Below are 95,002 nucleotides of genomic sequence, written 5' to 3'. Positions count from 1 at the left end.
GGCAGTAGGGGCAGTTTACCTGGATAGTTATCTCGCACATAACTTCCTATAAACACCCTTGCTGCCATACTTATTCCAACATCATACATTCTAGAACACAGCCCTAAATCTTTATGTATTCTCCTGTACAATGCGCTGCACAATGGCATTTGTTTCATCCGGGTATATCACCTTAACGGGTTCTCCGTTTTTCATCCAGTTTTCTATAACCGGAAGGTGCTTCTTCTTAAAACTTTTGATGGCACTAACTCCCATATGGGTGAGCACAGCAGCATTACATACCTGCTCAAACTGGTTCTTCATGGGCACGACCAGCAACTTCTTTTGCAAATACAGTGCCTCTGATGCGGTACCGAAGCCCGCTGCACAAAATACCCCGGCAGACGTGGCCATGCTTTTCAGGAATGCTTCGTTCTGAATGGGCTGAATGCTCACATTCTGGTGCCGGAACGCCTGCCTGTTGTGCTTTGAAAACACCTGCCATGTTACGCTTCTAAAATTGGTCAGCATATTTAAAATTTTCAGGTCGTCGTGGGCTGGCAGGTACACAGTGTAGTGACCCTCGTTATGCACTTCCAGCCCGCGCACCTCCTTCCGGATAACAGGCGTAAAGATAGAATGGTCGAACCTGGAGAAATGAAAGCCATACTGTGCCGTGGTGGGAGAATAGTTTTTGAGTATAAACCTGCCCATGTAATCTACCTCCTCCGGTTTTGGCACATTTGCGTCTAGCACCGCCACCTGGTTACTCAGGCCAACACAGTGCTTCCGGGCTATCATACAGGCCCATGCAGAGACAGGCTCAAAGTCTGTTATAACCAGGTCATACTCCTTTACAGGTAGCCGGCGCACTTCCTTATAGAAGCTTCTGGAATTAAGTTGGGCAAATGTCCGGTAGAAGTCAACTCCGCCGCTTTTACCGAAAATGAACCCTAAACCTTGAAGGCGGTACTTTACAGGGTGCGGAAGGCGAAGGTCCACCTGGCAGCCACTCACCAGGATGTCCAGCTCACCACGCTGCTGCAGGGCCGGTATTATGTCCAGCGCACGCGCCAGGTGGCCGTTACCCGTTCCCTGTATAGCGTATAAAATTCTCAAGCGCCTTTAAAGTTAAGCTCCACCATCAGGCTCTGAAACAGCTGCACATTCGACATCAGCTCATCCTCTTCCGACTCATCGGCAGAAAAAGTATCAAGGTCTTCTCTGAACTTATAGAGGCTCCAGGTTCCGCTGTTGTATTCCAGCGCCGTCAGGTTCTCAATCCAGTCTCCAGAATTCAGGTAGGTTACAGCGCCTTTCTGGGTCACGATTTCCCGCATTTCAGGCTGATGGATATGTCCGCACACTACATAGTCGTAGCCGTTGGAGATAGCGATGTCGGAGGCAGTCTGCTCAAAGCTGTTAATAAACTTCACCGCGCTCTTCACCCTGTTCTTGATGTTACGGGAGAGGTAAACCTGCTCCTGGCTAAACTTATGGCAGAAGAAATTGACCACACGGTTGAGCAGGATAAGCATATCGTAGCCTTTCGCCCCGAGCCGGGCTATCCATTTTGAATGCTGCATGGTCACATCAAACACATCGCCATGAAAAAACCAGGCCTTCCTGCCGTCTAGCTCCAGCACTACCTTGTTCACTATCTCAAAAGAGCCCATTTCAAAACCTTTGAACTTACGTAGCATCTCATCGTGATTGCCTGTGATGTAGTAGATTTTGGTGCCCTTCGTAATCATCCCGATCAGGTGCTTTACTACCCGCATATGAGACGCAGGCCAGTAGCTCTTGCTAAACTGCCAGATATCAATGATGTCGCCGTTCAGAATGAGTATTTCAGGGGTGATGCTTTTAAGATAACCCAGTAGTTCGCTCGCGTGGCACCCATAGGTACCGAGGTGCACGTCTGAGATAACGGCAACCTGTACTTTTCTTCTTCTTGGCATATAGTTAGGTGCGGGTGTAAACCTAAGTTCGGTTAAACTTGAGCGGGGAGTAAAACGAACTTAACCTGTATAGGAAGAAGGACAGTAGCTTATCCACCATCACACTTTTAAACCTTTCTACCTGATTCATACGCTTCACCATTAATCGTTCGGAATCACTTTTGGCTCAGTACTTCTTAACTTTTGATTGAAGTTAAGCTTAGCTTATTAACTGCAGGTTATAAGAGAGTTACCATTTAATTAAACCTTACCCTGGAAGGTCTAAATAAAGCATATTTAAAAAAGGTTTTTTGGCGTCCTCTTTCCGGAGTTAAAGCCCAACTAACTCTTTCGGTAAGCATATAAAAAAAGAAACCCGCCGGACGGCGGGTTTCGGATGGAGCGGGAGACTAAGCCGCTCCGTTCATGATTGCAACGATGTTTCTCACCCATACATGTACAATCAGTAATATGAAGCTTCTTAGTAGGCTATGTTCTGAGGGTTGAAGTTAGCCCAGCCAGTTGTCCAGTCAGTAGACCCGAAGGCACCGATGTAATCCACCTGCTCAAAGAAGCTGTCAAGGTTGGTAAAGGCAGGCTCTACAGAAGTAGTTACAGTAGTGAACTCAGGGTTGCCAGACTGCGCAAAAGAACCTGAGAGGCCTAGTGAAGCAGCGTCGTTTACTACCATGTTATTTCTTTCAGCAGTATTGAACCAGGTGGCTACGTCAAAGTTGCCGTCAGACTCGATGGTAAGGGCTTTTCCTGAAGGGATACCGGCAATCACAGTGTTGCGGATGTTCATTTCACCGGCAGTAGCATTGGCTTGCGTTGGAGCACCATCTAATAACAGACCTACTGGCCATCCGGCAACAATAGAGTTGTATAGTTTTGTTTTGTTGTTTCTGCGGATGTGCAGGCCACGCTTAAAGTTAGAGTTAACCTGTGCAGAAGGATTGGTGCCAAGCGGGCCGAACAGGCTCACGTTAGAGTAAGTTGGGGCAGTGATTGGCGTAGCTCCGCTACCCTGGGAATCGTTATCTGACTCGAAACCATTAGAGCCAGAGGCATCCGCCACGTTAGGGTCAGAAATACCCACCAGGAACTGCAGTTTACCTGCGTATCCGTTGTCCGTGTCAAACATATCATCTACCTGCTTGTAGGCAATCAGGTGCTTGGCGTTTACCGTACCACCAAACCACTCAAAAGAGTCATCACCGCAATGGGAAACCTGTATGTAGTCCAATGTAGTACCTGAACCTACACCGCCAAGAGTAAGACCGTTGATCTCATTGTCTGGCTGGAAAGCGATACCCGGGAACTCTATTCGCACATACTTTAATGTACCGGAGTTATCAGTAGCGTCACTGCCACCGTATTCTCTGTCTACACCTCCTTCTATTCTGGCACCGGCACCTAAGTTTACAGGTGCGTTGCCCAGGATGATGATACCGCCCCAGTCGCCGGCAGCACGCTGGCCAGCAGGCTCCGCAGAGGTGAATACAATAGGCTGAGCAGCTGTACCCTCTGCCATAATCATACCACCGCGCTCAATTATAAGAGTACCTTTAGAAGACTTTTCACCTTTAATGATAGTGCCTGGTTCAATGGTAAGCGTTGCGCCATCTTTTACATACACAAAGCCTCTCAACAAATATTTTGTGTTCGCTCTCATGGTGAAATCTTCTTCCGTGGAGCCAGAAATAACGGTCATCCCGTTTTCCTGAGCCGTTAAGAACTCCTCACCGGTTACCGGCGGATTTACAGGCTCCTCATCTTCGCAGGCCATAAAGGATACAGAGATAAAAGCGACCAGCAATAGGTTTAATAACTTTTTCATATTTGGTTAATTGGTTATAAGTTGCTTAAGGTTGTTAGAATGCGTTAGTTATAAACTGCTTTGTGATTGTTAGAATTTGTAGGTTACGCCAATGGTAGAGTACTGTCCTTTTTGGAATTCCCTGAACGACTCATCCACAGAAGTAATTTTCTCGTCGTTGTTAGAGTCCTGCATCAGGCGCGTCTTTTGGTTTAACAGGTCCTGAATACCCGCTTTTATTTCGAAGTGCTCTCCGATTCCTTTTGTCAGGGACAGGTCAATCTGGTGGCGCGGCATCTCGTACACCGTCTGGCGCAGGTTACTGCCCGCTGCGAAAATGCGTGTTCCGATAACATTGTACAGCACGTTGAACTGTAGCTGGCGGTCATCGTCCTGATAATACACGCCTGTGTTCACTACATAAGGAGACTGACCCACCATCTGGCGTTTGCCGGCCTGGTAAGAAGCATACTCATCTGTTAGCTCTACCTCGCTCTGCACCAGGGCAGCATTCAGCACCAGTGTCAGGTTCTGCACAAACCGGGACTCTGACAAATCCAGCAGTGACTTTCTAACTTCAGCTTCCAGGCCATAGCTGTAAGCGTTCTTTGCGTTCGCAAATGTGATGGTGTTCGCTCCGCTTGTGTTCTGGAACACAGTTTCAATAGGCTTGTTGAAGTATTTGTAGAAAGCCCCGAAAGAAAGCAGCTCCGTTGGGTTAGGATAGAATTCGTAGCGCACATCGCCGTTGTAAATAGTCGCCACATCCAGGTTTGGGTTACCCACTACTTCCAGCAGGTTCACGAAGTCGAAGTATGGAGCCGGAGCAATCTCTCGGAACTCTGGCCTGTTTACACTCACACTACCACCGGCACGCAGCATAGCGCGAGGGGTGAGGTTATAAGTGAAGTTAGCAGATGGCAGCACACTCAGCACCGGATTTTCCCTGTTCAGCGGCCTGCCATCGAAGCCAAGAGATTCCAGTTCCTGGTTGTTATATTCTACACGCACACCGCCTGAAACCGACAGTTTGTTTAGCAGCGGCGTGGCCCCTCCAACAAATCCGGCGAGGTACGTATTGTATGCACTGTAATTGTTCTGCGGGTTAGAGTCTTCGAGTAACTTCCAGCCAGTGGTGTTGTTAATGTTTCCAGGAGCAAAAACCTGGTTTATCTGCAGCAACGGAAGGTTCTGGTCGAACATAGAAGTGTTGGCCGGCGCAAACGAGAAGAAACGGGAAGAATAATCACGGCTCTTGCGCTCGGCATAGAAACCTGCTCTTATCTTAGGAGCGTTTTCTGAAGTGGAGTCTGCACTTTCGAAGCGGTGCTCAATCTGGCCATTCGCCATTACGCCTTGCTCATTCAGGTCGGAATAGAAACGACCGGCATCTCGCAGGGTTGGGATAGGCTGGTACAGCAATCTATAGGTACCGTCGTTGTTATCGTCGGCCGTACGGAAGCGGCGATAATCCGGCTCATTGCGGTTGGTGTAGTTATAACCGCCCGTCCAGGTAACAGTAGACCTATTGTCGTTAAAGTCGTGCGTACCCTGCAGCTGGCCGGAGTAGATAGAACGGCTTTCATAGCGCAGTGAGTAATTTTGCTGCCTTTGGGCACCGTTCGTATAGTCGACTCCCTCACGCTCCAACACTTCGTTGCTACCCAGCTGGTTAAACAGGTTTCTGAACTCAATCTTGTTATTGTTATTTATCCGGGCCGACCAGTTGCTGATGACACCTAAACGGACATTGTTTGTGTATACCTTATCGCTATAACTTAGCTGGCGCTCGCTTCGGCCAAGTTCTTCATTAAAGGCACCGTAATTGTTTCTTGTTCCCTCTGTAAGAGACTGGGTATTGCTGTAAGAAGCAGCTGAAACAGTGCTGATACGAAGCGAACCTACATCAAAACGGCGGTTCAAACCGAGCGACATGCGCAAATCCGGTGTTGCCGTTGTAGCTTTCGGTGCCCAGTTGTTAGGGAATAGCTGGCCTTTTTGCGGCACCTCCCCCTGGGTTTGGCCTTTAGTAGCAGTCAACCCGGTTGGCAACTGCCTCTTCCCATTATCAAAACCTAAGAAGTCGGTGCTGCTCTTGCTGTCTGTCAGGAAGTTGTTAAAAGTTGTCCCCACGCGGTATGAGCCTGACACACCAATGCTGGTGCTGTTTTCGTCTACCACATTCTTTGTATAGATTTTAATAACACCGCCACCAAACTCACCTGGAAGCTCCGGCGAGCCGTTTTTATAGATCATGATGCGGTCTATTACGCTGGTTGGCAGGATGTCAAAAGAAAAAGCCTTCTGGTCCGGCTCCGTACTTGGCGTGAGGGCATCGTTCAGCAGCACGGTGTTGTAGCGCTGGCTCATCCCCCTGATAACTACATAGCGGTCGTTCAGAATGGTTACTCCTGGTATGCGTTTCACTGTTTCGGCAGCGTCGCGGTCCATGGACTTGGCAATCTGCTCGCCCGCCACACCGCTTACCACCACTTCACTTTCGCGCATCGTCTCCAGCACGGCCATTTCGGTGTTTGTCTGGCGAGTGCCCACAATCTCTACCGTCTGTATCTGGGTGCTGTTCTCCTCCAACTGCACGTTTAAAGTAGTCGGCTGCCCCGCGCTTACCTGCACCACTTGCTCAAAAGGCTTATAAGAAAGAAAGGTAACAGATAATGTATGAGCACCAGGCTCCAATGGCAATGTGTAGTTGCCCTCATAGTCAGTAGTGGTGCCTTTAGAAGTTCCTTTGATAAAAACCACGGCCCCGATGATATCCTCGCCGGTAGCTTTGTCTTTTACTTTACCCTTTAGTGTCCCCTGCTGGGCAAACACACCTATGGTAGTAGTAAGAATGGTGAGAAGTGTGAATAATGATTTCATTGAAGTACTCTTGTTTAGTCTCGCTGCAAAAGTACCGTGGCTACTTTAACCTAATTTTATGAAGGGGTTATGATACCGTTAAGCCTTCGACCTTAATGTTAAGTAGCAATTAACGGGAGGTTAAGGGGGCATTACCTCAATATTATGCGCATGTTAAATCACAATTCCAGCTTTTTATATCGCTTTTACAAGAATTGCCACACACCACACAAGAAGCTCAGAAACAATTGTTTACCTACTGAATTCACCGAATACAATAGGGCTAAAAAGCTTAACATTGGGGTAACATTTCGTTAATCAAGCCATAACATTGGCAAGCTTATTTTGCGCCGCAGTCAAAGGTATTGTGGCAACTTATACAGCCTGACTAACTGGTAAGGCCCAAAAGCAAACAATGCAGGTGCCAGCCTGTAATGGTTACTACTTTATATAATGACTGAGACAAAACCTTATCGCTTACTCACCCTATCCATGTTGAAAGATTTAAGAAATGTTGCCTTGCTTGCAGTGGCTGCATTAAGCTTTGGAATACTTACCAATGCACAGGCGCAAACCGACACGGTAAAAACTGTAGTTGCCGTTCCGGTGGCCATAACGCCAGCCGTGCCAGCAGCAGACAAATCAGCCTGGTACAACAAAATATCAATCAGGGGGTATGCGCAGGTCCGCTATAACCGCCTGTTCGAAACCAACCCGCTCCTGAAGTGCGACCAATGCGACAGGTCCTTGGGCGAGAACGGTGGCTTCTTCATCAGGCGTGCCCGCATTATCTTCAGCGGTAATGTGCACGAGAGGGTCTTCATATATATCCAGCCGGACTTCGCTTCAGCACCAAGTTCTACTACGCTGCATTTCGTGCAGCTGCGCGATGCGTACTTCGACCTTGCTTTAGATAAGGAGAAAGTGTTCAGACTCCGCATCGGGCAGAGCAAAATACCCTATGGCTTTGAGAACATGCAGTCCAGCAGCAACCGCCTTACACTTGACAGAAATGATGCTTTGAACAGCGCCGTTGCAAATGAGCGCGACCTGGGCATCTTCTTTTACTGGACCCCTCCGGAGATACGCGCCAGACTGCAGGAACTGGCAAACGCGAAGCTGAAGGGGGCAGGAGACTACGGGATGGCAGGTATCGGTATTTACAATGGTCAGACAGCCAACAGGCCGGAAGCCAATAACAGCCAACACGTTGTAGCCCGCTTTACCTATCCGTTCAAGCTTGCTAACGGCCGCTTTATTGAACCGGGCCTGCAGGCCTACACAGGCAAGTATACTGTTACTCCGGACCAGCTTTCGCCAGGGGTTACAGTAGCACCGGAATATATAGATCGCCGCGTGGCTGCTACACTGGTTGTGTACCCGCAGCCACTGGGCTTCCAGGCCGAGTACAATGTTGGCGAGGGTCCTGAATATGATCCGGGAACAAAATCTGTACAGGTAAAGCCTCTGAAGGGGGGATATGCACAGGCTATGTACAAACTGGAGGTTGGCGACCAGGTTCTCCTGCCCTTCCTGAAAATGCAGTATTATGATGGCGGAAAGAAGCATGAGCGCGATGCTACCAGCCACCTGGTGTACGAAACAGAAATAGGTGCAGAATGGCAGCCTTTCAGAAACTTTGAACTGGTCGCAGATTATAGCATAGGCGACAGAACCATCAGCAATGCCCAGACGGTGAACAACCTTCCGGATAATTTATCAAGAAGAGGTGGCCTCTCCCAAGGCAACAGGCAGTATGGCAACAGGCTTAGGCTGCAGGCCCAGTTCAATTTCTAGCACAGCAACACCTTTTACAGATAAAATTTATACAGCAGTTCCCCCCGGACAAAAGCCGGGCGGAACTGCTGTATTCTTCTCAACCTAAAACAGAACAAGCACCACACGCTCCTCTACATGCCTTGCTTGGCGGCACAGCAGGTCCTCCCTTGTTCTGTATCAGATAGCTTAACATTATGGTAACATTAGGTTAATCAACAGATAACATCTTCTTCGTTATTTTACACCGTGAAACAGCAGCCAGAGCAGCCTGACTAACTGCAATGCTGGTACACCACCTGGACGGAGCATTTATAGCCTGACTAACTGTGAATGCTGTCGGACAACGTTAAGGAATGCCTGAAAGGTTATTTCTCACCTAAACCTACGAGGACGTGAATTATTTTTCCAAGGGAGCAGGATTACTGCTGCTCATGCTCCTGTTTTGGAGCAATAGTGTTTATAGCCAAAGTGTTATAAAGAGCAAGTTTGGCAAAGGCGTTTCTGTTGTGGCTGCAGACACTTCTTTCAGCATGAAGTTCAGCACAAGGTTCCAGACACTTTACCAGGGTGTTACCAATCCTTCTACAAATGAATGGGACGACAATTTCACGACCCGTCGTTTCCGCCTCAAATTTGACGGTTTTGCTTTCTCTCCAAAGTTCGTATATAAAATAGAGCTTGCCCTCAGCAACAGAGACATCGGTCATGACACGCCACTGATGACCAATAACGCCGACAATATTGTACTGGATGCCGTAGCGAAATGGAATTTTGCGCCTAACCTGTACTTATGGGCAGGCCAGACAAAGCTGCCGGGCAACCGTGAGCGTGTTATCTCTTCCCAAAACCTGCAGTTTGTGGACCGAAGCCTGTTGAACGCCCGCTTCAATATTGACCGGGATGCTGGCTTACAGCTGCACCATGAGCACCAGGTTGGCCAGGTGGTACTGCGCGAAATAGGCGCTATTACGATGGGGGAAGGCCGCAACATTACAGTTACAAATGCAGGTGGTTACGATTACACTGCCCGCGTTGAGGTGCTACCCTTTGGTTTTTTTGAAGGTAACGGAGACTATTTTAACAGCGACCTCCTTAGGGAAGAAACTCCCAAGCTGTCGATAGCTGCCACTTATGATTACAACGACAATGCCTCCCGCGAAGGTGGCCAGTTGGGCGATTTTTTAAGTGAGCAGCGGGACCTGAGTACTGTGTTTGTAGACGCGATGTTTAAATACAGGGGCTTTTCTTTTATGGGCGAGTATGCCAACAAAGAAGCGCTGAATAGCTCCACAATCCAGGAAACACAGGAAGGCCCTGTAGTAAGAAGAGACGCAGAGGGTAATATAGAAGAGGCTTTCACGACGGGCAATGGCCTGAACCTGCAGGCGGGCTACCTCTTTAAAACCAATTGGGAAGTGGCAGGCCGTTACAGCAATTATAACCCTACTCCTGTACTGGGGCGAAGAGCACAAGACCAATATACAATAGGTATATCGAAATACATTGTAGGCCATAACCTGAAGGTACAGAGCGATGTAACACTGCTGCAGCAGGAGCGCCGTGACGATGCCTACATGTTCAGGATGCAGATGGAAATCGCCCTGTAGGTTTTATATAAATTTAACAATTACTTAATACGCCACAAGGTGCAGGTTGTAAGCTTATACAGAACTTTGCACACATAAAGACACTAAAAAATCAAGCGTTAAAGGCCCAGTTACCTACATACACAACTAACTCAGATACAAGACAGTATACCCAACGCAAAGTAATATTCATATTTTTTTGAGGTCACCAAAACCCATTCAACCAATCAACCCCTAACATCTAATTTGTATGTTAAACCTTAGGCTTAACTTTTTTAAACTAAACGCCGCCCTCCTGGTAGGAGGCACTCTCCTCTTCAGCGCCTGTGGAGGCAACTCTAACGAAGGAACTGACAGCGACCTTTCCGGGAACATCCAGATAGACGGTTCTTCTACCGTATATCCTATCACCGAGGCTGTAGCGGAGGACTTTCGTGCTGAGGCACCAAATGTAAAAGTTACTGTTGGTGTATCTGGCACAGGCGGCGGTATGAAGAAGTTTTCGCGCGGTGAGATTGACATCGTGAATGCTTCGCGCACCATGAATGAGTCTGAGAAGCAGCTCGCGTCAGAAAACAATATTACGTTTGTTGAACTGCCAGTCGCTTACGATGGCCTGACCGTAGTGGTACACCCGGAGAACAACTGGGTAAACGACATTACAGTAGCAGAACTGAAGAAAATATGGGAGCCTGGTGCACAGGGCACCGTTACCAGATGGAACCAGATTCGTCCGGAGTGGCCTGACCAGGAGATACACCTGTACGGTGCCGGTGTTGAGTCGGGCACGTACGATTATTTTACTGAGGCTATTGTAGGCAAAAGCCATTCCAGCCGCGGTGACTATACGGCCAGCGAAGACGACAACGTGCTGGTGCAGGGTGTTTCTACTGACCCTTACGCGCTCGGCTTCTTCGGGTACGCTTACTACGACGAGAACAAGGACAAGCTGAAAGCTGTGCCGGTAGATGACCAGAACGACAGCAACGGCCAGGGCGCTATCATGCCTTCTCTCGAAACTGTAAAAGATGGCTCGTACGCACCCCTTTCCCGCCCGCTCTATATTTATGTAAACTCAAAAGCAGCCAGCAGGCCAGAGGTGGTAGAGTACGTGAACTTCTACCTTGACAATGCGGCAGAACTGAGCGAGGAAGTAGGCTACATCCCGATGCCTGCCGAAATTTACCAGGAGCAGAAGCAGAAGTTTGAGCAGTTCAGTTCTGGCACCAATGCCAGTGCTAACAACGCACAACAATAACTGACTAAACATAAACAGGCAGCGCAGGGTTAAATACTATCCCTGCGCTGCCTTATAGAAAGGAACAGCACCTTGAGAGCATCTGAAAAAATAATCGAGGGCTTGTTGTGGTTATCAGCCGTAATCACAATACTTATCACAGTCGGCATTATCTGGGTACTGCTATCAGAGTCGATAGCCTTTTTCAGCGAAGTGTCCATCGTTCGCTTTCTCACAGAAAAGGAGTGGACACCTTTGTTTGCCGATAAAAAGTTCGGCATCCTGCCACTGGTGGCGGGCACCCTGCTCACCACTTTTATTGCCATCGCGGTAGCACTCCCCCTTGGCCTGACCATCGCCATCTACCTGAACGAGTATGCACATGCCGGCTTTAAGCAGGTCATTAAACCAATGCTGGAGGTGCTGGCCACCATCCCGACGGTAGTATACGGCTTCTTTGCCCTGACAGTAGTTACTCCTTTTTTACAGCAGTTTATTCCTGGTTTGGCGGGCTTCAATGCCTTGTCGGCTGGTATTGTGATGGGCATTATGATCATCCCGATGATTTCCTCGCTCAGCGAAGATGCCATTAGCGCCGTACCGCGCTCCCTGCGGGAGGCTGCCTACGGCATGGGCTCTACCCGCCTGCAAACTGCTTTTGGCGTGATGGTGCCTGCGGCATCTTCAGGTATTGTGGTGTCTGTCATACTGGGTATCTCCAGGGCAGTGGGCGAAACCATGATCGTGGCCATTGCCGCTGGTCAGCAGCCACGCCTTACACTTAACCCGCTCGTGCCTATCGAAACCATCACGACCTATATTGTGCAGGTGAGTTTAGGCGACGTACCCCATGGCTCCTTGGAATACCGTACCATCTTTGCCGCTGGTATCACCCTGTTCATTTTCACGTTTGCGCTGAACAACATCAGCTTCTGGATAAAAAAGAAATATCAGGAAAAGTATGACTAACTCAGAAAAGAACCGGCTTAAAGACAAAGCATTCCAGGTTTTCGGTGTCTTCTGTACCTTCATCGGGCTGGTAATACTTGCTGTTTTTCTCGCTGACATCGCCATAGAAGGTTTTTCGCGCATTGATTGGGATTTCCTCACCAGCCTGCCTTCGCGCAGGGCAAGCCGTGCCGGTATCTTAACAGCCTGGGCAGGTACCCTGTGGATTCTGGTGCTGACGGCCATCATCGCCTTCCCGCTAGGTGTGGGGGCCGGCATTTACCTGGAGGAGTACAGCAAAAAGAACAAGTGGACCAACTTCCTGGAGATTAACATTGCGAACCTGGCAGGTGTGCCCTCCATTATTTATGGTTTGCTGGGCCTGGAGATTTTTGTGCGCCAGATGCGCCTTGGCGGCAGCCTGCTGGCAGGCGCCCTGACGCTGTCGCTCCTCATCCTGCCTATCATTATCGTAACTACCCGTGAGGCAATCAAAGCGGTACCCCGTAGCGTGCGCGACGGCTCTTTTGCCTTAGGCGCCTCTAAATGGCAAACGGTCTGGAACCAGGTGCTGCCAGCGTCTTTTGGCGGCATTCTGACGGGTATTATCCTGTCGCTTTCCAGGGCGGTGGGCGAGGCAGCTCCGCTTATTGTGATTGGTGCCTTAGCCTATGTGCCTTTTACGCCAGCCACGCCTTTTGATGAGTTTACGGTGCTTCCTATCCAAATCTTTAACTGGACCTCCAGGCCGCAGGCAGAATTTTTAACAAATGCAGCAGGAGCCATTATAGTTTTACTGGCAATTACCTTTTTGCTGAACGGAATTGCCGTATACTTACGCAACAGGCAGCAAAAGAAAGTGAAGTGGTAATAAAGGCCAGCAGGTAGCACCAGGGCAAAAGCGTAATCTTTCCTTCTACCGGCACATAGCAAAAAGGGCAGGTAGCCCGAAGCCAACGAATGCTTTGTGTCTTTAGCAAGGTAAAAACCTTACGCTGCGCCTTTTGTATAAGATTTATTCTCTTCTTTTATGAATAAAAAAACGATAAAGCTCGAAGCAAGAGAGCTGAATGCCTACTACGGCGACTTCCATGCCCTAAAGAACATCAACATTTCCATGGAAGAAAAAAACGTGACGGCTTTTATTGGCCCCTCTGGCTGTGGCAAGTCCACGTTTCTGCGCACCTTTAACCGCATGAATGACTACATCGACGGCTTCCGGACAGAAGGAGACATTCTGCTGGACGGAAGAGACATTTATGCAAAAGATGTACGTGTGGATGAGCTGCGAAAAGAGGTAGGCATGGTGTTCCAAAAGCCGAATCCTTTTCCGAAGAGCATTTTTGAGAACGTAGTATACGGCCTGAAAATACAGGGCATCAAGAAAAAGTCTGTTCTGGAGGAGGCGGCAGAGAAATCGCTGCGACGGTCTGCGCTCTGGGATGAAGTAAAAGACAAGCTCTCTAAGTCAGCACTGGCCTTATCGGGTGGGCAGCAGCAAAGGCTCTGTATTGCCCGCGCACTGGCTATCTCGCCCTCGGTGCTGCTGATGGACGAGCCTGCCTCTGCCCTCGACCCTATCTCCACAGCTAAGATTGAGGAGCTGATATACGAACTGAAGAACGACTACACCATTGTAATTGTGACGCACAACATGCAACAGGCTGGCCGGGTGAGCGACAACACGGCTTTCTTTTACATGGGAGAACTGGTGGAGTATGCCAAAACCAAAACCATGTTCACAAGCCCGCAGGACAACCGCACACAGAATTATATTACAGGCCGTTTTGGTTGAGTTATCCTGCATCCGTTACACGTATACTTTAGTTCCTCACCCATTAAATTATAAAAGATGCCTCATATAGATGTAGAGTTAGATAAGCTTAAAACAAAACTGCTGGAAATGTGGGATCTGGTGGAGTACCAATTGCAGAGCGGCCGTGAGGCCATGCTGCAAGCCGACCAGGAGCTGGCAAAGCAAATTATTAAGCGCGACAGAAAGGTAAACCAGTTCGACGTGAAGATAGACCGCATGTGCGAGAACTTCTTTGCGCTGTTTACCCCCGTAGCCGTTGACCTGCGCATGGTGCTGGCGGTGCTTAAGATAAACGCCAATCTCGAGCGCATAGGTGATACTGCTGAGGGTATTGCCCGCTTTGCAAAGAAGCTGGATACCCCTGTCAGCGAAGAACTGCTGGAGTTAACGAAGGTGCTGCCGATGTACGAAGAGGCCATAGCCATGTTTGCTGACTGCCGCGTAGCCTTTAAAAACAATGATCCGGTAATGGCTAAAACGCTGATAAAGCGCGATAAGGCCTTAGATAAAATCTACCGCAAATCAGACAGCATTGTGACAAAGTTCATGGCTAATAACCCGGAGAAGATTTCGGAGGCGCTCGCTATTTTGTCCATCATCAAAAAGGTAGAGCGCGTAGGTGACCAGGTTACCAACATCGCAGAAGAGATTATCTTCTACCGCGAGGCTAAAGTGGTTAAGCACAAGCAGGACAAGAAAAAGAAGAAGGATTAACTAATTGTTGAATGGTAAAATTGTTGATTGTTAGGATCAGCAATACTCAAAACATATAGAGCACGGGCCATGATGGCTCGTGCTTTTTCTTTGAATGAAGGCCTGAACAGCTTGTTCGTTTCACAGCCATTTAACCATTTACTACACAATAACCGCCTCAAAGCTACCTTCAAAGTAAATTGTACCTTACCTTTGCAGTAAAACTGAGAAGCAGTGCTGTTCAAAGAAGTTTTATACTTAATTCAGAAGGATTTGATGTTGGAATGGCGACAAAAGTATGCCTTTAATGGCATGCTGCTATATGTCGGCAGCACCGTATTTGTGTGCTTTCTAAGCTTTGGCATGCGATCAAACGTACTTTCAGTTCCTGTATGGAATGCGGTACTTTGGATTATCCTGCTGTTCACGTCGGTAAATGCCATTGCCAAAAGTTTTATGCAGGAGAACCGGGGACGGCTGCTTTACTTCTACTCCATCGTGAGCCCGCAGGGCGTTATACTGGCTAAGATAGTTTACAACACCCTGCTGATGCTGGTGCTGGCCTTAATCTGCTTCCTGTTCTATGCCCTGGTGCTGGGCAACCCGGTGCAGGATGTGCCCATGTTCCTGCTCTCACTCCTGCTGGGGGCTATTGGCTTCTCCACCTCCCTTACCATGATTTCGGGTATTGCCTCCAAAGCCGCCAACAGCGGTACACTCATGGCCGTGCTCAGCTTTCCCGTTATCGTGCCAATGCTCCTGATGTTGATTAAGATGTCGAAAAATGCCCTGGATGGCCTGGACCGTAGCCTCAGCCTCGACGAACTGCTTACCTTGCTCGCCATAAACATGATCGTAATCACTGTTTCTTATATTTTGTTCCCGTACCTTTGGCGTTCGTAAGGTGCTGGCCCCTGCCAGAGAAAAATGCATTTTTTTTCCGCAATTGGTGACGAAACCGGCTGGAAAATGTTAAAGGTAAAAGGAGCGGCGTGCGCTCAGTTAATTATATAAGAATGAAGAAAAATTGGTGGAAAATACTGGCCGTTTTGCTGTTGGTCTATACCATAGTGGCTGGTATGCTGTCGGAGGTGCCGCGTCTGGCTATCCTGAACGAAACCATCCGGAACCTGTACTTTCACGTGCCGATGTGGTTTGGAATGATCCTGATCCTACTCATATCTTTTGTCTACTCTATCAAATACCTGAACAAGCCTACGGTAAAAAACGATGTGATTGCCGCGGAGGCAGCCAAAGTAGGCATTCTGTTCGGCGTACTGGGTATCGTGACCGGTATGGAATGGGCTAAGTTTACATGGGGCGAGTACTGGAGCAACGACCCGAAACAGAACGCCTCGGCCATTGGCCTGCTTATTTACTTTGCTTACCTCGTGTTGCGCAGTTCCTTCAACGAACAGCAGCAAAGAGCCCGCATCAGTGCCGTATACAACATTTTTGCCTTTGCGGCCCTTATCCCTTTGCTCTTCATCCTGCCACGTATGACGGATTCACTGCATCCTGGCAACGGAGGCAACCCGGGCTTTAACACTTATGACATGGACAGCAGCCTGCGCATGGTGTTTTACCCTGCCGTTTTGGGCTGGACTTTGCTGGGCGTGTGGATTGTGAATGTAAAATCAAGACTAGAATTACTCAGACAACGATTATATGAAAGTGTTTAGAATACTGGCAGTGTGGTGCTTTATCCTATGCGCCACAGCAGGCATCCAGCAGGTGCAGGCCCAGACAGAAGCCACCACAACCGTGGTAGCTGAGCCGGAAGTAGAAATGGCCGATGTCCTTCGGCAGGACGGCAAAATTTATGTAGTGGTCGCCGTACTGCTTACTGTATTAGTGGGCATGATACTGTACCTTATCTCCTTAGACCGAAAGGTAGGAAAGCTGGAAGCGCAACTGAAAGACAGTTTAGTGAACCGCTAACCTGGCAACCCAAAGGCTACTATTTTTCCTTAAAAATTAGCCTGCCGCTATGGATTTATATTCTCCGGAAGCGTGTTAGGCAGTCAGAATAAGCACAACACATTTACATACTTAGATGAAGAAGTCACATATCATCGGGATCATTGTCATCGCTCTGGCCATTGGCATTATTATGTCTTCTGCAGGCGATGCCAGTACTTATGTGTCATTCGACGAAGCTATTGAGCGCGCCGAAGACGGCAACACTACTAAAGTGCACGTGGTAGGCCGCCTGAAGAAAGATGCAGCAGGCCATATCGTGGGCATGAACTACGACCCATTGGTTGACCCGAACTACTTTACTTTTATGCTGGTAGACACCAACCGCTTTGAGCAGCAGGTGGTATACTACAATCCCAAACCACAGGACTTTGAGCGTTCAGAGCAGGTAGTAATTACGGGCAACATGCAGAACAATGTGTTTGTGGCCGATAAAATCCTGCTCAAGTGCCCGTCTAAGTACGTGGAAAAAGAAATACAGCAGAATACAGCAAGCCTGTAAAAGAAGTTAAAGAGTTAGAAAGTTAGAGAGTTAAAAAGTGAAGACTCTCCTACCGGACAACTCTCTAACATTCTAACCCTCTAACTTTCTAACTTTTCAAGATGATAAATACGCTGATTGGGGATATTGGCCATGCGAGTGTGATTGTGGCTTTTGTGGCAGCCATTGTGTCCTCTTATGCCTATTTTATGGCCTCCCGCTCTAAAGTGGAGGCTACCGGAGACAACAGCTGGCGCAACCTGGCCCGTGGTGCATTTTATGTGCACGGAGCGGCTGTGCTGATGGTTGTCTTCAGTTTGTTCAACATTATTTACGAGCACCGCTACGAGTATTACTACGCCTGGAGCCACTCTTCCAACCACCTGCCGGTGCATTACATGATTTCCTGCTTCTGGGAAGGCCAGGAGGGCTCTTTCCTGCTCTGGATTTTCTGGCACGTAGCACTGGGGGTGGTGTTGATTAATACAGGTAAGAAAAACAAAGTGTGGGAAGCTCCTGTGATGGCGATGTTCTCGTTCGTGCAGCTCTTCCTGACTTCTATGATATTGGGTGTGGTGATTGGTGACCTGAAGGTAGGCTCCTCTCCTTTCATCCTGATGCGTGATTTTATGACGGATGCCCCGGTATTCGCCATGGACCTTAATTTTGTACCGCAGGATGGTACTGGCCTTAACCCGCTGCTCCAGAACTATTGGATGGTAATTCACCCGCCGACACTGTTCCTCGGTTTTGCCGCTACCCTGGTGCCATTTGCTTTCGCAATGGCTGGCCTTTGGAAAGGCAAGTTTGTAGAGTGGGTGAAGCCAGCGCTGCCATGGGCACTGTTTGCCGGCGTTATCTTAGGTATTGGTACCATGATGGGTGCTTACTGGGCTTATGAAACGCTGAATTTCGGTGGTTACTGGAATTGGGACCCTGTGGAGAACGCAGTATACATTCCGTGGCTGGTGCTGATAGGTGCTATTCACACCATGGTGGCCTACCGCCGTGGAAAGCAAGGCCTGAAAGCATCTTACATCCTTGTGATTGCCTCCTTTATCTTAATTCTGTATGCCACCTTCCTGACAAGAAGCGGTATTTTAGGAAATGCCTCCGTGCACTCCTTTACAGACCTTGGTTTGTCCGGTCAGCTATTCGCTTATTTAGCAGCGTTTGCGGTATTGGCGGCTGCCCTGCTGGTGTACCGTTGGAAAAGCATACCGACAACTGAGAAAGAATTATCAACTTACAACGGGGAATTCTGGGTATTTATCGGTGCTGCCGTACTGTGCCTTGCCGGTTTCCAGGTTTTGGTAACAACCTCTATCCCGGTATACAATTCTTTCTTAGGCTTCATTGGTATCGAATCTAATGCAGCTTTGCCTGCCGACCAGATTGAGCACTACACCAAATTCCAGCTATGGGCTGGTGTAGGTATAGCCCTTCTGTCTGGTATAGGGCAGCTGCTATGGTGGAACAAAGGCGAGAACACAAAGCAAACATTTCTGGATGCCATCACACTGCCAGGTATGTTAACACTTCTTTTCGCCAGCTTAATTATTGTGCTGTCGAAAATGGGCATGCTGTCTGAAACGATAGACAAGCCGGCTTATATTACCCTTTTAGTGACGGCACTTTTTGCTGTGTTTGCGAACCTGAGCATTATACTCAACCTGCTTCACAGAAAAGTATCGCTTTCGGGCGGTGCCGTATCGCACATTGGTATTGCCCTGATGCTGGTTGGTATCCTGTTCTCATCCGGCTACTCCAACATCATTTCGCAGAACACCTCCGGCATGGTGTACTCCCGTGAGTTCCCGGACGACATTAACCGTGACAACGTGCTGTTGTGGCGAAATACGCCTGTTGAAATGGACAAATATACCGTGAGCTATCATGGCCAGTTCATGGAAGTTAAGGGCGTGCCAGAATACGTGAATCGTGAATTGCTTTTCCCGACAGCAGATGAGTATAAAGCCATTGCCCGCGGCGACATAAAAGCAGGTGATAAGGTGTACTTTAAAACAGGAGACACATTAGATTTAGAGTCCCCGGAGAATACCTATTACCAGGTGCAGTACAAAGAGCGTGACGGCGACAAAGAATTTACGTTGTACCCGCGTGCGCAGGTGAACCCGAACATGGGCTTGCTCGCCTCTCCGGATATCAAGCACTTTGCAGACAAAGACCTCTACTCACACGTTTCCTCTGTTCCGGACCCGAACGAAGAAAAAGACTGGGGCGAACTGATGGAGTTTGACGTTGCAGCCGGCGACACGATTATCCTGAACGACTATGTTGCGGTGTTCAACGGCATCGAGCGTATAGAAAAAGTGCCCGGTGTAGAACTGGCACAAGGCGATGTGGCAGTGCAGGCGGATATGAAGATAATGGGTGAGCGCAAAAATTACCACGCGCACCCTGTGCTGATGATTAAAGACCAGATGATGGGCCGTGTGCCGGAAGAAGTAGCAGACCTTGGCCTGCGCATTACCTTCCTGAACATCGACACAGAAAATAATCGCTTTAAGATAGGTGTGAACGCCACGCAGAAGGACTACATTATCCTGAAGGCAATGGAGAAGCCGTTTGTGAACATCCTCTGGATAGGCACCATCATCATGAGCATTGGATTTGTGATGGCCATTGTTCGCCGTAACAAAGAAGGTGGTGGCAATACAAAAAAACCGGCTACCACACCGAAGCCGAAAAGAAAAGTGCAGGCAGCCTAAGCGGCCCCTCCTCATAATCAGAAAGCCTTTGCTCTGTAGCAAAGGCTTTCTTGCTTTAGAATGGATTCTGTTACAATAACATTCTAATTTCGCGGTATATGAAATCAACTCAAAAGATGCGTATTGCCTTTGTGGGCGCAGGCAATGTGGCCTGGCACCTGGCACAGGCACTTGCCAACGCCGGACATGAGCTAAAAGCTGTCTACAGCCGCCAGGGTACCTCCCGCGAAGCTTTGGCCAGTCTGTTGCCACAGGCTAAACCTCTTACACAGCCTGACTTAAGAGAGATAGAGGTGGATATCGTTTTTATCTCTGTTCCAGATGCTGTGTTGTCTGATACAGCCGCTGTGTTGCAGGTAAACCCTGGCACACTGGTAGTGCACACTTCTGGTTCACAGCCACTCAGCCTGTTGCAGCAGGTGCAGGAAGCACGTACGGGGGTTTTCTACCCCTTGCAGACTTTTTCAAAAAGCAAGCCAGTTAACCTGGCACAGGTACCGCTGTTGGTAGAGGCGCAGGATAAGGAGACACTACAGCAAATTGAGGCGCTGGCAGGAAGCATCAGCAAACAGGTACACCGGGTGTCGTCTGATTCCCGGAAACATCTGCACCTGGCGGCAGTATTTGCCTGCAACTTTACGAACCACCTGCTGGGCATCAGCCAGCAACTGCTGCAGGAAGCCAACCTGCCGAAGCAGTTGCTCCAGCCATTGATAGAAGAGACGGTAGCCAAAGCGGTGCTGCAGGATCCTTTTACAGTACAGACAGGCCCGGCCGTACGGGGCGACGAAAACGTACTGCAGGTGCACCTGCAGTTACTGCAGCAACACCCTGCTTATGCTTCGCTTTACCAGCAACTTACCCGAAGTATACAGGAAAAAGCGGCAGGCAGAGGCGGCAATGCAGAACCAGGCTAACCAAAATTCCCTTTCTCTGGTTTAAGTAACATGGCCAACATCAGCCGCCTGTTTTGATTCGGCTGAAGGCCTTCGTAAATTGCACGTTCAAAACAGATACAGAAGAAATGAAAGTTGTAAATATAACCTTTAAGTTTGCTGACGGCTCACCAGACATTACCCATCCTGCTGTGGAGGGGGAATCCGTACTGGATGTGGCCCTGAACAACGACATAAAACTACAGCATAACTGCGGCGGTGTGTGCGGCTGCAGCACCTGCCACGTATATGTGGAAGCAGGAATGGATGACCTGCCGGAGATTTCAGATAAAGAGGAAGATTATATTGACCGTGCTGTAGACCCGCGCATCAATTCCCGGCTGGGCTGCCAGTGCGTGGTGCAGGGAAACGAAGATATTGTAGTCACCATTCCGGAACAGGATTTCCTGGGACACTAGACATTTAACATTGATCATTTATCAGGTCTCGCCATAGAGTGTACTGATAAATGTTAATTGATAATTGATAAATGAAAAAGAGATGAATAAGAGTTACGAGCCACCAATACACTGGAACGATTATGAGGACATTGCCATGGCACTTTACGAGAAGTTCGGCGATGATTTCACAGAATCTAAAATCTACCGCATCCGCTTCACCGAACTGCTTGAATGGGTACTGTCGCTGCCAAACTTTGAAGGCACGCGCGAGCAGGCGAACGAGGGACACCTGGAGCAGATACAGGCTGCCTGGGTGTATGAGTGGCGTGACAACCAGGACTAAGCTTTCTCATCAGCGGTATAGTCTAATCACAGTATATTTTATACTTTTAAAGGTCTTTCTGAAAAAGAAAGACCTTTTTCTATTTTATGGAGGGCTTCATTACTGTGCCGGACTGGCCGGAACTATATGCTGCCGCTAACTTTATATCCAAACTTCTCTTTGCCTTTTATTACTTATGTCCATTACTCAAACAGATTTAACCCGCATCAACACCTTAGTTTTTGATGTGGATGGTGTCCTGACAGATGGCTTACTGTACTGTTTTGCCGACGGGGAACAGGTGCGTGCCTTTAACATCAAAGACGGTTTTGCCATTAAACATGCTATACAGCAGGGCTATCGTGTGGCTATTATAACGGGCAAAAACGAGCCTGGTGTGCGTAAGCGGCTTGAACAACTCGGCATTGAGGACATTTATACAGGTATAGAGGACAAGGTAGAAACCTTTGAGAACTATGTTTACATGCAGGGCATTCACCCGGCCACTGTAGCGTATATGGGCGACGATATGCCGGATTTTGAGGTAATGCAACGCTGTGGCCTGCGTGCCTGCCCGGCCGATGCGGCCGACGATATCAAAGAAATCAGCACGTTTATAGCTACGAGAAAAGGAGGCCGGGGCGCGGTGCGGGAACTGGTAGAGAAAATAATGAAAGCACAGGATACCTGGTAAGTAATACAGCTGAACGTATAGTAACAACTACGTATATATACATTTTTTACAAATCAATAGAAGATTTCTCTTAATAGCCTATTGTATATATAAAAATAATTTTCTAGTTTACGTGCAGTTTATTACCCAAATTAATTATCATTTTTATGAAGACAGGAAAAGTAAAGTTTTTTATTGAGTCAAAAGGTTATGGATTTATAACTGAAGACGAAACAAATGAAGATTTCTTCGTGCATGCAAGTGGCCTGAATGGCGTTGAAATTCAGCAGCATGACCTTGTAGAGTTTGACACTCAGGAAGGTAAAAAAGGAATCAACGCTGTAAATGTTAAAAGAATCTAATATAGTTTACTTTAACCATTACAGGAAAAGCCCCTTTTGCAAGGGGCTTTTTTATTGCCTTTTGCACTTGCTGCCGTACCTTTGCTACAGCTATCCCCTCCTCTTACATGAAGCCTTTTTTAACCCTTATACGTGCCCGGAACCTGGTACTGGTTGTGCTGAGCCAGGCGCTGGTGCAGGCCTGCCTGTTGGCAACTGGGGTAAACTGGGCGAAGGTACTGGAACCGGGTTTCCTCGCCCTCACCTTCTCCACCGTATGCATTGCTGCAGCCGGTTACATCATCAACGATTACTATGATGTAAAGATAGATGCTATCAACAAACCCGAACGGCTACTGGTAGGGCGAATCATCCGCAGGCGCCGGGCAATATTCGCGCACCTGATTCTGTCTTTTGCAGGAGTGGCAACTGGTATGCTTCTGATGGTGCCGGTAGGCCTGATAAATCTCGGAGCGGTACTGCTGCTGTGGGGTTACTCTGCCAGGCTAAAGAAGCTGCTTCTAATCGGGAATGTTGCCATTGCGCTGCTGTCTGCCTCTATGCTACTGGTAGTAGCTGTTTACAATGACACCCTGAACAAGACCACGCTGGGTTATGCCCTGTTCGCCTTCCTGATTTCGCTTATCCGGGAGATCATCAAGGACATTGAGGACATGAAAGGAGATGCCTCTTTTGATTGCCGCACGCTGCCCATAGTGGCAGGCATGCGGGGAGCCAAATACGTGCTGTACCCCCTTATTGCCATCTTCCAGGCTGTGCTGATAGCTGCTATCCTGCACCCTTCTACCCCGCTCATCTTCGACATCTATATGCTTTTACTGGTGCTGGCACCCAGCATCTGGATGGTGGTAAAGCTGGTTCGGGCAGATCGCAAAGCGGATTTCGGTTACCTGAGCAACCTCAACAAACTTATCATGCTGATGGGCATCCTGTCCATGTTATGGGTATAAAAAAGCCTGAAACCGAAGGCTCCAGGCTTAGCGTAACTAACAGGGTATAAGGGTAGGGTAAGGGTGATGCTTGTTGTCAGGCGGCGTTCCGCTACAGTCGTTTAGCAGACGCTGGCAAAGTCCTTTGATTCTTTTGTTAAAAAGAATATCTCTATAGCTATATATACGTAGTACAGAAGAACAGGTTATCAGAAGCAGCATATAAAATCTTATATTGTTCTGATTTCGTGTTATAACTTATATTTGTAAGCCTATGGTAGAGCCTCATACTGATACAACAGAAAAGACAAAGGAATTGCTGCAGCAGTACGCGCTCCGCAAAACCGGTTGCCGCATAGAGGTACTGGGCTTGCTGTTACGTAACAAGAGCGCACTGGCGCATTCAGACATAGAGAAGCAACTGGGAGATAAGTTTGATCGCGTTACACTCTACCGGACCCTTCATTCTTTTGAGGAAAAAGGGTTGGTGCACAGCATTAACGACGTAAGCGGTGCCGTGAAGTATGCGCTTTGCCAGGAAGCCTGCAACCATCAGCAGCACCACGACAATCACATCCATTTTAACTGCACTGCCTGTGGCCAGACCTTTTGCCTGAATGAGGTCCATATCCCGGCCTTGTCTTTACCTTCAGGATATAAAGTAGACAGCCTGCACTTTTCTGCACAGGGAGTTTGCAGCACTTGTGAAAAGCAACAGTAGCAGCATTCCTGCTTTTACGCGGAAGCAAAGTTAAACATCAACGAAAGGATAGTACCATGGCCCGCCACACAGACAATGCTGCCGCTTTCAGAGAGCTAGTTTCCTCGCCGGTTAAATTCCGCCTGTTTATGCTCTCCCGGCTGCCCATGGCCTACCTGGCAGGGCTGCGTGTCACCTCCCTTACCCACGGGCAGGCCACGGTTAGCATCCCATATAAATACCTCAACAAAAATCCTTTCAACTCCATTTACTTTGCCTGCCTCAGCATGGCCGCCGAACTCTCCACAGGTGTGCTTTGCATGATGCATGTACATAAATCCACCCCGGCTGTTTCAATGCTGGTGGTGCACATGGAGGCTGATTTCACAAAAAAAGCTGTGGGCAGAATTTTGTTCACCTGCCAGGATGGGGAAAGCATACATGCGGCCATTGAGCAGACCAAGGCCACCGGAGAGGGTGTAACCGTTATAGCCACCAGCACAGGCACAGACGAAAACGGTGACCAGGTGGCTACATTCCGCTATACCTGGTCGCTGAAGGCAAAGCGGAAATAAAAACAACTTACATTGAGCATTACGTGACACACCGGCACTTTATCATACATAAACCCTACGGGTACCTCAGCCAGTTTCTGAGCGACCCTAAAAAGCAGAAAAAGAAAAAGGTATTGGGTGAGCTTTACGACTTCCCGGAAGGCACCATGGCCATTGGCCGTTTAGATGAAGGCAGCGAGGGCCTGCTCCTGCTCACCACCGATGGAAAAGTAAGCGAGCATGTCCGCAGCAGCCATGTAGAGAAGGAGTACTATGCACAGGTAGACGGCCTGATAACCAGCGAAGCCATAGAAAAACTTCAGCAAAGCATGGAACTCAACTTTGAAGGAGACCGGCGCAGAACCAAACCCTGCACAGCACGCCTGCTGGAACAGGACCCGGGCTTTCCGGAACGCAGCCGAAGGGTGAGAGACGACAGGCACGGCCCAACCAGTTGGGTATCCATCACGCTGACGGAGGGCAAGTTTAGGCAGGTAAGAAAGATGACCGCAGCCGTTGGTTTCCCGACCCTGCGCCTGATCAGGGTACGTATCGGGGCCATTCACCTGAACGGCATGCCGCCCGGAGCAGTGCAGGAAGTAGGTGCCTTTCCGCTCACCACATAGGTGCAAACAGGAAAAGAGCTGATGTCATCCTGTACATTGAAGGTCAAAAGCTGTAATTTTACCCCACGTGATTTTACCTCAAAAGAAGAGACATGAGTAAAGCAAATTGGACAACCGTAAAAGAATACCAGGATATAACCTATAAAAAATCAGACGGCGTAGCCCGCATTGCCTTTAACCGGCCAAACGTGCGCAATGCTTTTCGGCCTAAAACCGTAGCGGAGCTTTTTGAGGCTTTCCTGGATGCCCGCGAAGACACCTCCATCGGCGTTGTGCTGCTTTCGGCAGAAGGCCCGTCTACCAAAGATGGCGTTTACTCCTTCTGTAGTGGCGGCGACCAGAATGCACGTGGCCACCAGGGCTATGTGGATGAGGAAGGAATGCCCCGCCTGAACATTCTGGAAGTGCAGCGCCTGATTCGCTTTATGCCTAAGGTGGTGATTGCCGTGGTACCAGGCTGGGCAGTAGGCGGCGGCCACAGTTTGCATGTAGTCTGTGACCTGACGCTGGCAAGTAAAGAGCATGCCATTTTCAAGCAGACTGATGCCGACGTAACCAGCTTCGATGGCGGCTATGGTTCGGCTTACCTGGCAAAAATGGTTGGCCAAAAGCGTGCCCGTGAAATCTTCTTTTTGGGTAGAAACTATTCTGCGCAGGACGCCTACGACATGGGCATGGTGAACGCTGTGATTCCGCACGAAGAGTTAGAGGATACTGCTTACCAGTGGGCACAGGAAATTCTGGAGAAGTCCCCTACCTCCATTAAAATGCTCAAGTTTGCCTTCAACGCTACCGACGACGGCATGGTAGGCCAGCAGATTTTTGCCGGCGAAGCCACACGCCTCACTTATATGACCGAGGAAGCCAAAGAAGGTCGCAATGCCTTTTTAGAGAAGAGAAAGCCGAACTTCAAGGACATTAAGTGGATTCCGTAGAGTAGTCAACTTATAGAGATTTAAATTAATAGGCGTAACAGCAAAGGATTATACTTACGCTGGTGCGAGCTTGCAGCTCGTACCTTTTCTTGAACCTTTTTCATCAATGTGGTTTGTACGGTGAAAAGGATGGAGATACGAGCTGTAAGCTCGCACCAGCAAAGGACATTAAGAGGATTCCGTAGAGGGAATTCTGCAATAGAAGAAAAGATTCCCCTCCTCGGAGGGGCCAAGGGTGGATTCTCCTTCATCTGACCAGAGAACTTTACTCACTTCTTCCCCTCCCTTACATAATATCAGCCATACTTGCTGGCTTCTACAGGCAAACCCGCTATATTTGCGGCTTCATTACAAACTGTACTTTTGGAACGACCAGATAAGAAGAATATAGTCATTTTTGCTTCGGGTTCGGGGAGCAATGCCCAGCGCCTGCTGGAGCACTTCGAGCACCACCCGGAAATACGTGTGGCCGCCCTGTTCTCCAACAACCCGAAAGCGTATGCCCTAAAAAGAGCCGAGACATATCATGTCCCGGCTCTTTTGTTTTCACGCGAGGAGTTCCTGAACTCTGACAAGGTACTGCAGCAGCTACAGCAGTTTAACCCGGACCTGATTGTGCTGGCAGGCTTCCTGTGGCTGGTGCCCAAAAACCTGCTCCAGGCCTTCCCGAACCGCATCATCAACATACACCCGGCCCTGCTGCCACAGTATGGCGGCAAAGGCATGCATGGGCTGCATGTGCACACCGCTGTGGTGCAGGCCGGTGAAAAGGAGTCCGGCATCACCATCCACTACATCAACGAAGAGTACGACAAAGGCGCTTTTATACGGCAGGAGCGCTGCCCGGTGCTGCCCACCGATACGCCGGAGGACCTTGCTGCCCGTGTGCTGCAGTTAGAGCACAGGTACCTGCCCCTGGTGGTGGAGCAATTGTTAGCAGAACAAAATCAACCTGATAAAGAAGATTAACCTTACAAATAACCCATACCATGCAATCCGTTAAAATCAAATCCGCACTCATCTCGGTTTACTATAAAGACCGCCTGGAGTCACTTGTAGAGCTTCTGAAGCAGCACAACGTGACGATTTACTCTACCGGCGGCACGCAGACCTTCTTAGAGGAGCAGGGCGCCAAGGTAGTAGCTGTAGAAGACCTGACAGCTTACCCGTCTATTTTCGGAGGCCGTGTAAAAACGCTTCACCCGAAAGTATTCGGTGGCATCCTGCACCGCCGCGACAACGAAAGCGACCTTACTGAAAGAGAGAAATTCGAGATTCCGCCCATCGACCTGGTGGTAGTGGATTTGTATCCGTTTGAAGAAACAGTGGCCTCAGGTGCTTCGGAGGCAGACGTGGTTGAGAAAATAGATATCGGCGGTATCTCCCTGATTCGCGCAGCAGCTAAAAATTTTAAGGATGTGCTGATTGTATCGTCCAGGGACCAGTACGATGCTGTAGTAGAGCTACTGCAAGCCAAGGATGGCGCCACAGACCTGGAAGACCGCAAGCGCTTTGCTGCCAAGGCTTTCGATGTTTCCTCTCACTACGACACCCATATCTTCAACTACTTGAACGCCAATGGCGAGGAACAGGTATTTAAGCAAAGCGAGCGTGAAAGCACCCCGCTGCGCTACGGCGAGAACCCGCACCAGAAAGGCACATTCTATGGAAAACTGGAAGACCTTTTCGAGCAGCTGAATGGTAAGCAACTGTCTTACAACAACCTGGTGGATGTGGATGCTGCCGTGGCACTGGGTGCAGAATTTGAGGAGCCTACCGTGGCCATCCTGAAGCATACCAACGCATGCGGCTGCGCTACCGCCGACACGATAAAAGAAGCTTACCTGCTGGCGCTTTCTTCTGACCCGGTGTCTGCCTTCGGTGGCGTCATCTTCGCCAACAGAACCATCGACCTGCCTGCTGCAGAAGAGCTGAACAAGCTGTTTTTCGAGGTCCTCATTGCCCCTGAGTTTGACGCCGATGCCCTGCATCTGTTAAAGTCAAAGAAAAACCGCATCCTACTGAAGCAAAAGCCGGTAGAGCTGCCTACAAAACTGTTTAAGACATTGTTGAACGGTGTAATTGAGCAGGACAAGGATTTAGCGACTGAAACAGAGGCTGACTTCAGAACCGTGACAAAGCGTGAGCCAACAGCGGAAGAGAAAAAGGCATTTGTATTTGCCGCTAAGGTTTGCAAGCACACCAAGTCGAACACCATCGTACTGGCAACAGACAAAATGATGTATTCCAGTGGTGTAGGTCAGACCTCCCGCATTGATGCCATGCGCCAGGCAATTGAGAAAGCCCGTAGCTTTGGCTTTGACGTGAGCAAAACGGTAATGGCCTCCGACGCTTTCTTCCCATTTGCGGACAGCGTGGAGGTGGCAAACCAGGCCGGTATCAAGGCAGTGGTACAGCCCGGCGGTTCCATCAAAGACCAGGACTCTATTGACTACTGCGATGCCCATGACATGGCAATGGTGATGACAGGCGTGCGCCATTTCAAACATTAAACCTTGCTCTTATAGCGTTGAAAGTCCTTGGGTTCTGAAAGACCTAGGGACTTTTTTATGCTTCGCCTGCCGGCTCACCGCCTCCTGCCCATGAGAAGAAAACAAAAAAGCCTTCAATTTTTTGCCACTGCATCCGTTATACAGGTTCTTCTGCAGCATAGTGCAGGATAGACGGTATAAAAAACCTTTAATTTGTTAGGCTTTGACTGCTACGTTATTAATTCCGCTGAAATTCACTAATTTTGCCGCAAGTTTCTGACCAGGAACATTGTATATTTAAAATATAATTAGGCACTATAGTGCCTGACGCTTTAGAATGGGACTATTCAACTTTTTGACCAGTGATATAGCAATTGACCTCGGTACTGCCAATACGCTGATCATCCATAACGATAAAATTGTAGTAGACGAGCCTTCCATTATCGCCGTTGACCGCACCACAGGCAAAGTACTGGCTATCGGGCGCCAGGCAATGCAGATGCACGAGAAAACCCACGAGAATATCAAAACGATCCGCCCGCTGAAAGACGGTGTGATTGCTGACTTCCACGCGGCTGAGGAAATGATACGCGGCATGATCAAGATGATTGACACAGGCCGCCGCCTGTTCCAGCCGTCCCACCGCATGGTTATCTGTATTCCATCCGGCATCACAGAAGTGGAAAAACGCGCTGTACGTGACTCTGCCCAACATGCCGGCGCTAAAGAAGTGTGGATGATCCAGGAGCCAATGGCTGCGGCCATCGGTATCGGCATCGATGTAGAGCAACCCATCGGCTCTATGATTGTGGACATTGGGGGTGGTACAACAGAAATTGCCGTAGTAGCCCTTTCCGGTATCGTGTGCGACCAGTCTATCCGCATTGCCGGGGACGTGTTCACCAAGGACATCCTGGACTATATGCGCCGCCAGCACAACCTGCTGATTGGAGAGCGCTCTGCTGAGAAAATTAAGATAGAGGTAGGTGCTGCGCTGACAGAGATTGAGAACCCACCTGCCGACTACGAAATACGTGGCCGCGACCTGATGACAGGTATCCCGAAGGTGATCAAGGTAACATACCAGGAAATTGCCATTGCTTTAGATAAATCCGTTTCTAAAATAGAGGAGGCTGTGCTGAAGGCGCTGGAAATTGCGCCGCCGGAGCTATCTGCTGACATCTACGACAACGGCATTCACCTGACAGGCGGTGGCGCGCTGCTGCGTGGCCTGGACAAGCGCCTGGCTGCTAAAACAAAACTGCCTATCCACATTGCGGAAGACCCGCTGAGGGCTGTGGTACGTGGTACAGGTGCTGCTATTAAGAACATCGAAGGATTTAAGAACGTCCTGCTCACCTAACAGGGCTGCTTCATGCGGAATCTTTTTGCTTTTATTTACCGGTTCCGTGCTTTCCTCCTGTTTGTGCTACTAGAGGTATTGTGCGTGTACCTGATTGTGCGTTATAACACGTACCAGGGTGCCGCTTTCTTTAATTCGGCAAACAATTACGTGGGGCAGGTGCTGGAGTTCCAGAGCGGGATAACAGACTATTTCCGGTTAACATCCGTCAACAACTCGCTGGCGCACGAAAATGCGGAATTGCGGAAGGAGTTGATGCGATACCGTACGCAGCAGGTTTTCGACAGCACCAATGTGCTGGACACCACCTTCTACGCCGCCACCGACACAAGCAAAACCGCACCCTATATCCTGCACGCTGGCAGGGTAATCAACAATTCGGTGCGCCGCATGAACAACTACCTGACACTTTCTGTTGGCGCTGCGGATGGCGTAAAGCCAGGTATGGGTGTTATCTCTCCTGACGGGGTGGTAGGCCGTGTCAAGACAGTATCAAGAGATTATGCCACAGTTACCTCTGTGCTGCACTCGCAGATGCTGGTATCAGCCAAGATAAGGAGCAGTGACACATTTGGCACAGTTAAGTGGAACGGCGGCGACTACCGCACGGCCCTGCTGGACTACATTCCGCTACATGTGAACCCTGCTGCAGGCGACACTGTGGTGACAAGTGGCTTTAACACTGTTTTCCCGGAAGGCATAATAGTGGGCACTATCACATCTGTGGAAAAAGAGCAGGATAAGAGTTTTTACACGATAAGGCTTCAACTGGCTGTTGATTTTGCACAGCTTTCTTACGTGTATGTGGTGGAGAACACAAAAAAAGAAGAACGCGAAAACTTAGAACAGGAGGCAGGAATCGTTACAGATGAACAGTAGTTTTGGCATACGGCATATCCTGCAGTTTATACTGTTTGTAGCATTACAGATTCTGCTAATGGACAACCTGGTGCTCTTCAGTACCGGTTTCTGCTTCATCTACATTGCTTTTCTGTTGTTTTTGCCTATTGGCATGAACAGGGTGTGGCTGCTGCTACTCGGCTTTATGACAGGCTTTACAGTAGACATGTTTTACGATACTGTGGGCATACACGCAGCTGCCAGCGTATTACTGGCTTTTTTAAGGCCGCATGTATTGAACCTTCTAACACCACGTGACGGTTATGATGCCGGAGATTCCGTTAACATTCACGTGATGGGTTGGCGTTGGTTTCTGGCCTATACGCTCATGCTGGCACTGTTTCATCATGCGGCAGTGTTCTTTCTGGAAACAATCAACTTCCAGACAGCTTTGTATACACTAGGCAAGATACTGGCCAGCACCCTGTTCACAACAATCGTGATGGTCATTCTCCAGCTCCTGTTCTTTTCGCCTAAACGAGAGCGGATAGATTATAGATGAACTACCTAGAGACTCGCAAGTACATTATTCAAGGCATCTTCCTGTTGGTGGGTGCCCTTTTTGCCCTCCGTTTATTCTACATCCAGGTGGTGGACAGCAGCTACAAGCAGGCTGCTGAAACCAATGCCATCAAACCTGTTGTCCAGTATCCGTTCCGGGGCCTGATATACGACCGTAACGGAGAGCTACTAGTGCAGAACACACCGGTATATGACCTGATGGTGATACCCAAAGAGGTAAAGGCACTGGATACCCTGCGCCTGGTGGAACTGGTAAACCTGCCTCTGGAGGATGTGCGGGAGCGCCTGAAAAAGGCTCGCGCTTATTCTTACGTACAACCCTCTGCTTTTTACCAGAAGCTCAGCACAGAGGAATTTGCCCGCATCCAGGACAACCTCATTGACTTCCCTGGCTTCTATATCAATGCCCGCACAGCGCGTGGCTATCCACACCAAAGCCTGGCACATGCGCTGGGTTATATTGCTGAAATCAGTCCGAAGCAGCTGGAAGACTCCACCTACAGAGGTTACCGCCCCGGCGACTATATTGGCAAAAGCGGTATAGAGCTGGAGTATGAGCAGTACCTGATGGGCAAGCGGGGAGTGAAGTACAAAATGGTGAACGTGCGGGGCGTGGAGAAAGGCTCGTTTAAGGATGGCGCCTACGACACACTTTCTGTAGCCGGCGAGAACCTCATCAGCACCATCGACCTAGACCTGCAGGCCTATGGCGAATACCTGATGAATGGCGCCAAAGGCAGTATTGTGGCAATTGAGCCTGCTACAGGAGAGATTTTAGCTTACGTCTCAGCGCCTTTCTACGATCCCAATTTATTTACCGGCAAAGACTACGGCAAGAACTATATGACCTTGCTTCAGGACTCGAACAAAACCATGTTCAACCGCCCGATCATGGCCGACCGGAATCCCCCCGGCTCTATTTTTAAACTGACACAGGCCTTAATTGCCCTGGAGGAGGGAGCCATTACGCCCCAGACAACATTTGCGTGTAACAAAGCACTGGTGAACTGCCATGCTCATCCATCGCCGCTGAATTTATATGGTGCTGTGCAGCACTCCTGTAACCCTTACTTTTATCAGGCTTACAAAGCGCTTATTAACAGGGGCAGGTCTAAGAACACGTTCAAAGACACAGCCCTTGGCTTGAAAGACTGGCGGGAGCAGGTGCTCACGTTTGGGTTCGGACAGAAGCTGGGCATCGACATTCCGGGTGAGAAATCAGGCATCATCGCCTCCACTGACTTGTATGACCGCGTGTACGGAAAGAACCGCTGGAAATATTCTACCATTTACTCCCTCAGCATTGGTCAGGGTGAACTGGGCGTGACGCCGCTCCAGATGGCAAACTTTATGGCAATAGTCGCCAACAAGGGTTATTATGTAACACCGCACATCATCCGATCGGTTGGCGGGAACGGGAAGCCGCTGAAAGAGTACCAGGAAAAGCATTACACTTCTGTTAGCGCAAAGCATTTTGAGCCTATCATTGAAGGCATGGCAGAAGTGGTGCGCGCCGGCACAGCCCGGAGAGCGAACCTGGAAAAGGTGGGCATTGTAGTTTGTGGCAAGACCGGTACCGCTCAGAACCCACAGGGTGCTGACCACGCCGTATTCGTGGCCTTTGCACCCAAAGAGGACCCTAAAATCGCCATTGCGGTGTATGTGGAGCATGGCAAGTGGGGAGGACAGTCAGCGGCTCCTATTGCAGGCCTGATGATTGAGCAGTATTTAACAGATACTGTTACTATAAAGGAACAGGAGAAGTGGGTACTCAGCAGAGAGTATCTGAACATTAAATCTAACTAAGGCCATGGGTGTTGAGCAGAAAGTAATTGGAAGCAGCAGGGTGATGTCTCCCGCTCCGGGCAGGCGCTCCTCCGGGAGCCGTATGCTCCAGAACATGGACTGGCTGACCGTGCTGATGTACTTCCTGTTAGTGGGCCTGGGCTGGATGAACATTTACGCAGCCGTTTACAGCCCTGACAACGTGGTAAACATCATGAGCTTCGATATTAACTCCGGTAAGCAGCTGGTGTGGATTGGTGCCTCCCTAATACTCATCATTGTGTTGCTGGTGGTGGATTATAAGGTATATGAGCACCTCGCTTACCCCATTTACGGTGGTATTATCCTGCTCCTGCTGGTTACGCTGGTGGTGGCCAAGCCCATTGCAGGCTCCAGGTCCTGGCTTGATTTAGGAGGAGGCATACGCCTGCAGCCTGCCGAACTGGCTAAGTTTGCCACAGCGCTGGCCGCCTCCAAGTTCCTGAGCACGATTAACCTGCGCCAGCAGAACTTCAAAGACCAGATGAAACTGGCGGCTATTACGCTACTGCCTCCTGCCATTATCATCATGCAGAACGAGACAGGTTCGGCACTGGTGTTTGCGGCTTTCATACTTGCCTACTTCCGTGAAGGCATTTCGCCGCTGATTCTAATTATTGGGGGCTCCGCAGCCGCTATTTTCATTCTTACGCTGCTTATTCCGAAGATATACCTGATCATGGGGGTAACGGTGCTACTGGCGCTAGCCACCTGGCTGGACTACCGCCTGCTGCGCCGCTACAAAACTATGATTGCCTTATGGGCAGTGGTAGTGGGTATGATATTCAGTGTTGACTTCTTTGTAAACAACGTACTGCAGCCTCACCAGCAGAACCGCATCAAGGCCCTTATCAACCCGGAGGCAGACCCACTCGGTTACGGCTGGAACGTAACACAATCCAAAATTGCGATTGGCTCCGGTGGCTTCTGGGGCAAAGGATTTCTGGAAGGTACTCAAACCAAATTTGACTTTGTGCCGGAGCAAAGTACTGACTTTATCTTCTGTACCATTGGGGAAGAGCAGGGTTGGGTAGGCAGCACCATCTTGATTGGCCTGTTCATGTTCCTGCTGACCCGTATCGTGATGATTGCCGAACGGCAGAAATCAGTCTTTGGGCGCACCTACGGCTACTGCGTAGCTTCAATTATCTTCTTTCACTTTCTGGTGAATGTAGGTATGACTATTGGGTTGGCGCCTGTAGTGGGGATTCCACTGCCCTTCTTTAGCTATGGTGGCTCCTCTTTGTGGTCTTTTACTATCCTGCTGTTCATCCTCATCGCCATCGACGCGAACCGCAGCCAGGATCTGGCACGCTAATACTGTACCATATTTTCTGTCTTTTATTTGCTGCATGAGCATCATTTTAGAGTGTCAATGCAGCAAATAAAAGACAGCAGCGCCAGGAAGTGGGTCTTTGTATAAACTCCTAGCTCAAATTTGTCCGCCCGCAAGCAACCGGAACCTGAATGGCACTTTTACGGCAACAGCAACAGGAATGGAAAAGCAAAAGTGGCAGGAGTGAAGCCCCGGTTCCTGGTTTACCTGGATGCTTTCGGAGCTTCACCTACTGGTATTCCCTCAGGAATTTAAACTGGAATTTCAGCCTCATTACGAGTGAATTAACAAAAAGTTTAGGATTTTATCTCTCAAAATTTGCGTTTGCATTGTGCTTTTCCTATAATTACATAAGAACAGCAAGCAATACTTACAGCCATTATTCAGTAGTTTACCTCTCCATTAAACATGAACGGATTATGAAAGACTTCCTCCTCTTTTCAAAAACCCTTCTCCGAGACAAAGAACACTTACTCCGAATCCTTTTTATGACATTCCTGATGATAGCGCTCGCTGTTTGGGGTGCACGTGAGGAGCAAGCTTACTTAAAGCAGATATACTTTGTGTGTTCCGCTTGGAGCCTGGCTATGGTGGCTTTCATCTTCGGGTATTCCTACCGCCACCGCAACGAGGTAGAGTAAGCGCCCTGACTTTACTGAACTAGATGCCATTTTTTGGAGGAAGACAGGCTAGGATGCCTCACGCTCTTCCTACCATGTATCTTGCTTGTCTGATAATCCATGCCTGCACCAGCATACTGGTCTGGAACCGTAACCTCCTGCTTCAACTGTGGTATTCCCACAATTATGTTCACGGCTGTCTGCTGCTAGAATAGCAACTTCTCCTTTAGTCTCTTTTATACTATACAGTTAAAGCCTTTGCTCCCTTTTGCAGCGCGTGCAAACCCGCATCGTACTCTTTAGCTCTCTTGAACGCTTTGGCAAATGTACTTCCCGTTTACCTTTTATATGCAGGCATACATTTGCCTCTTCCAGAAGTAAGTAGCCCCTTCCCAAACAATATACCTGGTAAAGTGTTCCTAAGATAAAGGACGCTAGCGGCAGCCTCTCTTTTATTTCAATTTGCACCAAATTAAATTCATACCTATGAAACCAAAAACAATGTTATCTCTCATGCTATTGGGCTCTGTTGCTTATTTCTGCATTGAATTAACCGTAGCAGATTGAAGGCCTGAACACGTATAGGACAACCTGCAGAAATTTGCTGCCCGCAACTTTAGCACCCATACATGCCTACCCATAAGGCTTTTCCTCTGGAACATCTGCTCTTTGCCCTGCCTTTAGCGCTTGTACCTTTACGAGCAGGAAGCCTATAAAAGCAAAAACCCGCTTAAACGGTGTCTAGAGCGGGTTTTTCTGTTGATTGTGTTTCACCTATATAGGGCGTGCTGTACCAGGAGCGGGAATCGAACCCGCACGGCCTTGCGGCCACAAGATTTTAAGTCTTGCGTGTCTACCAATTCCACCATCCCGGCAACCTTCAGGAGCGGTTCCTGAAGTGTAGACTTTAAAAAGCAAAGACGTTGTTAGAGCACAACGTCTTTGCTTTTTATTTTGCCTGAGCGGGAGACGGGATTCGAACCCGCGGCCTCGACCTTGGCAAGGTCGCGCTCTACCAACTGAGCTACTCCCGCTTTTTTGTTTTTCCTAAACCGCCGTAGTGATTTAGTGATGCAAAGATATAGACAAAATCTGACTTGTCAATAGCCTCTACAAAAATTTTCTCCCCTTTTCACCCTTCCACCTGATTTTCAGGGAGAAAATTTTTAAACTTTTTAAACTCCTGGCTCCTTCTGAACATTAGAAAGGGCTGTTTTAGCAAATTACATAAGCTATAAATTCCTTCTTTTATAGCTTATGTAATTATTTAACCTCCAAAAGCCTCCAACTGACAGTAAGGAAGCCGCTGTGTTACGAATTCACCACCTTATCCTGCAGAAGGCCTTTAAGCTCGTTTAGCTTTAACAGCGCCTCTACCGGCGTAATGGTGTTGATGTCTAAGTTTTCCATCAGCTCCTTTGCCCGCACCAGATTGGGATCATTCAGTTCGAACATACTGAGCTGGAAGTTATTTTTGGGGGCTGTTTTCATTTTCTGCTGCGGGGAATGCTCCGATACCTTCTCCTTTTCGAGGTGGTGCATGATCTCGTCGGCACGTAATACCACGTTGTTTGGCATCCCCGCCATCTGGGCCACATGAATACCGAAGCTGTGCTCACTGCCGCCTTCCACCAACTTGCGCATAAACAGGATTTTGCCTCCTGCCTCACGCACCGATACGTTATAGTTCTTTACCCGCGGCAGGTCCTCGGCCAGCTGGTTTAGCTCATGGTAGTGCGTGGCAAAGAGCGTTTTGGCTTTGAACTTCGGATGGTTGTGCAGGTGCTCCACAATGGCCCAGGCAATGGAAATACCATCATAGGTGCTGGTACCGCGGCCAATCTCATCCATCAGCACCAGGCTGCGGTCTGAGAGGTTGTTCAGGATACTGGCCGTCTCCGTCATCTCCACCATAAAGGTAGATTCGCCCTTCGAGAGGTTATCCGAGGCACCCACACGGGTGAAGATCTTATCGATAATACCTAACGCAGCGGCCTCTGCCGGCACAAAAGAACCAATCTGAGCCATCAGCACAATCAGGGCCGTCTGGCGCAGCAAAGCACTTTTACCGGCCATATTCGGTCCTGTGATGATGATGATCTGCTGTTCCTCATTATCCAAAAGGATATCATTGGGCACATAACTCTCCCCTAAAGGCAATTGCTTCTCGATAACCGGGTGGCGGCCCTTCTTAATATCCAGCACATGGCTGTCGCTTACATCCGGCTTCACATAGTTGCTGCTCAAAGCAATGCTGGCAAAGGAGCTGAGGCAGTCGATAACCCCAATTACTTTAGCGTTTTGCTGTACCTGCGCCACATAATCCAGGGCATGCAGCACCAGGTCGTTAAACAGGCTGAACTCGATGGTGAAGATGCGCTCCTCGGCGTTCAGAATCTTCTCCTCGTAAGTCTTCAGCTCCTCGGTAATATAACGTTCAGCGTTCACCAATGTCTGTTTGCGTATCCAGGAAGCCGGCACTTTGTCTTTGTGCGCGTTACTTACCTCCAGGTAATAGCCGAATACTTTGTTGTAGGCAATTTTAAGAGAGCTGATGCCGGTATTTTTGATTTCGCGCTGCTGCACCTGCGCCAGGTAATCTTTGCCCGAGAAAGCAATAGCTCTCAGTTCATCCAGCTCCGCATTCACGCCCTCGTTTATCATGTTGCCCTGGTTGGTGAGCATAGGTGGCTCCGGCTTCAGCACATTCCGGATCTCTTCCCGCAGACCATCGCATGGCGCTAACTGCGCTGCCAGCCGCTGCAAGGCAGGTATATCACTCAAAGCTAAGGCTTTTTGGATAGGCAGGATGGCTTCCAGCGCCTTTGCAAGCTGCACCAGCTCCCGTGGGTTCACGCGCCGCACGGCCACTTTAGAGATAAGACGCTCGAGGTCGTTTATTTGCTTCAGGTGCTGCGTGAGCTCGTTCAGCAGATCTCCATGCTTTGTCAGGGCCTCCACGGTATCCAGGCGGCGGCGGATTTGGGCTACGTCTTTCAGCGGCAGCACCACCCACTTTTTCAGCAGGCGCGCGCCCATTGGGGTTACCGTCTGGTCCAGCACCTGTATCAGGGGCACACCTTCCGGGTGCTGCGGGAAGAGCAGTTCGAGGTTACGTACCGTGAAGCGATCGAGCCACACATACTTGTCCTCCTCCAGGCGGGAGATGGTGGCAATGTGGCTGATTTCGTTGTGCTGCGTTTCGGACAGGTAATGCAGGATAGCGCCTGCCGATATAATGCCTTCTGCCATGCCTTCAATACCGAAGCCTTTCAGTGAAGCAGTCTTGAAGTGGCGTGTCAGGGATTCGTAGGCCGTATCATAGTTAAACACCCAGGGCTCCAGCGCATAATAGCGGAAGTCTGGGCCGTAGCGGTCGATGAAGGTTTCCTTTTCGCGCTTGCAGAACAGCACCTCGGCCGGGGCCAGGCTCTGCAGCAGCTTCCCGATATAGTTTTTGTCGCCTTGCGCGGTGATAAACTCACCTGTCGACACATCCAGGAAAGAGATGCCTGTTTCTGTTTTGCCGAAGTGTATTGCCGCCAGGTAATTATTGCTGCGCCTTTCCAGCACCTGGTCGTTAAAAGAAACGCCTGGTGTCACGAGCTCCGTCACACCCCGCTTCACGATGCCTTTCACGGACTTCGGGTCTTCCAGCTGATCGCAGATAGCTACGCGCTCTCCTGCCCGTACCAGTTTGGGCAGATAGGTGTCCAGGGAGTGATGCGGGAAACCGGCCAGTGCGGTTTCGGAGGCCGAACCGTTGCCGCGCTTGGTCAGCACGATGTCCAGAATCTTGCTGGCCTTGATGGCGTCTTCGCCAAAGGTTTCATAAAAATCCCCTACCCTGAACAGCAGCAGCGCCCCCGGATGCTTCGCCTTGATGGCGTTATACTGCTTCATGAGCGGGGTTACCGTGCCTTTGCCTTCTCCTTTCATACCTGTGTATACTTTGCGGGATGCTTGCTGCATCGCCATTATGAGTTCTGAATTATAAGTGGTGTGAGCGTATAGTAACCCACCCCTGGCCCTCTGGGGAGAATCCTATATGCCTCTGCCCTATCGGACTTCTTAGTCCGATAGTTCTCTGCCGGGATTTCCTAACCCCCGTACTGGTGTTCCTGTTAACGCGGACCAGGAAATCCCCGGCGGGCTTAGTTCTGGATTAAGAAATCCAGAACTAAGCTAAAAAAAGCTGTACTGCTAAATTTAGCAGTATCCACTTGCCACATAGTTCCTTTGCGTCCAACAATCAACAAACAGCAAGCAACAAAAATTTGATTTCTGCCACATCTGCCTGACCTTTGTGGCAATACAAGTCGCTGCACCTTATTTAAAGGTCTTGTGTCTTGCGTCCTGTATCTTACACTTCTTTAAAAATGCGTAAACTCTCCATGGACGAACTCAACCGGGACTCGGTTGAGGACTTCAAAAATAAGAAAAAAATACCGTTAGTCTTGGTGCTCGACAATGTGCGCAGCCTGAATAATGTGGGCTCTGTTTTCCGCACTGCTGATGCCTTTATGGTTCAGAAAATATACCTCTGCGGTATCACCGGCACTCCTCCCCACCGCGATATCGAGAAAACAGCCCTGGGCGCCACCGAATCGGTGGAATGGGAGCACGTGCCCGACACGCTGGAACTGGTGAAAAAACTGCAGGCCGATGACTTTAAGATTTGTGCTGTAGAACAGGTCGAGAACAGCACCATGCTCAACGAATTTAAGCCAGCACCAGGGCAACCGTATGCTTTTGTGCTGGGCAACGAGGTGTTCGGGGTAGAGCAGGACGTGGTGAGTGCCTCAGATGTGGTGCTCGAAATACCACAGTTCGGCACTAAGCACTCCCTCAACATATCAGTAGCCACGGGTGTGGTGGTGTGGGATTTCCTGAGCAAAACCCTGGCCTCCAGCTAAGGAGTTCAGCCGATCATCCTGCCTTCTCTCCCCTCAATTACAGGTCTTTCCCTGCTTTTTTCCCCTTGGTTTTAAACCAAAGGCCTTTTCTGCTGTCCTATATGTACAACGGTGGTTAACCTATGCCAGCAGGCCAGCAGGTTAATACGTTTGCCAGGCAACTATCGCCTCCTGTTCCCGATAAACTATATAGGTCCTTTCCCCACCCTCAGGACTTTGTAATAAGCTGCTGCATTGTTTAAGACCCTATTTGCTATGAAAACTACTTATGATTCCTTCCTATATGTATTGACCCTGTTATTAGTACCGCTCCTCCTTGCCGCACCGGGTGCTTCGGCACAAGGCTCTGTAGAGGGCACCCTGATGGATGCTTCCTCCAACTCCCCGGTAGGCTTCGCTAATGTGGTACTGCTCTCCGCTGAAGACTCCAGTCTTGTAACCGGCGCCACCAGCGATATAGAAGGAGTGTTTATACTTGAGCGGGTACCATACGGCAATTTTATTCTCCGCGTGTCCATGGTGGGCTTCCCGACTAAATTTGTGCCGGATATAAAGGTAAGAGCTGATAACCCAGATGTATCCCTGGGCACTATCTCGCTGAAGGCAACCTCCACGCGCTTATCTGAAGTAGAGGTAACGGCAGAACGGCAATTGGTTGAGTTTGAGCTGGACAAAAAGGTAGTGAACGTAGAGCAGGACATTGCCGCCCAAAGCGGAACCGTGGCCGATGTCCTGCAGAATGTGCCGTCGGTAACAGTGGACACAGACGGCAATGTAAACATGCGGGGAAGCGCCAATGTTACGATTCTGGTGGATGGCAAACGCACAGCACTCGCGGATGTGGGGCTGGACCAGATACCAGCCAGCATGATCGAGAACATCGAGCTCATCACAAACCCCTCCTCCAAATATGACCCGGAAGGTACAGCAGGTATCATCAACATCATCCTGAAAAAAGACAGGGCACCGGGCTTTAGCGGAGTAGCCTCCGTAAATGTGGGCACCTACGACAATTACAACAGCTCCATTAACCTGAACTACCACTATAACAAGTGGGATTTTAACGCAGGCTACGACTTCAGGAGAAGCTACCGCCCGCGCTGGGGCAGTTCTTTCCGAACCAATTACCCCGGCACCGACAGCACCTCTTTTCTGGAACAGTCGTCATACAGGCGTGGCGTCGATATCTCCCATAACCTCCGCTTCGGAGCCGATTATGCGATAAATAACTATAACACCCTCTCTGCCTCTGTCTTTTACCGAACCGGTAATGAGGACAACTTCAACGAAATCATTTACCGGAACCTGGATATAGACCGCACATTGGAAAGCCAGTTCCGTCGCACCACCGAGGAGATAGAGAAAGACTATGTGGCCAACCTGAACCTGGGCTACCGCCGCACCTTCGACCGTAAAGGGCAGGAACTTACCGCCGACCTGACGTATTTTGAGCGTGGCGGAAACGACTACAGCAACTTTATTCAGCAGTATGACAATACAGATGGCAGCTCGGTGAACGAGGCCCCTATGTTGCAGCACACCACTTCCGATAATGTAAGAGGTCGCCTGCTCGTGCAGTCAGATTACGTGCACCCTTTTAGCGAAGACACCCGCCTTGAGGCAGGCTTCCGAAGCAGCTTTCAGCGAATGGACAACGACAACCTGTTTTATGATGTGGAACCGGAAACAGGGCAACTGCTGCTAAACACAAACGCTTCGAATCACTTTGTGTATGACGAACAGATACATGCTGCGTACAGTAACTTCAGTAGCAAAATAAATGCTTTCAGTTTCCAGGTGGGGCTGCGCGCCGAGCAAACCTATACCACCTCCGACCAGCGCACGCAAAACAGGGTGTTCAACAACCAGTACTTCAGCCTGTTCCCGAGCGTGTTCCTGACGCAGGACTTCACTAATGACAACAAGGTGCAGTTCAGCTATAGCCGCCGCATCAACAGGCCACGGGCCTGGAACCTGAACCCGTTTATTGACTATACCGACCCCCTGAACATCCGGTCTGGTAACCCGGAGCTGCTGCCGGAATACATTAACTCGCTGGAGCTGGGATACCTGAAATACTGGGGCAATTCCTCTTTTAACACCTCCGTATTTTATCGCCGCATCACCGACCAGGTGCAGCGCTTCCGTACTTTTGAGCAGGGTGTTACCTATACAACCTTCGTGAACTTGTCTAACAGCTCCTCCTACGGTATAGAGTTAGTAGGCACGCACAACCCCTACAAATGGTGGCGCATGAATGCGAGTGTATCAGGCTTCCAGGTAGAGCTGAACGACACACAGGGGGATACCGAACTCAGCACAAACCAATTCAGCTGGAATGCCAAGCTCAACTCTACTATGACAGTGTGGAAAGACCTGGCGATACAGGTATCGGCCAATTACCGGTCGCCGATGGTGAACATACAGGGGCGCATGGACCAAATGTACAGTGCTGACCTAGGCCTGAAGAAGGAGGTGCTGAACAATAGGGGCACAGTATCGCTGCGTATTTCTGACATCTTTAACACCCGCCAGTTCAACTTCACCAGCTTTGGCCCGGGGTTTGAAATGGAGAGCCGGAATAAGCGCCAGACCCGCATTGCCTTCATCGGGTTCACCTACCGCATCAACAGCGACAATGAGAAGGAGCGCCGGGGCAATGGGCGGGAAGAGAACGGTGGAGGCATGGAGGATGATTTCTAAAACTCAGCCTTTTGCTCCTGTTTCATGTCCTCCATCAGTACAGGCTGGCAGTCACCACCCCCTGGCTCCTGCTAGGATATAGTACAAATACTATGCATTTTATATCTATATATTTTATTGTAACACAAACTGTTAAGAATTATTAACAGTTATTTTATGCAAAAAAAATGAAAAGAATCGTACAAAGTACCGTATACCCTTCGAAAGAAGCATGTGAAACTGAAAATTTTTAAACTATGAAGAAGCTACTTTTATTATTTTTTGCATTAGCGACAGTATATACGGCGGATGCCCAGGCCACTTTTGGCGTGAGAGCCGGTGGTAATTTATCTAATCTGGCAGGCGATGTGACAGACGACAGCCGCTTTAACAATAAGTTCGGGTGGCACGCTGGTGTAACAGCAAATTTCGGCATCGTGGAAGATTTCTTCTCTATCCAGCCTGAATTGTATTACTCAAACAAAGGTTTCAGGAACAGTGAGGAGGACTTTGAAATAGATGCTCTGACATACAACAGAAAAGGCAGCGTAAACTATAATTACCTGGAACTGCCTGTTCTGGCCCGTATAAATGCAGGCCCACTATATTTTGAGGGCGGACCAGTGGCGTCTTACCTGCTTAGCGTGAACAACAGAACCGAAACAACCATTAATGGTTCACCAGACCCCACTGCTGTAAACCGTAGCAGCACCGAAGGCCTCACCAGGTTTGAATTAGGCTATGCTGCCGGTATTGGACTTGGCACACCTGGCGGACTTAGTGTCGGCGTTCGTTATGTTGGCAGCTTCACTGATTTTACCAGCGATGCTCCTGACGATTATTTCCAGGGTGATTTAAGAAATGCCCGTAATTCTGTGTATATGCTGACATTAGGGCTAACATTTGGTACACGTTAGTAAACGATAGCATTCAATACAAAAGAGCCAGCCCCTGCCTGATGTGCAGGGGCTGGCTCTTTTGTGCTGTTCCTGCCCAAGGCTTCAACCATAGCCTGCGTTAGACCTTCTGCAACTCTACCTGAAGCACCAACCCAATTCCTGCAAGGCGGTTACCTTTAGAACAGGAATCAAAGCAGCCGCTGCTTTATAAAAAAGACACCTCCATCCGCTCTTTCCCGTAATCAGGCAGTAGAGAAACAACAGATATGATCATAAACTCCCGCCTCCCTATTGTAGACATGCACTGCGACCTGCTGGTGTACCTGACAGATGTACCAGGCTCGGCACCAGACAAGGTGGAAGAGATAGGCTGTGCACTGCCAGCCTTAACAGAGGGCAACCTGAAACTGCAGGTAATGGCGATATACGCTGCCGCAGAACCAGGCAGTACCCACTATGCGGGCCTGCAGCGCGACATGTTTAAACAGTTGGCAGAGGAAGAGAATAATTGCCTGACGGCGGTAACAGATATTGAGGGCCTGCAGGAAGCCATACAGCACGAAGGAAGTGTGGGCATGGTAGCAGCCATAGAGAATGCAGCCGGCTTCTGTGAGGAAGTAGAACCCCTGGAGGACGGTTTTAAAAAGCTAGAAAAAATCATTACCGACTGCGGCCGCATCTTGTACATCAGCTTAACGCACCACACGGCCAACCGCTTTGGCGGCGGCAACATGACCCAAAGCGGGATAACGCGCGACGGAAAAATGCTGCTGGATTACCTGCACGGCCGCCGCATTGCCGTTGATTTCTCCCACACCAGCGACACCCTGGCACATGACATCCTCACCCACATCGACAGCGAACGTCTCGATATTCCTGTCATAGCCAGCCACTCTAACTTCAGGCCTGTCTGGGAACACAACCGCAACCTGCCCGATGAAATAACACAGGAAATCATCCACAGGAAAGGGTTGATTGGCATAAACTTTCTGCGGGCTTTCCTGAACACAGAAGAACCGGAGGCACTCCTCCACCACATCCAATACGGCCTCAGCAAAGGCGCACAGGATACCATCTGCTTTGGAGCCGACTACTTCTACACAGCCGATAATCCTGACCTCAGCCGTGTTCCGTTTTACTACAAAGAGCACGAGCAGGCAGGTACCAGCTACAATTATATCCTGAACCGCCTGAAAGACGAGGTGCCACAGGAGCAGCTTGACAAGTTAGCCTACCTGAATGCGCAGCGGTTTATAGAGCGTATCTGGTCTTAACGCCTAAGCTCTGCAACTACAGGAAAAGGCAAGCCTATTGCACCCATGCTCCTAAATTTTAATTCAGGTGTTCGCCAATCCGCCTCTTAAACAAGGCTTAATGCAGCTCTCCGGCAATTGAAATAGTTTTCACCCTTAAAAAACAGCTCTTCACTAATTTCCTGCACAGATAAGAGATTAGTGGGTTTCACGTTATTACGAAAGAAAATCAATTTTATATATTACTATAAATCAATAAATTATAGCACAAAAGCACGAACAGAAAATACTGCAGCGGTAAAGAGATTCTATATCATGCGGCTAAATGAATGCCTGCGAAGTCTTATTGCGCTGTATATTGATAGAAAAAAATATATATAATGTTTACCATACGAGGTAAAACTCCGTATACTCGTTAACAAACTGTACTATACCCCTAAAGGCACCTATATTTCAACACTAAAATCGGAAAGCCCATGGATGCTCAGGAATACTCGCCGCACTACGTACAGATAAATGAACTGTACATCGATACAGTTGTGATAGACGAAACAGAGTTTATCACACTCTGGTGTTTTACCGTGCTCGACGATGAGTATAAGTTTGCTTACCTGGGCTGTGACTTCAGTCAGTTTAACCAGATCCTGATTGCTGCCGGCGAAAAGGGAAAAGAGATTGCCCTGCACATGGCCAACGTGCTCAATCAGCCGTACGATGCGCCTACCCTCATACCGATAAAAGAGCAATTCGATGAATACCTCGAACTGACAGGCCACGACATTATTGTGTATGAGCCATTAGCAGTAGAGGATGATTTCGAGGACTTTGACGAGGAGGATGAAGACCTGCCTATTGAGCACCTGTTTGGAGGCAAGCCCAACAAAACACAGCAGAAGTACCTCATTTACCAACTCGACAAGCTGTATCCTTCCAAAGTGTTTGAGCCTGAGAAAATTGTTCCGGAGGAACTGGTAGACTGTTTTGAGGATGACTCGCTGGAGTTGGCCCAACTCTATTACGACTACATCAATGCCGCCGAGAACGGCTACTCAGAAGCCGAGGCCCGCCAGGTGGCCGGGCTGGACAAAGAGCTTTTCTTCCGGATGGCCCGCAAAGCTGCTGAACTCTGGAAGTAAGCAAGTTACAGCCGGTATAGCAGCATTCGTGCATCCCTTTCTTAGAAACGGCTCCACCAGGGTCAAAACCTACCTGCTTTAGGCCTAAGTTGAAAAGCAAATTTCGCAAACCCACTGTTTGCCTTGCCTCTCTTTCAATACCTCCACAAGCTGAAAAACTGTGGCAGGCAAATTGTCTTTTACTCCCTTTGCCCTCCAGGAAAAGATACATTGCAATTATGTATTGAATTGTTCTGCTCTGCCACCTGCAGTACAGGCACAGTTGCCTTTGAAAATGGCAGGAACAAAAAACGACTCCGGTACAGGAGAAAAGAAGCGAATCTGACTGATAACAGCAGGAGAAACCCAAGGCAAAAATGAACTTTGCCATACCTTTCTTATCTTTATCTTTTCAGAACAAACCATAACGACACTTGAATGAATAAACGTTTGCTTTTCGTGCTGTCGGCGGCCTTGCTTGGTGGTACTGCAATGGCACTGGCACAAAAACAACCCATGACAACCGATGATGCCCTGAACATCACTGGCCTTGGTGGTGCTATAATCTCACCAGACGGCAAATCTGTTATCTATAGCAAATCTCAGTTAAACTGGGAAAAGAACAAGCGAGAGAGCACGCACCACTATGTTTCTTCCAATGGCGGCGAAAGCTACCAGTATTTGGGCGAAGACGGCGGATCAAACCTCACCTACTCTCCTGATGGCAAATTCATTGCCCTGAAGCGCAAGGTGGACGAGCACCAGCAGCTTTTCCTGATGCCTACAGTTGGCGGAGAGGCCGTACAGCTGACAAAGCATGAAAATAGCGTGGGCAAATTTGTCTGGAGCAAAGACAGCAATAAACTTTACTTCGTTTCTGCGGTACCGCGCAGCAAAGAGGAGCAGAAACTCTACAAAGCCGGAAACGACGCCCTTTTTGTAGACGAAGGCCCCCACGGCCAGACCGAGGGTGCCTGGGAGCACCTGTGGGTGTTTGACCTGGATACAAAGAAAGCAACGAAGCTGACAAAGAACGAGCAGTTGATCGGTGATTTTGATGTGGCCCCGGATGGGAAACGTATTGTATATACTGCCCGCACTGAGAACCGTCGCAACCAGCGCAACCTCTCCGAAATATACCTGCTGCAGCTTTCCGGCGACACAGCCTCTGTACAACTGACAGATAACAAAGCCCCGGAAGGTGACCTGAGTTGGGCACCCGATGGCAAAAGCTTTGCCTATACGGCCGCCGATGACAAGGAGTGGGAGTTGCGTAATGATAAGATATGGGTAATGGACCCAAGCACGAAGCAGTACCGCATGGTATCCGGCAAGTTCGAAGGCAACATCCATAACTATTTCTGGGCACCTGATGCCAAGTCCATTCTTTTCACAGGCCTGCAGCGCACTAACACTAACCTGTACCGCCTCAATATTGCAAAAGGCGATGTGAAGAACCTGAGCAACCGCACCGGTACCTGGCACATATTGGCTGCGACACCAGACCTCAAAAAAGCTGTGCTAAGCTACACCGATTATAAGACTCCACTTGATGTGTATGTATCGTCGCTGGATAAATTCAATCCGACGAAGCTCACGAACCTGAACCCTCGTATTACCGACTCACTACAACTGGCTACTGCCGAAGTAATACGCTGGAAAAGCAAAGACGGCATGGAGATAGAGGGCATCATGTACCTGCCAACTAATTATCAGAAAGGAAAGCAGCACCCTTTCCTCCTGCATATACATGGCGGTCCGGCAGGGGTATTTACCAACACTTTCAGTCCAGCGCACCATGTGTGGGCTAATTTAGGATATGTGCAGTTGGCACCAAACGTGCGCGGCAGCAGTGGCTATACCGATGAACTGCTTCGTGGCAACATGGGCGACATTGGCGGTGGCGATTACGAAGACCTGATGAGCGGCGTCGATAAGTTGATTGCTGACGGCCTGGTGGACAAAGAAAAGATGGCGGTGCGCGGCTGGAGCTACGGCGGCATTCTAGGAGGCACTACCATAACCAAAACTAATCGCTTCAAAGCAGCTTCGCTGGGTGCCATGGTTTCGGATTGGGCCTCAGAATACGGCATCGGCTTCAACCATGATGTGCGCCTGTGGTATATTAAAGGAACGCCATGGGAGAATCCGGAAGGTTACCGCCAGAAGTCAGTGCTGACACACGCGAAGAACATACAGACACCAACCCTTATCCTGCACGGCCTGAGCGACGTAACAGACACAGAAGCGCAAAGTATGATGTTGTTCACTGCGCTGAAGGATATGGGCAAGACGGTCCGTTACATTCAGTTCCCGCGTGAGCCGCACGGGTTCCGTGAGCCGCGCCACCAGCGCATCCGTGACATCGAAGAGATCAAATGGATACAGAAGCACACGCTGGGCATAGACTGGCAAGCGCCGGAGCGGAAAGAAGACGCCAAGAAGAAGACAGAGGAGAAGACGCAGGCTTCTGCAAAATAGCTTAGTTCTTTTCCTGGCTACAAAAAGACCAGGCGGAAAGTGCAACATGCTTGTAGCATAAAAAAGCGGGAGGAAGCCCAAGGGCTTCCTCCCGCTTTTTTATGCTGGTCATGCCATGCCGGACTACAGCTGCTCTTCCGGTGCGGCGACAGAGTCAGGATGTGTTAATTCATCCAGCTCTTCCCGCATGTGCGCTCGCATGTCCATGAGCCAGTCGCGAATCTTCTGGTTATCGGCTCTGCGAAGCGCCTCTTCGTACCGGTCCAGCTGGGTGCGGTGCGTACTGGTAATGAAGTCGCGGTAGCGGGTGTCAAATTCTTCGCCCTCCAGCAGCCGAAACTCCTGCACCAGGCTTCTATCGGCTCCACCAAGGCTGTCCGGCAGTTGAATATCGTCTTTGTCAGCCATCAGCTGTTTTATTCGCTCGAGTGAATTGCTGTGGAAGCTTATAGCCCGCTGACCTAAAGCCCTTGTTTTTTCGGTTGTGCCTTTCTCTATGGCGAGGCGGCTGATTTCTACCTGCAGCATGTTGCTGCTGGCTGCATAATCCCAGAAAGCCGGGTCATGCTGTATACTGCGGCTAACAGTAATAGTGTTTTCTTCCGAAGTAGAGGAGGACCCATCGCAGGCCAACATCAGCAGGAACAAAGCACCAAACAGGATAGTGAGAAGCTTGTCAATAAACATATATGTGATTCTTGTATCGGGGTTCGTTACCTATACTACGAAGCATATATGATTGGTTCAGGTCTTTTTAAACTTCCTTCAAAAATACAGCGCAACCCTATAAGGCTGCTATATCATCTGCTCATTTTAAAAAAGATACTTCTTTCGGACCACTGTTAAATTGCTTTCCCTCCCTTGCTCAGCCACAACGTGCGCTGGCTTTGGATGTTCTACCAGTTCCTGGGGCAGGCCAATACTCTGGTCGTAGAGGTACAGGCTTACCGGTGCATCTGGTTTTAAACGTAACTCCAGTTCTACTTCTTTGCTGGTGGGCAGACCTTGCAGGCGCGTAAAGTATACCGGTCCACGGCCTGCATCTATAGGCTGAAGCTGTAGTGCTTCTCCAGCCAGCGAGATACCCCGCAAGGCATTCAGTGGGATTGGCTGCAGCACCAGTTCCAGGTGAGCCGCGCCACGCGGTGAAGACAGGCGCAGGCGCAACAGTCGCTCATTCCCAGTTACAGAATCCTGTAGCACTTCGGCCACGGGGCCTGGTACTGGTAGCGGCGCTGCCTCACTCTTCAGGTACTCAACCGCTGCATGAGGATATATCTCTTTTAAGGGTCCGGTGGAGGCATTCCGGAAAAACTGCTGGTTCCAGTCATCCGTCACCTGGAAAGCTGAAGCCCAGTAGGCTTTGCCGGTATCCGCATCCAGGAAATAACTGACGTGGCTGTGCAGCGGCCGGTTGGCGGTAGGCTGCTGGTAGCTTATAGCGCGCGCCACTTCTATGCCTCCTGCCAGTAGCAGAAGCAGCGGTAAAAGTGGTACTCCCCGCCAGCTGAAGCTTCGCTCGATTATCTGGAGCAGCGGCAGTACTAAGCCCAGCAGCAACACAAAGAGTGCCACCATACCCATGGGGAGTTGCAGTGAAAAGGCCATGAACACTACCTGCACAATGGGCATCATGATAAAGACAGCAGGAACAGACGCTATCAGCAGGATGATGGCAAACCTGAAACTGACCTTCTGAATCTGGTGCAGCTCCATCAGGAAAACAGTCAGCACCCCTGCCAGGCTGAACAGCACCGGAAAGAGAATCAGGTACATGGCGTTTGGCATCAGCAGGTAAAGGGCTATTGCCAGCGCAAACTGGAACACCAGCATCCCCATCACCAGCGAAAAAAGGCGCAGCAAGCGCAAAGCCAACCAACTCAGCAGCAGGAAAAGGCCAAGCGCCAGCAGCAGGTAGGCAACCAGGAACATGTCTGCACCATAGAGGCCGTTAAAAGGATGCGAGAGAGGCATCAGCTGCAGCACAAGCTGGTTAATCGGGATGAACAGCCCTACCACTACAGCTACCAGCAGCAAGCTTACAAAAAAACCAGCAACCACCTGCCCAGCTGTTATAGCCTGCTTTTGCACGCCAACAATAAGCGTAACCACCAGCAGCAGTGTAGCCAGCGCAATCCAGAGCAGGTTAAGGTTAGCGTTGTACCGGATTACCCAGCCATTAATAAAGTTGAAGAACACAGAGTCAGGAGCCTTGGTATCTGTGAGGGAAGTGTGGCCGAAGTGCTGTACCAACGCGAGCAGGTTGCTGCCGTGGTGTTGCAAGCTGCGCCGGCTCAGGTTTTCAGGAGAGTCGGTTGTTTTGTGGTAGTGCACAAACCCGGAAATAAAAGCGGAGTTTAAGCCGGTGTAGCCGGCATCTTTGAATATGGTGAAATCGGTATTGTTGGGCATGCGGCTGTAAATCTCGTAAGCCAGTGAGCTGACGTAAGGATAAGGCGCCGCCTCAACGAACTGCTTTGCTATCCAGCCATTCTCCTTACTCATTTCAAAGGTCAGGCTAGGCCCATCATTGCCCCGTGCCTCCAGGTTCAGCACCAGCCCCACCTCCTGCGCCCAGGGGTGCTTCATAAAGGCTTTTGCCCCATACAGGCCATACTCCTCCCCGTCCGTCAGCAGCACTATCACATCATGCTCCAGTGGCGCTGCCTGCTTCAGGGCACGTATGGTTTCCAGTATAGCTGCCACGCCCGCGCCATCATCGCCGGCACCCCGTGCGTTGGGCTGTGAATCGTAGTGCGCTACCAGCAGAATAGCCTTATCGCTTGCACCGGTTCCCTCCAGCCTGCCAATCAGGTTGTACACATATCCTACATAGGTTACTTTGCCCGCTTCGTTTAGGGCTGTGGCTTCCTGCACCTGTGGGTTCAGGCCCAGCTGCTGCATTTCGTTTAACAGGTATGTTCTAACAGCTGCATGCGCCGCTGTGCCCATGGCATGCGGTTCCTGTGCTACTTGGTGCACATACTTCATGGCCCGTTCTGCCGAAAATTCTTCTAAAGGTGCATTGACCGGCTTCGGCTCAGGCGGCAGCAGCAGGTATATGCTAAGCAGGGCAAAACCAGTGAGCGCCAGCAGTAAAAAAGTGGCAATGGCATAATTGCGGTACCGCATGAGGAGGAGATTTTAAAGAAATATAACAGCTAACTAATATAGAAATTAATTCTCAAAGTATGGCAGAAGCATGTATCCCGCTAAAAGCAAAGCGGCACCGCCTGCTTAGACGGTGCCGCTTTGCTTTATGTCAGCCTTTGCTGCTAAACAATTTCATGCTTCTCCGGGTCCTGCACCTCACTTTGGCGCAGGTGCACAGGCTCTGTCCTCTTACGCAGCTTCATGTTCAGCATCTCGACCATCAGCGAGAAGAACATAGCAAAGTAGATGTAACCTTTCGGGATGTGCTGGTGCAACGATTCTACTATCAGCATAAAGCCAATCAGGATCAGGAACGAGAGCGCCAGCATTTTTACTGTCGGGTGCTTGTTCACGAAATCGCTCACATACTTGGCAAAAATAAGCATAATAACCATGGCCAGGATAACGGCAATAATCATAATGATCACCTCCTGTGCCAGACCTACGGCAGTTAAAATGGAGTCGAAGGAGAAAACGATGTCAATGAGTATGATCTGTATCAGCACCTGCGACATAGTAGCGTATGTCTTACTGCCGCCATGCGCCTCCTCTTCCTCGCCCTCCAACTTATTATGTATCTCGGTGGTACTTTTAGCCAGCAGGAACAAACCACCACAGAACAGGATGATGTCGCGCCAGGAAACAGGGAAATCCGACTCGGTAAAAGGCAGGTTGATGCTGAACAATGGTGCGCTCGCTCCCACAATCCAGGAGATGAACAACAACAGGATAACCCGGAACACCAGGGCCAGGGATAAGCCTATCGTGCGGCCTTTGCCCTGTTGTTCCTTTGGCAGCCTGCCTACAATAATTGAAATAAAGACGATATTATCTATGCCAAGCACTACCTCCATAAAGGTCAGTGTCAGCAAGCTTATCCAGGTATCCGGATTAGCAAAAATTTCCATAGTAGTAGATTTAATTTTAGATCAATTTTAGGTTAAATGGCCCCGCTGCACACGTATTGCTTTACATTCTGTCATTGAAAGCAGGAGCCATATAACCATCTGTTTATGATTTCATATTGATGAACTGCAGCGGCATGCCTATTTCTTCGCTGTTGCCGCGCATCAGGGCAATTACCTCCTGCAGGTCGTCTATCTTCTTGCCTGTTACGCGAATTTGCTCATCCATGATGGCAGCAGACACTTTCAGTTTGCTGTCCTTGATGAGTTTCATTATTTTCTTGGATGTCTCTTTGTCGATGCCTGCCTTTACTTTAATATCCTTCTTCACCATCGCTCCAGACTGATAAGCTTCTTTTGAGAAATCCAGTGCGGTGGCATCAAGCCCCTGCTTCACCATTTTGTTGATCAGCACATCCTCTGTGTGTTGCACACGCATATCGTTTTCCATCGCGATGTGCACTTCATTCGCCTTTTTGTCGTACTCAAGGCTGCCTTTGGTGTCGCGAAAGTCGTAGCGGTTCATAATCTCTTTCCGGGCGGTATTCACGGCGTTGTCCATTGTCTGCGGATCTACCTTGCTCACAATATCGAAAGATGCCATAGTTTATTTTGTTTCCTTGTTTCTAAAATTAGTTTTACACGCTATAAAGCGGACAAAGTTATTTTATTTTCAGGTATCAGATGCAAGGTAAAAGACGTAGCACTGCTTTTATTGTTGATTGTGAATTGCTGATTGTTGATTGGGGAAGGCTAAATTGCCACATGGTTTGCTTGCCGGATGGCAAATTTACCGGAGCAAAGCAATAGCTACTATCGTGGCTATGCCTTCTGAGTGCTTATATTATACAACAACAGACAACAGAGTATGGAAGTGATAGAACCCGCCACCCCCGAAGAGTTTAAGAAGTACTACCGCCTGCGCTACGAGACGCTGCGCCAGCCCTGGTACCAGCCGGAAGGCAGTGAGCGTGCAGAGGACGACGACACCGCTATACATGCCATGCTGGTAGATGAAGATGGAGAGGCAGTGGGCGTTTGCCGCCTGCACCTAAATACTCCGCAGGAGGGACAACTGCGCTTTATGGGCATCCGGAAAGACAAGCAGGGCCAGCAGCTTGGCAATCAGCTGATAGAATATTTAGAGGCACGCGCCAAAGCAATGGGTGCCATGACGCTTACCCTGCAGGCCCGTGAAAATGCCGTTAACTTTTACCGCCGGAACGGGTATGAGGTAGTAGAAAAAACGTACGTCCTGTTTGGCACCATACAGCACTACCGTATGACCAAGCAGCTCTAAAACAGCAGAGAACACATGAAAAAGCAGACGAAATATTGGCTGGCGGCAGGCGGCTTACTTGCCGCAACTGCCGCAGTAAGCCGGTACAGCGGCAGCACCGCTCCGCTTGATACAGCACCCAATATAGATTTAGACCGCTACCAGGGACGCTGGTATGAAATAGCCCGGTTTCCGAAGCGCTTCGAGAAGGGTTGCCATTGTGTGTTTGCCGAGTACACACAACACCCGAAAGGCCATATAGTGGTATATAATTACTGCCGCGAAGGAGGCCCGGCTGGCAAGGAAGACACCGCTACCGGAAAGGCTTTCCCGGTGGAAGGCAGCAACAACAGCAAGCTGAAGGTACAGTTCTTCTGGCCCTTTAAAGGCGACTACTGGATCCTGGAAATAGACCCGGACTATACGCATGCACTCGTTGGTTCCCCCGACCGCGACAGCCTCTGGATTCTGTCCCGAACTCCCCAACTGGATCAGCAAGTATATGACCGCCTGGTGCAACTGGCCCGGCAGAAAGGCTTTCCGGTAGAAAAACTGAAGCTAACGGACCAGAGCTGCTACACCTAACCCGGAAAAAAGAATTTACTTAACAGCAGGCTCGTAATCCAGCGGCAGCATGTCGCCTAGCTTTTCCCAGCCCCAGTAGCCCTCAAAAAAGACATTCAGAGGCTCCACTATATTACCATTGGGCTCTAAAAACACCTCATCGCTTTGCAGGTACAGGACCGAGGTTTGGTAAGACGGCTCCCGCTTCTGAAACATACTCTGCTGCCACACATAGCCTGCTTCCTCCTTTTCGCCGGTATACACCACCTGCAGGTACTCCTCAAACGCCAGCTTAGCCCCTGCTGCGTGCTGCTGCAGGTAGCTGCTGTAAGGCACCGGGTTTATATCCAGCGACTCAATTATTTTCGGCAGGCTTGCCCTGGCCAGTATGTCAGAGATGGAGTCATTGCCTTCGGCCTCCATTGCCCCGCCACTGGCTTTGAGAGCAGCACGTGCCGCAGCTATTTCCTCATCGGTTGGCCGGTTTGGGTTAGGTTTCCGGTACAGGCGGCGCAGGTTAAAACCCTCTTCCTCCAGGCGCTTCTGCTGCACCGCCCGCACAAAATGCATCACAGAGCCATGGTAGGCCCGAAGCCTGTTTCGCGCCCACCGGCGCTGTTTGCCCCTGCCTCCCTGCATCAGCTTATACCGCGGATAGCCCAGAAACACAGTATAGCCTTCGCGCGCATAATACCTGAAATTAGTAAGCAGGTACTCCATTGTATAACCCAGCGCATTGTTTTTTATCTGCAGCAGTTCGTCCGTTTTCACCTCTAACAGGCCCGTTTCATGATCAAACGTAATGGTGAGCACCTCCGGGTTCAGCAGTTCGCACTGCCGTCCGAACTCACTTTGCCCCAGAAACTTTCCTTTGAACACCGCCAGATTATCGTACCACTGGCTATCCCGCTCCCCCTTTACAACCACCTCCTGCAGTGCATTTTCTTTGGGACGCACCTTAAACAGAATGGAGTTCGGAAGTGCGGCTGTATTTACAGGATAGATAATCGGCTCATAGCCCAGGTAAGACACAATCAGCTCATAATGGCCATCCGGCAGCTTTAAGGAAAATGCTCCTTCGGCATCCGTGGCAGTACCGATGGTGGTGGTGTTCACGTAGACCGACACAAACTCCAGAGGCTTGTCTGTCAGTTCGTCTACCACCCGCCCCTGCACCACATGCTGGCCAATAACCGGCAAGGAGCAAAAGAGATACAGCAACATGAGCGATAGTAGCTTCTGCATGTTTGAATATAAGCAGTCTACCTTTCGTTTCCGCATCTAAACCTCACTTTAACACAACTTTAACAGATGGCAAAGTGGCTGCCACCAATAAATCTTCCCGCTTTAGACCAGCCAAAGTACTGTTAGCGGAAAGATGTGCCTGGTTGCTCAACGGTATAAAAGGCATCAGTCGTACCAAATAGAGAAGAAGAAACGGAAGAACTATGAGTTATAAGTACAACATTTACTACCCAGCAGCCTACGATGCACAGCCTGAGAAAGAATGGCCACTTATCCTGTTCCTGCATGGCGCAGGCGAACGGGGCGATGACTTAGAAAAAGTAAAACTACAGGGGCTGCCGAAGTACCTGCAGGGCAAAGACGACTTCCCTTTTGTGGTGGCTTACCCGCAGTGTCCACGCCTCTCTTACTGGCAGATGCCGCTGTTAAGTGAGTGGCTGAAGGAAGTGCTCGGGAAGGTGCGGGCAGATAAGAGCCGCATCTACCTGACCGGCATCAGCATGGGGGGCTACGGAACCTGGCACTGGGCGACGGCCCGGCCGGAGAAGTTTGCCGCCATCCTGCCCGTATGCGGTGGTGGCGAGCCTACAAAAGCACGCCACCTCACCCAGATGCCCATCTGGGCTTTTCATGGAGAGAAGGATGACATTGTGCCTGTAGAAGAAACACTGAACATGGCACGGGCAGTAGAAGCAGCAGGCGGCCATGTAAAACTGACGATTTACCCCCACCTGAAACACGACTCCTGGACCGAGACCTATAACAACCCGGAGATTTACGACTGGTTCCTGCAGTACAAAAAAGAGCAAAAGAAACGGCCCTGAAACAGCACGGGAAACGACCCTTATCAGGTCCCACTATCCTCCTGAAAGCCGGTCACGAACAGCGAAAGGAGTATCTTTCCATCCTGTTTCATAGGTGTGCAGCAAGCGGCATGGCGAACCCTTTCTGCCGGGAACCCTCTGACGGCATTGAGTATCCCTCAATGGCTGTAACGAATATTTCTTTTAATACCCGGTTATTTAAGTGTGCAGAAAAATCCGTAAATCGACTGGCATATCCTTCCCCGAGTATATGTCAGACGAAGAATTAGAACAACTGCGCTACCCCATTGGCAGATTTGATGTTTCGCAGCCTCTCACAGATGAACAGGTAGAGCAGTCTATCCTGTCTATTGCCGGACTACCTGCCAGGCTGCGGGAAGCAGTGCAAGACATGACATCAGAGCAATTAGACACGCCCTACCGCATGGGTGGCTGGTCAGTCCGGCAGGTTGTCCACCACCTCCCCGACAGCCACTTGAATGGCTATACCCGCCAAAAACTGGCTTTAACAGAAGACACTCCTACTATCAGGCCTTACAACGAAGGGGAGTGGGCTGAACTGCCAGACAGCCTGCAAGGCGCACCGGAGATTTCCCTGGTGTTGTTAGCAGCGCTGCACCAACGGTGGGTACTGCTTCTGAAAAACCTGCAACCGGAACACCTGGACAGAAGCTTTATTCATCCTGAAAATGGTGAGCAACAGATTCGCCAACACATTGGCCTGTACGCATGGCACGGGGAACACCACCTGGCACATATCACAGCATTAAAAAACAAAAAGGTTGGTAACCAGAAAACAAACAACTACTTACTGACAGCCAATACTTTACAAACAATCACTGCCACAAACAGCACCGAATAATGAATTCAACAAAATATAACCTTCAACATTAAATTATCGTTATTTAAAGTACTTATAATTGATGATAAAATATTTTTAAATAATTTTTATTGAAAAATTTGCAATTAACAGAAGTGTCATCTATATTTGAATCATCAACAACAATGTAGGGTGTTGAAACTGGCAGACAAGCCCTCCGATCTCGGGGGTGGAGGTTCTGGGACAAAGCAACTTTTGATCTATCTACTGGTACAAAGACATTTGCCTAACTACTCCGTGGAGGTTCGACTCCTCCCCCTACAGCTAAAAAGCCTCTCCGGTGTCAAAACCAGGGAGGCTTTCTTTTTTATACACCTTACCTCCTGCCTTAGATTGTATCAGGCAGGCATAAAAAATCCTGTGCCACATGATGCTTACACATGCGGCACAGGATCTAAGGAAGCGATTCTGGTATACTACTTCTGAGCTGTTATGGTAACGGGCACCTCCAGATTTTCCCAACGTAGCACTAGACCATTGTCAGTTACATCATAAGCCAGGCGCTCGTTCATAGTAGAAGCTTTACGTGGTTTTGTGGTAACGCGCAGGACATCCTGTTTTTCGTCGTACTGCGTACCCCACTGCTTGGCTGTTTTATTGAAAATAACAGTCCACTCATTTTCACCCGGAATAGTGTAGAAACTGTAGGTGCCCGCCGGCAGTCTTTTCCCTTCCACCATTACGTCTTTGTCAACTGTAACAGTAGTGGCCTCGTTGGCTCCTGCGCGCCATACTTTTCCGTAAGGCACCAGGTCGCCCCATATCTGGCGGCCTTTTACAGCCGGGCTGCTGTAATTTACCGTGATGTTAGCATCACCTACCTTACCGGTTGCTGTAGCAGGTGGACTAGCTTTCTGAGCGTTACTATTCTGAGCCCATGTGATGGTAGACATCAGCATGCAAACAAACAGCAAAGCAAGTGAATTTAGAATGCGTGCGTTTTTCATAATTTAAATTTGGTTTGGTTCATTAAAAAAGGTAAACGTCAGAAAAGGAACTTATGGTATATACTTCTTGTCTTTCAGGCTTTTATTTAAGACGTAGTATACGTACTTTATAATATTTGGCTAAGAATAAACTGACATACATAATGAAAACTTAGATTGAAGCAGCACCAGACAGGTTTTCTGCGGCAAAACGTTTTGCGTTTTACCGGCTTCTTCTCCGCCCGTTATTAACCAGTTGCTGCTGCACATCATACAAGCGTATGAAGGTGCTGTTTCCTCGGGCAACCACTTTCAGGCCTCTAAAACTTTGCCTGCTCAAACTGCTCCCCCTGCCCTTCTTCAAAGAATCAGAGCCAGTACTGATACGCTGGCTCTAATCACCTTCAAAACACTTTATCAGCTGTTCTCCATCCGTTGAAGGCGCAGGCTTTTCCTAGAAACGTACCAGCTTTGCTACTTCGTTTTCACCTGCACACACCACTAAGTTGAGGTCGGATTTATGCTACCGGGTTATAATTCAGAATTTCCACCATCTTCTGATGAAATAGCTTTGCCACCTGCGCAAAGCCTTCTCTCCGGAGGTGGATCTCATTATGCCACTGCGACTCGTTCGGGAAACGTCCCCGCAGGTCGATGTGGTGAAAGTTCGGGTACGTGCTGCTCAGGCTGATGAGCATTTTCATTAAATATATCCACCAACTGGCGTATAATCTGGTTCTGCTCGCTTCTGGCAGTAATGGCTTTCCTGCCAAAGGCTGGCAGTACCCAGGGTCCGGAAAACCGAATGCCTGCCAATTCATACTGCTTACCGTTGGGAATGGCGTAGTCGTAGCCGTGCATGATAATGTGAACATCCGGATCTACCTGCCATACCTGCTCCAGAAAAGCAACAATGGCACTTCTGATGTACCCGTTCATGCTGTCTCTGAAAAAGTTCTCCCTGAACAGCGGCAGGCCTGACCTTTTGTGGTTCAGGTACTGCACCAGCTCCGAGCCTACTATATCATTGCCTCCGGCGCTGAACAACACAAACTTCGGTTTCAGGTTCTTAACTGAGCGCAGCGTCTCCTGCATACTGATGGGGCCGTAGTTATTTACCCGCTGTACCTGCGCCGCAATGCCAAAGTCGGTACCATACACCATGTTCTCCAGCGTATCGCCGGGCTTGCTGTGTCTTTTGATGGCGTACCCCATTTGCCTGAGGTGATCGATGATATCTTTTACAACAGGATAAGAAAACCAAGAGTCGCCTTCTGCCACGATTTTACAATCTTTGTTGGTGCCGGCATTCAGGAGCGAACGCATCGACTTTTCCTCTAAGTCGATTTTAACTTCATAAACAGTAGCCATACTATCAGAGACATTTAGTGCAAGTTTAGTACTGTTTACGCAAAAACAGCTTCGGCTACAGGCAACGCCGCCGCTTATAAGGACACCACACGATTGAATTCCGCTGAATAGCTGCTGCCCCCTTTTGCTCCTCATCCCAGGCACATAAACCAGGAAAGTCTACAGAAGATGAATTGTAAAACAATAGAATATAATTGCAACCTGTCAAACAATGCGGCGTATTACCTATCACAGTGACACATAAAAATAATTTTTATTGAAAAATTTGCAATTAACAAAAGTGTCATCTATATTTGAATCATCAACAACAATGTAGGGTGTTGAAACTGGCAGACAAGCCCTCCGATCTCGGGGGTGGAGGTTCTGGGACAAAGCAACTTTTGATCTATCTACTGGTACAAAGACATTTGCCTAACTACTCCGTGGAGGTTCGACTCCTCCCCCTACAGCTAAAAAGCCTTCTTGGTATCAATACCGGGGAGGCTTTCTTTTTTTACACCCATCGCCGCACCTTTTGAACACCTGCAGCTATAGCCATGCCTGCTGGTATCACAACCAAATCCTGAATTTCACAAGCCTTTACAAGGTATGAAAAGCCTGCCCCCCGAAGCAGCTGCTCCGCATATTAAGGCAGTGGCGGCAAGGATTATGCTGCCTGCTGAAGCTTCAGCAGCAGGAAGTTAGCTTTATTTTTTTCGGCTACGTTAGCTATAAAAAATGAATACGGCACTAAGGAAGGCTGCAACAGGCTTTGTTGATACGATGTATCTAAAATGAAAAACAGGATGATGTACAGAAGGATAATTTTCCTCCTCACACTACTATTAGCTTCAACACACACAGGTCATACACAACACATCAGCAAGGACTCTGTCATGCAATTTATCCGGACCACATCACCTTTCACCATATACAAAGACAACTACATCATTACAGGAACAAAAGCAGGGGTGCTGCCAGAGACCTCCAACTCCGATTTGAAACAACAGATCAGTTTTAAACACAGGCTCACAAAACCAACACTCCCCTTCGACACTTACCTTTTTATTACATATACACAGAAGTCGTTCTGGGACATTTACAAATGGTCCAGCCCTTTTAAAGAAATAAACTTCAACCCCGGTCTTGGCGTTGGAAAGCTGCTTTACAGAAAGAACAGATTAGTCGGATCGCTGGCGCTGCAGGTAGAACATGAATCGAATGGTTTGGGTGGCAGCAGCGAGAAAGGCTCCAGGGGCTGGAATTATATATCGGCCAACTACACAATGCTTGCTTCTCCAGGATCAGTTTTACAGTTAAAGGCCTGGCTACCCTTTCAGTACACCAAAGACAACCCAGACCTGATAGATTATGTGGGCTATGGGCAGGTAGCTTATAACTGGGAGATAAAAAGGAACAAACTGGTGGTTGACTTAGTGGGCCGGAAGGGTGCTGAATGGTCCTGGAAGGGCAACATCAGAACACAACTGAGCTATAACCCTTTTAAAACCGGGAGCACGTTCATTACCCTGCAATGGTACCAGGGCTATGCAGAAAGCCTAATCAATTACCGGCAACCGACCAGCATGCTTCGGCTGGGAATGGCGATAAGGCCTTCCAACTTTCTGCTGTACTTCTACTAGTGCACGGTCTCCTGCGCATTGGGCAGATCGTTCTTGAAAGCCGTACATAGCGCCTTCTTCACAAGACATATAGCTTCTCTGGACTCCTTCAGAAACCGCGGCATCATCAGCACAAAATCATGTATCATACCCGGATATTCTTTATGTACTACAGGCACCCCAGCATGCTTTAGCTTCTTAGCATACCGGTTACCCTCATCGCGCAGGGGGTCGTGCTCTGCTGTGATGACAACGGCAGGTGGAAGGCCTGTTAAATCAGCAAAAACAGGAGAGCAGTATGGGTCCTTTCTGTTGATACCCGCAGGCAGGTAGGCGTCCCCAAACTGCTTCAGCATGTCTTGGGTAATCAGGTACTCAGTATCCTCTTCTCTGCGCGAGGGTGCAGAACCGCTGCAGTCCACCGCCGGATACAGTAAGGTCTGGTGCAATATTTTGGGCCCGTTCCTGTCTCTGCCCATCAAAGAAACCACAGCAGCAAGGTTACCACCGGCGCTTTCGCCCCCAACGGCCAGCTTACTGCCATCACCGCCAAAAACATGCGCGTGCTCTGCCACCCAGCACGTGGCTTCATAGCAGTCCTGCAACCCCTCCGGAAACGGATGTTCCGGTGCCAAACGATACTGCACCGATACCACCGCACAAGAAGCCTGCTCTGCTATTTTCTTACAGAAATTGTCCCGTACATCGTAGCTCCCAATGGCAAACCCTCCGCCGTGGAAATACACCCAAACCGGAAGCGGCGTGTTTACGCCGGCAGGTTTAAACACTCTCAGCCCTATCTCATGGCCTGCTCTGGAAATAAAGCTGATGTTTTCCGGATCCGGAACGGAAGGAGATTTCAGTCCGGCGAAGGAATCCATGAACTTCATGAACATGTTGGAAGATCTGCGCCGCTTAACCAGAGGCAGGGAAGCTCTGTTTGCTCCAAGCTTTGTAATGCCGATCAGTAGTTGAACCGGCAGCGGAATATTAGACATAGACACAAGCGTAAGGCTACTGTTTTTACGAAGGTGCTCCTTAAATGGCATTCAGCTACGGGCAGGCCGCTATTCAAGTCTTAATGCAGAATACGGTGTAAAGCATATATAATGCAGCTACATCGGATCATAAAGCTGCCTGCTTTTTACTATCCTGCAGAGGAGCGACAGGTGCTGCACGAAGCTGCATCTCCTGTTCCTGTTGCATCTGTTTCGCTGTTTTGGTGCTGCCATCCGGGCTCCAGCCTGGCGGGTAAAAGATGTACTTAAACTTATGCTCCCACGACTTTGCCCTCTTCACATCTTTCCATATATCGGTAAACTCATGGAAATTCAGCTTAATCGGGTTGTGTGACTGCGGCGGATGCAACACCCCGAACTTAGGGGCTATGGCATGCTCTCTGGGCTGGTAGGTTCCAAATAGTTTGTCCCAGAAGATGAAAATACCCCCATGGTTACGGTCCAGGTACTCGACGTTGCAGGCATGGTGCACCTGATGCTCCCAAGGTGTATTGAAGATTTTATTCAGCCCTTTTATATCCGGCACCAGCGTCGTGTGCAAAAAGAACTGATAAATTGAGTTGAAAGACATACACAGGGCCAGCATCACCGGGTCAAATCCGATAATAGGCATCCAAATCCAGTAAAGTGGTTTGTAGAGAAAGATGGTCCATCCGTTGCGGAAGGCTGTGCCGAGGTTAAATTTTTCGGAAGAATGATGTACAACATGTGCCGCCCAAAACAGGCGGACGGTGTGGCAGAAACGGTGGTGCCAGTAAAAATTAAAGTCGTCTCCTATCAGGCAAAGCACCCACACCCACCATGCCCAGCCAAGGCTCTCATAGCCCAGGTACTGCTCCCGAAGCGGCTCAAATAATTTATAGAACAGAAAGAAGAAACCTATCTGGTACACCTTCGTCAGGGTGTTCATGATGGCGGCTCCTATACCTACCCAGGTGCTCGCAAAAGAGTCTTTCATGTCATACAGCTCTTTGTCTTCGCGGTAGCTGATATAGACCTCCGCCAGGATGAGTACAGCAAAAACAGGCACGAAGTACACGAAGGGGTTAGGCAGGTTCTCTAATAAAATTTCCATGATTGCACAATACAGTAAAGCGAAACAAAAGGTGCCGGTAGAACTCCTCAATTTCACTAAGTTAAGCATACGTGCGCTATATTCCTAAGCGGCGACTATTGGCAGGCAGCCTGCCCCCAAGACATTTCCGCCCTGAACTCAAGCACTTTATCTAAACAAACACCATCAGCACCAGAGGCTGGCTTTATCAGATTAACTAAAAGCATGCCTTCACCTGCCAGAAAGAAGGAAGCATGCTTTGGGAAGTGTAAACAAAATGCAAGTAGCTTACCTCTTGCTGTTTTTGTCGACTGGCTTGGCCTGTTTGTTCGTCATTTCAGCTGCTGTTTTGTCTGGAATAACTTTGCTCGCAGCTACCATTGCTTTATTTTTTAAGCCGGATATAACTTCCAATTCACCGGCCATCAGTGCCTCGTAGCCATCTTTGGCCACAGTGGCTGGGTCAGCCAGATTGCCCTCCTGCACCATTTTAGATTCCTCCATGCCTGCTTTTTTAGATTCCTCCATGCCTGCTTTCTCAAAGAAGTTAGTATCAGTAGGTCCGGGTAGCAGTTTTGTAAGGGTCACGTTGGTATCTTTCACCTCGTTCTGAATAGCTTCTGTAAAACTGGAGACGAAAGCTTTGGTGCCGTGATACACTGCCTGCCAGGGGCCGGGCAGTTCACCTGCTACAGATGTAACCATCAGAATTTTACCTTCATTACGCGCCACCATCTCTTTCAGATAGTACTTGGTCAGCACGAGGTAACCTTTGATGTTCAGGTCCACTATTTCAAGCTCATGATTGAGGTCAGTATCCACAAACTTGCCGTACTCTCCCTGAGCGGCATTGTTCACCAGCACATCTACCTGTACGCCTTTGGCTTTTACCTGGTCATACACCTCAAAAGGTCCCTCCTGCTTAGACAGGTCTTTGGCGATCGGCACAACGTCTACGCCATACTGCTGCTTGAATTCTGAAGCTGTTGTATTAAGTTCCTGCTGGTCCCGGGCCACAATTACGAGGTTGTATTTATCTTCTGCGAAAAGCCTGGCCAGTTCATAACCAATGCCCATCGTCGCACCTGTTATCAGAGCGTATTTTTGTTTGTTTTCCATAGTATTTAGGTTAGTGGGTTTCATTTAATCTTAACGACCACGCGTCTGCCAGGTTTAAGTGCTGCACCCTTAGCACATGTTGCGAATAGTAACTAGCTGATAAAGCTTACGAGCAGCTGCTAATGCGCTTCCAGCGGCCTGGTAGTTATACTTGGTGGTAAACTATATCCTGCTGCCACTTTTCCAGACAAACTAAAATGATACAGGAGACATAAAGCATCGGGCTTAAGCCTCGTTAAGCATATTATCTTTTTTTATTACATTCTCCCCCGCAACCTTCTCCCCCTGCTCGTAGTTCTGATAAAACATTAAGTTATAGTATCTTTGTAGGGAAGAACGAACAGGAGACGAATACCTTTGAAAGTAAAAGATTTTTTAGAGCTGTACCGCCTCGACAGCGTGGTGCAAACCATCGCCGAACGGCTGAAGGCAAACAGGCCATACCGCCTCCAGATAAAAGGCCTGGCGGGCAGCCAGGATGCTGTGCTGGCCTCGGCAGTGTATACCCTGAATTACGGGCACCAACTCTTCGTGATGCACGACAAAGAGGAGGCCGCTTATTTCTATACTGACCTGAAAAACCTGCTCGGCGAAGAAAAGGAAATCCTGCTTTTCCCGACCTCTTACAAGCGTCCCTACAGCTTCGACGACACCGAAAACGCCAACATCCTGATGCGGGCCGAGGTGCTCAACCGCCTCAACCAGAAAACAGGCAAAGGCGAGCTCATCGTGACGTACCCGGAGGCGCTGACGGAGAAGGTGATCAATAAAAAGTCGCTGGTGGAGAATACGCTGGGCGCCAAGGTGGGCGAGAAGCTTGATACCACCTTCCTCAGTGAAATGCTGACTGAGTATGGCTTTGAGCGCACCGAGTTTGTATATGAGGCGGGCCAGTATGCGGTGCGTGGCGGTATCGTGGATGTATACTCTTACGCCAACGACTTACCTTACCGCATCGAGCTCTTCGGTGATGAGATCGAAAGCATCCGCACCTTCGACCCTGACACGCAGCTGTCGGTGGAGACGAAGAAGGCAATTTCGATTATCCCCAACGTACAGACCAAGCTGCTTCAGGAAACACGCGAGGCATTCCTGGACTTCCTCCCCGCCAACACCACGCTCTGGTTTAAGGACGTTCGCCTGACGCTGGACGTAATTGACGAATATTTCGACAAGGCATCTCATAACTTCGAAAAGATGATGGCGGGCAGCGGCGGCACCAAAATCGTGTCGGACCCGGAGCAGCTGTTCCAGACGCAGAAGCTGTTTAAGCAGCTGCTGGAAAACTTTAACGTGGTGGAAATAGGCAAGCGCTTTCACTTCCGCAGCGCTGAGGCTATACAGTTGCAGGCAAAGCCGCAGCCCTCTTTCAACAAAGATTTTCAACGGCTGGTAAAAGACCTGCACGAGCAGCAGAACGCCGGTTTTGTGAACCTGATTGCCACCGATTCGCCGCGCCAGATCAACCGCCTCACAATGATTTTTGATGAGCTGGATCATGACGTGCGTTTCCAGCACCTGCCTATCTCACTGCGAGAAGGCTTCATCGATCAGACGTTAAAAATTACCTGCTACACCGACCACCAGCTGTTCGACAGGTTCTACCAGCACAAGGCCAAAGAAGGACATTCCAAGTCGAAGGCCATGACGCTGAAAGAGCTGCGCTCGCTGCAGCCCGGCGATTACGTGACGCACATCGACTACGGCATCGGCCGCTTTGCCGGCCTGGAGAAAGTAGAAGTAGGTGGCCGTTTACAAGAAGCGATTCGCTTAGTTTACCGCGACGATGATTTGCTGTATGTGAGCATCCACGCGCTGCACAAAATAAGCAAGTACAGCGGCAAAGAAGGCGGTCCGCCAAGCATGAGCAAGCTGGGCTCACCGGAATGGGAGAACAAGAAGAAGAAGGTAAAGAGCAAGGTTAAAGACATTGCCCACGAACTCATCAGCCTCTATGCCAAGCGTAAGGCCGCACCCGGTTATGCCTACTCCCGAGACGGTTTCCTACAGGCGGAACTAGAGTCCTCGTTCATCTATGAGGACACGCCGGACCAGGCAAAGTCCACCGAGGATGTGAAAGCCGACATGGAGCAGCCGCACCCGATGGATCGCCTGGTGTGCGGCGATGTGGGCTTCGGTAAAACTGAGATTGCCATACGTGCCGCTTTTAAAGCCGCCTGCGATGGCAAGCAGGTGGCCGTGCTGGTGCCAACCACCATCCTGGCCATGCAGCACTACCGCACCTTCCGCGACAGGCTGGAGCAGTTCCCGGTTACGGTGGATTATGTAAACCGCTTCAAGACGGCCAAAGACACAAAGGAAACGCTGAAGCGTTTGGCAGAAGGCAAGGTAGATATCCTGATAGGCACCCACCGCATCGTGAGCAAGGACGTGAAGTTCAAGGACCTTGGCCTGATGATTATTGACGAGGAGCAGAAGTTCGGGGTGAAGACGAAGGACAAGCTGAAGGAGATGAAAATAAACGTGGATACGCTGACGCTTACCGCCACGCCTATTCCGCGAACACTGCACTTCTCGCTGATGGGTGCCCGCGACCTTTCGGTTATCGCCACGCCGCCACCAAACCGCCAGCCGGTAAAAACAGAGCTGCATGTGTATGACGAGGCCCTGATCCGGGATGCCATTGTGCACGAGATGAAGCGCGGCGGACAGGTATTCTTCGTGCACAACCGCATCAAAGACATTGAGGAAATAGCCGCCATGATTCTGCGCCAGGTGCCGGATTGCAAAGTAACCTATGCCCACGGGCAGATGGAGCCGGAGAAGCTGGAAAAGCGCATGATGAAGTTCGTGAACGGCGAGTACGATGTACTGGTGAGCACCAACATCATTGAGTCCGGTCTGGATATCGAGAACGCCAACACCATCATCATCAACCGTGCGCATATGTTCGGTTTGTCAGACCTGCACCAGATGCGCGGCCGCGTAGGGCGCTCCAACAAGAAGGCCTACTGCTACCTGCTCACACCACCTGTGGCCGGACTGCCTTCGGATGCACGCAAGCGCCTGAGCACGTTAGAGGAATTCTCTGACCTGGGCGAAGGTTTCAAGATTGCCATGCGCGACCTCGATATTAGGGGCGCGGGTAACCTGCTGGGCGGTGAGCAGACCGGCTTTATCACCGACCTTGGTTTCGAGATGTACCACCAGGTGCTCGACGATGCCATCAAAGAACTAAAGGAAACAGAATTCCGGGAGCTGTTCCTGGGCGATAACCTGGAGCAGTTTGTGGATCCGGTGCTGGAGTGCAACATCGAGACGGACATGGAGGTCCTGATTCCAGACACCTATGTGAGCAACATCTCGGAACGCCTAAGTCTCTACAGCAAACTCGACAGCGTGAAGAGCATGGAGGAACTGGAGAAACTGCGCGACAGCATTATAGACCGCTTCGGGCCACTGCCGGAGGCAGTGCAGCAACTGGTAGAGATTGTGAAGCTGCGCTGGCAGGCCCAGCAACTCGGTTTCGAGAAACTCACCATCAAGAAGGAAACGATGAAGGGCTACCTACCAGCTGAGAACAACGACAAATATTTCCAGTCTGACGTGTTCGGCAATATTCTCAAGTATGTGCAGCAGCACCCGCGGCGGTCGCGTTTAAAAGAGGCCAAGCACAAACTCATTGTGATTGTGGAAGACATACAGAGTATAGCCGATGCAAAAGAAGTATTCGAAGGGTTGGGAATAAAGGAAGCTGTTTCCGCACAAGCGTCTTAACAGAAGATTTCCTATTTTGCGGTCTGCCCTTATTCAAGGCGGCTCCGCTTAAAAACAAGCAGGCTAAAGGAGGATTCAAGTCCTACTTATACTGAGGATAATAGAAAGCGTAACAAGAAGTTCAGAACCCATAACATGATGAAGTCAGTTAATACCATTCTATTGATCGATGATGACGATACAACGAACTATTTAAACCACCGCCTGCTCGCGCGCATGGAAGCAGCACCGGATATCCGGGTGGTAACAGACGGAGACGAGGCTCTTAACTACCTGAGAAAAGCTTTTGCAGGGGAAGAAGACTATGCCCGCCCTGACCTGATTTTTGTTGATATCAAAATGTCAGGGATGGATGGCTTTGAATTTCTGGAGGAGTACCAGAAAGTGCCTGCAGCGCAGAAAGAAAATATTGTAATGCTGATGCTTACCTCTTCTGCCAGCTTTTACGACCTTGAAAAGCTGAAGCAGTTCCCGGATGTGCGCAAACATTACTCTAAACCATTGGCAGAGGCGGACGTCCGCGAAATAATGGAAACGTACTTCTAGAAAACCCTTAAAAATATCTGTGGCAGCGGCACTCCTTCCGGAAGGGGTGCCGCTGTTTTTTGTTTAAACTACCAGATGCTAACTATAGCCATTGCAACTCCGTAAATATAAACCCGCCCTTTGGTGGGATGAATACATTGTGAACATCTAAAACGAAATAAAACTATGGCAAACAGACAGCGTAACGGCGCAGAAGGTGAAAACCAGAGAATCGGCCGTGAATTATATAACAGAGATCAACAGCATAACCAGGATAACGATAACTACAACCAGCGTTATAGCAACCGGGGTGAAAATACAAGCACATGGGGAGAAGGTAACCACTTTCATACAGGCCCTAACCCACGTGGCGCACAGGATCGGGACAGGGACTTTGATCGCAACCGTAACAGCAACGATTATCGCAGAGGAGGCAGCAGCAACAGTTCCTATAACCAGGGCCAGAATGCACACCTGAGCGACCACTACGGCAGCCGTTCTGACAGCCCATACCGCAACGAACGCTCCTTTATAAATCACGGTGACCGGTACCAGCACGATGAGCGCCACAACATGCGCAGGCCGCATACACCGGGAGGCTCCCTACAAGGCAACCATGATAGTGTGAGAGGGCAGCAGAACGATCCATGGCGTGAAGGGCCAGGCGGTGAAAGCCGTTATAAAGAATCAGATTACCGTTATGGCAGCGGTTCGCACAACTGGTACACAGAGAACCGCTATACCCCGAACAACGACGATGATCGCCGCAACAACCCGCGCCATGATGACCGTGGCTTTATGGACCGTATAAAAGACACCTGGAATGACATCTGGCATTCTGACGATGAGGACTATCAGCCTCGCAACCGCCAGTACCAGTCAAACTCTGAGCGGCTCGACACACGTACACACTACGGCTCTGCGCAGTACCGCGACCGCAACTTCGACAATGGCTTTGAAGGAGGTCCCCGCTGGGCAGATGAGTCAGACTCCGGGCAGGATGATTATTATAATGACCGCGATAACACCAACCGCTATCGCCGATAAAACGTATACTTACCAGATTAGGTGATTTGGTAGTAGATTAGTTTTAGTTAGTAAATGGCAAAGCCGGCTCTTGTAGCCGGCTTTGTTTTTTTGTACCTTAGGGATTGTGTTTAGTTTAAACATACTAAGAATCACCTCGTACATCAATAATAAGAGTAAGTTTAAATTTTGTTTTTGATGGCGAAAAGGCAGATTTTTTGAGTTCTTACAAAACTTGTTTTGTATCGGAGCCAGCACTTTTTTATCTTAGATATAGCTTAAACAAGTGCTCAGATTGAAAAGAATTTATAACACTATTAAAGATATACAGCATGCATCACGACGAACATAACCCACGGCATCCGCACTACCGGGAAATGCGCCACCGCCGGGAGAACCATCCCAACCAGGAGCGTGAGCGGTATTTTAATGATTTTCAGAGTCGCTGGGGAGAACCCTCTCCACCACTAAACCTGCACCGGAATGAGTGGCATCCACGTGATGTTGGCCGTTTTGAAAGGCAGGGGCAGTTTCATCAGGAAGAGTGGCTGCCAAACCAGCGCAGGGGGCAGCAGCCTCCACGCCAGGAGAATAAGCCACGCGATATATCATGGCGCCAGCGCGATGTAAACTTTAACAGGGACAACCAACGGGCAGAGGACCGCTGGCAGCAGGACGAAACCATACCGCACCCAGATGACAGACGCCGCCGCAGACAGGGCCCGCGCGATGAGTATGGTTATGATGAAAGAAACCGCAGATAAATACACACATGCTTCTATTGCAACAAAAGCCGGAACTATCCGGCTTTCGCTGTTTTACAGGCTTTTTATTTAAAACCGCTTCCGCAGGCCCACGCCGAAAGACACTAGTTCCGGAATTCCCGGCACCAGGTTTACCGACAGGTCTGTGTTTTCCTTAAGTTTGTAGTTGTATTCCAGTTCACCGGCGTACCAGTAAAATTTGTACTGCCAGTCGCCGTTACGGTTAAAGTAGCCATCGTCCACGTATTCTTCAAGCTTGTTCCAGTCGCGCCGGTACACCAGCGTGGGGCCAATGCCCCCGTTCAGGGAGTGCCGGTTTTTATGGAAAATAAGTCCGCGCCAGCCAATATGGGTAAAGCCCGCCAGTTCAGCAGCACAATCTGCATACAGCCCCTGTTCTACCCGCACGCTTAGCACATCGCGCACCACAAACCGATCGTATCCTACTATGGCACCATAGTTAAAGGTGATGTAGCCTTTATCATCCAGCCTGTTGGGGAACATCTCCGGGTACGGACTCTCCTTCAGGTGCACTGAAACTCCGAAGAACTTAACGGTGATGGCATTCTTATGAGTGGTCTTCTCCTCTGCCTGTGCCTGCACACGCAGCGGTAGCAAGAGGACTAAGAGGAAACAAAGTAAGAGATGCAGCAATTGGGACATACTAATTGAATCGGCTTTCAGCCTACTTTACTATTTTTTGTTGCTTGGGTTGCTTCAGCAGCAGCCGGGGCATTCTATACAGATACTTTGTACCTTTGCCAGACGATGCCAACACTGGAAGATTTACTGCTGCAGGTTCGTGCCTGCCGCCTCTGCGAAGAGCACCTGCCACTGGGTGCGCGCCCGGTGCTGCGTGCCAGCACCACAGCGAAACTGTTGGTGGTAGGGCAGGCACCGGGCACTAAAGTACATGCCAGCGGCACCCCCTGGGACGACCAGAGCGGGAAGCGCCTCCGCCAGTGGCTGGGCCTGGATACAACCACTTTTTATGATGAGTCGCAGGTTGCCATTGTGCCGATGGGCTTCTGCTACCCCGGCAAGGGCAAAAGCGGTGACCTCCCGCCCCGCCCGGAATGTGCCCGGCACTGGCACCAGCAGTTGCTGGCCCTGCTGCCCAACATCCAGCTTACACTCCTCATCGGCAAATATGCACAGGACGGTTTTTTAAAGCAGGCGGCCAGGCCAACATTAACAGAAACAGTAGCCAACTGGCACGAATACCTGCCGCACTACATGCCGCTGCCACACCCCTCGCCCCGCAACCAGTTCTGGTTTAAGCGCCACCCCTGGTTTGAGGCCGATGCTGTACCGGCACTTCAGCAGCTTGTGGGCGACCTTGTCGTAAAAACCTAAGCTTCCTATTTTCGTTGCAAACAACCTACTCCCTCAATAAGAAATTCTGCACCCTATGATAAACTACCCCTCCAGCAAATTACCCGATATTGGCACGAGCATCTTTACTGTCATGTCGGCCCTGGCGAACGAGCAGCAGGCGATTAACCTGTCGCAGGGCTTCCCGGACTTTAACTGTCCTGCACCGCTGATAGACCTTGTAGGCAGGTATATGCGCGAAGGGTTTAACCAGTATGCGCCCATGGCGGGTGTGCCAAAGCTGCGTGAAAACATCAGCATCAAAACAGAGAAAGTATACGGCTACCGCCCCAACCCTGACACAGAGGTAACCGTGACCTCCGGTGCTACAGAGGCGCTACATGCAGCCATAACAGCGGTGGTGAAGCCCGGTGATGAAGTGTTGATACTTGAGCCTTGTTATGATGCTTATGTCCCTGTCATCCGGTTGTGTGGCGGTATTCCTGTTTTTGTATCACTGGCACTCCCTGATTTCCATGTGGACTGGGACCAGGTGAAACGCCGCATCTCCTCCCGGACAAGCCTCATCATTATTAACACACCTCATAACCCCACCGGTGCTGTGATGACGAAACAGGACATGGATACGCTGGCGAACCTGATAGCCGGCACTAATATCCTGGTGATTAGTGATGAAGTGTATGAGCACATGGTATTCGATGGACAGCTGCATTACAGTGTACTGCAGCACCCGCAGTTGCGCAACCGAAGCTTCGCTATCTCTTCTTTCGGAAAAACATACCATACTACTGGCTGGAAGATAGGCTACGCCGTGGCTCCTGCCGCCCTCACGGCTGAGTTGCGCAAAATGCACCAGTTCATTACTTTCAGCACGCCTACACCACTTCAGATGGCCATTGCAGATTTTATGGAAGAGGAAACCCATTACCGGAACCTGCCGGATTTCTACCAGGCCAAGCGCGACTTCTTTAATGAACAGTTAAAGGGTTCCCGTCTCGAAATAGTGCCTTCTGCCGGCACGTATTTTCAGCTGGCAAAGTATGATAAGGTTTCAAATGAGTATGATCAGGATTTCGCTAAGCGCTTAACAAAAGAGGCCGGTGTCGCCGCCATACCCGTTTCGGCCTTCTACCACGACAAAACAGACCATAAATACCTCCGTTTCTGCTTTGCCAAAAGCGAAGGCACCCTACAGGCCGCCGCCGCAAAGCTGGAGCAGCTTTAAATCTATAAAGACGTAAGACGCACGTGCACAGCACGAAGCTCTAGTCCGCTTCTTACTCACCTTTGAACAACGAATAACGCTCAACAAACAACGATAAAAAATGGACCTACGCATAACCATTGTACAGACAGCACTCCACTGGCAGGATGCGGAGAGGAACCGCACCATGTTTTCTGAGAAGTTAGCACAGGCTACTCCCCAGACCGACCTGATCATACTCCCTGAAATGTTCACAACCGGGTTTAGTATGGAAGTGGAGACACAGGCTGAAAAGGCTGAAGGCCCTACTTTACACTGGATGCAGCAGGAAGCACAGAAGCACCAGGCGGTACTAACCGGCAGCGTGATGGTAAAGGAGAACGGGCACTACTATAACCGCCTGCATTGGGTGCGCCCAGACGGCTCCTATGCAAAGTACGACAAGAAACACCTTTTCCGTATGGCAAAGGAGCACCATACATATACTGCGGGCAAAGAGAAACTAACAGTAGAGTTAAAAGGCTGGAACATCTGCCCGTTGGTGTGTTACGACCTGCGCTTCCCGGTGTGGAGCCGTAATGTCAGCAACAGCTACGACCTGCTGCTGTACGTGGCTAACTGGCCGCAGGTACGCAGCCTCGCCTGGCGCTCGCTGCTACAGGCACGCGCCATCGAGAATGTAGCTTACGTGGCCGGAGTCAACCGTGTGGGCACCGATGGTAACAACCATCCCTACTCCGGCGACTCTGCCATTATTCATCCCAAAGGACACCACCTGCTCCAGACAAGCCAGGTAGAAGGCCTACACACCCTCACGTTAGGCAAGCAAGAACTGGTTGATTTCAGAGAAGCTTTCCCGGCACATCTGGATGCAGATGCATTTAGTTTAAGTTAGAGGCGTTAAACTGTATGGCGGGTTATTGTAGGGGGGCAGGTGCACCATGGTTCAGGGCAGGCGTGCCTCTCAAGCCTCCTTTAAAAACTGCTTTGCTTCCCTTACTGCCTCCTCCTCCTTTACCTGCTTAAACTGCACATGAGGGCGGGCCTCGAACATGCGCCGGAGGCGGGAGTGCTCGCCCAACAGTAGCACCAGCCAGCCTGCCTTTTCCTGGAAAAGCTCCTCCAGTAACGCCATTATTTTTCCCAGTTCAGTTATAGATGGATCAGCTTTGATGCCTACCACAGCCCTGTCACTTTCACGGAGCAGGCGCAGGGCGTAGTGCTGCAGCACATCATCAGAATGTGCATCAATGTCCAGTACTGCCACCTCCGGGAGTTGCTGCTTTACCTGTTCCGGCAGCGGCTTCCTGTATGCAGTGGAGGTAGATAGCTCTACATAAAGGAAGGCCTGCATCATCTTACCACAAATTTGGAGGTTGCACGCTTTCCGCTTTCAGAGGTAGCACGGATGATGTAGAGACCGGTCTTCAGGTTTTGCAGTGGCAGCATGTGGCTGCGGCCGTAGTTGCCAGTGCTGCGGTACAGGAGTTTGCCTATGGCATCGTAAACCTGCACAACTACCGGCTCAGAAGCCTTTAACTGTACGGCCTCTCTTGTGCTTCTGTCGCCAGGGTTTGGGTACACTTCTACCTTCAAGCCTTCCTCAGGAGTTTTAGGGGCTGCCGTATTGCCTGCAGATTGCTCCAGCAGGTAAAGTCCACCGCCCTTTGTGCCGATGGTGAGGTACAGCGTGTTTTCACCACCCAAAGGCGCCGCTGCTATACTCAGGCCTTTCCCAAGGCGCGTTGCCTGCAGGCTTCCCAATGAGCCATTCTCCAGTAGTTCGGTTTCTGCAACCAATGTATTTTGCTGTAAGGCTGAAGCAAGGTTCCGGTACACGCGCAGTTGCCCACTTTCATCTGTTGTGAGCAAGTCCGGGGTACCGTCACCATCCACATCAGCTACGGCAGGATGAAGAAACCTTCGTGAGAAGTCCGTTGCTATACCTCCAAATGCTGCTTGCTCCTGCGTGAATGCCGGCGAAGCTGCATTGCCAGTGTTGCGGTAAAACCGGAGGCTGCCGTCGCTCATCCCAAGCAGCAGGTCCGGGTCGCCATCTTCATCCACATCTGCAAAGGCAGGAGACGCTTCCCCCGGTACGGCCTGCACTGTCTGCAAATCAGTGAAGCGGTATTGGGCAGGCTGTCCTTTAGGGGCCTTGTTCGGAACAAAGCTGATACGGGTAGAGTTAACCTCTGCTCCCTCAAACGTCAGCACGAGGTCTACGGCTCCATCGCCGTTCATATCGGCAAAAGCAGGTTTTATGTTGAAAAGCTGTTGGTCCTGTAAGCCAAGGTAATCGTTTGTCACCAATTCAAAAGCGGGCGAGGTGGCCGTACCAGTATTCCGATAGAAATGCAGTGCCGCGCTGTAGTGGCCGTTACGGTAAGCAATGGCATTTCCGACCAGCATATCCAGGTCACCGTCTGCGTCCAGGTCCGCAAAAGCCGGGAAAGCTCCTTCGCCCACCTCTATCATCTGCCCCTGCAGGAAATCATCCTGCACAAATTTAAAGTCAGGCTGGTTGAAGGCACCCTGGTTGCGGTAAAGCCAGGTAGAAGTCTCAAAATTGATCTTGTGTAGATCATCAGTTGCCTGCGGTGCCACCAGCATATCGGGCACTCCGTCGAAGGTGACATCTTCGTAGTAAGCAGCCGGAAAAAGAGGGAAAGAAGCTGGCTTAGAAGCCGGGAAAGCAAGTATAAAGCCTGTCATAACAGCGTTGGCAGCCGAGCCCTCGTTTTCCATCAGCACCAGGTTCTGGCACATCACACTCCCCATGATCAGCTCTTTGTCTCCATCGGCATCCATGTCCAGGAGCAGCAAGGATGAACCGTCGTGGCCGGAATGTTGCGGGGCAGCTACACGGCAGTGCGCTCCAAAAAGATAACTGTCGCAGCCATCACACTCGGTGATGCCGCCCCACCAGTTTGTTTGCTGCTCAAACTTCAGCGTGCCGCAAGCCAGCCCCTGCTCTGCCTGCATGTTCTGGTAAAGCTCCAGGGTATGCCCTCTGGAGAACTCTGAAATCAGCACATCCAGGTCCCCATCATTGCCGATGTCCACAATGCCAGGAATATCAGTGCTCTTCATCTGCATGTTCACTCTGCCATCCCGGTAAAACAATGCTTCTTCGGATAAAGTAAATTTCAGCTGCCCCTCTGTTGCTGTTTCCTGTTTAAATACCCGTATGCCTAGCGGGCTGCTCGTAAAAATGTCTTTCAGTCCATCGCAGTTATAGTCACGCAGCAGTACCCAGTACTCCAGGTCCGCAGGAAAAAACACCTCGTAGTCTGGCGCATAGTGGTACTGCCACTGCCCGTTTTGCTGCACCGCCAGCCACGTATACACCTTCTTCAGCTGCCTGTCGAAAATAAAAAGGTCCTCCTGTCCGTCTTTATTCAAATCGATGGTGGAAAACTGAGGGGTGTTGAGGCCACCGCTCCAGGGGGCTGCCAACACCCCTCCCTGCACCGCGACAGGCACATTGTGACGGAACCGGAAAGCCACAGGCTCCTGTTGCTGGGCCGTGGCAGTTGCGAAAGAGCAAAGTGAAACAAGTAGCAGGGTAAGGTACTTCTTCATAACTGAGAAAAGGTTGCCGGTATACAGGCGCTTTTTTATTTAACTAGCAGCACCTGCGGGCACTGTCGCTTTTAAGGTTTTGAGTGTATATTGCCACTGGGAAAGGCTGTTGATAGTAAACGTAATCAAAGGCTTTTCAGCATCATTTTAAGTTAAAATTACGCATTTCATGCAGAACAGCATTGAGTTTCTATACCAAAAGTACCTGGAGTGCCGCCACGTGAGCACAGACTCCCGCGCGGAGCAGGACCAGAGCTTATTCTTTGCCCTGAACGGCCCTAATTTCAAGGGGGCCAAGTTTGCTTTGCCAGCCCTGGAGAAAGGGGCAAAATATGCGGTGGTTGACGATCCAGCCATGGCCGCAGACAATGTTTTTGTGGTGGAAGACACGCTGCAAACGCTGCAGGAACTGGCACGCCACCATCGCAGGCAGCTGAGCATTCCTGTTTTCGGCATTACGGGCTCTAACGGCAAAACCACTTCCAAAGAGCTGATTTATGGTGTGCTGAGCCAGAAGTTCAACACCCTCTATACACAAGGCAACCTGAACAACCACATTGGGGTGCCACTCACATTGCTGCGCATTAAACCAGAGCATGAGATGGCCATCATTGAGATGGGCGCCAACCATATCGGTGAAATAGCGCTGCTCAGCAGCATTGCACTGCCAACGCATGGGTTGATTACCAACATTGGCAAGGCACACCTTGAAGGCTTCGGAAGTTTGGAGGGCGTGGCGCGCGGCAAAAGTGAGCTGTATGTGCACTTGTTTAACTCTGGCGGCACCGTGTTCGTGAACACTGCAAACGAGCTCCTGATGCGCCTGAGCAGCCGCATTGAAGACAAAATTACCTATCCTGCCCCCGGCGACTATTACCACAGCGAACTGCTGGAGGCTTCGCCTTACGTGGTATACCGTGACGAGGAAGGCAACGAAGTGCAGACGCAGCTGGTGGGGAGCTACAACTACGAAAACATGGCGGCAGCAGCCTGCGTCGGAAAGTTTTTTGGTGTACCGCTGCAACAGGCAAACGAAGCCATTGCGGCTTACAGCCCGGTAAACAACCGCTCACAGGTATTGCAAAAGGGCAGCAACACTATCATCCTGGATGCTTACAACGCCAACCCTACTTCCATGGCCGCCGCTGTGCGCAACTTCGGCACCATGAACGCCCCCCGCAAAGTGGTGATACTAGGAGATATGTTTGAAATGGGCGCTGAGAGCGCTGCCGAGCACCGTGCCCTGGGAGAAGCCGTAGCCGCACACCCTTTCGACACGGTCCTGCTTTGCGGAAAGGACATGAAGTACGCAGCAGAAGTAAAAGACAGTTTCCTGCACTTCGAAACAAAGCCAGAACTACAGAAGTGGTTACAGGAGCATCCAGTTTCAGAAAGCTATGTGCTGGTAAAAGGCTCCCGTGGCATGGGCCTTGAGACACTGCTGGAAGTGTTGTAGATGTGGAAATGAGGTGATTAAAAAAATGGTACTGCCTAGCCGTTAATGGAGTACAAACTGACGACTATTTGTTGCTCGATAGACGCAGCAGGGGCAGGTTATATAGTGGACTTTCCTTTGTCTGCTATACTTGTTTAAAGCATCGCGTCTTAAACTTAAAACGGCGAATCAAAATCCTTTAGCAGTGGCAGCACCTCGTCTTTTGGTGATACCAAAGGGTTTGTAACACCCCAGTCGATGCCCAAAGCCGGATCGTTCCACAGAATACCGCCTTCAGAAGGCTGGCTGTAAAAGTTAGTGCATTTATAAAGGAAGGTGGTGTTGCCCTCCAGCGCGACAAACCCATGGGCAAAGCCTTCGGGTATATAAAATACATTGTGCTTCTCAGCATCTAGCAGGCACGTAGCATGCTGGCCGAACGTTGGGGAATCCTTGCGCAGATCGACCGCCACATCAAGCGCTCTGCCCGATGAAACGCGGACCAGTTTACCTTGTGCATAAGGCGGCTTCTGAAAGTGCAGCCCACGCAGCACTCCTTTTGATGAAACGGATTGGTTATCCTGCACAAAATCAGGTTGTATTCCTAATGGCTCAAACCATTTCATGCTAAAGGTTTCTAGAAAATAACCCCGGTCATCTCTGAATACACGCGGCAGGAATTCTACCAGGCCCTCGATGTTGAAAAGTTTGTGCTCCATGTTTCTTTTCTGTTCTGCTTTTTGTGCTTGTATAATTTGTTGTATGCCGCAAGTTATACCCGGGCGGGCAATTAAATTTTGAATGTCTGAGTTTAGAATAATTGAATACAAATTACCAGGCATTCAATTATTCGCCCATTCATTTCATTCAAAATTCAGTTATTCCGTTATTCAGAATTACTTTACTACTTCCGCTATAGCCTGCAGGTACTTCCGGATGACAAAGCGGTCGTCGAAGCGGGAAACGGCTATCTGGCGACTGGCCTTGCCCATGCTTTTCAGTTCTTCCTCCTTTAGCTGCAGCATCTGCAGCATTTTCCCAGCAAGGTCCTGTGCGCTGCGTACCCGGCAAAGGTAGCCATTTACTCCCTGTTGCACTACCTCCCGACACCCCGGTACGTTGGTGGCGATAAGAGGTTTTGCCATAGCGGCAGCTTCCAGCAAAGTACGGGGCGTTCCTTCGCGGTAGGAAGGCAGCACCACACAGTCGGCCTTGCTGACAGCAGCAGCCACATCATCGGTGGTGCCCAGGTACTCGATAACCCCTGCCGCCAGCCACTCCTCCAATTGCTGCTGTTTTACGCCTGACCTGCTCCGCTCATCTACCTGCCCCAACAGCTGGCACCTCACCTCCGGGTACTGTTCCTTCACCAGTTTGCTTGCCTGCACAAACTCTACCACCCCTTTGTCGAACAGCACGCGCGCTACCATCAGAAAAATAAAGGGCCTGTTGCGCTTAAACTCTTCCGCTGGCACAAACTCCTGCAAATTGATGCCTGAGCCTGGCAGCACCTCCGTTATTCCTGCCTGCACCAGGTTGTTTCGAAGAAAAAGTTTCCGATCATCCTCATTCTGAAAAAACACTTTAGCCGGGTAGCGGAAGGCGAACTTATACAGGCGCAGGGCAATGCTGGAGATATAGTCTTTGGTGATAAAGACTGTGCCCAGCCCCGACACATTGTTGATAGCCGGTATACCTGCCCAATGCGCCGCAACGGCTCCGTAAATATTCGGTTTGATAGTATAGTGCAGCACCACATCCGGCTTTACCTGCTGGTAAGTCTGGTACAGGCGCCAGGTCAGCATCAGGTCTGTGAAGGGGTTGGTGCCCTGCTCCATGTGCACCGGCACAAAGCGACAACCTGCCGCCATCAGGCGCTCTGAATAAGCATCCTTCGGGGCAATGGCCACCACCTCGTGCCCTTCTGCCAGGAGCGCCTCAATAAGGCTCCTGCGGAAGTTATAAATGTTCCAGGAGGTGTTGATGACAAGTGCTATCCGCATAAGGGCAAATCAGCTCAGCAGGACTGGGATCTTAAGGCCTAAAAAGTCGTAAGTTAGCCATTTTAGCTTAGCATCAGAAAAATTCAATTAAATTGCAGCAAATACTCTTCTGTGTATCACTTAAACAAATTCACTTTTATGCCACCTATTGCATTTTTGCACACCCACGTACTGGTCGTTATTCTGTTCCTTATCTTTTTTGCCATCAAAGCTGTTTTGCTGCTGCTTAACAAGCGCGAGACACTGGACAAGGTCAGAAGCAAAACAAAGGTAGTGGACATGATCCTGGGCACCCTAATCCTGATAACCGGCGGTTACCTGTTGTTCCTGTACAGTGGCGGCATTCCTACCTACCTGATTGTAAAAATTGTGCTGGTGCTGCTGGCTATCCCGTTGGGCATTGTAGGCATCAAAAGGGAGAACAAAGTACTGGCGGTACTGTCGCTGCTCATCTTCCTGTATGTGTACGGCGTAGCGGAAACCAACAGCCTGACCATGAATAAGAATGAGTCTTCTGTTGCCCCTATCAGCAATACAACCACTGAAACAACCGGGACAGGTGCTGCGGAAGCCGGTGCCCAAACAGACGCAGCACAGGAAGAAATCATCTCCTCGATGAGTGAGACACAGCTGGCCAACGCCAAAGCTATTTATACGCAGGTGTGCGCCAACTGCCACGGCGAAGACGGAGCGAAAGGCCTGGGAGGTGCTGCTCTTTTAACGCAAAGCCAATTGACCTTAAATGATAGAATTAACGTTATTGAAAATGGGCGTGGCCTGATGCCTGCATTTGGAGACCAGCTAACGCCGCAGGAGGCCGAGGCACTGGCCGCCTATACTATAACGCTAAAAAAATAATTAATGGGTAAAAAGAATTTCTACGAGACCGCCAAGCCGCAGGAAACTGCTGTGCTGGTGGCCGTACCAAACTATCGCCAAACCGACGAGCAAACCAACGAATACCTCGATGAGCTTGCTTTCTTAACGGAGACAGCGGGAGCCGTAACACTAAAGCGCTTTGTTCAGAAGCTAGATAAGCCCGATATCCGCACGTTTGTGGGCAGCGGGAAACTGGAGGAGATCAAAGCTTATGTAAAAGAAAACGAGGTAGACATGGTTATCTTTGACGACGACCTGAGCGCCTCACAGGTACGTAATATTGAGCGTGAGCTACAGGTAAAGATTGTGGACCGCAGCTTGCTTATACTGGATATTTTTGCCCTGCGGGCTAAAAGCGCCCAGGCACACGCACAGGTAGAGATGGCCCAGTACCAGTACCTGCTTCCCCGCCTTACGAACCTCTGGACGCACCTTTCAAAGCAGAAAGGTGGTATCGGTATGAAGGGACCAGGTGAAACGGAAATTGAAACAGACCGCCGTATTGTGCGCGACAAGATAGCCTTGCTGCGGGAGCGCCTGAAGAAGTTCGAGAAACAGAACTTTGAACAGCGCAAAGCCCGCTCCGGCATTGTACGTGTGGCCCTGGTAGGATACACCAACGTAGGTAAATCTACGCTGATGAACCTGCTGTCGAAGTCAGAAGTATTTGCGGAGAACAAGCTGTTTGCCACCGTAGATGCCACTGTGCGAAAGGTGGTATTCGAGAACATCCCCTTCCTGCTGTCTGACACGGTAGGGTTCATCCGGAAGCTCCCGACCAAGCTAATTGAATCGTTCAAGTCTACTTTGGACGAGATACGGGAGGCTGACCTGCTGGTGCATGTAGTGGATGTGTCGCACCCGTCTTTTGAAGACCACATTGAGGTAGTAAACGAGACACTGAAGGATATCAACTCAGCAGAGAAGCCGGTGCTGCTGGTATTTAATAAAGTAGACCTGTATCTGCAAAAGCGCGAGCAGGAGCTGGAGGCGGAGGGAGCCGAGGTCCGTCCGTCTATTGAAGATTTAAAAGCCTCATACATGGCAAAGGTGCATGCCCCTGCTCTGTTCATATCGGCTACAGACAAGGTTAACATTGATGCGCTGCGCGATGAACTGCAACGCAGAGTAGCAGAAATTCATTTCCAGCGCTACCCAAACAATGTGTAAGCCTTGCCTGGCTTGTTATTTACCAGCCCCCGCTGGGGCTTTGGTAAAACAACTTTATCGGGTTTGGCGCATTGCATCACAGGCATAAACAGAAAAAGGAAGTCTTCATCAGGCTTCCTTTTTTTATTGCTGAGAACTTTAGTATAGCTTATTTATCATCAGGTTACCTACACCTGCTGCAGGTTTTTGAGCACGTCCGGATAGAGTATGTTTCCGTCATGGTCTGATATAACCTCATAGACAGGGGCTCCAAAACGTGCTGTATATAATTGATTTTTGCGGGAGTTTGCCTGGCGTGCATTTAAAAGATAGGTGGTGTTGCCTGTATAGGACTCCGGCTTTACCTGGAGCGCATAGCGCAGTTCGCCATCCACATAGGCTTCATAATCGACAGCATAGGTATGATACATTTCCTCTGATACTTCCTGGAACACAACATGCGGGAACATGTTCTGCAGTGTCCTTATCGTGTTCTTCTCCCGTTCAACCACCCTGTTCCATGTTTCGCATATCACCCGGAAGCGTACACACTGGAAGCACTCTTCCACAGATAACCCGTACCCGTTATCCCGGACGTGGTTGTAGAGTATTTCTCCTTTCCGGTAAAGCCTTTCCTGGGTTCTGCCGAACTGGGTATTCAGGTTCTTCAGGTTCCAACTCAGGTCATGAACAAAGTCCGGGTTTGTTTTTATGAGCAACTCATTCTGCAACATGCTCTGTGTGGGTGCATCCCATCTCTGGAGCAGGCGCCCCCTCTCCTCCCCGCTTTGGTAATAAAAGGTCTCCCACTCCTCTTTCGTTTTAAATGTTTTCAACTCAATAAGGGTTGTCAGATGTCCTACCGACCAGGGATCGCCCAGCATCAGCTCATTCCAGGCATTGTTGGTTGACCTGAACCTAGCCACGCCAACTGGTAAATCGAATTGGGTTTCCACGTCTAAAGAAGTTGAGATATATGATACGCCTTTTTTGCAAGAGCATCAAAGGCAGAAGCTTGCACCTGGCAGGTTTTAGCTTGCTTCTGTTCTATACGTTTTCCTTTGATCATAAGCACTATTTATGTTTTTGAAAGTATAATAGCAAACGTTAGCAAGTTTATAATATACGGCAGGGAGGCCGCACCGGAATATAAGAACGCAGGTATTTTCAGGCTCTTATACTCTTTACCAGTAGCCGCTCAAGCCTGTACGTCTGGTCTTTCGAGTACAACCATTTACTTATAGTTACAGTACTTAGCAATGCCGTTCATGTTGCTCTACAGGCGCTGCAACGGCTAAGAACAAGAGAATCCATATGAAAACCCTATACATTCTGAGACACGCTAAATCGAGCTGGGAGTTCGAAGAGCTGAGCGACCATGATCGCCCCCTGAACAAGCGGGGCCGCAGCGATGCGCCGCTCATGGGGCAGGAACTGGCAGCACGGGGCGTCCAGCCCAACCTGATCATCTCCAGCCCTGCCGTACGGGCACTCACCACCGCTACCCTGGTAGGCAGAGAAATGGGCTACGACGCCGACGACATTGTGGTGGACGAGCGGGTGTACGGCGCCGGGAAAGAAGACCTTCTGGAGGTAGTGCAGGGAGCACCTGCCGAAGCAGATTACCTGATGCTGGTTGGCCACAACGAAGCCATTACTGATTTTGCAAACATGCTGACACCAGAACATGTGGCCAGTTTGCCAACCACAGGCGTTGTGGCACTGGAATTTGACTGTGAGAGCTGGTACGACATCAGCAAGGAAAACGCAAAAATGCTTTTCTACGACTTCCCGAAGAATTATAAATAAAGCGGCAATTCCCTTTACCACCAGGTAAACCAGCCTTAGGCTTATCAGAAGCTGCAGTGAAGATCAAACCAACATGGAAAAAGAGAAAGAGAAGAGAGCAACCCCGGACTACCCACTCATAAACAGGGAGCTGAGTTGGCTGGCTTTTAATTATAGAGTACTACAGGAGGCCAAGGACAAGAATGTGCCTTTACTGGAGCGCATCAGGTTTATGGCCATTTTCTCATCTAACTTAGATGAATACTTCAAGGTGCGGGTGGCTACACTCAAGCGCCTCATCAAGCTGAAGGAGAAGACACGGAAGAAGCTGGACGAAGATCCTTCCGAGACCTTTGAGCAGATAATGAAAGAAGTAAAACGCCAGCAGGAAGAGTTCGGGCAAGTTTTCCGGGAAGGCATTCTGGCAGATCTGCGCAAGCACGACATTCACCTGCTGACAGAGCATGACCTGAATCCGGAGCAGCAGGAGTGGGTACAGGACTACTTTGGCGAGAGCGTGCATCCTTTGCTGCAGCCCATCATCCTGGATGAAACGCAAACCCACCTCTTTCTGCAAGACCAGACAGTGTACCTGGGCATAAAGATGCGGGAGCCAAAAGAAGAAGGCCTGAAGCCAGAGCGTTTCGCCATGCTGGAGATACCAACCAAGAAGCACGGCAGTCGCTTTGTGAAACTACCGACAGTAGACGATCAGCGCTATGTGATGTTCATTGATGATGTGATCCGCTTCTGCCTGCCGAAGATCTTTGAGCGGTATCAGCAGTTTGACTCCCATGCCGTGAAAGTATCCCGGGATGCAGAGCTGGATATAGAGGAGGAAGTATCCGGCAACCTGATGGCGAAAATCAGGAAGAGCCTGAAGAAGCGTGAAATCGGTTACCCGGCGCGCCTGCTCTATGACCCGGAAACACCCCAGGACCTGCTAGACATGATGATGGCGCACACCGGCATTACCGAAGATGAACTGGTGGAGGGCAGCAAATACCACAACTTCCGCGATTTCTTTCAGTTCCCGGACTTTAACCTGCCTGAGCTGAAGTACACGCCACAGCCCACGCTGGTGCACCCTCAGCTGGAGCAGGAGCCAAGCATGCTAGATGCTATGCAAGGGCAGGATTACCTTGTGCACTATCCTTACCAGTCGTTTGACTACGTGCTGCGCCTGTTTAACGAGGCTGCTGAAGATCCTAAAGTAACCTCTATGAGCGCCACGCTCTATCGTGTGGCCGATAAATCGGCCATTGCCAAAGCCCTGGCCAAAGGTGCCAAAAACGGCAAACTGGTAACGGTAGTGGTAGAGCTGAAAGCTCGCTTTGATGAGGAGTCTAATATTTTCTGGGCCGGAAAGCTGCAGAAGGCTGGTGCTAACGTCATTTTTGGTGTGCCAGAGTTAAAGGTGCATTCCAAACTTGGCTTGATTACCAGAAATGAAAACGGCAGGATGGTAAATTATGCCTACCTGAGCACAGGCAACTACAACGAAGACACCTCCACCATTTACGCCGACCATGCTCTGTTTACTTCCGACGAACGCCTTACTAAAGATGTAGAGCAGGTATTCAACTTCTTCATAGACCGAAACCCGGATAAAAAGTTCAGGCACCTGCTTATGGCACCGCTGAACATGCGAGAAGGTTTTGTGAAAATGATAGACCGGGAGATGAAGAATGCGAAGAAAGGCCTGCCCGCCCGCCTTATTCTGAAGATGAATGCACTGCAGGATGAGCGCATGATCAGGAAGCTTTACGCTGCCAGCCAGGCGGGTGTAAAGATAGACCTGATAGTACGTGGTATCTGCTGCCTGGAGCCGGGAGTGGAGGGTGTGAGCGAAAACATAGCGGTACGCTGCATCGTGGACCGTTACCTGGAGCATGCGCGGGTGTACATCTTTCATAACAACGGCGATGAACAGTACTATGTCGCATCTGCCGACTGGATGACACGCAACCTGAACCGCCGTGTAGAAGTGGCCTTCCCGCTGTTGCAACCGCACCTCATCCAGCAGGTGCGTAGCATCATTGATTTACAGCTTGCTGATGATACAAAAGCAAGGAGGCCGGATAACAGTTACCTGCGGGATGGCGACGAATCAAACGTACGCTCGCAATATGCCACCTACGATTACCTCCGCAGCCTGGTGCCGGAGGGAATGGACCCAGCCCGGAAAAAGAAGTAAGGCGCTAGCAGCACAAAATAAAATGGGGAGAAGTTCTGATGAACCTCTCCCCATTTTATTTTGTGCTGCTAGCAACCGTACTAGTTGTTCCGGTTCCTTTCAGTCCATTTTCGTGGCGGCACAAGGTATAGCTCCACTCCAACGTAGCCTGCCCCGGAAAGGTCATTCGTGATAAGCTCATCTGTAGAGCCTACCTCATCAAACAGGCGGTGACGGTAGTACTGCCTGAAGCCGCCTTCCACCGCAAACCATAAAAAGTCGTAAATCTCCCGCTCCATGCGCAGCAGTCCCTTTATGTCTGTTCTCCGCAACTCTACCTCACCAAACTGCGAGAGCACTGTTCTATCTGCAAAAATATCGTAACTGGCTCCCTCCAGGCGGTACCCTACATAAAACAGGGTTTTCTCGTTGGCATTGTAGCGCATTCTTACATTCGCCGGAAAAATCGACTCTACCCCCCACTTCGGGTTGAAGGTCCGGTTGTACAGGAGGCCGGGGAAGACCCTTTGCCGGCCAAACGTATACCCCCACTGCGCACCTACACCGATAGAGAAGTCAGGTGACTTCTTCCAGCCATACGCTACGTCCACTGTGGCTTTCAGGTAATCAGCAATGTTGATATTGTCACGGGTATAGTCGCCGTTGAGCTCGCCTTTTACACGAATCAGGTAAAAGTTCCGCTCGTCCAGGGAGTGCAGGTAGGCCATCTGCAGGCCCAGGCTTTTCAGGTTTTTGTCTTCTAAATAACGATACAGCCCGTAGGATGATTCTGTAAGCCCTGCGAAGTTAAATTCCTCTATTTCATAATTCACACCCATAATAAGCTTTGTCTGCGGCTTGTTTACGAGTGGAGCCAGAGCAAGTACAGAGAACTTGTTGTGTCGCCTCACCCTTCCCCTACCGTTGCCAACTCTTGGGTCGTCAGATTCAGACTCTATATCGAACTGCGGCAGGCGCTCATAACCTATCACCACACCGCGCGGTTTGCCCATGCCGCGCACACCCGGAGAGGCATAGTCGATAACATCTCCTATGTCTTCCGACTGGCTTCGCTGTGCCTGCGCCTGCTGCCAAACGCACAGGGAGGCTATCACACAAACTAATAACTGTATTTTTTTCATAGTTTATTTTGAGCTTTGTAGCGGCAGTATTGCAGAAAGGCCATACTTCTTATTATCCTCCTCTTATACTCCTTTGCTTTTTTTCTGTTAGAAAAAGAAGCCATAGTTCAGCATAAAGAGTTTGTCTTTTTCTCCTATGGCATAGGAGAGCGTAAGCACGGTGCGATTCAGGAAATCTACCCAAAGGCCACCGCCATATCCTGTGTGCAGGCTACGGAAAAACGACTCCCTGTAATCTCCGCCATGGTACACCCGGCCAGCATCAAACAAGCCTAACACACCTAATTTAGCAGGTGCCAGATACAGGTTAAAGTCCACGAGCTGTATTCGGGCTTCGGCATTGGCATAGAGGCTGCTGCGACCAGAGAAGCGGGTACGGCGGTAACCGCGCAGGTTGGAGGTGCCGCCCAGGGTATTGGCCTGGTAAAACCGGAAATCGCCGAAGTTGTGTGCCCCACCTACTCTACCTGCCCATGTGAGCTGCAGAGGAAAATTCGGGCTGATATAGAACCTGAATTCGGAACTGATGTTTGTGAAGTTTAGCTTCTCCCCGTTCAGTTGGTGCATATAGCTGATGCGGTTATAGAAACGCATGCCAATACGAGGGTTTGCTTCCGTACTGCTACCCGCCCCGATTACGTCAAGGTTCAGGAAGGCCGTGGCACCGGCGTAATGCTGCACATTAAACTCTCCCTCCTCCGGATTATAGGTACCAGGTTCCAGCCTGCCCGCACGCGCTTCGTTCAGCAGGAAGTTTTCCCTTTCATCCGGAACCACCACCTGAAAACGATCATAGGCAGGTCCTATGCCTGCTTGCAGAAACGTGGTGACATCTTTGTATAACGATGCATTGAAGGCAAGCCTTTTGAAACGGACACGATAATAGCTGTCGTCCAGGTCGGAAATCTGGTCTGTTTGATTTCCGAAGCCATAGAAGTTCCGCTGGTACTGCGGCCCCTGCATGCTGCCATTCAGCGCCAGGCTCCAGTCTCCTATCACCTGCCGCACATCTCCTCTGTAGCGTATGTTGAAAGACTTAGTCAGGAAGGCGTAGTTTGCTTCCAGCGTGTGCTCAGCGGCATAAGGAGATTTTCGAAACTTTTGCGTACGCAGCAGTACTCCTCCTCCCAGGAACAGACCGTCGTCTACGTTATATGCCACAGATAACCTGGGTCCGAAGTACGGTAATTGAAAGTTGTTACGGTCGTAGCGGGTGACCAAACCTTCCGGGTCCTCCTCTGTTTTGTCTTTGGTCTCATCATTGAAAACAAAGGTATTGTCCGCCTTGGTGTCGTACACCACAGTATGCTTTTTTAGGCCGCGCACACTCGACCTGTCCACAATTTCATCGTCATTGCCTCCCCCAATAATGCGCACCACGATGCTCTTATTTACATCGCCGGTCACCAGGAACTCATCCTCCCCATCCCTTCCGTAAATGCGGATTTCCTTTGTTTCGTTAGTAAAGAAGGTGCGGTTGTAGATTTCTCCCAGCACTTCGCCTTCCTTCGATATTTTATAGCCTTTTACAACTACCTGCTCGTCGTTCAGGCGGTTTATTTCAAAGCGCTCATGCTTGTCGCTGCCCGATATATCGACATACTGTACCAGGAAATCATAATATGCTTCGGCAGCCTGTGGTAGTTTATCCCTCCTAGATTTGAGCTTCGCCATTACCTCAGGCCCGGAAAGCGCCCTGATGCTGTCGGGCCACTGGTTTATGGCCTCCTCTATGACCTGGTCTGTGACGTTGTTCTTTATCTCCTGCGCCAGCCGGACCCAGTCCTGCCGGATAGGCCGGGAAGTAAAGGTACGGTCGAGGGTGAGCGCACTGAGGTTAAGGCCAACTATGTCTTTGAACTCGTACCCGAAGTGCTGTATGTTCCGAATGCCCCAGCTGCGCGTCGCCAGCCAAGGCAGAAAGCCGTCGGCCTTGAAAAAGGCCATGTCGCGGTCTTCCGGCACTGGTGTATACAGTTTTCCTTTATCGGCTTTTTTCTCCTCCACCCAGCGCCACTGGCCTTCATGCCGGTCCCAGTCGCCAATGAGCATGTCGAGCAGGCGTGCCCGCACGTACTCCATTTGGTCTACCTCATGGTCGTTGTCATCCTCCAATTCATCGAGCACTTTTTCGGTGCCTACCAGGTTCTGAGCGTAGCCCAGGCTGGCTGTTTCTTCGTGATTCTCATCGGCATCCTCTTCGAGCAAGGCCAGCGTGTTTCCGAACTCATCAATATACTGGCGCAGGTACGGCGTGTTTGGGATGTACACTAGCCTGGGGTTTGTGTGGTAAACACCTGCGGCATCTGCCAGGGGAGGCACAGCCAGCGCCCCGTAAGGATGCTGCGCCGATATCTGGTCCTGCAGCAGGTTGCGCGCCGCTGTTTCCTGGAGATACACCGGCAGCGCTTTTGTCGGGTTTTTGTCTATGGTGCGCAGGGTGTACTCTTTTGCGTCAGGGTTACGGACTTTTAAGGAGGCTGTCTGCTTGCCGCCACCTTTCTGGTAAGGCGTCAGGCCGCCGAACTGGTTCTTCATGTCCAGCAGCGGCACTTCTACCGGAGCGGCCCATTCTTTTCGGTAGTGCTCGCCCAGCAGGGTCTTGCGCAGACCGGAGGCAGTATAATCGGTATTGGCAGCCAGGGTTATGGTACTGTCTGCGTAATTTGTGTTATCCTCTATAAGGGGCGCCTCCTTGCGCGGCTGCTTGGCATAAAGCGGTGTGCGGTACGTAATATGGCCTGTGGAGCCGTCGCCGTCAGGCACCCAGTACTCTACCCACACCTCCCCGTTTTCATAGTACAGCGTTTTAGCAAACCCTTTCACCTTTTGCACATAGGTTACATTGCCTCCGGGCTTTATGTATTGCACTTTGCAGCCAGACCCACTCACAATATGCGGCAACTTGTTGTGTTTGAAATACTCGAGGGCATGCTCGTGACCGGCAGCGTATACAATATTATCGTACTTATCAAAGATATCCAGCAGCCCTTTGATGTATGCCTGGTAACGGGGGTGCGGTATGTCCTGCAGAATGCCGCCATACTTCCTGGCGAAGGGATAGATAGAGCCAATAACCGGCAGCGGAAGGTACATCCAGTCGCGCAGCATGGTAAGCGGGAAGATATGGTCTTTCAGAGAGAAGAAACCGCCATGTGCCCCACGGCTCATCAGCGGGTGGTGCCCTACTACGAGAATGTCGCTGCCGCTGTTCTTTTCTATAATGTCCTCCAACTGCACCAGAAAGTCCACCTCGGTGGCAGCGCCACAGTGCGTGTTATCGCCATACGGCCTGTCGAAGGGGTGCAGCCACCACTCTGAGTCAATAGCAATCAGCACCAGGTCATCACTTATCTTCACCTCATAGGGCCCCGGGCAGCCATCGCCTGGAACAAAAAAGTCGCCACCCACCACAATGTTCTCATCAGTCAGGTACTCGTTCACATAGCGCTGCTCCCGCAGGATGGCATCAATTCCACCACGCCCGCTGTGGTTCCAGTCGTGGTTGCCCGGTATCATGTACTTTTCCCCGGCATATCCCTTTAAAATATCCAACTGCGCATTCAGGCGCGCCTCGGATATTTCACGGTCGTAGGCGTCGGGCTCCGGCAGACCGTTGTGGTACACGTTATCCCCCAGAAAAATAGTGGTACTCTGGGCTCCTGCCTGCTCCATCTGCTTCCGCATCAAAAGCAGCGATGGCTCCCCCTCCAGGTCCGGTGCGCCCACATCGCCTATAAGGAAGACGGTATACAGCACCTTGTTCTGCGGGTCGGGCACAGTTTGCTCCCAATCCAGCGCCTCGCGGCTATAGTATGGTTTATTTGAAACACAGGCGGTAAGGGTAAGTCCTAAAACGACCTGCCATATCAGGCGGAAACACAGTTCCTGCCACTTGAGTAGATTTTGGATCATAGGTTATGGAGGTATATCAAGCCCTGCTGATAAAGCAAATCGCCTGTAGCACCTGCATCAGGTACAGCTACTGCCGAAGCACAAGGGGCAGGATAGCATTCTACCCTGCTATCACTGCACCATACTGCTAACTGGTGCTGTATGAGAAAGGAGGTTGGGTACTGCATAGTTGGCTCTATAGCTGTAGGTCCCTGGCCTCATTTTGCTGTAAACGGGGTGCCACAGGGGCAGCAGGACTGACATTCATAAACGAGAGGAGGCCACTTTTAGTTGTTGCCGCCAATGCCTTGTTAACTCCTGTATGAAATGCCCGTTAACTAACAAAATGCAGTTTTATACCGTATCCCGCAAACAATTGTGCGTTTGACATGTGCAGCATATTCTGAGCATGTTGTTAGATTATCTTTTGAACGGCAACTGTGCGCTTTTAGAGCCTGAGGGCATCTATTAGACCTAAATAAGCCTTGTATAAATCTAAACCCATGCTTTATCGCTTTCAATTACAAAACTTAAACATGCTCTTAACAGCTACCGGGCTTGGGGCTGCGCCCTCCGTAAGCCTTACGCCCAACACAGAAGCATAACCATGTATGGAAGAACCTAAACTCATTAAGCAAGCCAGCGAGTTTGTTTTTAAATTATTCAAAGAAAAACTTTCGAAAAAACTGGTATACCATAATTACCGGCATACCCTCGAGGTGGTGTCTGTGGCACAGGAACTCGGGCAAAGGAGCAACATAGAAGCCGGTGAACTGCAGGACCTGGTACTGGCCGCCTGGTTTCATGACACCGGCTATGTAAACGCTTACCAAGGCCATGAAGAGGAGAGTATCCGCTTTGCAAGAGAGTGGCTGACAGAACACAATTACCCGGAGGAACGCATTCAGCGGATTGAAGGCATGATTATGGCCACCAAACACGACGTACAGCCGCGGGGCCTGCTGCAGGAACTGTTAGTAGATGCCGACCTGTCGAACATAGGCAAGCCTACCTTCTCGGCCACAGCAGAACTGCTGCGCGTGGAGTGGGAGATTTTCCTGGATAAATTCTTCTCCGACAGAGAATGGGCGCAGTTCCAGATGGACTTCCTGCTCTCAACGAGCCTGCACACCGATCAGGCGCAGCAAATGTTTGCAGCGCAGTTAGGCCTGAACATACAGGAGCAGCGTGAACGCCTGAATCAGGAAGACAAGAAAAAGAAGAAGAAAGACAAGAAGCACCGTGAAACGCTGGCGCAGCCTAAGCGTGGTATCGAGACCATGTTCCGGAGCACCTACCGCACCCATCTCGACCTCAGCGCCATGGCCGATAACAAAGCTAACATGATGATCAGCCTCAACGCTATTATCCTGTCCATCGTCATCACGTATGTCAGCGCCCAATCTGCTATCATTGGTTCAGAGTTTGCCAAGCACCGTACCATCATCATACCAATAGGCCTGCTGTTACTCACGACGCTAGGCTCCCTTGTTTTCGCCATTATTTCAGCACAGCCTGAGGTTACCAGCTTTAACATAAACAAAAGCAAAAAGAAGGTAAACACCCGTAACGTTAGCCTGCTCTTCTTCGGGAACTTCAGCAAACTCCCTCTTGAGGGCTTCCAGGAGGGCATGCATGATATTATGCGCGACAAGAAATCCCTTTACAACAACATGATAACCGACATCTACTTTCTAGGCGATGTGCTGAGCCGAAAGTATAGAATTCTGCGCATCTCCTACTCCATTTTCATGATAGGGCTGGTAATAACTGTTCTTGGTTTTGCTATTGCCTTTGCCACTTATTAGTACTGCACTCCAGTTTATTTGCTTATTTGTAAAACGGAGGTAATTGATGTACATTTGCACAGCAATTACTTCCTCCCGGCCTTGTAGTTCAACGGATAGAATAGAAGTTTCCCGACGGCCTGGCGGCCTACGCTGCGCTATGCGGCTGGTTCCCAGCCCCTATAAAATGTAAAACTGGTAAAATTTGAGGCGACGTCGAGGCGAAACGTCGAAACGGTCAACATATTCAAAGCTGCTCTAATCAGGGCGGCTTTTTTTATTTAATATGTTTTAAGAAGAAATTTGGGTATTGATGAAGCAGAAAAAAGTCTTTAGCATGATTTAATTAAAATATTTAGATACTTGTATAGAAGGGTGTGCACAGACATCTCAGCTTCAATACAAGGGCTATAGTCCTTGGCTATCCTGAATCCCCTTATCACCTGTAGAAGACCCCTATGGCGACATTAGAAGCTCTGCATCTATTTTCAGCTTCGCATATGGTTGGGCAATAAAACAAGAATCTCCTGGTATGCGGTTAGAACTCCTTAACAGATTAGCCGAGGCTTTAGGGAAGTGATATAGATTCCTGAACCCGCAAATTAGCTATTGGGAAAGAATGTGGAAGAGTGGTCGTATCCGATACAGCCTTTATAATATCTTGTTTACATTTCACTAGTCCGATTCAGCTTGCTATTTCCTATTGTCCGCTAGGATGCTTACACACTTGATAGCTATTATTCTCAAAAGAAATGTAGTCAACCGAAAACTTACATCCCTGACAGGTACCTGCTCCAGATTTATCAAGAGCTTCGGCTATATTCATAAGCCCCGCAAAGACAAATTTATTCAGCTTCCTTTCCTGCTCAGGTAGCTGTAAGGCTACATTGTCAGGCGGAAAGACAAATACCTTATCCCTCTTAAGGAAAATCCATTTACCATTTGGCATCTGTCCATAGAATTTCCCATTCCAGTACTCTCCATCAATGACCCTTTTGAGCAAGTTGTGGCGATAATAGCTATTACTTTTATATGTATTCAAAGCCTCTGCTCGTTTTGGGCATCCAGAAACATTGCCTTTGAAAACAGACAATACCCTATACCTCTTGTCAGATTTATACAAGTAGTACTTCCTTGATAATTCCAGCATCTGTCTTTCCTCCTGTTCAACTAGATACCTCTTATACTTAAAGTAATCTTGGTCTAGTCGAGGGTTGTAGATCCAATACTTCATAGGAGTATCTGAATTCAGGAAAGACGCCAGGCCACCTTCATCCAATGTTTGCTCCGTTAGGTCTATCTCTATACAGGCAATACCCAGCTTCTTGATTCTTTCAAGCTTCTGCTGATCAACGAAATGGCTATTGGCAAATTCAATGAATAGCTTCTTATCGCCTATTAGGCAGATAGCATCCGGAATAAAACACCCTTCATCTACCGACACTTGTTGCTCAAGGAGTACTTCATCAAATGTTGCTGCCTTGCCCTTGCTATGTAACGAATAGGCATTAGCAGGCTTATAGTCATAGTGATAATCCGGCAATAGCAATTGTTTGTTTTTTTGAAGAACAGCTTTAGCAAGTAAATGCAAGGCAGATTCATAAGCGCCGTCGCATTCCTTTCCTGAATGGTGCGCAAAATGTGGAAGCTTTTTGTTTGTGGAGCTGTTCTTAGCAACTAATGGATGATTGCATTTCGAACAAACACAGTTACAAGCTAGCCCATTTTCTACTTCTGATATATGCTTTAATGCTCCACCGGACAAACCATATGTAAGAAGCTTTTCCATAGGAAAGGTTACTGATAAAAATTAGAGAATAGAGAAATAGTGCACCTTGTAGGCTTACCTGAAGTTCGGCCATTTAAAAGTTGTAAAAACTACTAACTTTAAATGGAATGAAAAAGACAAAGTTTACCGAGACACAGATTATCAAGGCCAT

Annotated in this window: 78 protein-coding genes and 2 tRNA genes; 54 read left to right on the top strand and 26 right to left on the bottom strand. The window is 49.7% G+C overall.

Annotated elements, in window-relative coordinates; all coding sequences use genetic code 11:
* Nucleotides 1-111 precede the first annotated feature (111 nt).
* From ACYVB1_RS06630 to ACYVB1_RS06615, 4 genes are all read right to left on the bottom strand, one after another.
* The gene (locus tag ACYVB1_RS06630) at nucleotides 112-1,098 is read right to left on the bottom strand and encodes a glycosyltransferase family protein (protein WP_460921946.1); all 987 of its coding nucleotides are present in this window, start codon (nucleotides 1,096-1,098) and stop codon (nucleotides 112-114) included.
* Entirely contained in the window at nucleotides 1,095-1,940 is an 846-nt protein-coding gene (locus ACYVB1_RS06625) for a UDP-2,3-diacylglucosamine diphosphatase (protein ID WP_460921944.1), read from the bottom strand. The genes ACYVB1_RS06630 and ACYVB1_RS06625 overlap by 4 nt, the downstream gene beginning before the upstream one ends.
* 460 nt (nucleotides 1,941-2,400) lie before the next feature.
* On the bottom strand, nucleotides 2,401-3,759 hold the full coding sequence (locus tag ACYVB1_RS06620) for a T9SS C-terminal target domain-containing protein (protein ID WP_460921942.1): 1,359 nt from the start codon (nucleotides 3,757-3,759) through the stop codon (nucleotides 2,401-2,403).
* Between the two features lie 69 nt (nucleotides 3,760-3,828).
* Complete coding sequence (locus ACYVB1_RS06615) at nucleotides 3,829-6,621, bottom strand: TonB-dependent receptor (protein WP_460921940.1); 2,793 nt, start codon at nucleotides 6,619-6,621, stop codon at nucleotides 3,829-3,831.
* Nucleotides 6,622-7,053: 432 nt separating this feature from the next.
* Between ACYVB1_RS06615 and ACYVB1_RS06610 the strand changes: the two genes are divergently transcribed.
* The 30 genes from ACYVB1_RS06610 (at nucleotide 7,054) to ACYVB1_RS06465 (ending at nucleotide 35,367) form a co-directional block, all read left to right on the top strand.
* Complete coding sequence (locus ACYVB1_RS06610) at nucleotides 7,054-8,397, top strand: porin (RefSeq protein WP_460921938.1); 1,344 nt, start codon at nucleotides 7,054-7,056, stop codon at nucleotides 8,395-8,397.
* 374 nt (nucleotides 8,398-8,771) lie between these two features.
* The gene (locus tag ACYVB1_RS06605) at nucleotides 8,772-9,986 is read left to right on the top strand and encodes a porin (RefSeq protein ID WP_460921936.1); all 1,215 of its coding nucleotides are present in this window, start codon (nucleotides 8,772-8,774) and stop codon (nucleotides 9,984-9,986) included.
* Nucleotides 9,987-10,215: 229 nt separating this feature from the next.
* Nucleotides 10,216-11,223: a PstS family phosphate ABC transporter substrate-binding protein gene (locus ACYVB1_RS06600; RefSeq protein ID WP_460921934.1), complete on the top strand. Its 1,008-nt coding sequence runs from the start codon at nucleotides 10,216-10,218 to the stop codon at nucleotides 11,221-11,223.
* Nucleotides 11,224-11,295: 72 nt separating this feature from the next.
* Nucleotides 11,296-12,171, top strand: coding sequence for a phosphate ABC transporter permease subunit PstC (pstC, locus tag ACYVB1_RS06595; protein ID WP_460921932.1), 876 nt, complete (start codon nucleotides 11,296-11,298; stop codon nucleotides 12,169-12,171).
* On the top strand, nucleotides 12,164-13,021 hold the full coding sequence (gene pstA, locus ACYVB1_RS06590; RefSeq protein ID WP_460921930.1) for a phosphate ABC transporter permease PstA: 858 nt from the start codon (nucleotides 12,164-12,166) through the stop codon (nucleotides 13,019-13,021). Before pstC ends, pstA begins: the two co-directional genes overlap by 8 nt.
* A 174-nt stretch (nucleotides 13,022-13,195) precedes the next feature.
* A complete protein-coding gene (pstB, locus tag ACYVB1_RS06585; protein ID WP_460921952.1) occupies nucleotides 13,196-13,945 on the top strand; it encodes a phosphate ABC transporter ATP-binding protein PstB in 750 nt (249 codons plus the stop codon).
* Nucleotides 13,946-14,002: 57 nt separating this feature from the next.
* Complete coding sequence (gene phoU, locus ACYVB1_RS06580) at nucleotides 14,003-14,680, top strand: phosphate signaling complex protein PhoU (protein ID WP_460921928.1); 678 nt, start codon at nucleotides 14,003-14,005, stop codon at nucleotides 14,678-14,680.
* Nucleotides 14,681-14,920: 240 nt separating this feature from the next.
* A complete protein-coding gene (locus tag ACYVB1_RS06575) occupies nucleotides 14,921-15,562 on the top strand; it encodes a heme exporter protein CcmB (protein ID WP_460921950.1) in 642 nt (213 codons plus the stop codon).
* A 113-nt stretch (nucleotides 15,563-15,675) separates the two neighbouring features.
* Complete coding sequence (gene ccsA, locus ACYVB1_RS06570; protein WP_460921926.1) at nucleotides 15,676-16,341, top strand: cytochrome c biogenesis protein CcsA; 666 nt, start codon at nucleotides 15,676-15,678, stop codon at nucleotides 16,339-16,341.
* The gene (locus tag ACYVB1_RS06565) at nucleotides 16,328-16,600 is read left to right on the top strand and encodes a CcmD family protein (protein ID WP_460921924.1); all 273 of its coding nucleotides are present in this window, start codon (nucleotides 16,328-16,330) and stop codon (nucleotides 16,598-16,600) included. Before ccsA (ACYVB1_RS06570) ends, ACYVB1_RS06565 begins: the two co-directional genes overlap by 14 nt.
* 115 nt (nucleotides 16,601-16,715) lie before the next feature.
* Nucleotides 16,716-17,141: a cytochrome c maturation protein CcmE domain-containing protein gene (locus ACYVB1_RS06560; RefSeq protein WP_460921922.1), complete on the top strand. Its 426-nt coding sequence runs from the start codon at nucleotides 16,716-16,718 to the stop codon at nucleotides 17,139-17,141.
* A gap of 101 nt (nucleotides 17,142-17,242) precedes the next feature.
* Nucleotides 17,243-19,852, top strand: coding sequence for a cytochrome c biogenesis protein CcsA (gene ccsA, locus ACYVB1_RS06555; RefSeq protein WP_460921919.1), 2,610 nt, complete (start codon nucleotides 17,243-17,245; stop codon nucleotides 19,850-19,852).
* A gap of 98 nt (nucleotides 19,853-19,950) precedes the next feature.
* On the top strand, nucleotides 19,951-20,769 hold the full coding sequence (locus ACYVB1_RS06550) for a Rossmann-like and DUF2520 domain-containing protein (protein WP_460921917.1): 819 nt from the start codon (nucleotides 19,951-19,953) through the stop codon (nucleotides 20,767-20,769).
* A gap of 107 nt (nucleotides 20,770-20,876) precedes the next feature.
* A complete protein-coding gene (locus tag ACYVB1_RS06545; protein ID WP_460921915.1) occupies nucleotides 20,877-21,206 on the top strand; it encodes a 2Fe-2S iron-sulfur cluster-binding protein in 330 nt (109 codons plus the stop codon).
* Between the two features lie 82 nt (nucleotides 21,207-21,288).
* The gene (gene iscX, locus ACYVB1_RS06540; protein ID WP_439881198.1) at nucleotides 21,289-21,531 is read left to right on the top strand and encodes a Fe-S cluster assembly protein IscX; all 243 of its coding nucleotides are present in this window, start codon (nucleotides 21,289-21,291) and stop codon (nucleotides 21,529-21,531) included.
* 175 nt (nucleotides 21,532-21,706) lie between these two features.
* Complete coding sequence (locus tag ACYVB1_RS06535) at nucleotides 21,707-22,204, top strand: KdsC family phosphatase (RefSeq protein WP_460921912.1); 498 nt, start codon at nucleotides 21,707-21,709, stop codon at nucleotides 22,202-22,204.
* Nucleotides 22,205-22,350: 146 nt separating this feature from the next.
* Nucleotides 22,351-22,545: a cold-shock protein gene (locus ACYVB1_RS06530; protein ID WP_460921910.1), complete on the top strand. Its 195-nt coding sequence runs from the start codon at nucleotides 22,351-22,353 to the stop codon at nucleotides 22,543-22,545.
* A 107-nt stretch (nucleotides 22,546-22,652) separates the two neighbouring features.
* On the top strand, nucleotides 22,653-23,495 hold the full coding sequence (locus ACYVB1_RS06525; protein ID WP_460921908.1) for a geranylgeranylglycerol-phosphate geranylgeranyltransferase: 843 nt from the start codon (nucleotides 22,653-22,655) through the stop codon (nucleotides 23,493-23,495).
* A 253-nt stretch (nucleotides 23,496-23,748) separates the two neighbouring features.
* Nucleotides 23,749-24,195: a Fur family transcriptional regulator gene (locus ACYVB1_RS06520; protein ID WP_460921906.1), complete on the top strand. Its 447-nt coding sequence runs from the start codon at nucleotides 23,749-23,751 to the stop codon at nucleotides 24,193-24,195.
* A 56-nt stretch (nucleotides 24,196-24,251) separates the two neighbouring features.
* Nucleotides 24,252-24,749: a PaaI family thioesterase gene (locus ACYVB1_RS06515; protein ID WP_460921904.1), complete on the top strand. Its 498-nt coding sequence runs from the start codon at nucleotides 24,252-24,254 to the stop codon at nucleotides 24,747-24,749.
* Nucleotides 24,750-24,772: 23 nt separating this feature from the next.
* A complete protein-coding gene (locus ACYVB1_RS06510) occupies nucleotides 24,773-25,354 on the top strand; it encodes a pseudouridine synthase (RefSeq protein ID WP_460921902.1) in 582 nt (193 codons plus the stop codon).
* Between the two features lie 92 nt (nucleotides 25,355-25,446).
* A complete protein-coding gene (locus ACYVB1_RS06505) occupies nucleotides 25,447-26,289 on the top strand; it encodes a 1,4-dihydroxy-2-naphthoyl-CoA synthase (protein WP_460921900.1) in 843 nt (280 codons plus the stop codon).
* Between the two features lie 363 nt (nucleotides 26,290-26,652).
* Complete coding sequence (gene purN, locus ACYVB1_RS06500; protein WP_460921898.1) at nucleotides 26,653-27,258, top strand: phosphoribosylglycinamide formyltransferase; 606 nt, start codon at nucleotides 26,653-26,655, stop codon at nucleotides 27,256-27,258.
* Nucleotides 27,259-27,278: 20 nt separating this feature from the next.
* Complete coding sequence (purH, locus tag ACYVB1_RS06495) at nucleotides 27,279-28,802, top strand: bifunctional phosphoribosylaminoimidazolecarboxamide formyltransferase/IMP cyclohydrolase (RefSeq protein ID WP_460921896.1); 1,524 nt, start codon at nucleotides 27,279-27,281, stop codon at nucleotides 28,800-28,802.
* Between the two features lie 316 nt (nucleotides 28,803-29,118).
* Nucleotides 29,119-30,144 (top strand): rod shape-determining protein, encoded by a 1,026-nt coding sequence (locus tag ACYVB1_RS06490; RefSeq protein WP_115565171.1) that lies wholly within the window; start codon nucleotides 29,119-29,121, stop codon nucleotides 30,142-30,144.
* A gap of 12 nt (nucleotides 30,145-30,156) precedes the next feature.
* Nucleotides 30,157-31,023 (top strand): rod shape-determining protein MreC, encoded by an 867-nt coding sequence (gene mreC / locus ACYVB1_RS06485; protein ID WP_460921894.1) that lies wholly within the window; start codon nucleotides 30,157-30,159, stop codon nucleotides 31,021-31,023.
* Complete coding sequence (locus ACYVB1_RS06480; RefSeq protein ID WP_460921892.1) at nucleotides 31,013-31,546, top strand: hypothetical protein; 534 nt, start codon at nucleotides 31,013-31,015, stop codon at nucleotides 31,544-31,546. Before mreC ends, ACYVB1_RS06480 begins: the two co-directional genes overlap by 11 nt.
* The gene (gene mrdA / locus ACYVB1_RS06475) at nucleotides 31,543-33,372 is read left to right on the top strand and encodes a penicillin-binding protein 2 (protein WP_460921890.1); all 1,830 of its coding nucleotides are present in this window, start codon (nucleotides 31,543-31,545) and stop codon (nucleotides 33,370-33,372) included. Before ACYVB1_RS06480 ends, mrdA begins: the two co-directional genes overlap by 4 nt.
* Before the next feature lie 4 nt (nucleotides 33,373-33,376).
* On the top strand, nucleotides 33,377-34,708 hold the full coding sequence (gene rodA / locus ACYVB1_RS06470) for a rod shape-determining protein RodA (protein WP_460921888.1): 1,332 nt from the start codon (nucleotides 33,377-33,379) through the stop codon (nucleotides 34,706-34,708).
* A gap of 437 nt (nucleotides 34,709-35,145) precedes the next feature.
* A complete protein-coding gene (locus ACYVB1_RS06465; RefSeq protein WP_460921886.1) occupies nucleotides 35,146-35,367 on the top strand; it encodes a hypothetical protein in 222 nt (73 codons plus the stop codon).
* A gap of 770 nt (nucleotides 35,368-36,137) precedes the next feature.
* Here the strand turns inward: ACYVB1_RS06465 and ACYVB1_RS06460 are convergent.
* The 3 genes from ACYVB1_RS06460 to mutS form a co-directional block, all read right to left on the bottom strand.
* Nucleotides 36,138-36,221, bottom strand: a tRNA-Leu gene (locus ACYVB1_RS06460).
* 86 nt (nucleotides 36,222-36,307) lie between these two features.
* Nucleotides 36,308-36,380: transfer RNA gene (locus tag ACYVB1_RS06455), tRNA-Gly, on the bottom strand.
* 277 nt (nucleotides 36,381-36,657) lie between these two features.
* On the bottom strand, nucleotides 36,658-39,285 hold the full coding sequence (gene mutS / locus ACYVB1_RS06450; protein WP_460921948.1) for a DNA mismatch repair protein MutS: 2,628 nt from the start codon (nucleotides 39,283-39,285) through the stop codon (nucleotides 36,658-36,660).
* A 440-nt stretch (nucleotides 39,286-39,725) separates the two neighbouring features.
* On the opposite strand from mutS, the gene ACYVB1_RS06445 reads away from it, so the two are divergent.
* The 6 genes from ACYVB1_RS06445 to ACYVB1_RS06420 all read left to right on the top strand — a co-directional run bounded on the left by ACYVB1_RS06445 (nucleotide 39,726) and on the right by ACYVB1_RS06420 (nucleotide 48,692).
* Nucleotides 39,726-40,262, top strand: coding sequence for an RNA methyltransferase (locus tag ACYVB1_RS06445; protein WP_460921884.1), 537 nt, complete (start codon nucleotides 39,726-39,728; stop codon nucleotides 40,260-40,262).
* Between the two features lie 255 nt (nucleotides 40,263-40,517).
* Nucleotides 40,518-42,965, top strand: coding sequence for a TonB-dependent receptor (locus ACYVB1_RS06440; protein ID WP_460921882.1), 2,448 nt, complete (start codon nucleotides 40,518-40,520; stop codon nucleotides 42,963-42,965).
* 236 nt (nucleotides 42,966-43,201) lie between these two features.
* Entirely contained in the window at nucleotides 43,202-43,861 is a 660-nt protein-coding gene (locus ACYVB1_RS06435) for a porin family protein (protein ID WP_460921880.1), read from the top strand.
* A gap of 248 nt (nucleotides 43,862-44,109) precedes the next feature.
* A complete protein-coding gene (locus tag ACYVB1_RS06430) occupies nucleotides 44,110-45,117 on the top strand; it encodes a dipeptidase (protein WP_460921878.1) in 1,008 nt (335 codons plus the stop codon).
* Between the two features lie 455 nt (nucleotides 45,118-45,572).
* Complete coding sequence (locus ACYVB1_RS06425) at nucleotides 45,573-46,232, top strand: hypothetical protein (RefSeq protein WP_460921876.1); 660 nt, start codon at nucleotides 45,573-45,575, stop codon at nucleotides 46,230-46,232.
* A 417-nt stretch (nucleotides 46,233-46,649) separates the two neighbouring features.
* Nucleotides 46,650-48,692 carry a S9 family peptidase gene (locus ACYVB1_RS06420; RefSeq protein WP_460921874.1) on the top strand — a complete coding sequence of 681 codons (2,043 nt, stop codon included), beginning with the start codon at nucleotides 46,650-46,652 and terminating at the stop codon, nucleotides 48,690-48,692.
* Nucleotides 48,693-48,815: 123 nt separating this feature from the next.
* Here the strand turns inward: ACYVB1_RS06420 and ACYVB1_RS06415 are convergent, their stop codons facing one another.
* The 4 genes from ACYVB1_RS06415 to ACYVB1_RS06400 form a co-directional block, all read right to left on the bottom strand.
* Nucleotides 48,816-49,379 carry a DUF4142 domain-containing protein gene (locus tag ACYVB1_RS06415; RefSeq protein ID WP_460921872.1) on the bottom strand — a complete coding sequence of 188 codons (564 nt, stop codon included), beginning with the start codon at nucleotides 49,377-49,379 and terminating at the stop codon, nucleotides 48,816-48,818.
* A gap of 126 nt (nucleotides 49,380-49,505) precedes the next feature.
* Nucleotides 49,506-51,824, bottom strand: coding sequence for a M20/M25/M40 family metallo-hydrolase (locus ACYVB1_RS06410; protein WP_460921870.1), 2,319 nt, complete (start codon nucleotides 51,822-51,824; stop codon nucleotides 49,506-49,508).
* 143 nt (nucleotides 51,825-51,967) lie between these two features.
* Complete coding sequence (locus ACYVB1_RS06405; RefSeq protein ID WP_460921868.1) at nucleotides 51,968-52,753, bottom strand: TerC family protein; 786 nt, start codon at nucleotides 52,751-52,753, stop codon at nucleotides 51,968-51,970.
* Between the two features lie 103 nt (nucleotides 52,754-52,856).
* Complete coding sequence (locus ACYVB1_RS06400; RefSeq protein ID WP_460921866.1) at nucleotides 52,857-53,354, bottom strand: YajQ family cyclic di-GMP-binding protein; 498 nt, start codon at nucleotides 53,352-53,354, stop codon at nucleotides 52,857-52,859.
* Between the two features lie 264 nt (nucleotides 53,355-53,618).
* Here ACYVB1_RS06400 and ACYVB1_RS06395 point away from each other — a divergent pair, with 264 nt between their 5' ends.
* Nucleotides 53,619-54,050: a GNAT family N-acetyltransferase gene (locus ACYVB1_RS06395; protein WP_460921864.1), complete on the top strand. Its 432-nt coding sequence runs from the start codon at nucleotides 53,619-53,621 to the stop codon at nucleotides 54,048-54,050.
* A 15-nt stretch (nucleotides 54,051-54,065) separates the two neighbouring features.
* Entirely contained in the window at nucleotides 54,066-54,614 is a 549-nt protein-coding gene (locus ACYVB1_RS06390; RefSeq protein ID WP_460921862.1) for a lipocalin family protein, read from the top strand.
* A gap of 15 nt (nucleotides 54,615-54,629) precedes the next feature.
* Here ACYVB1_RS06390 and ACYVB1_RS06385 read toward each other — a convergent pair whose 3' ends face one another.
* Complete coding sequence (locus ACYVB1_RS06385) at nucleotides 54,630-55,838, bottom strand: carboxypeptidase-like regulatory domain-containing protein (RefSeq protein WP_460921860.1); 1,209 nt, start codon at nucleotides 55,836-55,838, stop codon at nucleotides 54,630-54,632.
* Nucleotides 55,839-56,041: 203 nt separating this feature from the next.
* Between ACYVB1_RS06385 and ACYVB1_RS06380 the strand changes: the two genes are divergently transcribed.
* Both ACYVB1_RS06380 and ACYVB1_RS06375 read left to right on the top strand, forming a co-directional pair.
* The gene (locus ACYVB1_RS06380) at nucleotides 56,042-56,662 is read left to right on the top strand and encodes a carboxylesterase family protein (protein ID WP_460921858.1); all 621 of its coding nucleotides are present in this window, start codon (nucleotides 56,042-56,044) and stop codon (nucleotides 56,660-56,662) included.
* 250 nt (nucleotides 56,663-56,912) lie between these two features.
* Nucleotides 56,913-57,524 carry a YfiT family bacillithiol transferase gene (locus ACYVB1_RS06375; RefSeq protein ID WP_460921856.1) on the top strand — a complete coding sequence of 204 codons (612 nt, stop codon included), beginning with the start codon at nucleotides 56,913-56,915 and terminating at the stop codon, nucleotides 57,522-57,524.
* A 434-nt stretch (nucleotides 57,525-57,958) separates the two neighbouring features.
* Here ACYVB1_RS06375 and ACYVB1_RS06370 read toward each other — a convergent pair whose 3' ends face one another.
* Nucleotides 57,959-58,489, bottom strand: a complete 531-nt coding sequence (locus ACYVB1_RS06370; RefSeq protein ID WP_460921854.1) for a DUF2911 domain-containing protein — start codon at nucleotides 58,487-58,489, stop codon at nucleotides 57,959-57,961.
* A 591-nt stretch (nucleotides 58,490-59,080) separates the two neighbouring features.
* Nucleotides 59,081-59,839 (bottom strand): hypothetical protein, encoded by a 759-nt coding sequence (locus ACYVB1_RS06365; RefSeq protein WP_460921852.1) that lies wholly within the window; start codon nucleotides 59,837-59,839, stop codon nucleotides 59,081-59,083.
* An 875-nt stretch (nucleotides 59,840-60,714) separates the two neighbouring features.
* Between ACYVB1_RS06365 and ACYVB1_RS06360 the strand changes: the two genes are divergently transcribed.
* Nucleotides 60,715-61,461 (top strand): phospholipase A, encoded by a 747-nt coding sequence (locus ACYVB1_RS06360; protein ID WP_460921850.1) that lies wholly within the window; start codon nucleotides 60,715-60,717, stop codon nucleotides 61,459-61,461.
* Here ACYVB1_RS06360 and ACYVB1_RS06355 read toward each other — a convergent pair.
* From ACYVB1_RS06355 to ACYVB1_RS06345, 3 genes are all read right to left on the bottom strand, one after another.
* The gene (locus ACYVB1_RS06355) at nucleotides 61,458-62,438 is read right to left on the bottom strand and encodes an alpha/beta hydrolase (RefSeq protein WP_460921848.1); all 981 of its coding nucleotides are present in this window, start codon (nucleotides 62,436-62,438) and stop codon (nucleotides 61,458-61,460) included. The genes ACYVB1_RS06360 and ACYVB1_RS06355 overlap by 4 nt on opposite strands.
* Nucleotides 62,439-62,565: 127 nt before the next feature.
* Nucleotides 62,566-63,534, bottom strand: coding sequence for a sterol desaturase family protein (locus ACYVB1_RS06350; RefSeq protein WP_460921846.1), 969 nt, complete (start codon nucleotides 63,532-63,534; stop codon nucleotides 62,566-62,568).
* Between the two features lie 267 nt (nucleotides 63,535-63,801).
* Complete coding sequence (locus ACYVB1_RS06345) at nucleotides 63,802-64,632, bottom strand: SDR family NAD(P)-dependent oxidoreductase (RefSeq protein WP_460921844.1); 831 nt, start codon at nucleotides 64,630-64,632, stop codon at nucleotides 63,802-63,804.
* Between the two features lie 357 nt (nucleotides 64,633-64,989).
* On the opposite strand from ACYVB1_RS06345, the gene mfd reads away from it, so the two are divergent.
* The 4 genes from mfd to ACYVB1_RS06325 all read left to right on the top strand — a co-directional run bounded on the left by mfd (nucleotide 64,990) and on the right by ACYVB1_RS06325 (nucleotide 70,685).
* Entirely contained in the window at nucleotides 64,990-68,370 is a 3,381-nt protein-coding gene (gene mfd, locus ACYVB1_RS06340; RefSeq protein WP_460921842.1) for a transcription-repair coupling factor, read from the top strand.
* Between the two features lie 135 nt (nucleotides 68,371-68,505).
* On the top strand, nucleotides 68,506-68,916 hold the full coding sequence (locus ACYVB1_RS06335; RefSeq protein ID WP_460921840.1) for a response regulator: 411 nt from the start codon (nucleotides 68,506-68,508) through the stop codon (nucleotides 68,914-68,916).
* Nucleotides 68,917-69,081: 165 nt separating this feature from the next.
* Nucleotides 69,082-69,942: a hypothetical protein gene (locus ACYVB1_RS06330; RefSeq protein ID WP_460921838.1), complete on the top strand. Its 861-nt coding sequence runs from the start codon at nucleotides 69,082-69,084 to the stop codon at nucleotides 69,940-69,942.
* Nucleotides 69,943-70,253: 311 nt separating this feature from the next.
* Nucleotides 70,254-70,685, top strand: coding sequence for a hypothetical protein (locus tag ACYVB1_RS06325; protein WP_460921836.1), 432 nt, complete (start codon nucleotides 70,254-70,256; stop codon nucleotides 70,683-70,685).
* Between the two features lie 69 nt (nucleotides 70,686-70,754).
* Here the strand turns inward: ACYVB1_RS06325 and ACYVB1_RS06320 are convergent, their stop codons facing one another.
* Nucleotides 70,755-71,348 carry a hypothetical protein gene (locus tag ACYVB1_RS06320; RefSeq protein ID WP_460921834.1) on the bottom strand — a complete coding sequence of 198 codons (594 nt, stop codon included), beginning with the start codon at nucleotides 71,346-71,348 and terminating at the stop codon, nucleotides 70,755-70,757.
* A gap of 105 nt (nucleotides 71,349-71,453) precedes the next feature.
* Here ACYVB1_RS06320 and ACYVB1_RS06315 point away from each other — a divergent pair, with 105 nt between their 5' ends.
* From ACYVB1_RS06315 to ACYVB1_RS06305, 3 genes are all read left to right on the top strand, one after another.
* On the top strand, nucleotides 71,454-72,041 hold the full coding sequence (locus ACYVB1_RS06315; RefSeq protein WP_460921832.1) for a uracil-DNA glycosylase family protein: 588 nt from the start codon (nucleotides 71,454-71,456) through the stop codon (nucleotides 72,039-72,041).
* Nucleotides 72,042-72,096: 55 nt separating this feature from the next.
* A complete protein-coding gene (locus ACYVB1_RS06310) occupies nucleotides 72,097-73,245 on the top strand; it encodes a methionine aminotransferase (protein ID WP_460921830.1) in 1,149 nt (382 codons plus the stop codon).
* A 100-nt stretch (nucleotides 73,246-73,345) separates the two neighbouring features.
* Complete coding sequence (locus ACYVB1_RS06305; RefSeq protein WP_460921828.1) at nucleotides 73,346-74,119, top strand: amidohydrolase; 774 nt, start codon at nucleotides 73,346-73,348, stop codon at nucleotides 74,117-74,119.
* 69 nt (nucleotides 74,120-74,188) lie between these two features.
* Here the strand turns inward: ACYVB1_RS06305 and ACYVB1_RS06300 are convergent, their stop codons facing one another.
* On the bottom strand, nucleotides 74,189-74,581 hold the full coding sequence (locus ACYVB1_RS06300; protein ID WP_460921826.1) for a hypothetical protein: 393 nt from the start codon (nucleotides 74,579-74,581) through the stop codon (nucleotides 74,189-74,191).
* Nucleotides 74,578-76,809, bottom strand: a complete 2,232-nt coding sequence (locus ACYVB1_RS06295) for a T9SS type A sorting domain-containing protein (protein WP_460921825.1) — start codon at nucleotides 76,807-76,809, stop codon at nucleotides 74,578-74,580. Before ACYVB1_RS06295 ends, ACYVB1_RS06300 begins: the two co-directional genes overlap by 4 nt.
* 169 nt (nucleotides 76,810-76,978) lie before the next feature.
* On the opposite strand from ACYVB1_RS06295, the gene ACYVB1_RS06290 reads away from it, so the two are divergent.
* Nucleotides 76,979-78,265 (top strand): UDP-N-acetylmuramoyl-tripeptide--D-alanyl-D-alanine ligase, encoded by a 1,287-nt coding sequence (locus tag ACYVB1_RS06290; RefSeq protein WP_460921823.1) that lies wholly within the window; start codon nucleotides 76,979-76,981, stop codon nucleotides 78,263-78,265.
* 155 nt (nucleotides 78,266-78,420) lie between these two features.
* Here the strand turns inward: ACYVB1_RS06290 and rfbC are convergent, their stop codons facing one another.
* Both rfbC and ACYVB1_RS06280 read right to left on the bottom strand, forming a co-directional pair.
* Nucleotides 78,421-78,963, bottom strand: coding sequence for a dTDP-4-dehydrorhamnose 3,5-epimerase (gene rfbC / locus ACYVB1_RS06285; protein WP_460921821.1), 543 nt, complete (start codon nucleotides 78,961-78,963; stop codon nucleotides 78,421-78,423).
* Nucleotides 78,964-79,140: 177 nt separating this feature from the next.
* On the bottom strand, nucleotides 79,141-80,247 hold the full coding sequence (locus ACYVB1_RS06280) for a glycosyltransferase family 4 protein (RefSeq protein WP_460921819.1): 1,107 nt from the start codon (nucleotides 80,245-80,247) through the stop codon (nucleotides 79,141-79,143).
* 138 nt (nucleotides 80,248-80,385) lie between these two features.
* Between ACYVB1_RS06280 and ACYVB1_RS06275 the strand changes: the two genes are divergently transcribed.
* Together ACYVB1_RS06275 and hflX are read left to right on the top strand one after the other, a co-directional pair.
* On the top strand, nucleotides 80,386-81,105 hold the full coding sequence (locus ACYVB1_RS06275; protein WP_460921817.1) for a SirB2 family protein: 720 nt from the start codon (nucleotides 80,386-80,388) through the stop codon (nucleotides 81,103-81,105).
* Nucleotides 81,106-81,108: 3 nt separating this feature from the next.
* Nucleotides 81,109-82,296: a GTPase HflX gene (hflX, locus tag ACYVB1_RS06270; protein WP_460921815.1), complete on the top strand. Its 1,188-nt coding sequence runs from the start codon at nucleotides 81,109-81,111 to the stop codon at nucleotides 82,294-82,296.
* A gap of 167 nt (nucleotides 82,297-82,463) precedes the next feature.
* Here the strand turns inward: hflX and ACYVB1_RS06265 are convergent, their stop codons facing one another.
* On the bottom strand, nucleotides 82,464-83,231 hold the full coding sequence (locus ACYVB1_RS06265) for a hypothetical protein (protein ID WP_460921813.1): 768 nt from the start codon (nucleotides 83,229-83,231) through the stop codon (nucleotides 82,464-82,466).
* A gap of 358 nt (nucleotides 83,232-83,589) precedes the next feature.
* Here ACYVB1_RS06265 and ACYVB1_RS06260 point away from each other — a divergent pair, with 358 nt between their 5' ends.
* Both ACYVB1_RS06260 and ppk1 read left to right on the top strand, forming a co-directional pair.
* Nucleotides 83,590-84,084: a SixA phosphatase family protein gene (locus tag ACYVB1_RS06260; protein WP_460921811.1), complete on the top strand. Its 495-nt coding sequence runs from the start codon at nucleotides 83,590-83,592 to the stop codon at nucleotides 84,082-84,084.
* A gap of 73 nt (nucleotides 84,085-84,157) precedes the next feature.
* Nucleotides 84,158-86,260: a polyphosphate kinase 1 gene (gene ppk1 / locus ACYVB1_RS06255; RefSeq protein ID WP_460921809.1), complete on the top strand. Its 2,103-nt coding sequence runs from the start codon at nucleotides 84,158-84,160 to the stop codon at nucleotides 86,258-86,260.
* An 80-nt stretch (nucleotides 86,261-86,340) separates the two neighbouring features.
* Here the strand turns inward: ppk1 and ACYVB1_RS06250 are convergent, their stop codons facing one another.
* Complete coding sequence (locus ACYVB1_RS06250; protein WP_460921807.1) at nucleotides 86,341-87,381, bottom strand: DUF6268 family outer membrane beta-barrel protein; 1,041 nt, start codon at nucleotides 87,379-87,381, stop codon at nucleotides 86,341-86,343.
* Between the two features lie 87 nt (nucleotides 87,382-87,468).
* Nucleotides 87,469-91,296 carry a BamA/TamA family outer membrane protein gene (locus ACYVB1_RS06245; protein ID WP_460921805.1) on the bottom strand — a complete coding sequence of 1,276 codons (3,828 nt, stop codon included), beginning with the start codon at nucleotides 91,294-91,296 and terminating at the stop codon, nucleotides 87,469-87,471.
* Nucleotides 91,297-91,886: 590 nt separating this feature from the next.
* On the opposite strand from ACYVB1_RS06245, the gene ACYVB1_RS06240 reads away from it, so the two are divergent.
* The gene (locus ACYVB1_RS06240) at nucleotides 91,887-93,083 is read left to right on the top strand and encodes a Pycsar system effector family protein (protein ID WP_460921803.1); all 1,197 of its coding nucleotides are present in this window, start codon (nucleotides 91,887-91,889) and stop codon (nucleotides 93,081-93,083) included.
* A 679-nt stretch (nucleotides 93,084-93,762) separates the two neighbouring features.
* Here the strand turns inward: ACYVB1_RS06240 and ACYVB1_RS06235 are convergent.
* Entirely contained in the window at nucleotides 93,763-94,851 is a 1,089-nt protein-coding gene (locus tag ACYVB1_RS06235; RefSeq protein ID WP_460921801.1) for a hypothetical protein, read from the bottom strand.
* Nucleotides 94,852-95,002: the final 151 nt, after the last annotated feature.

It is taken from the genome of Pontibacter brevis, from assembly GCF_054779655.1.
This window is presented reverse-complemented; position numbering and strand designations above follow the sequence as displayed.

What these genes read in the sequence shown, in the direction of transcription:
- rodA (WP_460921888.1), top strand. Translation starts at nt 33,377, where the DNA reads ATGGGTGTTGAGCAGAAAGTAATTGGAAGCAGCAGGGTGATGTCTCCC.
- ACYVB1_RS06505 (WP_460921900.1), top strand. Translation starts at nt 25,447, where the DNA reads ATGAGTAAAGCAAATTGGACAACCGTAAAAGAATACCAGGATATAACC.
- ACYVB1_RS06320 (WP_460921834.1), bottom strand. Translation starts at nt 71,348, where the DNA reads ATGTCCCAATTGCTGCATCTCTTACTTTGTTTCCTCTTAGTCCTCTTG.
- ACYVB1_RS06350 (WP_460921846.1), bottom strand. Translation starts at nt 63,534, where the DNA reads ATGGAAATTTTATTAGAGAACCTGCCTAACCCCTTCGTGTACTTCGTG.
- ACYVB1_RS06545 (WP_460921915.1), top strand. Translation starts at nt 20,877, where the DNA reads ATGAAAGTTGTAAATATAACCTTTAAGTTTGCTGACGGCTCACCAGAC.
- iscX (WP_439881198.1), top strand. Translation starts at nt 21,289, where the DNA reads ATGAATAAGAGTTACGAGCCACCAATACACTGGAACGATTATGAGGAC.
- ACYVB1_RS06370 (WP_460921854.1), bottom strand. Translation starts at nt 58,489, where the DNA reads ATGAAAAACGCACGCATTCTAAATTCACTTGCTTTGCTGTTTGTTTGC.
- ACYVB1_RS06515 (WP_460921904.1), top strand. Translation starts at nt 24,252, where the DNA reads ATGGCCCGCCACACAGACAATGCTGCCGCTTTCAGAGAGCTAGTTTCC.
- ACYVB1_RS06325 (WP_460921836.1), top strand. Translation starts at nt 70,254, where the DNA reads ATGCATCACGACGAACATAACCCACGGCATCCGCACTACCGGGAAATG.
- ACYVB1_RS06275 (WP_460921817.1), top strand. Translation starts at nt 80,386, where the DNA reads ATGCCACCTATTGCATTTTTGCACACCCACGTACTGGTCGTTATTCTG.
- ACYVB1_RS06465 (WP_460921886.1), top strand. Translation starts at nt 35,146, where the DNA reads ATGAAAGACTTCCTCCTCTTTTCAAAAACCCTTCTCCGAGACAAAGAA.
- ACYVB1_RS06380 (WP_460921858.1), top strand. Translation starts at nt 56,042, where the DNA reads ATGAGTTATAAGTACAACATTTACTACCCAGCAGCCTACGATGCACAG.
- ACYVB1_RS06375 (WP_460921856.1), top strand. Translation starts at nt 56,913, where the DNA reads ATGTCAGACGAAGAATTAGAACAACTGCGCTACCCCATTGGCAGATTT.
- ACYVB1_RS06295 (WP_460921825.1), bottom strand. Translation starts at nt 76,809, where the DNA reads ATGAAGAAGTACCTTACCCTGCTACTTGTTTCACTTTGCTCTTTCGCA.
- ACYVB1_RS06415 (WP_460921872.1), bottom strand. Translation starts at nt 49,379, where the DNA reads ATGTTTATTGACAAGCTTCTCACTATCCTGTTTGGTGCTTTGTTCCTG.
- ACYVB1_RS06480 (WP_460921892.1), top strand. Translation starts at nt 31,013, where the DNA reads ATGAACAGTAGTTTTGGCATACGGCATATCCTGCAGTTTATACTGTTT.
- pstA (WP_460921930.1), top strand. Translation starts at nt 12,164, where the DNA reads ATGACTAACTCAGAAAAGAACCGGCTTAAAGACAAAGCATTCCAGGTT.
- ACYVB1_RS06625 (WP_460921944.1), bottom strand. Translation starts at nt 1,940, where the DNA reads ATGCCAAGAAGAAGAAAAGTACAGGTTGCCGTTATCTCAGACGTGCAC.
- ccsA (WP_460921926.1), top strand. Translation starts at nt 15,676, where the DNA reads ATGAAGAAAAATTGGTGGAAAATACTGGCCGTTTTGCTGTTGGTCTAT.
- mreC (WP_460921894.1), top strand. Translation starts at nt 30,157, where the DNA reads ATGCGGAATCTTTTTGCTTTTATTTACCGGTTCCGTGCTTTCCTCCTG.
- ACYVB1_RS06550 (WP_460921917.1), top strand. Translation starts at nt 19,951, where the DNA reads ATGAAATCAACTCAAAAGATGCGTATTGCCTTTGTGGGCGCAGGCAAT.
- ACYVB1_RS06445 (WP_460921884.1), top strand. Translation starts at nt 39,726, where the DNA reads ATGCGTAAACTCTCCATGGACGAACTCAACCGGGACTCGGTTGAGGAC.
- ACYVB1_RS06535 (WP_460921912.1), top strand. Translation starts at nt 21,707, where the DNA reads ATGTCCATTACTCAAACAGATTTAACCCGCATCAACACCTTAGTTTTT.
- ACYVB1_RS06395 (WP_460921864.1), top strand. Translation starts at nt 53,619, where the DNA reads ATGGAAGTGATAGAACCCGCCACCCCCGAAGAGTTTAAGAAGTACTAC.
- ACYVB1_RS06300 (WP_460921826.1), bottom strand. Translation starts at nt 74,581, where the DNA reads ATGATGCAGGCCTTCCTTTATGTAGAGCTATCTACCTCCACTGCATAC.
- ACYVB1_RS06260 (WP_460921811.1), top strand. Translation starts at nt 83,590, where the DNA reads ATGAAAACCCTATACATTCTGAGACACGCTAAATCGAGCTGGGAGTTC.
- ACYVB1_RS06530 (WP_460921910.1), top strand. Translation starts at nt 22,351, where the DNA reads ATGAAGACAGGAAAAGTAAAGTTTTTTATTGAGTCAAAAGGTTATGGA.
- ACYVB1_RS06250 (WP_460921807.1), bottom strand. Translation starts at nt 87,381, where the DNA reads ATGAAAAAAATACAGTTATTAGTTTGTGTGATAGCCTCCCTGTGCGTT.
- ACYVB1_RS06490 (WP_115565171.1), top strand. Translation starts at nt 29,119, where the DNA reads ATGGGACTATTCAACTTTTTGACCAGTGATATAGCAATTGACCTCGGT.
- ACYVB1_RS06345 (WP_460921844.1), bottom strand. Translation starts at nt 64,632, where the DNA reads ATGGAAAACAAACAAAAATACGCTCTGATAACAGGTGCGACGATGGGC.
- ACYVB1_RS06335 (WP_460921840.1), top strand. Translation starts at nt 68,506, where the DNA reads ATGATGAAGTCAGTTAATACCATTCTATTGATCGATGATGACGATACA.
- phoU (WP_460921928.1), top strand. Translation starts at nt 14,003, where the DNA reads ATGCCTCATATAGATGTAGAGTTAGATAAGCTTAAAACAAAACTGCTG.
- ACYVB1_RS06310 (WP_460921830.1), top strand. Translation starts at nt 72,097, where the DNA reads ATGATAAACTACCCCTCCAGCAAATTACCCGATATTGGCACGAGCATC.
- mutS (WP_460921948.1), bottom strand. Translation starts at nt 39,285, where the DNA reads ATGAAAGGAGAAGGCAAAGGCACGGTAACCCCGCTCATGAAGCAGTAT.
- ACYVB1_RS06355 (WP_460921848.1), bottom strand. Translation starts at nt 62,438, where the DNA reads ATGTCTAATATTCCGCTGCCGGTTCAACTACTGATCGGCATTACAAAG.
- mrdA (WP_460921890.1), top strand. Translation starts at nt 31,543, where the DNA reads ATGAACTACCTAGAGACTCGCAAGTACATTATTCAAGGCATCTTCCTG.
- ACYVB1_RS06390 (WP_460921862.1), top strand. Translation starts at nt 54,066, where the DNA reads ATGAAAAAGCAGACGAAATATTGGCTGGCGGCAGGCGGCTTACTTGCC.
- ppk1 (WP_460921809.1), top strand. Translation starts at nt 84,158, where the DNA reads ATGGAAAAAGAGAAAGAGAAGAGAGCAACCCCGGACTACCCACTCATA.
- ACYVB1_RS06385 (WP_460921860.1), bottom strand. Translation starts at nt 55,838, where the DNA reads ATGCAGAAGCTACTATCGCTCATGTTGCTGTATCTCTTTTGCTCCTTG.
- ACYVB1_RS06440 (WP_460921882.1), top strand. Translation starts at nt 40,518, where the DNA reads ATGAAAACTACTTATGATTCCTTCCTATATGTATTGACCCTGTTATTA.
- ACYVB1_RS06525 (WP_460921908.1), top strand. Translation starts at nt 22,653, where the DNA reads ATGAAGCCTTTTTTAACCCTTATACGTGCCCGGAACCTGGTACTGGTT.
- ACYVB1_RS06290 (WP_460921823.1), top strand. Translation starts at nt 76,979, where the DNA reads ATGCAGAACAGCATTGAGTTTCTATACCAAAAGTACCTGGAGTGCCGC.
- hflX (WP_460921815.1), top strand. Translation starts at nt 81,109, where the DNA reads ATGGGTAAAAAGAATTTCTACGAGACCGCCAAGCCGCAGGAAACTGCT.
- ACYVB1_RS06430 (WP_460921878.1), top strand. Translation starts at nt 44,110, where the DNA reads ATGATCATAAACTCCCGCCTCCCTATTGTAGACATGCACTGCGACCTG.
- ACYVB1_RS06235 (WP_460921801.1), bottom strand. Translation starts at nt 94,851, where the DNA reads ATGGAAAAGCTTCTTACATATGGTTTGTCCGGTGGAGCATTAAAGCAT.
- ACYVB1_RS06610 (WP_460921938.1), top strand. Translation starts at nt 7,054, where the DNA reads ATGACTGAGACAAAACCTTATCGCTTACTCACCCTATCCATGTTGAAA.
- ACYVB1_RS06365 (WP_460921852.1), bottom strand. Translation starts at nt 59,839, where the DNA reads ATGGCTACTGTTTATGAAGTTAAAATCGACTTAGAGGAAAAGTCGATG.
- ACYVB1_RS06280 (WP_460921819.1), bottom strand. Translation starts at nt 80,247, where the DNA reads ATGCGGATAGCACTTGTCATCAACACCTCCTGGAACATTTATAACTTC.
- ACYVB1_RS06425 (WP_460921876.1), top strand. Translation starts at nt 45,573, where the DNA reads ATGGATGCTCAGGAATACTCGCCGCACTACGTACAGATAAATGAACTG.
- ACYVB1_RS06565 (WP_460921924.1), top strand. Translation starts at nt 16,328, where the DNA reads ATGAAAGTGTTTAGAATACTGGCAGTGTGGTGCTTTATCCTATGCGCC.
- ACYVB1_RS06420 (WP_460921874.1), top strand. Translation starts at nt 46,650, where the DNA reads ATGAATAAACGTTTGCTTTTCGTGCTGTCGGCGGCCTTGCTTGGTGGT.
- ACYVB1_RS06520 (WP_460921906.1), top strand. Translation starts at nt 23,749, where the DNA reads ATGGTAGAGCCTCATACTGATACAACAGAAAAGACAAAGGAATTGCTG.
- ACYVB1_RS06405 (WP_460921868.1), bottom strand. Translation starts at nt 52,753, where the DNA reads ATGGAAATTTTTGCTAATCCGGATACCTGGATAAGCTTGCTGACACTG.
- ACYVB1_RS06600 (WP_460921934.1), top strand. Translation starts at nt 10,216, where the DNA reads ATGTTAAACCTTAGGCTTAACTTTTTTAAACTAAACGCCGCCCTCCTG.
- ACYVB1_RS06330 (WP_460921838.1), top strand. Translation starts at nt 69,082, where the DNA reads ATGGCAAACAGACAGCGTAACGGCGCAGAAGGTGAAAACCAGAGAATC.
- purH (WP_460921896.1), top strand. Translation starts at nt 27,279, where the DNA reads ATGCAATCCGTTAAAATCAAATCCGCACTCATCTCGGTTTACTATAAA.
- ACYVB1_RS06315 (WP_460921832.1), top strand. Translation starts at nt 71,454, where the DNA reads ATGCCAACACTGGAAGATTTACTGCTGCAGGTTCGTGCCTGCCGCCTC.
- ACYVB1_RS06410 (WP_460921870.1), bottom strand. Translation starts at nt 51,824, where the DNA reads ATGCGGTACCGCAATTATGCCATTGCCACTTTTTTACTGCTGGCGCTC.
- ACYVB1_RS06305 (WP_460921828.1), top strand. Translation starts at nt 73,346, where the DNA reads ATGGACCTACGCATAACCATTGTACAGACAGCACTCCACTGGCAGGAT.
- ACYVB1_RS06360 (WP_460921850.1), top strand. Translation starts at nt 60,715, where the DNA reads ATGCAATTTATCCGGACCACATCACCTTTCACCATATACAAAGACAAC.
- ccsA (WP_460921919.1), top strand. Translation starts at nt 17,243, where the DNA reads ATGATAAATACGCTGATTGGGGATATTGGCCATGCGAGTGTGATTGTG.
- ACYVB1_RS06240 (WP_460921803.1), top strand. Translation starts at nt 91,887, where the DNA reads ATGGAAGAACCTAAACTCATTAAGCAAGCCAGCGAGTTTGTTTTTAAA.
- ACYVB1_RS06560 (WP_460921922.1), top strand. Translation starts at nt 16,716, where the DNA reads ATGAAGAAGTCACATATCATCGGGATCATTGTCATCGCTCTGGCCATT.
- rfbC (WP_460921821.1), bottom strand. Translation starts at nt 78,963, where the DNA reads ATGGAGCACAAACTTTTCAACATCGAGGGCCTGGTAGAATTCCTGCCG.
- ACYVB1_RS06435 (WP_460921880.1), top strand. Translation starts at nt 43,202, where the DNA reads ATGAAGAAGCTACTTTTATTATTTTTTGCATTAGCGACAGTATATACG.
- ACYVB1_RS06615 (WP_460921940.1), bottom strand. Translation starts at nt 6,621, where the DNA reads ATGAAATCATTATTCACACTTCTCACCATTCTTACTACTACCATAGGT.
- ACYVB1_RS06400 (WP_460921866.1), bottom strand. Translation starts at nt 53,354, where the DNA reads ATGGCATCTTTCGATATTGTGAGCAAGGTAGATCCGCAGACAATGGAC.
- ACYVB1_RS06620 (WP_460921942.1), bottom strand. Translation starts at nt 3,759, where the DNA reads ATGAAAAAGTTATTAAACCTATTGCTGGTCGCTTTTATCTCTGTATCC.
- ACYVB1_RS06245 (WP_460921805.1), bottom strand. Translation starts at nt 91,296, where the DNA reads ATGATCCAAAATCTACTCAAGTGGCAGGAACTGTGTTTCCGCCTGATA.